Raw genomic sequence first — 115343 nt, forward strand, 5'->3', positions numbered from 1 at the left:
AGCAAGGTCTGAACCCGTACCAGATTCTGCTTTCTGCCGGAACAGGCACATTTAGTTCAGGATAATATTGCGGGATCGAATTCACAATTCCCTCTACCCTGTTCATATTGATTTTATCATTCAATGCGGCCAGCTCCATGGTTCCACCAAACCTCACCTGACCATTCATGGGCGTGACAGCCACACGTGCTTCAATCAGCAATGCCGGATGTACAATAGGATGCGCCGTATTCCCTTCCATAAATGAATACCCTTTCCCAGGCATCACAGGAATAGAAAGTCCCGCTAGCTTTGCCAGCTGCGGAAGCCAGGATCCCCCCGTCATGATCACAAGATCACCACTTACATTTCCTTTGTCCGTCACAACAGATTTGATCTCTCCATTTTCGATCTGATATCCGGTAACATCAGTATTTGTCAGTATCTCTCCGCCGTTTGCTTTAATGTAAGTTATAAGCTGAGATATAAGTGCATGAGGATAAAGATGTGCGTCACAATGGTAATGAACTGCTCCTCTAATATCCAGCTTTACACCTGGCTCTATCTCCTGTACTTGCTCAGCACTTAGCATCTCGACATCCAGACCCAGCTTTTGAGCATCCTTTCCTACATGAATCTCTTCCTCTCCTGCTTTCTCGGTTTTATAAAGCATCAGAATTCCTTTCTTCTCAAGGCCGAAGTCGAAACCTTCTTCTTTGGAAAGGTCTTCATACAGTTGCTTGCTCAACAAATGATAATCTCTCAAAAATGGAGCCGCACGTTCTACGTTAGCAGGCGTAGCACTTTTCATGAATTTCAATCCCCAGGAGATCAGTGCAAAATCCAGTGACGGTTTTACATAAAAAGGACTGCGGCTATTGAACATCCATTTGATTCCCTTTGAGATCATACCCGGGGCTGCCAATGGTATGAAGTGACTCGGGACAATCATTCCGGCATTACCATGAGAGCAATTGTCCGACAAATCTCCTTTATCTATCAAAGTCACTTTCCATCCGCCTTTCAGCAGATAGTAAGCCGAGGCCAATCCCATGATGCCACCTCCAATAATTACGGCTTTGCCTTTATTTTCCATATTAACCTCGGCCGTCAGCAATCAGCTTTCGGCCTTTTATAGATTTGTTGCCCTATTTGATATTATGTTGTGCAATAGCACATGTCGACGGCTGATAGCCGACTTGCCATTAAATTACCTGAAATCCATATGCATACGGATCTTCTTCGTCGTCGATGAATATATTATTATAACCTGTTACCACTGCCCATCCTTCGATTCCCGGAATGATGGCAGGCTTTTCTCCGATTGTTACTTCGTCCTCCACAGTTCCTGTGAACTTGGAGCCGATGATACTTTCGTGGATAAACTCATCTCCTTTTTTCAGTTTACCCTGCGCATGCCATTGTGCCATCCTCGCAGATGTACCCGTTCCGCACGGAGATCTGTCAATCGCTTTGTCACCGTAGAATACAGCGTTACGTGCTGTTGAAGTCGGATCTATTACAGAACCTGTCCACAGGAAATGACTCAGTCCGGTGATATGTTCGTTCTCCGGATGTACGAATTGATATTGCTCATTCATGCGGGTACGGCATACTCGGCTCCAGCTGATGAGTTGATCGGCGGTGTAATGCTCCAGTCCTTTGAAGTTTTCCTGAGGATCCACGATGGCGTAGAAGTTGCCCCCGTAGGAAACGTCAACTGTCAGTGTTCCGAGATCAGGACATTCAACCGTTAGTTTTTCTGCAGCAAGGAATGACTTCACATTCACAAGCTTCACAGATTTAACCTTTTTGCCTTCTTGCCTGTATTCTACAAGCACCAGTCCGGCAGGTGTTTCCAATCGCAGCTTACCAGGTACTTTTGGAGTCACCAGGCCTTCTTCAATAGCAATTGTTACTGTACCGATCGTACCGTGTCCACACATGGGAAGACAACCACTGGTTTCGATATACAATACGCCAATATCGTTTGCAGGATCAATCGGCGGATAAAGAATACTACCACTCATCATATCATGACCGCGTGGTTCAAACATCAATCCCTTTCTGATCCAGTCAAATTCCTTCAGGAAATGCAGACGCCTTTCCATCATACTATTTCCATTCAGCAAAGGTCCGCCACCGGCTACTACCCGCACCGGGTTCCCACATGTGTGGGCATCTATACAGAAAAAGGTTTTTCTCATTTTAATAAGGCTATCGGCGGTCGGCAATCAGCTTTCGGCGCGGGTCAAACTAGGTTTTTTATATATAATCCGGGAAGCTGTGATACATCCCGGATTTGATTTAGCTAATGATTGCCTTTGTCAGTTCGTTATTGACAGTCCGCCAGATGCCCAACGGATTGCTACTTTTCAATTCTTCAGGCAGGAATTCGTCCGGCCAGTTCTGGAAACTGAGCGGTCTTACAAATCTTTTGATAGAATCAGAACCTACAGAGGTATATTGAACATTGCTTGATGAGGGAAAAGGTCCGCCGTGATGCATGGCTTTACAAACCTCTACACCTGTCGGGAAGTTATTAAAAATGATTCTCCCGCATTTGCTTTGAATGGTTGCAATCAATTCATCGTTGGCAGCTACATCACCACTTGTTGCAAGCAGCGTGGCTGTAAGTTGTCCATGCAATTTTTCAGTAACAGCGAGCATTTCGGCTTCATCTTTACATTTGATGATCAATGCAAAAGGCCCGAAAACTTCTTCCTGAAGGGAATCATTGATCAGGAAATCTACTCCCAATGCAGTAGCGACCGTTGCTGCTCCGCACCCTTCAGCGGCTTCCGCTTCGGCTACTGCCTCTACCTGTACCCCAGACTGAGATGTCAATTTCTCTTTATTACTAATATATGCTTTTGCAATACCGGCATGTAGCATAGGCGCAGGTACTGCATTTTTAATTTCAGCGCTAAACGTCTCAATGAATTCATCCAGCTCAGGACTTTGCACACCTATGGCCAAACCAGGGTTGGTACAGAACTGTCCGACTCCCAAAGTTAGCGAACCTACATATTGCTTCGCAAGCTCTGATGCGGATGCTTTCAGTTTTTCAGGAAGAATAAAAACAGGATTTACACTTCCCATTTCAGCATATACGGGGATAGGCTCAGGGCGTGCCGCGGCAACATCCATCAAAGCTTTTCCGCCACGGTATGATCCGGTAAAACCTACAGCCTTAATAAGCGGATGACTTACCAATAGTTGAGCTTCCTCATTGGTTTCACAAAAAACATGAGAGAATGTTCCGTCAGGTAAACCACTTTTCTCAACAGCACGCAGAATAGCATCCGCCATGATCTGAGAAGTTTCAGGATGACCCGGATGCGCTTTTACAATCACACTGCACCCCGCAGCAAAAGCTCCGGCTGTATCGCCACCAGCAGTAGAGAATGCAAAAGGAAAATTACTTGCACCGAACACGGTTACAGGCCCAAGCCCCACATTGGTTTTTCTGATATCGGGCTTAGGAGGTGTACGTTCGGCATTGGCAGTATCAATACTGATATCCAGGGAATCTCCTCTTTCAACTGCATCCGCATAACTTCTCCATTGGAAGATCGTTCTGCCTTTCTCTCCAACGAGACGTCCTTCCGGCAAATGTGATTCTCTTTGAGCTGTAGTAATAAGCTCAGGACCCAATGCTTCGATTTCATCCGCAACAGTGCGCATAAAAGCGATTCTTTTTGCCAGACTCAATTTACTGATTGCAGTAAATGCATGCTGAGCTTGTTGTACAATGCTTTCTATTCCTTCTTTTGAAACACTCATACTTTTAAGTTTTTTAATCAAAAATACTCTTGTTATGTAACCTATCGCCATGATACTTAGTTCATGTCCTACGAAGGCTACATAACAAGAATAAATGATATGATCAGCTATAAGCCGACTCAGGAATGCTTATGCTAAAACGTCAGCTGACAGGCTGAGATAGTCAGACAGAACAGGCTGATTTGCAATTGCCTCATCGATAATTGCCAATACCTTTTCTCTTTCTGCACCTTTAAGCACTTTACGCGGAGCCCTTACATATTCAGAACCAATACCTGCCTGTTGTGCAGCCAATTTGATGTTCTGAACCAGTTTTGGATGGATATCAAGTTCCAGCAAAGGCAGATACCAACGGTAAACGCTCAATGCCTCTTTATACTGACCTGCTTTTACCAGATTGAATATCGCAACAGTTTCTTTCGGGAAGGCATCAACCAATCCACCCACAACACCGTCGCAACCCAGCATCACTTCTTCCATGATCAGTGTATCAACACCACAGAAAACTTTGAAGCGATCTCCGAAACGGTTGAAAATACGAGTCACATTGCTCACATCACGGGTTGACTCCTTGATAGCGTGGATATTGGAAATGGTTGCCAGTTCAGCAAACATATCTAAAGTCACTTCAATTTTATAATCAACAGGGTTGTTGTAGATCATGATAGACAAAGGAGTACTTTCAGCAATTGTTCTGAAATACTCTACAGTTTCTTCATCATCTGCTTTGTACCGCATCGGAGGAAGCACCATCAAACCGTCAGCACCAATCGCCTCAGCTCCTTTTGCAATCGCCACGGCAACAGCTGTAGACTGTTCTGCGATACAAAGTACAACGGGCATTCCGGCAGGCAGTACACCTTTTGCAGCTTTTACCAATTCGAATTTCTCGTCTGTTGTAAGTGTGCTGGCTTCTCCAAGAGAACCCGCAATAATTACACCGGAAATTCCCGCCTCAACCTGAGCAAGAAGATTCTTTTCAAACAGAGCGAAATCAATCGTATCCTCAGCTGTAAAAGGAGTTAGCAATGCAGGATACACGCCCTGCCATAGTTCTTTGTTCATATATAAGTTTATTAAGATTATGTACCAAACCGCACATCAAAAGTAATGGAAGGAATATCAGGAAACATTTCTGGTATTAATCAATTATATACCAATTTTAACATAAATGATTTTTACGGTGCTTATTGAATAAATCAGCAAATACAATATACTATAGATACATTATGTAAGAAAAAGAGCAATATCGCAATAAATTATTTGGAGATCACATCAATTAACCCATTCATTATAAATTATCCATCCAATGCGCATAGTGCGAATTTTCTGCAGAAAATGGAGCAACCCGGTCAAATGCACGAAAGAATTTCAATCTTTAACTTAATTAAACATCTTTAAACTCAGTTAAAAGAACCTTAGAAAGACTTATGATTCTTACGTTACTCTACATTTCAAAAAGAGTTGCACGTCACTGAAACCTAATCTGCACTTGCATACCTTTTCATGAAAACAGATTTTAATTCCTAATTTTGAGATTCAACCGAACGAGTATCTCTCGTTTACTTGTTGTAATCCTGAAACCCATTCATTGTAACATTCAAAGTTTATGTCATTTACTCAAAATGAAAATCCAGTCCGTGTATTGGTTGTAGGTTGTGGAAATATGGGCGCTTCACACGCTTTCGCCTACCAACTACTCGACGGATTTGAGATCTGCGGAATCGTATCGACCGGAAAAAGCAAGGAAATACTAAATGAAAAGCTGGGAGGCGGCTATTCTCTTTACAGCGATTATAAAGCGGCACTTCAGGAAACAAAACCTGATGCTGTCTGCATTTCTACTTATCCTGACACCCATGAAGAATTTGCCATTCTGGCATTGGAACATGGTGCGCACGTATTCATCGAAAAACCGCTGGCCGCGACAGTCGAAGGTGCAAAAAAAGTAGTAGAGGCTGCAAAAAAAGCGAACAAACAGGTTGTGGTAGGATATATCTTACGCCATCATCCCTCCTGGGAACGTTTTGTAGCGGAAGCTCAAAATCTTGGAAAGCCGCTGGTAATGCGTATGAACCTTAACCAGCAGAGCCACGGCTATATGTGGGGCGTACACCGTAATCTGATGAAAAGCCTGAGCCCTATCGTAGACTGTGGCGTTCATTATATTGATGTGATGTGCCAGATGACACGTTCAAAACCATTGCGCGTGAATGCCATTGGCGCGAGACTTACAGAAGATATACCGGTAGGCAACTATAACTACGGGCAGCTGCAGATCTGGTTTGAAGATGGTTCTGTAGGATGGTATGAGGCTGGTTGGGGACCTATGATCAGCGAAACGGCTTTTTTTGTCAAGGATGTGATCGGACCGAAAGGATCTGTGTCCATCGTTGCCAAAGATGCCGGTGCTTCGGGCAAGTCTTCTTCTGTGGAAGCACATACCAAAACTGAATCCATCAGAGTACACCACGCAGCACTCAATGATAGGGATGAATTTGTTCACGAAGACACATGGATTAATCTGGAAGATGAGCCGGATCACCAGGAATTATGTAACCGTGAACAGCGCTTCTTTCTGACAGCGATCCGCGAAAATACTGATCTTACGGATCACTTGCAGGATGCTGTTACCAGTCTTCAGATTGCATTTGCTTGTGATGAATCCGTTCGTACAGGGCGCACTGTTGACCTGGTTTAGGTTTAATTATACAACCGTTATTTATAAAAACCTCATGAACGCTTCGTTCATGAGGTTTTTATGTTTTATCTTCACATTGTACCAGATTGTCATTCACTTACAGGTTGTATTTGTAACCGATTTTTATTTTTTCAAACGTTTGCATTAGACTATTGCCAGATATTATTTAAGAATTATTAAGATATTGCTGTAATTTAATATAATATTGCCTTTAAATACCATTGGCTACTTAAAGCCTCTTGAAGGTAATTCTGACTCCACCATAAAAATTTCTTGTACTGAGCAATGCAATTTAGTTTTTCACTAACCAGGTAAAAGGTTTTAGCAATTACAACTTGGACTATTGAAAGTATTAATATAATGTAACTATTCACCTAACCCCATTTGCATGATATAATAATCCGAACTAAGGAGTACCTAATAACAGTCGCCGTTTCGCTTCGTGGCTGTCTTACCAAAAGTACCTAACATACCTTTTTAATAATGGAAAAAACTACTACCCCATCTGGTACCGTCCGATCAGGACGTTTACTTTCAAAATTTGTACCGTTAGCACTGGCATTCGCCGTGACAACACACGCACAGGCCGGTCTGTTTGTTAAATCGGAAAGAATTATAAAAACGATCAATGCGGACCGCACTCTAAAAGGAAGAGTTACAGATAAAAGCAATGGCGAAGGTTTACCAGGCGTAAACGTCGTTGTAAAAGGTACCAGCACTGGTACATCTACTGACGAAAATGGGAACTACACCATCAACGTAGCCGACAACGGTTCCACGCTGGTTTTTAGCTTTGTAGGCTACGTTAGCCAGGAAGTCGCAGTAGGTACAAGAAGTGTTGTTGACATCGCCATCGATGCTGATTCCAAAGCACTAAGTGAAGTGGTTGTGATCGGTTATGGTACAGCGAAAAAATCTGACTTGACAGGTTCTGTTGGTTCCGTGAAGGAGCAAGAACTGAGAGAGCGTCCTGTTCCTTCATTGAACCAGGCCCTTCAGGGTAAAGTATCAGGGGTGCAGGTAAACGTAAACTCTGGTCGCCCGGGTGGACGTTCCAATGTACGTATACGTGGTTTCAGCTCTATTAACTCCTCCAACAACCCATTGTATGTGGTGGATGGTGTGATGTTACCACAGGGTAATCAAAATCAGGCAAGCCAGGCCATCGATTTTATCAACCCCAACGATATCGTATCGGTGGAGGTATTGAAAGATGCTTCATCTACTGCTATTTATGGAGCTCGTGGTGCTAATGGTGTAATCATGATCACCACCAAGAGAGGTAAATCTGGAGAAGGTATCATTACCTACAACCTCGATCTCAGTGTACCCACTGCAGGACCAAAGCGTGCTAAAGTATTAAATGCGCAGCAATATCTGGATACTGAAGATCTTGCATACAAAAATATGCAGAAATATGATCCACAAGGATGGAGCGAAGGAAAATACACAAGCCACAATCCACAATTGCGTCGTCAAAGACTGTTAGACTTGCGCCCAGAGGTCTTCACAAAACGTGCAGATGGTACATTCGCGCCGAATTATGATACCGACTGGTTCAAAGAATCTACTCAAAACAGGGTTTCACAAAACCATCAGCTTGGGTTTAGCGGAGGCAATGAGAAAACAACCTATTCTCTATCACTCGGTTACCGTGATGACCAGGGTCTGATCAAGACTTCCTATCTGAAGCGTTATTCGTCACGTTTCAGTATTGATGATCAGGTAAAAAAATGGTTACGCATTGGTGGAACGCTTAGTTACAACAATCAGGCTGAAAACCTGGTGGATATCAATGACGCCGTACCTCGCCAGATGGTGGAAGATTTCCCTTTCCTGCCTGTGAAATACAACGATGGTGTTTATGCGAATAACCGTGATTACCCTGGTGCAGAAGGATCTTTCAGCTCCGTACACCGTTTGATGGGGCGTAAATACAACCTGAATACACAAACAACATTAGGTAGCCTATACGGAAACATAACGCTGGCAAAAGGTCTCGAATTCCGCTCTGTATTGGGTATCAATGTGATCAATCAGGATATAAATCAGTCCCAAACTCGTTCTTTGACACCAAATGAACTGGGTACTGCCAGAAAAGAAAACAGAAAAGAGGTGTTCTGGTCATGGGAGAACTATATGACCTACAACAAAACATTCGGTATTCATTCCTTCAATGCCCTAGCAGGTATTTCGTGGCAGGAAACGAACATTTCCACCAATGGAGTAGGTTCACAGAACTTCCCGACTGATTATTTTGGATTTGACAACCTGGGTGCGGGAGCAACACTTCCTTCTTCCAATCCTTATGTATCCGGAGCATCACGCTTTGCATTTAATTCTTACTTCGGACGTTTGAATTACACGTTGCTGGAGAAATATCTGTTTACAGTAACAGGTCGTGCGGATGGTTCGTCCAAGTTCGGTAGGGATCATAAATTTGCATTCTTCCCATCGGCGGCTTTTGCATGGAAAGTATCTGACGAGGAATTCCTGAAAAACAATACGCTCATATCCAATCTTAAATTTCGTACAAGTTACGGGGTAACAGGTAACTCAGAAATACCTCCTTATACCTCATTGCCTCTTTTGAGCTCTACTTACGCGGCCATATTCAATGAGACAAGAGTAAGCGGAACTGGTATCAGCGTGTTACCTAATCCGGATCTGAGATGGGAAAAAACAGCGCAAACAGATGCCGGTTTGGAAATTAGTTTTCTGAAAGGAAGAATATCGCTCGAAGCGGACTACTATTATAGAAAAACCACTGACATGCTTCTGGATGCACCAGTACCTCGTACAAGTGGTTATGCTACAATCCGTAAGAACGTAGGCTCCATGGAAAACAAAGGTTTTGAGTTTGCGTTGAATACCGTCAATTTTGAGTCTGCTAAATTTGGCTGGACAAGTAATTTCAATATATCCTTTAACCGTAACAAAGTTTTGTCTCTGGCAACACCAGCAGATATATTCGGAGTGGGTGGACCATCTATCACCAACCAGACAAGTATTTTACGTGTTGGCGAGCCCGTTGGTGCATTCTGGGGACTTACCCGTCTTGGAACATGGAGCACAGCTGAAGCAGAAGCCGCTGCTAAATTCACCAGTTACCGTGGAAACCTGACCATGCTGCCAGGAGACGTAAAATACCTGGATGTAAATGGCGATGGTGTTATTTCTGATGCTGACCGTGGAATTATCGGAAACGGTAGCCCAAAAGGATGGGGAACATTCTCTAACTCCTTGCGTTACGGAAACTTCGACTTGGTACTTGACTTGCAATTTTCTTACGGAAATGATCTGATGGACATGAACCTGCACGCCAGCGAAGACCGCGTACAGCTTGCAAATAGCTACACAACGGTTCTTGACGCCTGGACACCAACCAACCAGAACACTCCTATTGCTGAAATCCGCGATACTAAAGCAGGATATGTAACAAACGTGGATACACGCTGGATCTTTGATGGTTCATTCTTACGGGGACGCAACGTTATCCTGGGCTATTCTTTCCCATCAGAGGTAGCAAGCAAATTGAAGATGAGCAAACTGAGATTATACGTGTCTGCTCAGAACTTCTTCATACTCAGCAAATACCCACATGGTGATCCAGAACAAACGCCTATACGCGGTAATTTTGATACTGAAAACGTATTCTCACAAGGTATGATCTGGCACGGATACCCAAGACCAACTACTTACACAGCTGGTTTACAGGTAGCATTCTAAGATCAGAGTCTTTGTACCATTAATTGACATTGAACATGAAACTATTTAATATAAAAAACGTAACGAAAGCCTTATTGTGCGGAGCCATTCTTCTTGGGCCTTCAAGCTGTAGCGACTTTCTGGATGAGCGTAACCCATCGGCTTTGCAACCAGATGACTTTTTCACACTTCCTGATCATGCGCAATCCGTAGTAAATGCAACCTATGCCGGTTTGCGGTTCTATGGTGAAGGAGCAGGAATTTTCTCAGCTAACTGGCAATTACTGGAAGCAGTAACCGGTACAGCAACTACTCAGACAGGTCAGAACTCAGATTTGAACAACTTGTATTCGTTGACTCATGACGGTAATACGGGTCATGTTAGCAATTGGTGGAATGGGTTGTATAGGATCATTGCCAACGCCAATCTGGGTATTGAAAAAATTCCTGGCATTACCTACCCTACAGCTGATGAACCCGTCAAAACGAGGTTGTTAGGTGAAGCCAGATTTTTGAGAGCGTGGGCTTATTTTTATGTTGTTCGTATGTGGGGGGACGCTCCGCTGATCACAAAGCCTCAGACTACCGAATCAGAAGATTTTAGCCCTAGCAGAGCACCTCAGGAGGAAATCTACAAATTGATCGTAGACGATCTTATTGCAGCAGAAGCAGCAGGTTTACCAGCAACAGCTACAACAGGACGTGTTACCCAAATGGCTGTGAAATCATTGTTGGCAAAGGTATATCTTACGATGGCTGGCTTTCCGCTTAGCAAAGGAGCCTCGCACTATAAACTTGCTGCTGATAAGGCACTGGAAGTAATTACTTATTCAAAAGCGAATCCGAGTGTATTGAACCTCTTCCCATCTTACAAGGAGTTGCGTCAGGAAACTCAGAAAAACCGTGTTGAACACATTTTCCAGATCCAGTACAATAGTGCGGTAGCTCAGTTTCCGTTAAATGACTTTTTCCCGAACTTCCAGCCTGTAACTTTTGCCGGCTCCAGCGGTACCGGAAGTACTGTCCCTACCACATCTTTCTACAACACTTACGACAACAATGATTTGCGTAAGAAAAATCAGGAAGGCTGGTTCTATACATCTTATTTCACCAACGGAACCGGTGCTGAGTTTCAGCTAGGTGGTCCTTTCGTATTCAAATACTTCAACGTTGCAGCCCTAGGAGGTCCTGGTATTACTCCAACCAGAATAAACAACCTGAACGTAAACCTGATACGTTATGCGGAAGTATTGCTAACCTACGCAGAAGCTCAGAATGAAGTGGGTGGTGTAAATCAGGAAGCCTACGATGCCTTTAAAAAGATTCGTGACCGGGCTCAGCTTACCACGCCTGCTATGGGTACTTATACAACAGCCAGTTTCCGTGAAGCAGTTTGGAAAGAGCGTTGGCATGAATTCGCTTACGAGGGTATTACCTGGTTCGACATGGTCCGCCTTCGTAAAGTGTTCAATGAGACTACAAAAGGTTTTGACAATTTTGTAGGACACCGTAACCTGAACGTATCAGGAGGTATACCTCTTTTGGAAAGACACCTTTTATTCCCATTAGGTATTCCTGAAATGAGAAATAATCCTAATCTGAAACCTCAGAATCCGGGTTATCCACAGTAAACTGAAATCACTTACAATGTCAGAGCCAGTCCAGCCTCATCATGAGCAGGACTGGCTCTTTTACTTTCTTTCCATACTTTGTCTTAATTTTGCACAAAAGAAAGCATCTAACGGATCGTGAACATGGCAGACCTCAGACTGAACTCCAATCAAAAAGGACAACTAATTAATCAGTACCGCCTCCTATTTACAGTATCTGTTTTAATTCTGCTGAGTTGCTCTTTTGCTTATGCTCAATCGCTGGTTATTACCAGTCCAGTTAATAATCAGGTAGTTCAAAGGAATTCATCTGATTTCGCTACTATTTCCCTGAGTGGCTACACTTATTATCCATTTTCCCATCTGGAAGCAAAGCTCACTCCTGCTGCCGGGAACATACATTCTGTTGTAACGACCAAGATTGAAAATACGCAAATCAGTCAGGGATTTTTTCATACATCTATAGCCGCCGGATCAGGTTGGTACAAACTTTCAATAACGGGCTTTTCAAATTCCGAAGCGGTGGATTCTGCTATAGTTTCAAAGGTCGGAATTGGAGAAGTTTTTCTGATCGCAGGCAATTCCAATGCGATGGGTCTGCCGGATCTCGGTGCCAAAAGCGGTACAGAAAATGTTATTTCCTTTGATGCTGTCAATAAAGTACTTAATCAAGAGAATATAACTGTTGCAGCTGACGGTCCCATGCCTGCTCCCCAATTCAGTCCTATTGATGCCAAAAACAATATTTTCCCTTCAGGGGAAACTGCATGGTATTGGGGAGAGTTAGGTGAGATGTTATTTCAAAAATCAGGCGTGCCGGTACTTTTTCTGAATGCTTCCTGGGCAGCAGCGAATTCTGAGAATTACAGCGATGGAGCCTCAGGAAAAGATGCTTATAACTTGTATGTAGGCAAATTCTGGCCAAACCGGCAGCCCTATTCCAATATCAAAAATACACTTCGCTATTTCAATTCGTGGTTGGGAATACGAGCGGTACTTTGGGCGCATGGAGAAAATGATGCACAGCTCGGTTTTACTGAAAATGCTTATTTTGATCATATACGTACGGTGATTGAAACAAGCCGAAGAGATGCTGGCTACACAGCTTCATGGATCATGGCACGAAGCTCAGCCAGTTCGACATCTTCACGACCTTATCAACCTATCATCAATGCACAAAACCGATTTTTCACTGACAGTAGCTGGTCGGTATATCCGGGTCCAAATCTGGATAGCGTACAAATTCCAAGGCCGGCTCACGGGCATTTTGAGAATATCGCAGGTGGCGTTAAAGGCCTTACGGATGCTGCAGAAGCCTGGAATACAATGCTCAATGATTCCGTCTTCTCGGAAGTTGAGCCCGTTCAGCCTGGTTACGCTATTCATACAGGTGTAGTTCCTTCGGAAGTGAAAGCTAATTCCCCATTTCTTTTACAATATGCGATTACGGGCAGTAGTGGAAGTATTTTAAATGTACATGCGGAATTACTGAATGAAGACAATAAATATGTAATGACCGTTGCCACGGGGAGTCAGAGTCCGCTTAATGTAATCATTCCCGAAGGACTCAAAAATGGAATTTATAAAATTCGTATTACCGGCTCTTCCCCTGTCTTACCCGGCAGTGTCTCTGACCCTTTTTTTGTACATACCGATCTGGCGGCCAACCAATATGTTAATCACATTCACACCCGTCGTGAAGATAATGGAATACAGATCTCATGGCTCCTAAGTGCAAATACTGAAATCAATAATATCATCCTGCAAAAGACAGCCAACGGGCTCACCTACACGGATATAGCCGATATACCAATTAATAATAACCGGAATACATCCCATCTTTATTCTTACAAAGATTCCGATGTAAGCACGGGTAGTATTTTTTATAGGGTCGTGCTTGAATTAAGTAACGGCATAAAAACTTCATCACCAATATCTACCCTATTTGCAGATGGAAGTACTCCTTATCTGCTCGTATTCCCAAACCCCGTCATTGATCAGACTTTCCGTTTCAGAATTGAGCCGGAGAATGAAATCGTAGAATGTAAACTATATGATGTAAAGGGTAGAGCGTTTATTCTGAATACTAATCAAAGGGAAATGCCGGGCGCCGTGACAGCACGACCGGCTGGTCATATTCCTTCAGGCAACTACATACTTCGGGTGATTACAAATGCAGGCAGTACAGCTCAATCGATTTTCGTCTTATAAACAAACAAAGCCAGCAATCTGATGCCGGCTCTGGTTCTGACAGGGTAAATAATATGCCTTAACTTTCAAACAAATTACCAAGTCCTCCGATTACAGAACCGCCTTCCTTTTTGGCATTTCCACCTCCCGGAGATAATCTCTGGATCAGTTTCGAAATTGGCATAGACTGAATCCAGCAACGACCTGTTCCTCTGAGTGTAGCTAAAAACATTCCCTCTCCACCAAATACCATGGATTTCAGCCCTCCGGATCTTTGAATATCGAAACTCAGAGATTGCTCAAATGCAACTACACAACCTGTATCAATGCGTAAAGTTTCGTTGTTCAGCTGGCGCTCTATGACCACGCCACCAGCATGCACGAATGCCATACCGTCACCTTTCAGTTTCTGAAGTATAAAACCTTCACCTCCAAACAAACCGGATCCGAACCGCTGATTAAAATGGATTTTCATACTGGTACCCATGGCTGCGCATAAAAATCCATCCTTTTGGACGATCAGCTCATTACCATATATCTTGGATAAATCGATGGGCATGACCGTTCCGGGATACGGAGCGGAAAAAGCCACTTTCCGTTTGCCCACTCCCAAATTGGTAAAATGCGTCATGAAAAGCGATTCACCTGTCAGCACCCTTGTGCCTGCCTGAAAAATCTTCCCCATAATGCTCTGGTTCGGCTCTGAGCCATCCCCCATTTTGGTTTCAAACTGAATCCCATCTTCCATAAATAGCATTGCTCCGGCTTCGGCAATTACTGTTTCACGGGGATCCAGTTCAATTTCAACGACCTGAATATCGTCGCCAATGATTTTGTAGTCAATTTCGTGAGAGAACATGTTCTTTTTAAATTAAGGTTTATGAGCATAGCGTTTGGAGCGATGAGCAAGGGGTTAGGGGTAAGGGTAAGTTCACCTTGTTCGCTTTGCCCCAGGCCCCTTGCTCACTCCTCCTCCTCTTCGTTTGTTTTCTTTTTTGACTTTCTAACTTTCCGGCCTGGAATATCTTCGCGGTCACGCAGTTTTTTATCGTCTACATTCTTATTCAGAAATTCATTGATACGATCCATATCAAAGCTGGTTGAAATTTCACCAAATGAATTGATCTGAATATCAAATCCTTCCAGGTCTTTATGAACTCTGGGTTTCTCATCAGCTGCTTTAGCCGAATCTGTTTGTTTTTTCTTAGCCATAATCAAGAGCTTTGGTTTCATTCTTCAGTTTCTACCGAGGACTTTTATACTATTAAAATACACATTTCTATAATAACCGTATACAGAAATAGCTCCAGCAGCTCTTTAATTGATAGTGTGTTGATCAACTATAAAACTAAATTACCGGAGCTATTCCTCACTTTCAAATCAAATTGATTGAACGGTCTTTAAGAAACTATGCCAGGCGAATTTGCGCTGGTAAACGGTCAATAGAGTTATTGAGTCTGCTCAACACCTCATCCTTGCCAAGTATTTCCATGATCACCATCAGATCAGGTCCTGCACCTGCACCAGTCACTGCAAGTCTGAGTGCCTGCATGACCTTACCCATCTTCACACCGATGGATTCCATCGTCGCAGACAGTACAGATTTAATATTATCTGCAGCAAAATCTCCTTCAAAAGCACTTAGGGCATCCTTAAAAGCAGAAATCGCATTTACAGCCTCCTCATTCCATTTTTTAAGAACTACATCTTGATCATAATCCTGGGGAGCATTGAAAAGGAATACCGATTCGTCTGCTATTTCCCTCACAAAATGTACCCGATCTTTAAGTAAATGTACGATTTGAACCAACTGCTCATCTGTCACCGAAATTTCTTTCTCGGCAAAAAATGGTTTCACTTGCTCAATAATAGAAGCATCATCCTGTAATTTAAGATATTGCTGATTGAACCAGTTTGCCTTTTGTATATCAAATCTTGCTCCTGCTTTGTGTACTCTTTCAAAGCTGAAAGCTTGTATCAGTTGTTCCATGTTGAACATTTCCTGCTCAGTACCAGCATTCCAACCCAGTAAGGCCAGGAAGTTAGCAGTGGCTTCCGGGGAATATCCTTCTTCCCGGAAACCTTTCGCTTTATCACCTGTATTGGGATCCGTCCATTCCAGCGGAAAAATCGGGAAGCCGCCCAAATCGGCGTCACGTTTGGAAAGCTTTCCGTTGCCGTCAGGTTTGAGCAATAGCGGTAGATGCGCAAACTGAGGCATTGTACTCTCCCAACCCAGGTAACGGTAAAGTAACACATGCAGCGGAGCCGACGGAAGCCACTCTTCACCACGGATCACATGTGTAATTCCCATCAAATGGTCATCTACGATGTTAGCCAGATGATAGGTAGGCATACCATCCGATTTCAGTAAAACCTTATCGTCGATCTGTGAAGAATGAACAACCACCCATCCACGGATCAGATCATTAAAACGAATGTCCTCCTTCGGCATGATCTTCATTCTGATCACGTAAGCCTCGCCACTATCCAGCCTTGACTGTGTTTCTTCGGCAGAAAGCGTCAGGGAGTTTTTCATCTCCTGACGTGTAATCGCATTATATTGTACTGCAGCCACTTTCGCTTCTTCAAGTCGCTTACGCATTACATCCAGATCTTCGGCAGTATCGAAGGCATAATATGCTTTGCCTTCTTTTACTAGTCTTTCTGCATACTCACGGTACATTTCTTTTCTTTCCGACTGACGGTACGGCGCATGCGGACCACCGGTTTGAGGTCCTTCATCTATCGTAATTCCCAGCCATTCCAGGGCTTCAAGTATGTATGCCTCTGCACCTGGAACATATCTGTTCTGATCGGTATCTTCGATACGCAACAGCATCTGTCCTCCCTGCTGACGGGCAAACAGATAATTATAAAGAGCAGTACGAACACCACCCGCATGAAGTGGGCCGGTAGGACTGGGAGCAAATCGCACCCTCACTGGTAACTTATTCATTATTTGAACTTTAACTTAAAAATACCTTATATGTATTGGTCAGGGATTGGCAATGGTAGTCAGTTGTTGTCATGACCAATACCTGACTATTCCACTACTCCACCGCAATCACAGAAATCTCAACATTAACATCTTTTGGAAGACGGGATACCTGAACTGTTTCACGTGCAGGAGGATCATTTTTGAAAAAGCTCCCGTAAATTTCGTTCACTGCCGCGAAGTCATTCATGTCTTTCAGAAAAATACTGGATTTTACAATATGACCGAAACCAAGCCCTGCTGCACCAAGAATGTGTCCAATGTTTTGCATTACTACACCAGCTTCCGCTTTAATATCTCCTGATTGTGCCAGCTCAGCAGCAATCTGACCTGATACATACAGTGTACCATTCACTTTTACTGCCTGACTGTATGGTCCGATCGGTGCAGGTGCCTTATCTGAAAAAATGATTTCTTTTGCCATGAAAATAATGATGAATGCAGGAATATTTATGTAGCACTAAAATCGCGTACACAAGCATTCTCTGCAAGTGATTTAATCCTGCAAAAGTATCAAAAAAATATCGGATGAGGGTTGCCCTACACCACTTCAAACAAGGCTTTTAATTCAGTAGCATCCGATGGATTCATACGCCCGCCCAAAACCAAGCGGAGTTGCCTGCGGCGGAGCGCACTGATATACAATTCCTTTTCTTCGTCGGACTGAGGTTCAAGAGCTGAAACCTCTATAGGCCGACCATTCTGATCTACCGCAACGAAAGTATAAAATGCCTGGTTCGTACTCACGCGAATTCCTGCCGGTACGTCTTCTGCCCAGACTTCGAGATGTACTTCCATTGAAGAATTGAATGACCGGGTTACCTTGGCTTTCATTGTCACAATGTTACCCAGGCGAATAGGCTCTTTAAAAGAAACATTGTCGACGGATGCGGTCACAACAATCCTGTTCGAATGCCTTTGTGCAGAAATAGCCGCGCAAATATCCATCCAATGCAGCAAACGCCCTCCCATCAGATTATTCAATGTATTGGTATCATTGGGAAGCACCATTTCAGTCATGATTACTTCGGATTCCTGCGGGTATTTCAATTTAGGCATAAATGTTATTTTTTGATACAATCTAAAACTTAGGGCATCGTGTTTTCTTTCTCTCTTTTGCTTGCATTCTTGTTCCGATCAGATAAGTTGCCCTGAACTGCAGAAACGAGTAGATATCATTCATGTCACCAACTCCTCTGTGCCAGCCGGCTTCTTTTGGGGGAAGACCTATTTCTGCGGATCTGTCAGCAAGCTCCCTTGAAAGATCACTTGGCAGATCATCCGGATTTGCATATTTACCGCCCACGTCATCCAGATAATCGGAAAACATAAAATTAGCATTCAATTCCACACCAAGACTCAGCCTTTCAAATGCCTGGAACATAATGCCACCTCCACCGGTAATAGATAGCGGAACACGGCTGTACTTCACTCCTTCTGTGGTAAGTGGTGGCAAACTATACCAGGTTCCGTCTTTTTCAGTTTTTGTATTCAGATAAGTGGCTGTAACGCCCAGAATAAGATACGGATTTACTTTTGGTCGGCGGTTAAATGCAATCAGATCAGCCTGAACCGCCAGACTTAAATCGGGATTTCGAGCCCGAAAAGAAAGGTTATCATTGTAAAATTTAGCATTACTCTGATGACCTGAAACCTGAAAAAAACGAACCTCTCCCCGGGCACTGAAATGCTCTGTAACCCGGTACAATGCTCCTGCAGAAATCGCAGGCCCCAAACCTTTGAGAACAGGTTTATCATTTAAATCTCCATAATAGTACGCTGCACCCAAACCTCCGGTGAGACTTAATACACCAAAAGGCGATATATATTTTCCATTAAACTGATTTCGTTTCTGAGCCAGCGTTTCAGAGCAAAATATGCTGACCGATCCCCAAATAAGTAGTGTATGTAGTAAGATTTTCATTAAGCTGAATTTACAGGTTCTCAATCTTTGGCAATTATTTGAAATTGAGAAGGGAGATTACGTCCGTAAATATATTACTCTTCAAATAACATACCGCTTTTTGTGCCAATTTCAAAAAAGAAAAAGCCGGTAGAAACTACCGGCCCAAACCGTAACTGATATATACCCTTTCAGAAACTTCACTTATTCTCTTTTCACAGAGCTGGCTCCTGATGTACTTGCATGCACATTCTTCACCTTTCCGGAATATTTGATACTACTGGCTCCGCTTGCTTCTGCGCGCAGTGCGTTATCAGCAACTACGGCAGCACTGCTGGCTCCCGACGCTTCGAGATTTACTTCTTTCGATTGAAAGTCGCGTCCTCTGAAAGAAGATGCACCGGATACTTCACCATTCAGAACATCGGTATGGCCTGTCAGTGTAAGAGAAGACGCACCCGACAGATCAATTGAGGCTTTCTGAGAGATCAGCTCCATATTTACCTTCGAAGCACCTGACACTTCGATCGCCATATTCGTCACTCCCGAAAACTTTGCCACGTTGGCCTGACTTGCACCTGAAAAATCAACCCCCTGTAAAGACGGCATGGTGATGCTTACATTGACAGTTTTCCGGTTCTTGCTCCAGTTATTGCTCTTGTAACCCAATCGTAATACACCGCCTGTAACCTTTGCTTCCAGATCATTTAAGTCTTCACTTCTTCCCGTTGTATTTACACTGAAATTGCTTCCCTGTTTTACTTCTATTTTAAAAGCACTACCCATGGATAACTTGTTAAAACCCGAGACCTGGAAGTTGCGACTGTCCTGTGCATACACACTAACTGATAGCAGAATGGCTAAAAAACCGGTGAATATTAGTCCTTTCATGACTTATTGATTTATGATGAATATAGTCCAAAGATGTAATGACAGATACCGAAGTTGCATCAAACTCGATTATTTCTTCAGTGCAGATTATTCCTGAACACTTATTTTACTTGCACCACTGGTACTTTTTCTGATATCACGGATTGTTCCCAACTGTGCCTTCGAAGCACCGGATGCATCCACGTCGGCTCTTGCTATCTGCATACCGGTAGCATCCAATTTGCAAGCACCAGACAAATCCAGATTTGCCGATTCAGCCTTACCTCTCAACGTTGCCTTAGAAGCTCCCGACAAATCCATTGTCAGCTCTTTAACTGTGACATCAAGCTCTGTTTTAGACGCTCCTGAAATAGAAATGTTCAATTTATTGAGATTATCAAAGCCTGAAACCCTTGCTTTGTTTGCACCTGACAATGAAAGCTCTTCCACTGTAGGCATGGTAATCACAATACCGATTCTATTCCATTTTTTATTATCAAACAGATTAAACCCGGACTTACGTTTTACAACCAATGTTCCGTTTTCAACTTTAACAGTCAAATCTTCAACATCACTTTCCTCGCCGTCAGCAGACACTTTGAATTCGTCACCACGGCGCACGCTGATCGCATAAGCACCTCCCATATCAATTTTCCGGAAATCAGGAACGGAAAATTGCTTGACGTATTCTCCCCGTTGTCCCAGATTCAGGTCTTCATCCTCATTTCCAAAAGAAGAGTAATCCTGACCTTCTTCTTCCCTGCTTTCATTTTTCCGGATAAATTGCTCCGGCAAATTGACACAAACCAATCCTGAATCACGCTTTACGACCCAGCGTAATGAGCTCCAGTTTACATCATCATTATGTAATTCGTAGCTATCGAGATGATTGTAATTATTATTGTAGTGCGAAACAGCATACCAGAAATTACGTGTGATTGCGAAAGGTTTGTCATAAGGAACATATAATGTTATGTCAATACGCTGGTTCCGCAAAAATCCTGATTTTCCAATAGCGGGTCCTTCGTGGAAATAGAACACAGAGTCATTTTTAATCTCCACATCATAGCTGATTTTTGAAGCATTTTTCTCTGCCTCTTCGCGGTTACGACCTCTTGCAGAAATTGTCTTTTCAATTTTCAGACTATCCGTTTCTGCCATTCCAGCCAGATTGATATTCAAATCTATATTTTCATCCGGATCGGTATCGTCCTGGTCCAGTGTGAGTAAACCTACAGGCACCGCTCGATAGCTTATTTCTGTATACTCACCTCTTTTAGCATAATTACGCTGAAATGCAATTCCCTGAATGGTACTGATCACAATACCTACGATCCATAATCCCAATAAAGTCAGCCAAACTGAACTACCCACAATTCTTTTATTGGAAAGAAGCGTTAAGCCAAGCAACAAAATAGTTACCATAGGAACGGCAGTTACAAGAATACCTGAAAATACCAGACTTGTTGGAAATTCCTGGAATATCATGATTGGAGCTGGCATACCTTCAAACGCATCCACACTCGTAAGACCCATTATTACAGCCCCGCTGATAACGAGAAAAAGCAGAGACAATGCAGCAATACCTACCAGTATCACCCCAATCAAAATCCGAAGAACAGGCCCTATACCTTTAAGTAACTTCCCCAATGCTCCGATTACCAACGCTATGGCACGAAAGGGAAAGAGTAAAAGCTTCGTAACTCCGTTTTCCTCACCACCCTTCTCCTCCAGATTCAGACTTTGCTTGATATTCGACTCTATATTGGATAGCGTAATGGGTTCTCCCTGCATCTCCATTTTTTCTGTGAGGGTATTTGCAACCGGTGCAATGACCCATAGCACGATGTAGGCCAGTACGCCAGTTCCAAATAAGAAAATAGACAGTACCCATACGAAGCGTACCACGCCCAGATCAACTCCAAAATAGGAAGCTACTCCAGCAGCTACACCTCCTACAACCTTGCGATCCGGATCACGGTAAAATTTCTTGATTTTAGTATCTTCTTCGAGCACAACAGATCCCGGAAAAGCGATCCACATGGCAATATAAATGATCACGCTGAGGCCGGACAATGGACCAAAGAAATCTTCCATATTCAGGTTCATGATACCCTGTAGCGGAAGGAAACCGACCACCATCATCAGAAATACCAACCGCACCCAAAGCGGATCAATAGTGAAATAATGCGCCAGACCTGCCGCCACACCTCCTATTAGTTTCCGACGCAGATCGCGGTACAATTTTCGTGGACCTGTAGTCTTGGCTGGTTCAGCAGCCGGAGCGGAATAAGCTGCATCAAATTGCTGCTCAGCACTGCTCTTCGGTGCAGCCGATGTAAGCGGTTCAGAAATAAGATCTTCCGATTGCTCAATGGCTTCAAAGTCTGCAACCGTTCCCATTGCAGCAATCAGTTCCTCCACGTCGGTCAATGAAATAACCTGCTTGGAGTCTATCTTTTGTTTATTCAAAAATCGCTCTGCTACCCTGCCCTCTATGTCTGCAAGAATTTCAGTGCTGTCTTCAAAAGATGAAAAGTACTTTTGTATTGACGAAAGATACCCTTTTAGCTTTTCGTAGCCATCTTCTTCGATGTGAAAAATGACGCCACCTATATTTATGCTAATTGTCTTTTTCATGATTGTATAAATCGAATGTCTTTGTTAATCAGTTAGGAGTGGATGAGCCTTTTTTCTCTAATTCTTCACTACGGCGGATCACCGTCTGTACAGAATCAGCCAGCTCAAACCATGTTGCCTGCATGGCATCCAAAAATACTTTCCCCTCTTCCGTCAAAACATAGTATTTTCTCGGTGGCCCCGAAGATGACTCCACCCATTTGTAATCCAGCCAACCCGAATTCTTCAGCCGCGTAAGTAACGGATACAACGTTCCTTCCACAACCATAATCCGTGCGGAAGTCAGTTCATCCAGCATATCAGAAGCATATACTTCGCCTCGTGATATGATGTGCAGGATGCAGAACTCCAGAATCCCTTTCCGCATCTGCACTTGGGCATTTTCAATATTCATATTGGGTTCATGTGTTGATTAATGATTTTTATTTCATGGCTAATAGATAAGATTTTCACTTTCTATACAACAAAGGTATACACAGGTACTTTGCGATGCAAGGTACTATGCTAAAATTATTTTTCATCTATGATGAACGGCTCATAATCAGCTATGACCGGTATAGTTCTGTGATCATTTAGAATTTTGATTCAATTGGATTATATTTTCAAAAAAATTCATCCTGACTGAAACTGATTTTGGAACAACTACCTGCACTTTACCTGATTGCGGCCATGAGTGAAAACCATGTTATCGGCAAACAAAACAGCTTACCGTGGCATCTGCCCGATGAGTGGAAAAACTTCCGAAAAGTAACAGATGGAAGTGCTTTTTTAATGGGCCGGACAAGTTACGAAGCGCCGGATGCTTTACATTCCACATATAGAAATGTGGTACTCTCCAACCACGGGGATCATACCGACCACGGCCATACACAGTATGCTCCTGATATGGATCAGGCATTGGCGTTACTTTCGGATGAAAATGAAGTATTTGTACTTGGAGGAGCATCCGTATTTGAACAAATGATATCAAAGGCACAAAAGCTTTTCCTCACAATCGTTCATGCCCATATAGAAGGTGACGCATTTTTCCCAACGGTAAGTCTGGCAGACTGGGAAATACAATCCTCCGAATACCACGGCATTGACGAAGAACATGAATACGCTTTTTCGATGAATGTATATGTACGGAAGGTCGCAGATAACACCGAAGAGGACAGCCGGTAATTCATTGGCCGGCTGTCTGTTTGTTTTTTCAATCCTGCTTTCATTTGTATTTACCGGCCAGAATATATCAGCACAAACCTGGCTTAATCCTTCTCAAACATACGTCAAACTAGCAGTCTCAAAACGCGATTTTCACTTTGTTACCGGACGGCAACTCAGTGCGGCGGGTCTTTCAATTGAAAAAATAAAACCCGGCTCAATTCAAATTTTCCGAAGAAAGGAAGAGGTGGCTATTGAGGTACAGAGCAAAAGAGAGGATCATTTGGATGACCAGAGTATAATCTCATTTTTTGGGGAAGGAAATGACGGTTTGTCCGATTCGGTTTTATTCGTTCATCCCAAAGCCATGCCACTTGGCAGCTATCCACTTTATTCTGATACAGCACATTACTTTCTCACCTGGAGTAACGACGCTCAGGAGGGCAAAAGAATAATTCCTGCCCCGTCATCTTTCATCATTACCGATACGCTGGATTACCATTTGGAAGAAAAGGAAATGATTTTCAACAGTCAGTATCAAACAGGTAGTTTCTATCCTTCGGGCACTGGTTTCAGTGATGGAATGGCCATCACCGCTTATGATATTGGAGAAGGCTGGACCGGCCCAACACTCATAAACACTTGGCAAAACGTGGACATAAACACAGTAAACCTACGTCCTGAGCTAATTGAAAAATGTGAGATTCTGGTTACTATGGTTGGTCGGGCACAAGGGACAAATGTGCTTGAGCTATTTACAGGAACTTCCCAAAGCCCGGGAAGAAAAATAACATCAGTTACACTTACAGACCATCAACCCGTAACATTTCGATTTCAGTTTCGTCAGGAAGATCTGAAAAAAGCCCTGCTCCCTGGTAACAAACTATCCATATCTTTTCACAGTGTTGCCGGAGCTGGTTCTGTATCTTATGTCAAATGGCAATATCCACAACAGGCACAACTTCCTCCTTCCAACAATACCAAATCTTTTCATTTTGATCCGACTACAAAAAATACGTTTTTAAAAACAGGAAATACATCTGGTTGGAAATTTTACAATGTCACTGAACCATCCAATGTCAGAACGGTAATTTCAACACCAACTGGCATTCCAATTGCCGGCGCACAACATATCATTGCGGTGCGACAAAACCTGAAAGTCCAACATGTAGCCTCAGTTCATCATCTGCCTTCTGATCTAACAGCAGCCGAATATCTGATTCTTACGCACCCCATTGTGCGGCAAACGAAAGAAGGCATTGATCCGGCAAAAGCCTATGCGGAATATCGTTCATCGCCAAAAGGTGGCGCATACGAAACAGCTATTGTAAATATTCAGGATGTATACGATCATTTCAACAGCGGGGAAGCCGGACCGGCAGGCATCAGAAATATGATAGCATATCTTACAAGTCAGGGTAATCTAAAATTTCTGATGATCATAGGACGCTCTGTCGATCCGCAAACTTCGCGAAAAACTACCGATCCAAATCGAAAAGACCTGATCCCAAATGCTGGCTGGCCCGGATCAGATCTCGCACTGGCTACACAGATAGACAGCATATCTCCGGATATTCCGGTAGTTGCTATTGGAAGAATCAATGCATCCACAGCCGACGAGGTAGCTATTTATTTACAAAAAGTAAAACAAATGGAAGCAGAACCATCCTCCGCTTCCTGGCGAAAAAGAGTAGTACATCTGAGTGGCGGTCGCACTTATAAAGAAATAGACGCATTTAGCAGCTACATGCAGACTTTCAGTGAAACGATCACTACTTCGCACCTGGCAGCACAGGTAGAAAGCAAAACCAAAACAACAGAAGATCCGGTAGAGCAATTACCAATTCATGAAACTCTAAATAAGGGAGTTGCTTTGGTAACACTTTTCGGTCATTCCGGAATAGACATAACAGATGTTGATATCGGATACATCTCAGATTCAAGTCGTAATTATCAAAACAAACCATTTTACCCGGCAGTCATTGCTAATGGATGCGCATCGGGCAGTATCTTTTATTCTGACAAAACGATTAGTTCAGACTGGATCTTTACTCCCGATAAGGGGGCGGTTCTGTTTCTGGCGCATACGTTTAATGGAAGCTCCTCAGCCTTGAAAAATTATAGTGCTTCAATCTATAAAGTAATGGCTGACACAGCTTTTAGCAATAAACCTTTCGGAACTATACAGCTGGAAGCCATTAGAAGAAATCTGCAGACACACAGTACATTGTCTGATATGATCACTTCTCAACAAATGAACTTGCATGGCGATCCTGCTATTCGCATTTTTCCTGCTTCACTGCCAGATTACACTTTCGATTCATCTGCCATTCGGCTGTCGGATAAATATGGTGGCGCTCTGTCAACCTGGAGTGATTCACTAGGTATTCGTCTGACTATAAAAAACAATGGAAGATATAATAAGGAACCTTATCAATTAACAATTTCGGATAGTAGCAAACAGATACTTTTCAGCGAACTCAGAAATGCGGTTGCTATAGCTGATACGCTTACCATTCAGATTAAAAACCCTCACAATAAACCAGGACAGCTTATTCTGAATGCAGAGATTGATCCCGACCACAAGCTGAGGGAGGAATCAAAAACAAACAATAATTTTCGGATTATTCAGGTGATCCGCGAAGGCGGCGTGTTTCCTGTGTTACCCGTTTCAGAATTTAAAACAGGCAGTAAAATAATTGAACTCGTTGCACAGATTGCCCCGGATATTAATACAAACAATATTGTATTTGAATGGGATTCAACTTCCACATTTATCTCTCCACGAAAACAAATTGTACCTGCTGATCAATGGCTGGCAAAAATGCACATGAGCATTCCGGACGGGTATAGTAATGTTTACTGGCGTGTTTACATTCCGGAATATCCCGACCGGCCATCTGTAAGTCATCGAATTATTTTCAATCCCGATTACTCAGACTTTCCCGGCTTGCCGGAAGGAATTGCATTTGCGGTCACAGATCAAAATATGCACCTGCTGGAAGGTGATTCCATTCGTTGCAAAGCCATATTCCGGAACATTACAGGCATTTCATTTACTGATTCCATAAGTGTAAAAGTAGTACACCATTCTCCCGCAGGTATCAGTACAACTTTGCAAAATATTGCACCTGTAGGTGGATATCAAGAGAGTCATTTCAGTATAACAATGCCCACCAATGCCGCATCCGGACAGCATCGCATTGTGATTCATTTTAATCAGACTAACCTTCCCGAAACCCATCTGCACAATAATGTATTACAGTTTTCCTATACGGTTATTGCTGATCTGACACCTCCACTCCTATTTGTCACCATTGATGGCCGAATGATTACCGACGGGGAGGATGTATCTGCTTCGCCTCAGCTCAAAATTACACTTCAGGACGAAAATCCTTTTCTGTTTATGACTGATACTACGGGTATAGCTGTATATCTCAAAGAAAATTGCACACACTGTATTGAAAAAAGAATTTGGCTGAAAAATGCAGCTATTCAATCTGGTCCGGCGAATCAGCTCAACATTATGATGAGTGATCTTCCTGCTTTATCGCCAGGCCATTATCAATTGCGGATACTAGGCCACGATCGGAGTAAGAACAGAACTCCGGAATACCAGATCAATTTTAAAGTATCCGGGACAGTATTGGTAAAGTCTCTGAATGTTGCTCCTAATCCATCACGAACGTTTTTCAGGTTTCAGTTTCTGAGTCAGGGCTCTTTCTCCCCCCAAAAACTTGTTATTGTAATTACTGATATTTACGGAAGAATTATTGTCAGAAAACTCCATCAACTCCAACCGGGTATCAGCGAATCAATTTGGGAACCGGCAAATTTACAGTCCGGAATTTACTTTTACAGACTTGATAAATCTTCCGGAGAAACAGCTATTCCATTTTCACCAGATGTGAACCGGAGCGGGAAACTCATCCTGAAACGATAAAGATCACTTTCTTTCCGTAAATCTTCTTATTTTTGTCCATTACAAATAATAATCCAAGTCCTTGAAAGAATACGGCAGCAACGTCCAGAAACTCACCGAACATATCGTCAAGATAGAAGATCGGACAAAACGCACGCTTTACGCACATATTTTGGTAGAGCTGATGCGTCAAATACACCCAAACATGAGAGATAACCAGGATTATACCAACAAGCTTTGGGATGACCTGTACATTATATCGGGGTTCGAACTGGATGTAGACAGCCCCTTTCCCCCTCCTTCGAAGGAGTCGTTAGGAAAAAAACCGCTTACTGTCGGATACAATCAGCACAACCTGATCTACCGTCATTACGGAAGAAATATTGATCTTTTGCTCGAAAAAGCTGTTAACACAGAAAATGAAGAAGACAGACTTGCGTTTGTTTCTTACATTTTCCGCCTGATGCGCTCTTTCTTTAATACATGGAATAAAGATAATCCGGAAGACCATGTATTGCTGGGACAGCTTGATCAGCTTGCTAAAGGTAAGTTGAAAGAAGAAATTGACTATATCCGTAAGAATGGTCCTGTGGATGCATCTCCAAAAGACCGCAACAGCAGCCAGGAACGTAACCGGGGAAATCATCAGGGCAACTTCAAGGCGCAGCCAAACAACAATCAGGACAGGCAAAACCAGAACAACCGGAACCGTCAGAATAATAACAAATTCTCTGGCAGGAATAATAACAACCGGAACAACAACAATAATAACAATCGCAGAAAACCAGGTATCTGACATTTCTGCCTTCTTCCGGTCTGGTAACTGTTATTCAATCGATTCTAACCTATAGCGGTCAATACCGTCTTTAAAAACTTTGCAGCTTTACTGCTGCCAGATATACAAATGGCCTCATTTAAAATTACCGGTGACCGACGCCTGAAAGGCGAGATCATACCACAAGGTGCTAAAAACGAAGCATTACAGATCATATGTGCCGTATTGCTGACCAAAGAACCGGTTACCATTCATAACATTCCAAACATCCGTGATGTAAATCAGCTTATCGATCTGCTGGGTGATCTGGGTGTAAGACGTACGCGGTTGAGCGAATCTTCGATCCGTTTTGAAGCCGATGATATCAATCTTGAATACCTCGAATCGGACTCATTCCGTCAGAAAGCTGCTGCACTGAGAGGATCCGTTATGTTGCTCGGTCCTATGCTTGCACGCTTCCGTAAGGGACGTATTCCTCGTCCGGGTGGTGATAAAATTGGTCGCCGCCGCCTCGACACGCACTTCCTCGGTTTTGAAAAACTAGGGGCTCAATTCAGCTATGACGGGGAAGACGGAGGTTTTTATAAAGTAGATGCTGCTAATCTGAAAGGCGCATTTATGTTATTGGATGAGGCTTCTGTAACAGGGACTGCTAACGTGCTGATGGCCGCAGTGATGGCTGAAGGAACAACGACCATTTACAATGCAGCATGCGAACCTTATCTTCAGCAATTATGTAAAATGCTGAACCGGATGGGTGCAAAAATATCCGGTATATCATCTAATCTGCTTACGGTGGAAGGTGTTACCCAGCTTTCAGGGACGGAACATACCATGCTTCCTGATATGATTGAAATTGGAAGCTTCATTGGTCTGGCAGCGATGACCCAATCTGAAATAACAATTAAAAACTGCCAGATTCCACAACTGGGAATTATACCTGATGTGTTTCAGAAATTAGGGATTCAAATGGAGTTCAGAGGGGATGATATTTTTGTGCCTGCTCAGGAGCGCTATCGGATTGAAAATTATATGGATGGCTCAACACTTACCGTAGCCGATGCACCTTGGCCCGGCTTCACGCCTGATTTGCTGAGTATTGTTCTTGTTACGGCCATTCAGGCGCAGGGAACAGTCCTGATACACCAAAAAATGTTCGAGAGCCGCTTATTCTTCGTGGACAAACTGATCGAAATGGGTGCTCAGATTATCCTTTGTGACCCGCATCGTGCAACGGTAATCGGTCATAACCGCGATACGCAGCTCAGAGGAATTCGAATGACATCACCTGATATCCGTGCGGGAGTAGCGCTACTTATGGCTGCACTTTCGGCAAAAGGAATCAGCATTATTGACAACATAGAACAGATTGACCGCGGCTATCAGAATATCGATACGCGTCTCAATGCCATTGGGGCAGAGATCGTTCGTTTGTAACGATATATGATGACAGAAAAAACGGGAAGCGACTTCGACAGTTGCTTCTCGTTTTTATGTTATCTGTAATTCCGGATATTACTTTTTCTTACCATACGTACAAGTGCTGTTGTCAGCTTTTACATAGTACGATTTGTAATTATTTGCCTTTGGATCCATACAGCCTTTGAGGTTGAGAAGCTCCACTTTACGGAACTCTACAGGATGACTTTCACTTTGCAATGAAATTGTGCCGTGATCAAGTAATTTGCCATCAACCAGCAGCGAAGCGTCGTGCCCGCTTACATTTCCGCCACCATACTGCGGTTTGTTGTATTCCAATACCATCTCACCATTGGCAAAGTGCTGGATCAGCGAATCACCAAGCACCAATACCTCGGCACGTACCCACTGATCACCGTTATAAGTCTGAGATTTGGAATTAATACAATGCGGTGTAAACAGCTTTCCATCCATTTCAACATTAGTTCCCGGCGTACACAGATTACAGGTCGTTCTTTTTTTCCCGTCGCCACCCAATAGCTGAACTTCAATAGAAGCCGGAAAATCCTGATCTTTTCCCATCGTAGCAGCAGGTTGTCCGTGAATCATGATACCGCTGTTACGCCACGCCCATCCTTCTCCTTTGGGCGCCTGCTCACCTACAAAACGATACTCTACGGCAATTCGATAATATGAGAACTCGTCTTTGTAGAACAGGTGACCATACTTTTGTTTAAAATCATCATATTGATCATATCTGACAACCAATTTTCCGTCTTCTACTCTGAATGTATTGCCAAAATTATCATTCAACTCATTCCCACGGATCTTTACATCCCATCCGTCCAGATTCTTACCATTAAACAGTTGTTTCCATTCTTGTTTTTCAGTTTTTTTCTGAGCAAAAGTCAACATACTAAACAGACACAAAATAGCGGTCAGATTCAATCTCATAGGTTAAATTTTTAAAAGTATATATTTGAGTAAAACTTAGTTTTGATAAAAATCAGCTCCACACCATGTCAGAACGCCGTTTTCATATGTAAATATACAACCTGTTATCAGAATAGCAGACTATACTGTGTAACCGAAGGTTAGTTTACTCAGACTAAAAGATCATCCAATTTTGATAGAATAACCGAATGCCTGTGGCAAAGTATTTTACATTAGTTTTACTGTAAAAGAATTTCATTCCTATGTCAAAAAATAAAATTGTGATATTCTGGTTTCGGCGTGATCTGCGACTGGATGATAATGCCGGACTCTACCATGCTTTGCGTTCAGGATATCCGGTACTTCCCCTTTTTATATTTGATCAAAAAATTCTGGATGCGCTGGATAACAAGTATGACCGACGTGTCAGTTTTATTCATGATACCATTTCAGATATACAGCATGATTTAAACCAACTGGGTTCCGGCATGCTGGTCGAATATGGTTCGCCACAAGTTATCTGGGAGAAGATTCTCAAGGAATACGATATAAAGCAAGTGTATACCAATCATGACTATGAGCCTTATGCTACTGAACGTGATGGTGTTATAGATGATATTCTTGCAAAAAAAGAGATTGAGTTCAAAACTTATAAGGATCAGGTAATTTTCGAAAAAAGCGAAATCCTGTCCGGACAAAATACGCCTTATACTGTTTTTACACCCTACAGCAAGGCATGGAAAGCGAAGTGTGATGAATTTTATTTGTCATCGTATCCGACCAAAAAGTATTTCAAAAACTTCTTGCAAAAAAAGATCACATCCATTCCATCTTTGAGAGAAATGGGGTTCGAAATAACAGATGAGCCCATACCCTCTTCCAGAGTAAAAGAAGAATTGCTGGAAAAATATGAAGACCAGCGAAATTATCCGGCTATAGAAGGTACAACACATATAGGCATGCATCTGCGCTTTGGGACCGTAAGTATCCGTACAATGGCAAGAAAGGCGCAGGACCATAGTGCTACTTGGTTAAACGAGCTCATCTGGCGGGATTTCTATCATCAGATCCTCTGGAATTTCCCCAAAGTTGGAAAAGGGGAAGCATTTCGTGCCGAATACGACAATATCAAATGGCGTAACAATGAAAAGGAGTTTAGAGCATGGTGTGAGGGAAAGACAGGCTATCCGTTGGTTGATGCTGGTATGCGCGAGCTGAATGAAACTGGCTTTATGCATAACAGAGTCAGAATGGTAACAGCTAGCTTTTTAACCAAACACCTCCTGATTGACTGGCGTTGGGGAGAAGCTTATTTTGCAGAAAAGCTGCTGGATTATGACCTTGCAGCCAATAACGGCGGCTGGCAGTGGGCTGCAGGATCAGGCACAGATGCTGCACCTTACTTCAGGATTTTCAATCCAACAGCTCAGGCAGAAAAATTTGATTCAAAAGGATTATACATCAAAAAGTGGGTTCAGGAATTAAATAGCCTGGACTACCCATCCCCCATTGTTGACCATAAATTAGCGAGGGAAAGATGTTTGAAGGCATATAAGGTCGCATTGAATAAAGACTGAATGAATCTAAATTCTCCCGGTTAGTCAAAAACATAGGTCCCTATTTCCCACCCACAACGACTTCCAACATATCATCAGGATTCAGATACGTTTTCGCCATTTCCATGATATCATCACTGGTAGTGGCATGTATCTGATCAATGTATTGATTAAAGAAATCAGCTGGTAAGCCATCGAGCAATAATATTTTGCGTCTGTCTGCAACTTCAAAAGCTGTATTCAAGGACCCTGCAAATTCGCCAGCCATAAAGTTTTTGACCGTCTGAAGCTCATCCGCATGAACCGGCTCTGTTTGAAGCAAGCGGATTTCTTTCTTTATCTCATCAATGGTCTGCTGTGTAAATTCTTTTTTTACATCAGTCCCAATCATGAAATAACCATCGTTACGAAGTGTTACCAAATGAGACGATATGCCGTAAGTCAATCCCTTTTCTTCACGTATATTCTTCATCAGGCGTGAACCGAAGTATCCTCCCAGAATTTCATTGGTGACTAACATTTTGAAATAATCAGGATGGTGGCGGGTAAATAACCGACGCCCGACCCGTATACTTGACTGCAAGCCGTCCACTTTTTCGATCAATACCTTCTTTCCCTGATACAGCGCCTCACCTTCACGTAATGCAATCGCCTGCTCATCGAAATTAGTATTCACGTCCAGATGCTCCTTTACTGCAGTAATATCTTCATCCTGCACCTGTCCGGCCAGTATCACTGTATACCTCCCGTTTTTTACAAACTGACTATAATGATCAACAATATCCTGTTTTTGGAGAGACTCAATAGCTTGTTCATTCTGGCTTTGCCCATATGGATGTTTGCTTCCATAAAGTCCTTCTCTGAAAGCTACAGTGGCGAGGTAAGAGGTCTTTTCTTGATTAACCCGTAGATTCTGGAGTGTAATGTTTCTAAGTTTTTCCAGTTCCTTTTCCGGAAAAACCGCACTTTGCATCATTTCTTTCACCAATGGAAGTATCTCTGGCAAAAACCTGGACAAACAATACACTGTAATTCCAACACGGTCTGCTGTATGCGTAAAGTCTGTAAATGCTCCTACACGGTCAAAAGCCTCACTGATTTCCGAGGATGTATATGTCAGCGTTCCTTCCGCGAGCATTTTTATCGCAAAGGATGAGGCTCCTGCTGCCTTTTCATGCCAGCCCCCAGCCTCAAAAATACATTCTAACCGGACAACTGGCTGCTCACCGATATTAATGACATACAGCTGCACACCGTTTCCCAGAAGATGTCTTTGGGTTTCGGGCAGATGTATTGATTTGATAACTTTAAAATCGGGAGCAATGGTACGGTTTAAAGGCATAACTGATTAAATCAAAAAAGCGAATGGTGTTGCAATAACGCCATTCGCTTTCATATTTTACTAATACTTTATCTTAGTTTTCGTCACTCAAATCAAGTTTTTCAGCTTTGTTCAGATAAAGTCCGAGTGAAATGCGGAGTGTTTGTGCAAGCGGGCTGTTTTGTGCAACAGGGAACATATAGGCGAAGTCCACTGCATAGCGGTCAGCAAATCGTATACCTGCACCAGCTGTAAAGAACTTACGTCCACCTTTGTTTTTGTGCTCGCCGAAGTAACCTCCACGGATTGCGAAAATATCATTGTACCAGTACTCAGCACCAGCAGCAACTGCAACTTCCTGAACTTCTTCACGGAATCCGTCAGGAGCATCTGAGAATGAACCAAATGCCGCGCTTAGTGCACTTTTTGAAGTATTGATTCTTGTAATGCCGTCGGGAGTAGGGACCATCAATTTGGTCAAATCAGCAATTACATTAAACTTGTTACGGCCATCAGCAGAGAATGTAAGTCCACCACCTACTTTTAAAGTTGTAGGAATATAGTTTTCTGTTTCGGTACCTGCACCATAATTGATTTTACCACCAAGATTGGAAAGTACCGCACCAAGTGACCAGGTAAATTCACCTCCGGTATCTTCATTTCTTAATTCTTTTCTATAGAATGCGCTGATATCTCCAGCAGCAGTACGCGCAGTTTTTAAAGATACACCGTTTATAACTGCATTTCCTGCCAGGTTAGAAGAGATATATTTTAAAGTCAAACCAAGAGAGAAATTTTTGCTTAGCTGACGCGAATAGGTACCGTTTAAAGCAAATTCTCTTGAAGAGAAATAACCGAGATTTTGTCCAACTGCATCACGCAGGTCAAGCTCTCCGTTGTTGAAATAATTGATCGAAGCAGCGACCGCCTGCTTGTCACCAATTTTTTTATAAGCTGATAAATATCCCAACCACATATCATCTACTACATTTCTCAACCATGGTGTGTAGGAAGCAGAAACTCCGAAATCTTTCGAATTGTAGGGAAGCTTAGCCGCATTCCAATAGGTTGAATTAGCATCCGGACTCAATGCTACTCCTGCTTCACCCATTGCAGCACTTCTTGCATCAGGGGCAAACGTTAAAAAGGATAGTGGCGAGTGTGGAATTCTTGATGTGTCTGACTGGGCATTTGAAACCCCGCTTGTTAATACTAGTAATGAAGATAAGCTTAGAAAAAAAAGTCTCATAGAAATTGGATTTGCGATAGGAAGTGCTTTGTGTCAGCTTCTTTATAGGGTCAAAAGTACAATGAAAGATAATTAATCGTAAAATAAATAATAAGTTTTATTAAATCTATGGAGAACGGACGATCCTTCCACTACGTTTGTCCACTGAGTTGTCTTTCAGCGACCTGACCTCGATTGCGTATATATAAGCGGTCAATTTTTGTAAAGTACTACTCAGATTTGTAGTCATCAACGGTTGTCGGATAACCTGCTCTCCTGAATAATATCGCCATTTAAGCTCTTCCAATTTTTGCCCGTTCTGCGTAAACAATCTGAAAACAATTTCAACATCGTCATTTGGCCTGCTATGCGTGATTTCGAATGACAAATCTTCTATAAATGGATTAGGGTAAACCTTTAATTCCTGCAATTGAATACCATTTACGGCTTGCACCTGAAAATCGAACGCTATTTCCGATGAGTTAGTATATATGTCCCACACTTTTATCTTGACCTGATAAGAACCTGGTGCAAGATTTTCAAAAGGGTAAATAATGCTCCCCGATGTATAACTATCAAGATCTGCTACGTAATAATTGTTAAGTACCAGCACTAGTGTATCATTGATAGTAAGTGTTATATCATGCCCAATCCCCGATCTCGAAATATTTATTCCGTGGTCATCAGCAAGTTTAACCCTTAATACGGAGGAACTACCTACAACGTCACCGGAACGGAATGTTTCATCGTTAAGCCAGGCTTCAATTTCAGGAGGATTACGATCAACATTCATATCTGCACTACCACCTGTGATCACAGGCAACTGGCTACCAGCATCCGAGCGACCATCGTCTTGTGTAGCATATACATTCACTTTGCCTACTCCGATACGATAATCCATATCCTTGGGCATATTGAACTTACAAGCTAATCTTCCGTTAATAACAGTCACATTCCCATCAAAAAGCTTACTTCTGAATTCGCTGTAAGCGTCCGGTTCAACCTGATTACCCAGCGTTCGGAACGTTGTAGCTTTGTCATACACCACCACTCTTGCAATCCCGTTGAAGCTAATGTCTGTTTCCTCGGTTTCGGCATCAAAAACTTCCATTTCAAAGTTCACGTTTTCCAATGCACGTAATGTATCGGGTGGCGGTGTAAACCGGATCTTTTTTTCTGCTATAGCCAATCGCATAGACGGATCACCAAGAAGCGTAAAGTTCCTGTTCAGTACTTCGAAAAGACCATTATTCTTTGTCTCTCTGAATATGGAACCCATTTTTTTTGATGGTGCAGATGTATTCAACACATCGTAAAATGACCGGTTGATCCGGAAATTTGTACTGGAATATACGGGCCGCGTCGTACTGATCGCTCCTATAGCTCCACCTCGGGGACTAAGCACCATCAGTTCAGCCCCGGATACCACAGAAGGATCATCATAACGGCCAAAATCACATGTGGCAGTAAGCAATAACGGCAAATTATTCATACCCCGTACCGATTGCATATCACCAACCGTAAGCACCTGTTCCTCTGCCCAGCCGCTGGTTCCACCGTGGCCGGTGTAATTCAGCACAAGCACGCCTTCATTAATACTCTTTCTGATTTGTTCATTCACGGCCGGCACCCGTTGCCCTAATTCACTAACATACTGGGGATAGGCATCCAGAAAAATCCGTGATGTATAGAATTTCCCTGAAGACATATTAGCCAGTGAATCAGCGTCTTGTTGATGTATATTCCCGTCGCCGTCATCTGCCACAAAAGCAATTTTATTCTTCCATAAGCCTTTTCCATAGGTCTCAGAACCATATCGAACTAATTTATCAACTACGGTCTGTGCTTCCGGAACAGACTTAACCGGCAACCTGCCTACACCTATATCCAAAGTATGGTTACCTGCTCCACTTTCGATCCATTCGCCTTCATGATCTTCCATAAATCCATAATAATCATCTGACGAATAGGTATATACCGGATTAAGCGATTCTCTGCTTTCGTAGACAGGAATAAGATTTTGTTGTGCTGATACTACCTGGTTTTTCAGCACATTACGATAATCATAAGATGCATCGCCAAATAAAAGGAGGTATTTCAACTTTCCATTATCCTTGTCGTACAAGCTTTTAGCAAAATCTCGAATCGCAGAAACATCCGGCTTTCCTGAGGAAAATTCGTTGTAAATCTCCTGGATAGTGACTACTTGTGTAGCTAAACCATCATTTTCTTCCCGAAAAGCTGCCAGTTGAAGCGCCTGCTTTTTCCAGGCCGATCCTGTAACGATGAGCAAGTCGGGTGCGGCTAGTTGAGAAAGACTTTGCTGAGGGACAATTTCCCATGCATCAGGAGCATAAGCCTGTGAGAGACTGAAGCCTGTTAATCGCCTGAAAGTCTTACCCTTTGAAACTGAAACTTCATTATTGTTTAAAGAAAGTAAAGCAGGTTGTAGCTTGTTGGTAATATCCCAGATTACAAAATCAGGATTAATATTCTTGAACTGATAAGTGATCGTATCACGTGTCTCAGAAAAAAAATAGTATACCTGCTGTTGGTCGTAACGCGCCAGCTCGCGCTGTGTTTGTAATGCCAGATAATTAACATACCCCTGTGCTGAGGACTGACCACCTCTATCATAGCTAACGCCCATAGTAACAGCCGGACCGGTTGCAGGAGCTGTTACACTATAACCCACATCACTTCGCTGACCTCTGATATCATACGTACCACCTCCCACAGTTCTGACCTGACTTTCTCCCAGTAGTTGCCCATTGACCTGCCATAAAAACTTTGTAGCAACCTGAGCAGACCCAAGCGCGGAACCTGAAAAATACATATCAGAACCTGGTACTATACCTGATAGCAAAGCCTGCACTGAAAATGGCGCTGAACCTGAAATATACTCTCCCCACCACTCTCTACCTGATTTAAGCAGATTTACCAGCTCACTTTCATGAAACCAGTAGTCGGAGAAAGTAGATATAACGCTACTGTTTTTACCTGAGACAGTATGTTCCGAGTTTTTAATCCGCAAACCATTCTCATTTCCTATTGACAAGAAATAAAACGTAGTATCCGAATAATAGTTAATTTGATGACGAAGTCTGCGTGTAGTTGTATCCTGAATGATAACATGAGGTCCCTCAGCATAAAAGAAGATGCCATCTCCGGCATCGAAGCTACCATCTTCTCCTCCTTGAATAAATATTGCATTTTCAATCAGCCCTTGGGAACGATCGTCTGAATTCTTCTGTGGGAGCATGGCGCCACCGTTTCCGAATAGCCGGATTTTGTCAGGGTTGATTGCAGCTACATCAACGCCCATTTTTTTCAGAAAACTATGATCAATTCTATGTATACCTGTTTTTGTAATTCCAATTTTAAATACCGTAGCGGATGAAAATACTGCCGGCGATTGGGCATATGCTTTCGTCATGAAAACGGCGGTAACCGAAATACACCACAATAGAATTACCCTTAAAGAATTAACATGCTTCAACCAGCGCATGGGCAGGAATTGTGTAACGTCTTTGGGAAACTTTATCAATGCATAGTACACGTGTACGGCGAACCTCTGCTTTGATGAACAATCTATTTTGAAAAACGAAGTCAGTACCGTCAGCAAGGTGAATCAACGCAGTTTTATTTAAGGTTATAGAAGGATCATCATACCTTTTTAATGCATTGTATAAGTCCTGATCCGCACCGGTGGAGGCTTTCGGACTCATTGCGTAATTTAAAAGCGGAACAAGTATGTCGGATGGAAATATCTCCTCATTCATTACTGGTAAAAGGAGTGCTGTGAACTCTCGTTTCCATTCAATTCCATGAGGTGAAATTCGTTTAGAGGAAGCTCTTTTGTATTTTTCATACACATTGTAATGTGCGACTTCGTGGAGATACGTGATCAGGAAGTTGTATGTATTCAGATTCACATTCACTGTTACCCGAGGCCTGAATCCTGGTTTTACAGTAAAGTCTCCAAGTCTGGTTCTGCGCGGACGTGCAAGGAAAAAGTCAAAGTCGCTGTTATTGAATAATTGTTCGCACCAGACCACTGAAGCTTTGGGAACATAAGATTCAAAATTTACGCTATGTTTCATTTTTAAATAAAAACAGAAAAGCCCTATTTTCATAGGGCTTTTCAAAACTTTTACAAGTCTCTGTTGATTATCTTACAACAGCAGTATCAACTGCAGCAGTATCAGCAGCAACAGTGTCAACAGCGATTGTATCAACTGGAGTTTCAACAGTTACAGCAGTAGAATCAGCAGATTCTTCAGCAGGCTTGCTTGTGCAAGAAGCGAAAGCTACCATCCCGGCAACGAACGCAAGAGCGAATATTTTTTTCATTTCTTGGGTGTAATTAAGGTTCGATGCAAAGGTAACAGGATAGATATCAATAATCCCAACTTTTGGGATTGTATTTTTCTAAGAACTTAAAATTTCCTTAGAAATTACCTCAATCCCTTTAATAAGTACAATATATTCTTCTATAACTCTCTAAGCTTTTAGCAATTCACTGTTAAATGTCTTTACACTTGCAGCGATTTCCGGAAGAAGTTCAGGATTTTGCTCTATACCATTCCCTACTACAATGACATCGGCCCCTGCCTCTAGTGCAGCAAAAGCTTTTTCATAAGAATCGATTCCTCCTCCTACAATAATGGGAGTATCAACGGTTTGTCGTACAGCGGCTATAACAGGCCCGGGCACGGGATATTCTGCTCCACTGCCCGCATCAAGAAACATATATTTAAGTCCGAGCATTTCACCTGCCAGTGCGGTACACGCCGCAATACCCGGTTTATTTCTCGGGATAGGTGTAGTATTGCTAATATAGGATACGGTAGTCATTCGGCCGCTTTCGATCAGCATGTAACCTGTTGGGAGAATTTCAATTCCACTCTGTTTCAACAAAGGAGCAGCAACTACCTGTTGACCGATCAAAAAGTCTGGATTTCTGCCCGAAATAAGGGATAAAAACAGGATGGCATCAGCTGATGCATCAATATGAAGTCCACTTCCCGGAAATAGTATGGCAGGGATGTCAGTATGATCATGGATGCCTGTAATCAGCTCCTTAATGGAATAGTCTGTGATCAGGCTGCCGCCTACGAAAAAAAAGTCGACACCATGCCGCTCCGCTGATTTCAGAAATGCGGGAAAGGTGTCGAAATTAACTTTATCAGGATCTATAAGAACAGCAAATGATTTTCTTTTATCAATTCTCCTTGCTAAAAGAAGTTCTGCAATTTTATGATTCGCTGCTTCCATTCGTTTTACGGTCATCTGCAATATAATTCTTTAGCTTATTTCGCGCCCACCCCATTGCCAGTGTCCAGGCTAAGCTTTGAACGGCACTTACCACCGTGTTTTTGTTCCGGTGTTTTATTTTTACCTTTTTTATTTTAGGTTCAGGTTCAGCAATCCTGAGAGCCTTATTCTTTTTATCTGTATCAGGTAGGAAAGCGTTTAGAACAAGGAAAGTGGCTGTAACTGCTCCTCCGATAATCAAAGCTTGTTTTCCATACTCTTTCGCATCAATTTTCAGGCTATCCCATTGACCTTCCAGTTTTTCGCGATAGGCACTGGCATCGTGCATCAGTACCTGTTTTTCCTCATCTGTATCTGAAGAAAAGGGTCTTGACAGTTGTATTGACGAATCCGTTAATTGACTCATTTTATTCCTGTTTAAGTGTGCCCGTAACGAACCTTCAGGTCCCAAAAATAACAATTTACGGGAAATTTATTTAAAAAATGGAACTGTGAAAGCATTAATCCTGCTTAGCACTGACAAACTTTACAATGAATTTGCGGATTACTCCAATCAATTTGTCTTTGAAAACCAGCCATAAAACCAGTTGTAGTACAAAAAAACCGAGTAAAATAACATACCCCAAATAATCACTTTCCAGCCATTTATTCAGGAATGTTCCCAACAAAATCACAAGAAGTATCAGAATAACAAGTGCAATACATAATAGTACTCCACCATACAATACCGTTACAACTGTACGCTCAACCTTATCTCTTATCTCGATTTTGAATAAATCGATTCGGGTTTCGAAATACTTGAAGAGTGTATCTTTTATTTCCTCGAGTTGACTTATCATGTCCTGTAGTTTTCAATTCATGTGTAATTTTCTTCATCTCAGACTGAGTATCAGCTACACTAATCTAAAAACATACCAAGGATACCGGATATAACAGAAACTACCAGACCAAAAAGCAAAGCCGGAATAAAGCCATCGACTGAGAATCCCTGAACAAGATATTCAGCAAAGTAAATAATGAATACGTTGATTACGAAGTAGAACAATCCGAGCGTCAGAATTGTGATCGGAAGAGCCAGAATTTGCAATACCGGCTTAAGAAATGTGTTGAGTATACCAAGTACAATAGCCAGGATGATAGCTGTGGTTGTATCCACCACCTGAACACCAGGAATAATATTGGCAGCTATAAGTATAGCTAAAGTACTGACCAACAGACGTATTAATAACTTCATATTCTTTATGGTTTTAAGAGTGTCTGCTACGAAGTACGCTAATTACATCATCTAAGTCAATGTTTTTTTGTTCTAAAAGGACGAGCAGGTGGAACAGCATGTCCGAAACTTCATTTTTAAACAGATCATCGTCATTATCTTTCGCTTCGATTACGACCTCGATGGCTTCTTCACCCACCTTCTGAGCTATTTTATTGATCCCACTTTTGAATAGACTGCTTGTATAAGATACATCTGAAGGATTTAACTTCCTTTCCCTTATTACCTGCTTTTGCAGATAATTAAGGAATGCAGCTTCCCCGATTCGCGAATCCTGGCCAATTTTTTCCCCAAAGCAAGTGTCGCTTCCTGTATGGCATGTTGGGCCTGCTGGAGTAGCCTTGATCAGGATCGTATCTTTGTCACAATCCACGAGAATCTCCTTCACAAACAGAAAGTTATTCGATGTCTCACCTTTTGTCCAGAGGCGTTGTTTGCTGCGGCTATAAAAAGTCACAGTACCTTCTGCCTGGGTTTTCGTCAATGCTTCAGCATTCATATAGCCCAGCATCAGTACTTTGCCTGAATGATCATCCTGAATTACCGCAGGAATAAGACCATCCGCAGATTTAGAAAAATCTGGTGTATCAAGTATATCTTCAGTTTTAAAATCGCTCATTTTTTGTGTTTGTAAGAAGTCCCGGTTCTAAAAATTTAGCTTTAAATTTACAAAATCCTGACAGGCAGATCTTTATCCGCCAGGTATTGTTTTAAATCAGGAATATCAATTTCCCTGAAATGGAAGATACTCGCCGCAAGGCCTGCATCTGCTTTTCCTGTTGTAAAAACATCATAAAAATGCTCCATTTTTCCTGCTCCTCCAGAAGCAATCACTGGAATATTGGCAGCTCCGGAAATCTGAGCAGTAAGCTCAAGTGCAAACCCGTTCTTGGTGCCATCTGCATCCATGGATGTCAAAAGAATTTCGCCAGCTCCCCGGTTTTCCACTTCCTTAGCCCAATCCAGAGTTTGTAGTTCTGTCGGCTTCCTGCCACCGTGTGTATGTACAATATGCTGTGCTCCATTGCCTGTATCAATATATCGGGTGTCAATCGCAACTACTATACACTGACTACCAAATTCAAGTGACAGCTCATTGATCAGATCCGGATTACGAACGGCAGAAGAGTTAATAGAAACTTTGTCAGCTCCTGCATGCAACAATGCCGACACATCAGCAATGGATGAAATCCCACCTCCAACAGTAAAAGGAATATTGATCGTCTGGGCAACTCTCCTGACCAGATCTATAAAAGTAGATCGTCCCTCAACTGTTGCCGTAATATCCAGATAAACGAGTTCGTCTGCTCCTTGCGCCGCATACATTGCACCAAGCTCAACAGCATCCCCGGCATCACGGAGATTGACAAAATTAACTCCCTTTACAGTTCGTCCTTCCTTTACATCCAGACAAGGAATTATGCGTTTTGTAAGCATTTTTTATTCTGAGGTTAGCAACACTGCTGATAAACAGCTTTCAATTTTATCAACTAAAAGAGCCGACAAAGGTCAGGCTACAAATTTTTTCAAATCCTGCAGGGTGATACGGTTTTCGTATATCGCCTTTCCGATGATCACGCCATACATATTCATTTCCGCCAGTTTTTCAACATCCCCCATACCACTTACTCCACCACTGGCTATGATTTTAAGGTCAGGACATTTATCCTGAAGGTTTCTGTACAGGTCGAAAGAAGGTCCCTGCAGAAGGCCATCCTTAGCCACATCTGTACTGATCGTGTATTGTACACCCAGCTCTACGTATTCTTCAACAAAGTCATAAACCCAAAGTTCTGTACCTTCTTCCCAGCCACTAACAGCCACTTTTTCATTCTTCGCATCTGCACCCAGAATGATTTTATCCCCTCCATATACTGAAAGCCATTCCTTAAACAAAGCGGGTTGCTTCACCGCTATACTTCCGCCGGTTACCTGTTTCGCTCCACTATCGAATACAATACGTATATCTTCTTCAGACTGTACTCCACCACCAAAATCAATATGCAGACTGGTTTTGGAAGCTATCTTTTCGAGCACCTTCCAGTTGATCACCTTCTTCGCTTTCGCTCCATCCAAATCTACCAGATGTAGTCTTGTAAGACCGGCGTCTTCAAACTCCAGCGCTACTTCAAGCGGGTTTTCGTTGTATATTGTCTTTTTTCCATAATCACCCTGGGTCAGCCTCACGCATTTCCCTTCGATCATGTCAATAGCAGGTATAATTTCGATCATATAGTTCCGGATACTGAAACCGGGTTTAGTAGAATATATAGTCTCTGTGACTCAATTAGATTTTCAAAAAATTCTCAATAATCTGTTGCCCGGCATTGCCGCTGATCTCGCAGTGAAACTGCGCTGCATAAAAATTATCCTTTTGCAACATGGCACTGAAGGGATGTACGTAATCGCAGGTTGCTACCGTATGCTCACATACAGTGGCTGCATAGCTATGCACAAAATACATGTAAGCCTGATCAGCAATACCTTCTGTTAATGCACATTGATAATCAGACGTGCTGATATTATTCCAGCCCATATGCGGCACTTTGAAAGCCGAAGTTGCAGGAAAACGCTTCACATCCACATCGAAGATGCCCATACATGTCGTATTGTTCTCTTCCGAAAACCGGCACATGAGCTGCATACCTACACACGTACCAAAAACCGGTTGTTTCAAAGAAGGAATGATTATATCCAGACCCGTTTTCCTCAGATGGGCCATGGTTGTACTGGCTTCACCTACTCCCGGAAATATTACTTTGTCTGCCGAGCGTATTTCAGACTCATCATCGGTATAGACGTAACTGGCTCCTATTCTGTCGAGCGCGTACATCACCGACTGCACATTCCCCGCGTTGTATTTGATTATTACAGTTTTCATGTTCGAAAATAGACGACAAAAAGAGGTATTCACCATGCCATCCGACAGTACCTCTGACGAATGGTAACAAAAAAAGCCCGATTTTTAAAAATCGGGCTTCTGGGATACTATGTATTCAACCTTATTACAACACTACTTGCAAAAACATATCATCCAAGACGTCCGAAAGCCATATGGCTATGATGTGATTGATGATGTGTTTTAGCTATTATCATAAGGCAAATGTATATAATTTCTGAATCAGATTAAAGCCGTTTACTTAAATATAATATTAAAATTTCGTTAGAATAAACAAATTTGTCTCGCTGTAGGTTGTGAATCTGTGCATAAGAAAACAGGCGGAAATGATCTTAGCCATGCATCTGATGCGTAAATTGCATGCATGATCGTTAAAACTGAGGTAAGCTTTATTATTTTTAACATGTAAGAATGCCGATTACAGCGACCTAATATTCATACCTATGAAATTATCCTTAAAGCCATTCATTTTTTTCATTACAGCCTTGACCACCATCGACTCTTCTGCACAGTCTGCCGACCAGGCCAAACGTCTTTTTGATGCGCACAAAAACTATAAAGAAGCTACATTGACACAGCGTCGCTTTAAACAAAAAGATATTTTACCGCTGATAGAAAAAAGAAAAAGCAATACGCTGTACCATGTAGAAAGCGTAGGACAATCCTTTGAAGACAGAAATATTCAAATGCTAAAGTTGGGAAAAGGCCCTAAAAAAGTACTTCTCTGGACCCAGATGCACGGAGACGAGCCAACAGCCACAATGGCAAGTTTTGACATGTTCAATTTTTTTGAAGGCAAAAATGATGGATTTGATGCTTTAAGAAAAAAAATCCTGGACAATACAACGCTCTATTTTGTGCCGATGCTTAATCCCGATGGGGCTGAACGTTATCAGCGAAGAACCATGCAGGGTATTGATATGAACCGGGATGCCGCTGCCAGGCAAACCCCGGAAGCACAAATATTAAAAGGATTGGTAGACAAACTGAAACCTGATTTCGGCTTTAATTTGCATGACCAAAGTCCGCGTTATTCGGCAGGAAGAAGTGCAAAAGTGGCAACCATTTCTTTTTTGGCCACCTCCTACGATTATGAGTTATCAATTAATCCGGTTCGGGAACGCTCGATGCAGCTTATTGTGGGAATGAATAGGATCTTACAAAAGTATATTCCCGGCCAGGTAGCGCGCTATAGTGATGACCACGAACCACGCGGCTTTGGCGACAATGTCCAAAAATGGGGGACAACGCTGGTATTGATTGAATCGGGAGGCTATGTGGGAGATCCCGAAAAACAGTATATCCGACAGCTAAATTTTATGGCTATACTTGCCTCTCTGGATGCCATTGCCGACAATTCACTGACTAAAGAGAACCGCGATGACTATTACAAAATACCAGAAAACGGACGCTGGGTGTACGATTTGGTGGTTCGTAATGCTACTGTGAAGCAGGCAGGAAAATCCTTTACAGCCGATTTAGGCATTAACAGGAATGAGGTGAGCTATTCAAACGCGAGCAAGTTTTTTTATTACAGCAAAATTGAAGACTTCGGTGACCTGCATCCGCAATTTGGTAGCCAGGAACTGGATGCACAAGGCTTTACGATTGAAAAAGGAAAGGTATACCCTACTACTTACAAAAATGTCAGCGAGATCAGTAAGCTCAATGCGCTGAACCTGCTCAGAGAAGGATATACCTATGTGCGACTCACACCGGATAGCAACACGAGGGCGCTGGGCCTTTATTTTACAACATCTCCACTTCATATTCTCAGAAATGGGCAGGCTGCCCCTTCCGGCACCCCGGGCTTGGGCAACACAGCTACTTTTATTCTGAAAAAAGGAGGAAAAGTAAGGTATGCGGTCATCAACGGATTCCTGTATGATCTGGATAATTTCAAAAGTGGCGAAGGGAACGGGATAATAGAATAGTACAAAAAATCTTAAATATAGCCTGGAATGCATCTCAGGCCATATTCCCAAACCCATTTCCCATACGCCATTTATAAACCACTGATTTTCAATAAAAAGAAGAAAATTTAATAATTAAGCCGTAACATACAGTTAACATTGAGGTAATATTGGCAATCTACTTTTGTGTCATAAAAAAATGACACCTAAAAAAAGTATGCAAACCAGAATTACCACACTCCTCCTGTTTTTCCTATCCGCATCTTTTGCCTTTGCACAGACGGGCACGATCCGGGGTTTGATCAAAGACGCAAAAACCAAAGACGCACTGATTGGCGCCACTGTTCTTGTAGAAGGAACCCAGATTGGTGCAGCAGCTGACGTTGACGGAAGTTTCAGCCTAGCTGGCGTTCCATCAGGCTCACACAAGATTATCATCTCATTTGTTTCTTACAAAGTCAAAGAAATCCCAAACGTAAGAGTAGAATCCGGAAACACCACAGTCATTGATACTGAAATGGAGGAAGAAGGAACTGCTTTACAGGAAGTAGTAGTACGGGGAGCGCGTGCAACCAATACCGAAGTAGCGGTTATTAGTGAGATAAAACAACTAAAACCGATAGCGGTCGGTATATCAGCACAACAGATACAAAAATCTCAGGATCGAGATGCAGCAGCAGCAATTCGCCGTGTACCAGGTGTAAGCATCGTGGACAATCGCTTCGTAATGATTCGCGGGTTAGGATCAAGATACAACTCAGTATTAATCAACGATGTAATTACTCCTTCTTCCGAAGTTGATACGCGTTCATTCTCATTCGACCTGGTACCAAGTAATATCATTGACCGGATGATTGTATACAAATCCGGATCTGCTGAATCGCCTGGTGACTTTGCCGGAGGTATTATCAAGATTTATACGAAACGTCGTCCTGACCAGAATTTTTTTGACGCAGCCGCAACTATAGGTTACCGTCAGAATACGACTTTGCAGAATGCTCAGACCCACAACAGAAGCGGTGCTAATGTGCTTGGACTTTGGGGTAAAGATCAGACACTTTCAAGTGCATTCCCGACAAGATCTGCAGATTTCAATGTCCTGAGCAATCAGGAAAGAGCATCCTTTGCAAGACTTTTCCCTAACAACTGGGCGCTCAAAGATGTCAACATCGCACCTGATATGCGTCTGGCATTTAACATGGGTAAGCGTTTTAATATCGGAAATATTGATGTAAGTAATATCACGAACATCAACTATTCCCTTACCAACCAACTTGCAGATGTAGATCTGAAACTTTACCAAAATGGCGTGCTGGCAAACGAGCTATTTGAAAAATATACAGACTCGAACTATCAGCGTCAATCAAGAATAGGCGTGTTGCACAACTGGACACTACGTTTCAATCCGGATTTCACGATGGAGTGGAAGACGTTGTTCAACCAACTTGGAAATACTGAAACAGTAGTTCGTAACGGGCAAAAAGTGATAGACGGCTACGATGCACTGAGTTATTCACAAAGATTTGAGAACAGAACGATCGTAACCACTCAGGTTTCGGGAGATCACAAATTCGGTGAACTTACAAAACTAAACTGGATCACAGGATTCGGATATACCGGTCGTTGGGAACCAGATTGGAAAAGAATTCGCTTTCAGCGTCTGACTGATGCTACCGGACCTGACGGACAACCTGCACCTTTCCAGGCTGTAACACCAAACGATCCGACAGCGAATGAAGTGGGCCACTTCTTCTCAACACTTGGAGAACGCGTGCTTACCCTTTCTGTAAATGGTGAACATGCTTTTGGTAACCCTACAGACCGCGAACCAAACCGTATCCGCTTCGGAGTGTACGGAGAAAGAAAAGACCGTGATTATTCAGCCCACTTCTACGGCTACAACAATATAGGTAATGCAAGTGCTATACTTACCCAGGCAATAGGTTCCATCTTTGCACCTGAAAACATAAATGGACAAACCGGTGGATTAACCCTCAAGGATGGCACGAGAGATCTCGATTCTTACCAGGGTATCAACAATTACACAGCTGCCTATGTGAGCGGAGACCTTAACTTCGGTAGCAAAGCGGTGATGACGATTGGTTTCCGTGGGGAATACAACAACCAGCAATTGCACTCTACGGTTGTAAATGAGAAAAAAGAGTTGGTGAACAACAAGATTTTCATCCCTCTGCCTTCTGTGAATTTCACTTACAAAGTATCAGAAAAACAAAACCTGAGACTTGCATTCTCGTCGACATTGAACCGTCCTGAGTTCCGCGAGCTTGCTCCTTACGCCTATTATGACTTCAACCTGCAGGCTGACATCAGAGGTAACACCACTTTGAAAACCGCAAAAATTCAGAACCTTGATGCGAAATGGGAGTTTTATCCAACTGCTAATGAGTTGATATCGGTAACAGGATTTTACAAACATTTTAAAAACCCGATTGAATCATTCCTTCTGCCAGTGGGTGGTAACGGACTTGCTTACACATTCATCAATGCAGGAACAGCACAGAACTATGGAGTTGAAATGGAAATCCGTAAAGGCTTTGCTAACTCTGTGAGTCCTTTCATCCAAAACCTTACGCTGGTTGGTAATGTATCTGTGATTAAGAGTACTGTAAACCTGGGAGATTTTGTACAGGGTCCTGACTTGGGTGGAGAAATTCAAAACTACGACCTGACTGGCTTAACAGACAAAAAACGTCCTATGGCTAACCAGTCTCCTTACTTGATCAATGCCGGAGTATATTATGCTGATCCGGTATCAGGATGGCAGTGGAACTTGCTTTATAACGTGTTTGGTCAGAGAATATTTGCAGTAGGAAACCAGAACAATCCAACTGTATATGAAACTCCAAGAAACGTAATTGATCTGAACATCAGCAAAAAAATCAAACAGAACCTGGAAATCAGATTAGGGATTCAGGATATCCTGAACCAACCGGTTCGTTTTGCTCAGGACTTCAACCGCGACGGTAAAATTGGAAAAGACGTAACGTCTCTCTCTGCTAACGCTGATCAGGACATTCGCAAGTTCAGACGTGGCAGCTACTTCACCCTGACTGCCGCCTATACATTCGGAAGAAGAACAGTAATACCTTAAATCAACACGAGTACTTAAATATTTCCACAATTATCCCCTTTTGCAAACCAATTTAAATTCGCTATGAATATCCTAAAAAAACGGTTGTATTACCTATTCATTCTGGGAGGGCTTTTCGCTGCCACTACCTCTTGTGACAACGAAGAGAAACCAACTCCAATTGAAGAAGTACTTGCTGTTAAAACAGTTGCACCTGCATCTGGTCCTGTAGGTACCAAAGTTGTGATCACAGGTACAAAGTTTGATACAACTCCTGCTAACAACACCGTATTATTTAATACAACTCCGGCAGTAGTAAGCGCAGCAACTGCTACAACTCTTGAGGTAACTGTTCCTGCTGGAGCAACTTCTGGTTTAATCTCAGTAACAGTTGGTGGTAAAACTGTAAAGAGTGCTGCTAACTTTGATTTGTCAGCTCGTGCAGTTGTTGAAAAACAAGGTAACATATCTGCAAGTGAAAAATGGACGAAGGATAAAATCTATCTTCTTAAAGGTTTTGTATACGTAACATCAGGTGCTACGTTGACAATTGAACCTGGAACAATCATTAAAGGAGGCGGTGTTGCCTTGGATCCAAGCGGACTTGGCAAAGGCGGAACTTTGATCATCAACGCTGGTGCAAAAATAATCGCAGAAGGTACTGCTACTGAGCCAATCGTCTTCACATCTAACGCAGCTCCTGGTGCACGTAAGCATGGTGACTGGGGTGGTGTTGTGATCATGGGTAAAGCTCCTCACAACCGTTTGGCCAGCCAAGGTGCTGAAGGTGGTATTTCAGGTCAATTGGGTGCTGATAATATCGCAGACGATAACTCAGGTATTCTTAAATATGTACGTATCGAATTCCCAGGTATTGCATTGACAGCTGGTAACGAGATCAACGGTATTACATTCTATGCAGTAGGTTCAGGTACAGTAGTAGACAACGTTCAGGTTTCTTACAGTGGTGATGACTCTTTCGAATGGTTCGGTGGAACTGTAAATGCAAAACACCTTGTGGCTTTCCGCGGATGGGATGATGACTGGGATACAGACTGGGGATATACTGGTAAAGTACAGTATGCAGTTTCACTTCGTGACCCTGATTTTGCAGATCAGTCAGGATCAAACGGATTCGAGTCAGACAACTTCAGTGGTTCAGGAGAACCTGCTACAGGTCCTAACAACGGATTGCCTTTGACAGCTCCGGTATTTGCAAACGTGAGTAACTTCGCATTCACAGGAACGCCTCACACAAATACAATCTCAGGTAGCGGACCATATCAATCAGCAATGCACCTTCGTCGTAATACAGACATTTCAATCTTCAACTCTGTATTTGCAGGATACCCTGAAGGACTTCGTTTGGATGGTGCAAATACTTTGGCACACGCAACTGCGGGTACTTTGGATTTGAAAGGCATTGTACTTGCTAACACGACTATTCCAGTACGTGGCGACAGAGGAGCAACAGGAGTTTCTGATGCGCAAGCTCAGGCTTACTTCGGTGCAACAGCTCGTAAGAATACAATCCTTACAGATGTTTCAACGCTTCTATTGAATGCTGATAACTTCAAATTGGCTGGTCCTAAGTTCTTGCCACAAGCAACTTCACCATTGTTGAAAGATGCAGTATGGGAAGGAAAAGGAGCTGATGCATTCTTCACGAAAGAAACTTTCAGAGGTGCATTCGGAACTACAGACTGGACTACAGGCTGGACTAACTTCGATCCACAAAATACGCCTTACAACTAATAAGGAGGCATATAAAAATCTTATAATTGGTGTCAGAATTTAAAAAGGCCGGAAGCACATGCTTCCGGTTTTTTTCTTGCATAACCATAAAAATTCATCAAAAATGGTTAAATGAATATCATATAAATGATATGACCTATTAAAAAATCACATCACTTAGTATTAACAATATATTATCATTATGAAAATCTATTTGAAATTAAAGTAAGAGTAGTTTTATTTAATTGACAAAATAGTTCTACAGTAACTTAATTTTTTGTATGAAAAAAATGCATAGTACAGCTTTAGGGTTAGCAATTGCCCTAAGCGCGCTCCTGATCTCTTGTGAGCAAGAAATGAATGGTTCAAATCCAGCACCTAAGACTTCCACTGAAGTAATTGATGTTGAAAAAGTACGAATTGAGTTTTCGAAAGCTCTTGCCCAGGCTTTGACGGAAAAAGAGATTCGACAGTTTTTAAAAAACGAAGCGTTGCAAAAGTATGATGGCGACTACGACATTCTATATGCATTTGTGAAAGACAAAGAACTTACCAATGGGAAAACATTCGAAGAAACCTTAATCCGCTACTCGAATGGTGCCGATGTAAGAAAATGGAGCGCGCAAGCCCCCCTAATGACCATCTTTATCCCAAATCTTCCAGGATTCACTCCTGAAACCTGGAACGTAGATTCTCAAACACCCGACGTTGCAGTAGACAATAGCCACTTAAAAGTTAAGACAGACAAGCTTATTGCTTTTTCGAAGGATTTAAGGGAATACGAAGTCGATGCAAGAAAAGCACCAACGTTCCCTGTTGTTGTTGTAAAGGAAAATGAAAGGATTATTGCGAAAAGCAAGCTGGATGGAAGTGCCAGAAAGGATGTTACTTTGATAGAAAAAAGCGCGACCAAGATTATCCAAGAAAATGATAACAATGCATTCTATTTTATTGGAGATATTGACCCAAAAGTTTCTTACCGGCCTAATGCCAAGACTGGCGTCTGGTATGACGAATTAGGAGCACCTAAACTTAGCGTTGACACACCTTTACTTGAAAACCAGCGAGACTGGGTATATTATCATATTAACCCGCTGTTCAACAGTTACGCTAATGAACACATTCCTTATACCGATTTTACTAAAGGCACTTTCGGAGATTATACTGAAAAGTTAACGGGTTTCCAATTAAATTCACCACTTGCTCTGGAGACAATAAATGATTGGACTGAGGGCGCCCTTGAGTTTCATGTTCTATTATCCTTTATATATAGAGACGGCAATATACAAACGGACTTAAAAGTGTTTTACTGTACTCCTAATCAATTGGTGAATAATGGTACTATACTGGACTATAATCCTAATCTTGAATTAATGCCTTGGGATATGTACCGATATGGAGACGAATGGAAACTCTCCATTTTAGAACACGACGCCGGAGGCTCAATCTCTAAAACAGTATCAGCAAAATCAACATTTGGCACCAATTTTGAAGCTGAAGCTGGAGTGAGTATTGGGATTGTTAAAATTGGAGCAAAGTTTGGCACTTCAAGCACGTTCGAACAATCAAGCTCCCAGACCGTTACAATTTCCAGCGAATCGGATCAATTAGGGGATGTTAGATTCTTATATGAGAATCCAGTTGTCGAACGATCACCTACTTTAGCCGGCAAATATAATGTACTCACAGTTAGTTCAGGTGCTGTTAATATTGGAATTGAGCCAACTAAAAGGAGTCCAGACAATAGGCCAATTCCCAGTAATGATTAGTCAGCCAACAATATATCGTTATTCACATTAGGAATAATGTTAAATTAGCGTTTGACCGTGTTAATTGCCAGCCTTAAATTACACCGACAGAGGCTATCTTTTTAAAGATAGCCTCTGTCGGTTCTATATATTCGAAAATAATCTAAATATTCAGAAACGACAGAGCAAAATATGATTAGGATTAGTCGTCGAAAAATATTCATCTAAATAAAACAAGTGCCTTAACATAGCTTTTTAAAATTCTCGTTCTTACTTGCACCGACCTCTAATCCTGAATATTTTACTCCCTACTCCGCCTGAAATAGTAATAAAACACATTGTCTTTAGTCAGCATACTATAGTTCTTCCAACCCCGTTTTTCCAGAAAATTGATCAGATGGGCTGAAGATTTAAAGACCATTCTATCTTTTGTATCAGTATCCATAAACCTGGAATCTATCCTTTTCCCCCAAGCATTAACTTCATTTTGTGCCTGGCCATAATCTACCATAACATCTACAGATTTAATGAGGGATCGGTTGTCAACCATAACCTCTATGACTTCGAGGTCTTCGATCTGATTAATATCAACTTCCCCGACGATCACCTGACCGAAGGAAAGAAGACTGGAGGCAAATAAAGCAATTAACAAGATTGTAGTTTTCATGGATGTTCTTTGTAAATATTACTTAAGACAATTCACAAAAACATTCCCCCCTCACAGAACCGAAAAAACCAGAAGTATATGCATTTATGCGTTTCACCTTCGGTTGCATTCCTAACCCGAATACAATATCTTCGGGTCATCTTTTTTATCGTGACGAGCAATCTCACTTTCTTATACTCCTAACTTCTTCACATGTCCGAGTTTCTGGCTTATCTCCAACTGGGTTTTGAACATATCACAGATTCCAAAGGATACGATCATATCCTTTTTATCATGGCACTCTGCACTGTGTATACGTTGGTAGACTGGAAAAAGGTAATCATCCTTGTGACTGCTTTCACCCTGGGTCATTCTGTTACGCTGGCTTTGGCTACTCTGGGATTTGTAAGCATAAATCCTGATCTGATTGAATTGCTGATACCAATTACCATTGTCATTACAGCAGCTATTAATTTTTCTTACAAAGAGAAGAAAGACCGATCCCGATATTCATCAAAAGGAACCAATGGGCGTTACTTTCTGGCACTGATTTTCGGACTGATACATGGTTTGGGATTTTCTAACTACCTCCGCGCTTTGCTGGGTAAGGAAGCCGACATCGTAACTCCGTTACTAGGTTTCAATATTGGTCTGGAACTTGGGCAATTGATTATTGTTTTCATCGTACTTACGATTGCCTTTGTATTCATCGAAATCATTCGGATGGCAAGGGTAAGCTGGGTGCATATTATTTCCGGTATTATTGCAGGTATGGCGCTGTCTCTGATCATCAGCAATGAATATTTACCAACATTATTTTAGAATGAAATCACCGATTATAAAATTTCCTGCTTCATGAAACAACTCCTATTCTTAATTGTCCTTTTGTATTCCACATCTGCACTGGCCCAGCAGATACCAGTATCACCCAACTTCAAAGCCAATGATCGGTTTGAACAACTGGGAACAGTATTACCAACTCCCAATACGTACCGTACGGCATCCGGTGCTCCCGGTAAAGAATACTGGCAACAAAGAGCTGATTACGATATTAAAGCAGAACTGGACGATGACAAACGGCGGATCACCGGATCGGAGACCATTACTTTCTATAATAATTCCCCTGACGAGCTCCGTTACATCTGGATGCAGCTGGACCAGAATCTTTTTAAAAATGATGCAATTGGCGCTAGTTCTAAAACTGGCACAGTGAATAGCAAAGGTATGAGCTCCGCTCAGCTCCAATCTTTCAATACCGGCCAGAGTGTTGCCCTGGAACCTGATAAAAAATATGGCTATGAAATTGCTTCAGTGAAAGATAAAGCAGGCAAAGCGCTTCCTTACACCATCAACAACACGATGATGCGTATTGACCTTCCGGTTGTATTAAAACCTGGTACAAATCTGGTTTTTAGTGTAGATTGGGCCTTTAATATCACGCCATACTATGGACGCAGCGGATATGAGTACTTTCCGAAAGATGGCAACTCGAATTATTTTATTGCACACTGGTTTCCACGCCTGGCTCCTTACGACGACGTAAACGGCTGGAACCATAAACAGTTTTTGGGACAGGGTGAATTTGCGCTGATTTTTGGTAATTACAAAGTTGCCATCACAGCACCTGCTGATCACGTAGTAGCGGCAAGCGGAGAATGCCAGAATTACGCGCAGGTACTTACGGCCACGCAAAAACAGCGTCTGAAAAAAGCCGAAACATCCAAAACTCCGGTACTCATTGTCACGCAATCAGAGGCAGAGAAAGCTGAGAAAAGAGACAATAAAAATCCTGGAAAAAAGACCTGGATCTACAAAGCAGATAATGTGCGCGACTTTGCATTTGCCAGTAGCCGCAAGTTTATCTGGGATGCGATGCAAAGCGATGTATATAAAAACGGAAGGAAAATCTGGTGTATGTCGATTTATCCCAAAGAGGGAAATCCGCTGTGGGAACAATACTCTACGCGGGCCGTTGCGCATACATTGAAATCTTATGGAAACCGTACGTTTGAATATCCCTACCCGGTCGCGATCTCCTGCCACGCTGTAGCAGGAGGTGGTATGGAATATCCTATGATCAGTTTCAATGGAGGGCGTCCGGAAGAAGACGGCACTTATTCAGAAGCGGTGAAATACGGGATGATCGGTGTGATCATACATGAAGTAGGCCACAATTTCTTCCCTATGATCGTCAATTCAGATGAAAGACAATGGGCATGGATGGACGAAGGTCTTAATACATTTTGCCAATATCTGGCTGAAAAGGAATGGGATTACAATTATCCGACCCGTCGCGGAGAACCGATACAGATCACGGAGTACATGTCGTCAGATCCATCGGTGCTTTCTCCTATTATGAGCTCTGCTGAAAATGTGATCGGACTTGGGCCTAATGCCTATGCCAAACCTGCCACTGCTCTCAACATTTTACGTGAAACAGTGATGGGAAGAGACCTGTTCGATCATGCTTTTAAAGAGTATGCCAACAGGTGGCGTTTTAAAAGTCCTACTCCATCCGACTTTTTCAGAACGATGGAAGATGCATCGGGTGTGGACCTGGACTGGTTTTGGAAAGGATGGTTTTATGGAACAGACCCTGTAGATCAGGATCTGGTAACTGTAGACTGGTTTAGCATTGATTCTCAAAATCCAGAAGTCGAAAAAGAAATAGCAAGAAAACAGGCGGACGTTAAAAAGACTACAATCAGCAGGCAACGGGATTTGGCCTCCAAAGGACAAACTGTAGTGGCGCAGGACTCTTCTATGGCTGATTTCTACAATACATATGATCCCTATAAAGTTACCGAAGCTGACCGGGCTAAGTATGATCAGTATATATCGGGCCTTTCGGAAAGCGAAAGACAGCTGATATCCGCCAACTCCAATTTCTATACGCTTACTGTGAAGAACAAAGGTGGGTTGGTAATGCCTGTAATCGTCAAAATGGAATTTGAAGATGGAACTGATTCTACAGTAACTTTCCCGGCGGAAATCTGGCGATTCAACGACGCGCAAATCAATAAGGTAATATCAACTAAAAAGAAGGTGGTTCAATGGACGCTGGATCCTTACTACCAGATCGCGGATATAGACACAGAGAACAATTCATTTCCAAGAAAACAGAAACCAACCCGTTTCCAGATTTTCAAACAACAGCAAAGTGCCCGTCCGACAAATCCTATGCAAACAGAAGGATCCGGGAAAATCGGAGCAACTCCTAAAAATGAGTAATATGAATATTGTAATTCTCGACGGATATACCTTGAATCCCGGTGATCTTGACTGGGCACCTATTGAAGCACTTGGTAATGTAACAAAATACGATCGCTCGGCTCCGGAAGAAATTATCGATCGTGCAAAGGATGCAGATGCTGTGCTTGTCAATAAAGTAGTGCTGACAGAAGCCATATTGGAGCAGCTTCCAAAGCTTAAATACATTGGTGTTGAAGCAACCGGATATAACAATATCGATATTGAAGCGGCAAGAAAAAGAAATATAGTGGTTACCAATGTGAAAGCTTACGGCCCTGCTTCGGTTGCACAGCATACGTTTGCTTTATTGCTGGCGTTGGTCAATCGTATTGAAACGCATAGCCAAAGCGTAGCAAAAGGCGATTGGGTTTCCTCACCGGATTTTGCCTATTGGAAGACGCCATTGACCGAACTGGCAGGAAAAACAATCGGGCTGGTTGGGCTGGGCGATATTGGGTCGCAAGTTGCGAAAATTGGAATAGCACTTGGCATGAAAGTCATCGCTTATCGCAAAAATCCGGCACAAACTACCAATCCGGATATTACGATGGTTACATTGGAAGCTGTTTTCAAAAACAGTGACGTGATCAGTCTGCATTGTCCGTTAACTGACGAAACGAAAGAACTGATCAATACGGAGACTATTGCATGGATGAAAACATCTGCTATACTGATCAACACTGGCAGAGGACCACTGATCAATGAGGCCAATCTGGCCAAAGCCCTAAAAGAAAATCGCATTGGTGGAGCAGGATTAGATGTACTTTCATCCGAACCTCCCAAGGCAGACAATCCTTTACTTTCCGCGCCTAATTGCGTCATTACGCCTCACGTAGCCTGGGCTACGCTGGAAGCAAGAGCACGTTTGCTGCAAATGGTAGCTGATCATTTAAAGGCTTTTCAGGAAGGACATCCTACTAGTGTGGTTTCGTGATGGATTCAGATATACCAAAAAGACAAATGGCATTGGAAGCGAACTTCCGATGCCATTTGTGCATATTACCCTACAAATGAGGTAAACCGGGTAAGGAACCCTCTGATTTGTTTCAACCAAACTTTTTGATGCAATGTATACCTATTTTACACGGGTAAAAGCAGTAATCCAAATTCTAATTTTATTTTAATCGAAACAAAGAATCTGAATATAATAAGCTTCACTTAACCGATCATTTTCACCAGATTTTTGTAACCGATATCCACACTATCAATAGAAGGAACCATATCCTGCTCAATGAAGAAATACTTCAGTCCTGCAATCTTTGCTGCTTCAAAAATCCTTTTAAATTCAACCACACCATTCCCTACTTCGGTTATCGTTTGCAGATCACTTTTGATATCCTTTACATGCCATAGCGGGAAGCGGCCCGGATGTTCCTTGAAAAGCGCTACAGGATCCTTACCCGCTTTGGTTGCCCATGCCAGATCAAGTTCCATTTTCACCAGGTCTTTATCTGTTTGTGACAACACGAGTTCATAAGGCGTTTTTCCACCTTCCACTGCATCGAATTCTGTTGCATGATTATGGTAAGCAAAACCCAACCCTGCTTTCTTCGCCGCTTCACCGGTTTTCTGGAACACCTCAATGGAATTTTTGATCTCATCCAGATTACCTACAGGGGTACTTGCACACACCAGATAACTCAAACCGGCCTCTGCTGCATCATCCACCAACTGCTGATAGTTGTCTCTCAAATTCAGCATAGCAGGCATTTTTGGAATAGAAATTGGCTTTCCGTCAGCACCTTTCGGCATTTTGTCGGGAGGAGGCATTTTAAATGGTGCGCCGGTAGCATGGTGTGCACGCCATTTCAAACCTACACCTTCTACCACCTTTTTGAATTCCTTTGGTTTATATCCGTAATAGCCTCCGCGTGTACTGAAAGCGGATTCTACTTCTTTAATTCCTATTGATGCCAGTTTCTTCAGCGTTCCTTCCGGATCCTCATTCATTTGCTTGAATACCGTAAACAACTGTATCCCTACCGGCCATGCCTCCGCCGTCTCTCCTGTCAGAAAAGCCGCTTTGGATATAGCTGGTAACATAAGGCCTCCTGCCATAACAGCTCCGGCCTGCTTTAGAAAATGTCTTCTGTCTGTGTTCATTGTTTCGCTCGAATTAGGTTTGAGAAATTGAATTAAGACTACTGAATAAATTTAACTTTGGAGAATGACATCAGTGGCTGAATGGCCTTTGCATTGTCATTTTTAAATACAAAATACACATCGCGCTTACCGGCTGTACTTTTGATTTTTACAAATACAGGCGGACGTGCAAAGGGATTACGTGGCTTTGCAGCTTCACCAGGTTTCGCATTTTTCTTCTCACTTTCCATTTCCGCCATTACTTTGGCAATATTAACTTCCGGTGCCATTTCCACCTGTTGTTCACCAATCAGTTGTCCAGTTGGAGAGTCCAACCTGATCTCAATTTTTCCTCCTACACTTCCTTCTCTTTTCTGAGCAGAAGCATTCAGTTCAATCTGAGAAATACCGGCAAGGTCAATTTGCTTCCAACCCAAATGATTATTGGCATAGGCAACCACACTGAAACCTAACCCAGCTACACCCAAAGCCTTCAGTTCGGCACCTTTTACAATAGGTGCTTCGGCTGCGTTTACTTCCGGGCTACGCAATACGATCATCTCTTCGGAAGTCTGCGCAGGAATGGCTTTGTTTACACTTAATGCTCTGTCTGTAAACGCAGCGCGGATAATCAATGAGCCATGACCATTATCTCCCTTGGGAATTTCAGGCGTATATTTCCCTTGTACGGGAAGTGAGCTCAATGTTTTATCTGTGCTATGCAGAATATACTTCACAATCACTTCTGCATCTGCCACCGGCAAAGACGGATGAGCAGCCATGGCTACTTCTCCCCAAACGCCGGATCCTCCTTTAAGTACTTTCTGAACAAGTAAATCCAATGCACCCGCCTGTCCTTTGTATTTGTTGGAAATCTCAGCAAACGACGGTCCTACAGATTTTGTATTGGGCTGATGACAAACCTTGCAATCACTTTTACTCATCAGAATTTGTGCAACAGCAAACTGGGTTGAAGCATCCACACTACGCTGACTTTGAATAACCTCGGCATAATCAAAACCCTCGGCAGTATAATCTATACTCACCGCTACTTGTTCCGGTTTGATCTTCTCATCTGCCAGACTTCCATCTTCCTTGTCACTCACCGCAACACTGTATTCAATCGGCTTTTCAGTGAAGAAGAAAGTTTTATTTCCGGCGAGATCCAGACTTACTTTCGGAGGTTCATTGCCAGCTATAATTTTAACAGACTGCGCATTACTCGCCCCTTTCGAATCGGTTACCGTTAAAGTGGCAGTGTACACACCAGGCTTATTGAAACTTACCGAAGGATTTGCAACCGTAAACGTTTGCGGTGCAATGCCCGATCCTGTCACTTTCCAGCTGTATTTAAGTGCATCACCATCAAAATCTTTTGTTCCTTCTGATGATAGTTTCGCTCTGAAAGGAACAGTACCACCTTTTTTATCGGTAGCTACCGATACGACCGGCTTACGGTTACCACCATTGTATTCAATCCTGACAAGTCGGGAGTTATCACTTTTACGGAACCAATTACTTCCGTATTCCAGGATATACAGATCGCCATCAGGACCAAATTTAATGTCAATAGGCTGAACCGGATGGTAACCCGGTAATACACGCTCCATAGACTCATAATCACCATTTTCTTTCATTGAAATGGCCATGATCCAGCCACGGGAGAAATCAGCAGCGATCCATTTGTTTTCGTAATAAGCCGGCCACGGACGTTTAGGATTTTTAAAATCAGAACGGTGATAAACGGGTCCGCCTGTAGCACTTCTTGAACCGGATCCCACCAACGGAAACTTTTCAGACACTCCATAGGGATAATAAATGAAGGTCGGTTCTGTAGGTAGTAACTTTTCCAGACCGGTATTGTTGGGAGAGTTGTTAATCAGATTTTTCGGGTCTTTTTTCGCCAAGGGTTTGTTTGTAGCGTAATCAAAAACAGGGAATGCCTGATCATCTGCCACAAACCACGGCCAGCCAAAGTTGCCGGGTTTACGCGCCTGATTCAGTTCATCATAACCTTTGGGACCAATCTCTGAATCCTCTCCTGCATCAGGACCTACTTCGCCCCAGTAGATAAAACCTGTTTTACTGTCTACCGAAATCCTCCACGGATTACGATGGCCCATTGAATAGATTTCCGGTCTTGTTTTAGCCGTTCCTTTCGGATAAAGATTGCCCTCTGGAGTGGTATAAGAGCCATCTGCTTCCGGATGAATTCTCAGGATTTTTCCTCTCAGATCATTGGTGTTACCTGCATGTCCCTGGTCATCCCAGCTTGCACGTCCGGGCCGTTCATCTGTTTGTGCTGCCTGTTGGTTTCCTGTATTGTTCCCAACAGTCAGGAACAGATTACCTGCTTTATCCCAAACCATACCACCGCCTGTGTGGCAGCATACTTCGCGCTGGGTTTCCACTTCAATAATATCTTTCTTCGAAGCTTCAACCAGTTGGTCATCCACCAAATCCCAACGGGAAAGAATATGCTTCTTTTCGGTCGGATGTGCGTAATACAGATAAATCCAGTGATTTTTTTCAAAGTTCGGATCGAAGGTCAATCCCATCAGTCCTTCCTCTGCTTCCCTTACTACACCTTCAGCACTGGTGTATTTGGTATTAACAGGAATGATAGCGATCAGATCGGTGGTTTTAGTAGAAGGGTTGTACTTTTTCACAGCTCCCTTTCTTTCGGCAATGTATACAGACCCGTCTTTGAGTACCTCAAACACCATAGGTTCGTCCAGATCATCAGCCATCACCACAGGAGTGAAACGGCTTTCGTCTGGTTTTTGTGGCTTATCCTGAATAGTAAAAGCCAGTAGAAATCCTATGAAAATGAACGAAGTAAAAGACAAGGTGCTGCGACTGATAGTAGAAATAAGGTTATTCTTTTTCATCGTGCAGTATCGGGTTAACGGTAGGAGAAATATTCGTAACAAATGTGCTTTTAAAAAAAGTTGCCGGGTAAAGTTACCCGGCTCTCTCAACAATCATCCATCAGTATTTAAATTCTCAGATCGGGTGATTAGTAACCGGAATTTTGTTTCAGTGCAGAAGTTCCACCTTGCGTGCTCAGGTCAATCTGACGCTGCGGTATCGGATAATACTCGTTTTTAGGAGCCACGAAATTTCCTCCGCGTATATCGCTGGTTACTGTTCCTTCATAAGCAAAGAATGCGTTCAGTGTAGTCTGAGCAATACCCCAGCGTACCAGGTCAAAGAAGCGGTGCCCTTCCATGGCCAATTCTATTTTACGCTCGAAATAAATCGCTTTCAAAGCACCATCCTTACCCAGACCAGCAAAAGTACCGGCAGGATATACGGCTATTTTATAATTAGCAGCAGGAGTTGCGGAGAAACCAGCAACCGGATTAGCGTCATTGGCATATTTATACAGAAAGCCCGTTGGCTCAGCAGCTCTTGCACGAACCAGGTTCACGTAAGTCTGAGCTTGCGCGAGGTTGTTCAATTGTGCTTCAACTTCAGCTGCCATCAAAATTACATCAGCAAAACGGATCACATTCAGGTTAATCGCGGTACCAGGCGCCCATGAACTCTGATCAGAGTAGATGTCCTGAGTTGCCTGCCAGTAGATATTTTTCTTTGGAGAATAAGGACCAGCATAAGATTGTCCCGGGCTACGGATCCATGATGCACCAGGGTGGTATCCCCAGTCATGATAAGGTAAGCCACGACGACCAACAGTCCAGTCCAAACGAGGATCCAAAGTTCCTGCATCAGGAGTAAACGGCTGATTGGAGGCAATTCCCTGATCACTCTTTACTACGTTTGCAGCATTGTTATAAGCATCTACAAGTGGCAAACCAGTTGCATTGGTACGGTAAGAATTCACCAGATCCTGCGCAGGTTGGAAAAATCCGCAGCAACGGAATGGGCTGTCTCCGTAAGGAAAGTTCAGCATACTGCCCTGATTCGCATTCGCAATATTGTTGGTTCCGTCATTCGCAGCCATCTGAATTGCGAACACCGACTCTGAATTATTTTCCGTAGCAGCATCAAAGTTATCTTTGAATTTCTGCGTCAGTGCATATTTCAATCCGTTGCTGGTTACACCTTGTGTAATGACTGCATCGAAGACCGTTTTTGCTTCTGTGTATTTCTTTTGGTACAACAGTGCTTTGGCCAGGTAACTACCAGCCGCCCATTTATTTACTTTCCCAACTGATGACTGTGTTGCAGGCAAATTCGCATATGCAAATTCAAAGTCAGCCTGAATATTTGGCCAGATATCTACATTGTTCTGCACTTTTCCGGCATCAGCAGTTGCAATCGTCTCGTCGATCCAGGGAACATTATTAAATATTTTCTTCAGTTCGAAGTAATAATGTCCACGAAGGAAACGAGCTTCTGCATTCAATTTGGTACGGTCAGCATCAGAAATCTCAGGAACCAGTGCCAATACCCTCAGTACTGTGTTCGCACGGTTGATCCCTTCATAAACAGTTCTCCACTTACTGTTGAAATAACCATTACTTGGATCAGCTGAAAACTTGGCAATCGCATCAATGGCTGGCTGATCACTACCGTCACTTCCTTTGTGTGCATCGCCACCGGCAATACTACCCAAAGTCCAGTTATCCGGAGCTGCTTCCCAAGCACTTGTACCACTTAGGTTTTGAGCACCTCCATTTACAAATTGTTGTCCGTCCAATGCTGCATAAGCACCAACCAGAAGTGCATCTACACCAGCACGGCTGTAAGCCTGTTGTTCACTCAAAGCACCCTGTGCATTAATATCCAGAAGACTATCGCTGCATGATTCCAGAATGGCACCGGTCGCCAGCAACGACAATACCAGTATATAACCTTTAAATTTCATATCTATCAAGAATTAGAATGTCAAATTAAGTCCTAACAAAAACTGGCGCTGATTAGGGTAAACACCTTCGTCAATACCGAATGAAGTGCCGGAAGAGAATGATTGGTTTGAACTTCCTCCGCCATTGTTGTTGGTATTAGATGTAGTACCAATTTCAGGATCCAGACCGGAGTACTTAGTAATTGTGAAAAGATTGGCAGCTTGGACGTATATACGCATCTTTTCAATTCTCACCTTTTTAAGCAATCCGGCTGGCAACGTGTAGCCAATCTGTGCATTCTTGGCACGCAGATAGGATCCTTTCTCTACGAAATACGAGTTTGGAACATTGGACGTACTGAATGAACCCACTGTTTCCTGGATAGGAGCAGTTGCATTATGGTTTTCAGGTGTCCACGAATCATATAAGGCTGTATGGCTTTTTGCCCCCTGGAAGTTAGAATTGAAATCTGTCCACCATTTCACATTGTTCCAGATATCGTTTCCTTGTGAACCGTACAGGAATATACTTGCATCGAAAGCTTTATAGTTGGCACCCAGGTTGAGACCATAGCTGAACTTCGGATTAGGATTTCCGATATAAGTTCTGTCGTCAGCAGTGATGACACCATCGCCGTTTGTATCTGCATAGCGGAATCTACCCACAGCAACATCTGCCTGATACAGTGCGGAATTATTTCCGGTAGCTTGTCTTGCCTGGGTATTAGCTGTATTGATTTCTTCCTGAGAATTCCAGAAACCATCTACTTTGTACCCGAAGAACTGTCCGATTGAATGCCCTACTGAATTACGTACGACATAACTTCCGTTGAACCGGCGACCTTCCTGATCGAAATAATCTACGCCGTCAGCTAGGTTCACAATTTTGTTATTGTAAGTCGTAAACGTTAAAGTAGCGTTGAATTTAAGATCGTTCGTTACGTCAATATTGGTAGAAGCTGCAAGGTCAATACCCTGATTTCTCATTTTTGCAATGTTGATATAAGGTACCTCACCTAAACCAGCCGCTGCAGCGATCTCAGGATTGTAAAGCAAATCTCTAACTTCTTTTCTGTAATAATCTACAGTCAGATCAAGTTTGCCTTTGAAAAGCGACGCATCAATACCAATGTTGCTGTTGATATTTCTTTCCCACTTGGCATTAGCATTCCCGATTCTGGTTCTTTGAAGTCCCATGATCGTAGAAGAGTTAGAACCTGTAATATCGTAAAAAGAAGATGTACGATTTTGTCCGAAAGTAGTGAAGGCATTAGCCGGATCTACGTTCATCTGATTTCCCATCACTCCATAACCTCCACGGAATTTAAGGTCATTGATCCATGTAATGTCTTCCATAAAACGCTCTTTCGAAACTCTCCATCCCAAGCTGACAGCCGGGAACCATCCATAACGGTATGTACTGAAACGAGAAGAACCGTCACGACGAATAATAGCTCCCAAAAGATATTTATCCATCAAAGAATAATCTACGCGACCGATCAGCGAAGCCAGACCATCCTTAAATCTTGCACTGTAGTTCGTAGGCGTTCCTGAGCCTGTTGTAAGCGTAGTAAAATCAGGATCAAAAGTGAAATAGCCTGTGGTGGTTCCCCCAAGAATGCTACCTCTGTTTTTATAGTTTTCTACACCAACAAGTACTTTCAGATCATGAATATCATTGAATGTATGCTGATAATTCACAGTGTTACTCCATGTCCAGTTGAAACCATTGATGGTGTTTTCAGTGTATGAATTCACAGTAAGGTTTTCCTGGTTTTCATATTCAGGATAAGCAAAAGAGCGGTAAGCAGAGGAGAATAATTCACCACCGAAACTGGTTCTGAAAGTAAAGTCTTTCAGGAAGTCGATTTCTGCATACATGTTACCAAAAAGACGGTTGCTCTGTCCTGTATTGTTTCTGGTACGGTTCTGAATCGCAACCGGGTTTTTGGCATTTCCAAGCCCTTGTCCATAGCCTCCTGCAAAATTACCCATGATATCGTATACCGGGATGATTGTCTGCTGACGGAATGCCATACCAATGGCACTTCCTTCAGTAGAAGAGTTAACACGCGGGTTATCCGTTACCGAGAAAGAAATATTCTCTCCTACACGAATCTTCTCACTTACATTAAACTGGCTGTTGGAACGGATCGTGTATCGCTTAAGATATGTATTAAGCAATGTACCTTGTTGGTTGAAGTAGTTGAAAGAAACAAGGTAATTTCCCTGATTTCCTCCACCACTTACAGCCAGGTTATGGCTCTGGATTGATGCTGGTTTGAAAATTTCATGAAACCAGTCTGTACCACTTTTGTTGGCACGTACTATTCTGTAAAAGTTGTTATATGAGTCTGTACTGGTATAATTAGGATTAACATTATAAAGTGCTTCAGCAACCCGAGGATCTCCTTCGCTCAACCCCTGAGGAGTAATGTAGTCCGGGAGTACGGGAGTTTGACCACTGCCATACAAAGGATCAGCAATTGTTGCGTTAGGATTCACATTTCTGATTGCATTGAATTTGAGCTGGGCAGTTTCCTGTGGATTTAACAGGTTCCAAACATTTCCCCCCTGTGGACGTTGCGTTCCCACGTAAGTATCGTACTGTACTTTGATCTTACCATTTCCGCGTTTGGTGGTGATAATGATTACACCGTTTGCAGCACGTGAACCATAAATAGAAGCCGAACCTGCATCTTTCAATACCTGCATGGTGGCGACGTCATTCGGGTTGATATCGTTAATATTCTGTGTTGGGACTCCATCCACTACATATAGAGGAGCGTTATTTCCAAAAGTGTTGATACCACGGATACGGATTTGTGGCGCTTCTCCAGGCTGCCCAGAGCCCAAAACTGTAACACCTGACGCACGGCCTTGTAGCTGACTTGTGATCTGAGCAGTGGGTTGTTGCTGCAACTCAGAAACGTTGACTATGGCAACAGCACCTGTCAGGTCTTTCTTTTTCGCAGTTCCATAACCTACTACTACCACCTCGTTGAGCGCCTTGGTATCCGATTCCAGCGCCACATCTATGACTGCTTTGCTGCCTACAGATACTTCCTTGGTTGCAGAACCCACGAATGAGAAAACAAGTGTGGCATCGCCTCCATCAGGTATGGCAAGAGAATACTTCCCGTCTACATCAGTAGTCGTTCCCTTTTGTGTCCCTTTCAATACAACACTGACTCCCGGGAGTGCTTCATTATTGTCCCCTTTTACGGTGCCGGTAATGGTTCGCTCTGCCAGGGACTTTCCCTTGTAAGCCGGGTTCATTTGTACTGAAGAAGAGTTATCGATAAGCTGAATGGGATCGTCCTTTTGAATACGGCTTATAATGATGAGATCATCCGAAATCCTGTATTTAAGATTAAGTGGCAATAGTGCTTCATCCAACACCCTGGAAACAGTCTGCTGCTCTGCTGAAATACTAATTTTCCGGCTGGACTGAATCACCCTTGCACTATATACGAAGCGGGCATTTGTCAACTTTTCGACTTTTTTCAGAAACGCTCCAACTTCAATATTCTGAACATTCAGCGTGATCTTTTTTGCCAGCAAGGTTTGAGCATTGCCCTCTCTCGCCCACGATGTGCCCATAATGCAGGCAGCGATTACTAATTGAAACAGCGAGATGCGCATGAGCCGTAACAGTAATTGATAATTGTACCCTTTTTTCATACATTTGATACGTTTTATTAAGGTTTGATTTGGTAAAACAATCCCCTTCATCCATTTTCTGAAAGAATGGATGTACGTTGAGTTCGAAGGCAACATTCAGGGGTAACACAGGGGTCGGAAATGTTGGTAGCATTTTCCGACTCTTTTTTTGCGGTCTTGGTAAACTATCTGATTTTTAGGTAACTTATTTATGGATTGAATAATGGATTAACTTTTACAGCCTTTACTATACACTACAATCTGTCCGTCAATAACCTCATAGCGGGCTTCTATTACTTCACAGATAATATCAAGCTTTTCAAAAAGCGACTGCCTGTTAAGTAAAGCAGTAACAGGACACTCAGCCAGCAACTCCTTGTCGAAAATGATGTCGATCTGGTAGGCACTTTTCAGATCGTTCAGTACCTGTGAGGCAGGCGTATTTGTAAAGTCGAATACATCAGCATTAACCCCTTTCACAACAATAGCCGGCCTGTCACTAAGCGTTTTCAGCATCTCTGAATTTTCTTTCTCCAGAACCACCTTTTGATTCGCCGTCAACACAAGTCCTTTCGTCTGGAATGTTTTCTTCAGATCTGAAGCCTGGAAGTCGTCTTGCTTAAAGACAGACACTTTACCTTCCTGTACTTCTACAGTGGTTTTGGCATGTACATGAGCTGCATTCACCGTGAAGCTGGTCCCCAATACTTTAGTAACCAATTCGTTGGCATAAACCAGAAATGGTCGCTTAGAATCTTTTGAAACCTGAAAGAAAGCTTCACCGGAAAGGTATACTTCACGCTTATCTGCTACAAAGCTATCCGGATAACTCAGCATAGAACCTGGTTTCAGCGTTATTCTGCTTCCATCTTTAAGATTTATCAGTTTATCTGTATTCGTATCATTTCTGATTTCTTCCAATGCTTTGCCTGCTACCAGTCTTTGATAATTGCTATTACGGAAATTGTAATGATGGTATAAGAATCCCAATCCCATTACAACTGCGATGATAGCAGCGACCCGGTATACAGACAAATCAGAGAAAATTGATTTTTTCCAGAAATTATAGTCATCCCTGTTTTGTGATGCTGCTTCATCTATTTTTTGAGTACGAACCTTATTGAGTAACTCCTGAATTTCTTCATCGATTTCAGCTTCATCAATATCGGTTTTGTAGTGCAGATACACACTTTCCAAAAGCACGCGCGCCTGCACTATATCACTTTTTTGAAAGGGATTTTCTTTAACGAAGTTTTGCCAGAAAATGACATCTGGTTGCATTTGATAGCGTACCCAAGATTGAAATCGGGCATCCAATACAAAATCTTCAAGCGCGTATTCTTTGTATTGATTCATGTTTAAATTGGTTTCTACCTATACATAGGCAGCATCAAACATGAAATAATCAAAATATTTCACTTTTATTTCAAAAACTTGGAAAAGTGATTTTTGAGGCTTCAAAAAGTTATAATCGATCTTTTAACTCCTGAATAGTACGATAGAGCAGATTAGCAACAGCCTGCTTGGAAATGGACATTACCTGTGCAATAGATTCATTGTCCATATTTTCGAAGAAGCGCAGGTATATAATTTCCTGCTGACGCTTGGTCAGCAGCACAATTTGTTGATTCAGCGTTCCGAGCAGCTCTTCCGAAGTTTCCCATTCTATAATCTGCTGCTCAATAGAAGTTTCACCGGTCATTTCCGTTTCAAAATCAAGCTCCTCTTCATCTGCCATCCAATTCCGCTTCATGCTTTCCCGGTGTATCTTTCTCCGAAGAGACTTGAGGAGGTAAAATTTGACGAAAGAAGTATCGCCTAATGTGTCCCGCTTCGCCCACAATTCGAGAAATAAATCCTGAATGCAATCCTTTACAAACTCCTTGTCCTTAGAGAACTTCAGTCCATAACTGAACAGGCTTCGGTAGTAGTGTCGTGCGATGGCACCAAAAGCTACATCGCTCCCTGCACGAAAGGCATTCCATTGTTCAGAATCATCCATTGAAGGGTCAGAATGAGGGAGCATGTAAAGTAAAGAAATTGCGATCGTTTAAGTTAGGCTCTGCAATCCTACGATATTTTATAAAATTTTACAATTTAATCTTATGAAAGACCGAACTTCATTATACCACGCATGACCTGAATCAGGTTATACAGGTGCTGTCACTAAAACCGGAAGAAAATAAAATGTATAAATAAAAACCGAATGTATTAATCAACATAATAAACGTCTATGCAGCAGTTTCAAAAGCAGCCTGTTGATCAATCCGATCTTTCAAAAAGAGTATTGAAGTATATTATGTCTCAAAAGAAAGGCAGGATTACCGAATTTGAATCATTCTTTAAACCAGCCTGAAATTTTAACCCAATGCATTACAACTCACCAAATGAACACTAAAACAGCTGGATTTGAAATACATAGGCATATATTTACCTGATCTTAACCACAACCTTTCCCTTGGCCCGCCCGCTTTCCACGTAATCCAATGCATCATTCATCTTTTCAAATTCAAATTCCTTATCTACAACCGGCTTGATATTTCCGGATTCTATCAGTTTTGTAATTTGGCGCAGTTGCTTTCCATCGGCCCTCATAAAAAGAAAAGAATATTGCACACCCAGTTTTTCTGCCTTTTTCCGCACACCTGAACTGATCAGGGAAAGTACCATTTTTATATACCAGGGTGCACCTATCATCCTTGCAAAGTCCGGCGTTGGCGGCCCGGATATTGAAATAAGCTTCCCCCCCGGTTTGAGTACATTTAGTGATTTTTTCAGGGTGGCTGTATCCTGGCTATTCAGTACCAGATCATAATCTTTCAGCACATTTTCAAAATCCTGTTTTTTATAGTCGATCAGAACATCTGCTCCGAGACTTCTCAACATATCAAAACTTTTTTCGCTTGCCGTTGTGGCAATGGTTGCTCCCAGGTATTTTGCCAGCTGAATAGCAATGGTACCTACACCTCCGGAACCGGCCTGAACAAAGACCTTTTGTCCCTTTTGTACATTACCAACTTCAACCAATGCCTGCCAGGCGGTCAATGCTACAAGCGGGACAGAGGCTGCTTCCTGCATAGAAATGTTCGTTGGTTTTAACGCAACGTCATTCTCATTGACCGCAATATATTCAGCAAATGTACCGATGTGAAAATCAGTCGGACGCGCATAAACTTCATCCCCTACCTTGAATTGTGTGACATGCTTACCAACCTGAGTAACAATCCCAGCAGCATCATGCCCCAGAATCAATGGAAACTTATAAGGTAATATCAGTTTAAACTCCCCCGACCTGATCTTGGAGTCGAGCAAATTTAAGCCGCTGGCATGTACTTCAACCAAAACCTCATGGTCTTTAATGGCAGGAGTTCCTACTTCTTCTAAAAGTAACTTTGCTTTTTTATCATATTTTTTGATCAGGAACGCTTTCATGTCTTCGGCTTTTTCAGGTGGTGTAGTTATCTCGTTCCGTATTAAATTTTCAACTCATCAAAATCTGATGATTTTTTTTGGGGTTAACAATCCCAAAAGCAATCTTCGGGAAAAATCTGTTTATAAGATTAAAGATTTTCGCGTCTCCTACACGGATCGTGTCATGCCCATTTCTTAAACCTTCGACCAGGCCTTTTACCAATTCTTCTGCTGATATTTTTTTATCGTCCTTTCCTGCAGTCATTTCTGTAGCGACAAGCGGTGGGACCAGTTCGACTATTTTTATATGGCTGCCAATAATCTTTAAGTGCTCACGCAATGACTTTGTGTAGAAAGCCAATGCAGTTTTCGACGATGAATAGGTGGCTTCAATTAATGATGGGGCCTGGCTCAGTAAAGATGTTGTGTTGATGATCGCAGCTTCTTTCCTTGATTGTAATATATCCAAAAAAAGATTATTTAACCTTATTACACCCACATAATTGACCTCTATTTCATATGCTGCACCCTCAGCATGTTTGTCGTTGGGAATACCCAGGTTCAACGGCGGCACAAGTACACCCGCATTGTTATAAAGGATATCAATCCCTCCCAACTCTTTCACACGGTCGAAAAGAAGCCCAGCGTCTGTGGCATCGCCCGCATCACTTTTAATGGCAATTAATTGTGGATACAACTTTTGAGCTGCATCCAGTTTCTGCTGATTTCTGCCTGTGATAATTACCTTGGCGCCAAGGGCCAGAAACTGCTTTGCAGCTTCAAGACCTATCCCTGATGTTCCGCCTGTGATCAGGATGGTTTTATCTTTGATGTTCATTTAGTTTTGGTTTAAAATCCCTTAGGATCAACTAGTGAGGTAACTGTTCAGTAACAGGATTTATCAAAGCATGGATTTTTTTAGTATCGCCCACCGGAACTTCAAAATGATTTAGCGCCAGAGCTGCAAAAAACTCATCCGCTACCTCTGATGCAGGGATACCATTGGCACCACCGATCTCGGCCGAAAATTCTGTATTCACCAATGGCGGATATACTTCATAAACATGCAACTTTTCGTTTTCGGCAAATGTATCCCTCAGACCTTGTGTGTAGCTGTGCAATGCCGCTTTGCTTGCAGAGTAAGTAGGCAAATATTTACTGGAACGAAACGCGGCGATGGAGGATACATTAACAATAGCGGCCTCGTTCTGTTGTAAAAGCTGCGGCAACACAAGAGATGTAAAATGGATTACGCTGATGTAATTCGTATTCATTTCCTGACCGGCCTTTTCAGCAGCATTATTATTGCTATCGCTTAAATCGTTTATAAACGCAGCGCCAGCATTATTAATAATAATGTTCAGCTCCGGGTGCTGGGTTGCCAATTCATTTGCAATACGTATGCGGTCAGCTTCAACGGAAAGATCTCCCTTAATAGCCACGGCATTGTCGAGTTCTTTTAAAGCATTTTGAAGGCGCTCATCGCTGCGTCCATTGATGATAACCTTGTTGCCTGCTACGCTTAGTTTTTTAGCGATTGCCAAACCGATTCCCGCACTTCCGCCGCTGATGAATACGGTATTAGATGATGTTTTCATGATATTTCTTTAAAAATGTTGATGTATTAATTGTTGAATGTCGGGTAATCGGTGTATCCTTTTTCTCCGGGTGTATAAAAGGTGGATTGATCAGGCTGGTTGAGTGGAGCGTCTGCTTTGAAACGCGCTACCAAATCGGGATTAGCCAGGAATGGTACACCGAATGAGACCAGATCTGCATCTCCGGCGGCAATTACCTGCGTGGCAGTTTCTTTATTAAATCCCCGGTTAATGATGATTGTACCGTTATATACCTTACGGAAATGTTTGGCAACGCCCTGGATCGCATGCTGATTGCCTGTAACATCAGTGAATGGCTCAATAAGGTGAATATAGGCCAGTCCATAGTCGTTCAATCTGTTGATGATATAATCATAGAGTGCAATGGTTTCATCGTCCACCAGAATACCCATGATCCCGTTCAGTGAAGGATTCAATCGAACCGCTACGCGACTGATATCTACTGTATCCTTTAATTCATCCAGAATTTCAAACAGGATACGTGCACGGTTTTCAATTGTTCCGCCATATTCGTCTTTCCTCAGATTACTGTTTTTGGAAAAAAACTGTTGCAGCAGATATCCATTGGCGCCGTGTAGTTCCACGCCGTCAAACCCGGCTTCAAATGCGTTGATGGTTGCCTGCTTAAAATCGGCGATCGTCCTTTTGATATCCTCGATGGTCATTGGTTGCGGAGCCTCAGAGGGTTTGAGTCCTCCGGTAGTAAAGACCTGTTGCCCGGGATTAACATCAGAAGGTGCCAGCGGCTTCTTCCCGTTGTGCAGATCAGGGTGTGAATAGGCTCCCGTATGCCATAACTGCGCGAAAATGGCCCCGCCTTCCTGATGCACCGCTACTGTTGTGAGCTTCCATCCTTCGATCTGTCCGGCAGTATATATGCCCGGCACATTGATCACACCAACGGCTTCTTCACTGATAAACGTACCCTCTGTAATGATGAGCCCTGCTGATGCACGTTGCTGGTAATATTTAGCTGTGAGTTCTGTAGCCACATTCCCGCTATTGTCCGACCGCGATCGCGTCATGGGGGCCATTACCATGCGGTTCTTTAATGCTGCTCCATGCAGATCAAATGCTTCGAATAATATCTCATTTCCCATATATGTATTAATTTAAAAATATACTTTTTAGTCTATTTTGTTTCAAAAAAAATTAAAGAACATATTGTTCCAGTTCAGCTTTAAGGCTTTTAATGAGCCCGTGCATCGGCTTTGCTGTATCCAGCGTTCTGCACATCACAATACCACCTTCTATTGATGCCATCAGCTTAAAAGCAAATACCGTAGCATCGAGATTTGTAGAGAATTCGCCGTTATTGATCCCTTTCATAAGCACGTCAATAAGATCCTGCTGGCCTGCACGGAACACAGTGGCTATTTTTTGTTTGATAAGTGGATAATTATCATCCGCATCCACGGCGGTGTTAAAAATGGGACAACCTCCTGATATATAGGTATCTATAGGATCTCTATAAAAATCCAGAAACGCAAATATTTTTGCTTTTGCAGTCTTTTTATCTGCTACAGCCAAATGGATTTTATCTGATATTTTCTTTAAAAGCAAGTCAATAACCTGCCCGGAAAGATCATCTTTATTTTCAAAATGCCCATACAGACATCCTTTCGTCAACTTGGTTGCAGACAGCACATCATCAATATGCACACCGGAAATACCCTTCTCATTGTAAAGAGGGGCTGCTGTTTCCAGTATGAATTGTTTTGTTTTTTCAGCCTTAGTAAGCATTCCGAGTACCTATTTAATAATGATAACACAAATATACCAAAAAGTATATTAACTCATAACATTCGGTGTGACATTCATGCAATTTTCTCAATAAAGGATTAATCACATACAGACTGCTGTATCAAACACCCGTGCGAAAGTGTGAATTACCGCATTCCAATCATAGATTTCACTGATAGATTAAACAAATGGTTTACAAGCTGACCAGAAAGGCATTTTCAATCTACCCCAGACAAGGCCGGTCACAGATAGCGGGTTGAGTGAAACTGTTTATAAATTGTTTTATTGCTTTGATCTTTGATGAGTATATGATGATTACACTCACCAGCATTTGTGAACAATCTCTATGGCAATTTGGCCGGGAGGCGCAGCAGGATTATCAGGGATCAAGACCTGACTGAAGTGCATAAAAAAAGAGTTACATCTTACTGTAACTCTTTCTGCTCCCGAAGCTGGGCTCGAACCAGCGACCCTCTGATTAACAGTCAGAACAAGAAGTGACTCTTCGCTCAAACATCAAATCAATTTACTTATAATCAATTACTTACAAATAAACCCTGTTTAGGCGATGTACTTAAACAAGGACGAGCGTATAGAATCTTTGTATCAAATTGTGTATCAAAAAAAAACCGAAAAAAAAATTTACCATGGGACTTTCAAAACCGACTTTTAAAGTAGTACTTGATGAAAGAAAAACAAAAACAGATGGATCATTCCCATTAAAGTTAAGGGTGACTCACAATAGAAAACGAACCTACTATGGAGTAGGTATGGATATTCAGAAGGATCAGTATCTGAAATTGGCTACTTCTAAACTAACCTCATTGAAGGAGATACGTCAGAAAATTAAAGAAATAGAATTGAAGGCAGAAAATGTAGCCAAATCATTAAATGAATTTAGCTTGAAAGAGTTTGAAAGATCATTTCTGGCAAAACCTAGTCAAAAAATATCTGACAATGTGTATAGCCACATCCTGCGATATGTTGTTAAGTTAAAAGATGAGAGCAGGATTTCTACTGCTCAAACATACGAGTGTACTTTAAATTCCTTAAAAAAATTTAAGAATAAACTCATGTTTGAGGACGTAACGCCTGAATTTTTACACGCATATGAAAAGAAAATGCTCATTGATGGAAAATCTTCAACAACAATAGGGATTTATCTGCGTTCGCTTCGCACTATTTATAACCAAGGGATCGATGCAGGTTTAGTAGCTAAGGAGCTATACCCCTTTAAAAAGACCAAGTTTCAAATTCCTGCTGGTGAAAATGTAAAAAAAGCACTTACGTTGGTGGAAATAGAGAAAATTTTCAGCCACTCTTCTATTACAGGTAGTAATATGGATAAAGCAAAGGATTTTTGGATATTCTCATATTTGTGTTGCGGACTCAACCTAAAAGACATATGCAGGTTAAGGTGGAACCAGATTGATGGTGATAAACTAAGTGTGATTAGAGCAAAAACACAATTGACCTCAAAATCAAATCAAAAAACACTCAGTATACACTTAGCTCCACAAGCAAAAACAATTATAAAAAAATGGGGTTTAAAAAACGCAAAGCCCAATGACTACATATTCGATATACTTAAAGAAGGCGTAACAGCTCAACAGGAACGTGATCTGGTACAATATTTCACCAAACTTGTAAACAAGTATATGAAGCGGATTGGGAAGGATCTGGAAATTTCTAAACCAATTACATCATACTCCGCAAGACACTCCTATGCTACCGTTTTAAAAAGGAAGGGTGTATCTGTGGAATACATATCCGAAACGTTAGGTCATGCTGATCTCCAAACCACTCAGAGTTACCTTGACTCATTTGAGGATGAAGTTAAAAGTCAGAATACACTACTATTAACTCAATTTGAATAGATATATTACTCATTCACCAGTTCCAAAATCTCAACTTCATTAAAATGAATATCAATTTTGATCCCATGAATCAAAAAAATAGCGACGGTAGTCCGCTAACTGATTATCAATATATTTCTGCTATGCATAAATACTATGTTGTTGACGGAAGCGTAAACCTGTTTGATGTAATGGAAGTTGAAAGAACTGGTGAAACCATCTTTCCTGAGAATATCAAAGTTATCGAAATTAGTGAGCCGTCTGTGAAATATTTAGCTGATTTCGGTTTTGGTGAGATTCGAAAGTATATCGCTACAAAGGAAAGATACGACAGTAGGATATCGGTTCTAAACAAACTATCCTTACAAGAATATGAAGAGGTATTGTTAGTTCTGCTAGTTAAAGGATTCTGGGGACTTCCGAAATCAGCGATCCACTACGATAATTTAGCGGTAATAAACAAAGAATATTCTACATGGGAGTATTACAACAGGGAAGCGTTAAATGAAATTTTCAATAATTTGAATTTGGAAGAAACAGTAAGAGAAGGAGATTATTATCAAAGAACAACGGAGGATATAAATAGATTAAAAAAAATTACTTTTCACTTTGGACATTCCAACACAGGTTCGGATAATAAGGTAGAGTTAGAAATCAAAAATGAGAAAAATACTGATCAGGTAATTATTAGCTTATTAAACTGGATTAAAAGTTTTGTTGACACGAAAACTGATATACTCCAAATGGATGTATCAACGCCGTTGACTAATGAGTATTATATATTTTGCTTTAAAGTTATAGAGTTTCTAGATAATCTTAAAATTGTAGAGTACGGCAAGCGATTATCCAAGCGCAGACTATATCAAATATATTTTGACCTACTGAAAGATGCGGGATATCATTACAATTTTGATTCTAATATTTCCGGTCGTCTAGAGGGATACTTCAAGAAGTGGTACGGATACGGAAAACAGGCAATCGCTGAAAAGAAAAATGTTGGAACTTTTTTTCCTTAAAATCACAAAGAAGAGTTCCATTTATTTATGTGGATAATTATTGTTTTACTGTCACTTTTGTAGCGGAAACCAACACAGGTGTCTATTAAAACAAAAATAAATGATGCACTTACCCCAAATTCGGCTCAATTCCACTATACATGCTGCTGACACAATACATGTACCGGAAATTATGACATCTAAACAAACCTCAGGATGTTTAGGATTGTCTAAATCTGCTCTACATCTACTGATAGATCAATACAAAATCTCATACTCAAAGATAAATGGCTTATTATATTTTGTCCAACGACCCTTTGTTGGAATGGTAGAGGCTGCACAGAATCAACTATCTCACAACTAATTTAATAGCCCAAATGGATTTTACTCTGGAAGATCATAAAGTTGCCATTGAAGGCAACTTTCCTTATACCACTGATTATGCTGCAAAATACATTAATCATCCAAAGATAACCGGACGTACTACACTTCGTAACTTTCTGAGAGCTGAGGGTTTGATGGTACGTAACTATCCTGCTCACTTCAGTATTTCCAATGGATATATGAAAGTAATGCAGTTCTACTCTCGATCTGGATTGATTTATGAAAAGGTGATGATCTCGCCGTCAGGACTGGACTATATTGAAGAACTGATAGTTAACAAGTTAGACCATGCAAGCACATCTAAAAATACCAACAAAAAATAAGAAAATGAGAAATAAAGTGAAGTTTTCATATGATATGCTCACCGCGAGTAAACTGGTTAACAATCAGTACATTAAAAATCGAACAGACCTGTTTAGTTTTTGTCGAAGTTTTGGAATTTTCAACGGTGACTTGCCCGTAGCACAATTTGTAGCCATGGGATACTTCACGGTTGAGTTTAAAAGTGTTCCTGTGAAAGGTGGAATCAAAACCTATCCTAAAATTCTGGTCTCCGATTCCGGAGTTAAGTTCATCAATAAATTAGTATCTGTAATTTTTAATGTTAAGTAGTATCTCTCCTTCTGTTAATGCTCTGGACTCTTCTTCGAGCATTTTAAATGAAGTAAAACCGTCAAATTTTATCAATGAGAATTCTGCTGATCAAACAGCAGTACAATTAAATATAGTGTCAGAAACCTCTTTTTCTGACTACAATAATACCATGGTATCAATGGATACCGGTGTTCCTGAGCTCGACTTAGCCAATTTAGAGTCTGACAATGTTGCTGTGGATAAAACTGCGGGTACGATTCAGACTGATTATAGTGAAACGAATAATGACAAACATATAGAGGGTACCGTTCGTAAAGTATTGAACAATCCCGAAGCGATCATAGAAGGTAAAGTGGAGAAGGAAGTCAATAACGCCACCGTGTTGACTCCTCCAATACCCAATACAAAAGCGATAATTGCACATATTAAATCTGTTGAAAAATTATTGAAGAACGAAAAAATCATTGGGAACTTAGTACGTGGTAACATTGTGTCATCGCCACCACTTATTACCAGATATGGGAATCCGGTGATCAGAAGAGGCACAATTAATGTGATTCAAGGTGCACAAGGTTCTCACAAAAGTAGGTTAGCAGGAGCACTATGTAGTTTGATCCTAAGCAAAAAGAACAGTTTGTCAGAATTGTTAGGTTTTGAGAAATTCTCAACACAGGAAATTACTGCTGTTTATATTGATACGGAACGAAACATGAAGGAAGAGTTTGCAGAGGCAATTCAATGTATTCAGTTAAATGCTGGTTTTGAAAAAAATGATGAGCTTTCAACATTTAGGTACACATCGATAAAAGATTTTGAACGAAAGTCAAGATTAAATGTCATTAAAATATATTTACAGGAGATTCATCGTAATCAAACAAACCCTCTGGTGATTTTCCTTGACGTAGTGACGGATTGTATTTCTAATTTCAACGATCCAATTGAAAGTATGGAGCTATTGGATTTTTTAGGTCGCTGCTGTGAATTCTACAATAGTACTTTTTTCTTATTAATACACGAAAATCCAGGTTCAAGTAAAGCACGTGGTCATGCTGGAACAGAGGCTATAAACAAAGCGAGCTATGTGTGTCAGATCGGTTTCGAAAAAAATAGTAAAAATGAGGTAACGGATTTGCTATGGTTAAAGGAAATAAAAACACGTCATTCACAAAAGGCTGCTCCATTGGCTCTACAATTCGATCCGGAAACAAAGTCTCTCAGAGTTGCTGACGAAACTCATGTAAAAACTGTAATTGACTTACGGAGAACCAAAGCTGATGTACAAGATATTGCTGATAAACTGAGTAGCTGTACAGCCTTTCCTTATCATCAGAAAGATCTTTTGGATTTGCTTGAAGCGGAGTTTAAATGTTCTTCTAACACGTTAAAAGCTCGTTTGCAAGAATTAGCGGAGAATAAGCTTCCTATCTGGAACAAGTCGAAAGAAACGTCTTTTTTGAAAATCGTTCAAACAAATGGTAAACCGACGGTTTACGAATTGGTAAACGAGCGAACTGACGACTCAGGGTGATAACCCCTGCGTTACCCAACCAAAATGATATTCTTGTATAGGTGATCGTTTTGATTGGGTGGGTTAATTGAGTCCTATGAATACCTATTTACGAGTATAGTGATTCAACTAATATGAAAAATACAGCTATAGTTATAGATCGAAGTAATTGTATCTGAATTAACATTTTAAGATTAGAAACAATTTTACATTCCCCGAAGTAGTTGATTAGTTCTTGAAACCACATACGATTCTATTTTCTCTATCATCATTTCTTGTGAAGCCTCTTTATCAAATGTAAACTGGTGATTTGTAGAACCGCTTAAACCATAATCTGCCATCCAGAAAACATGTAATGATCCTTTATTGTCTACAATATAAAACGAAACCTTAGTAGTTCTACCTGTAATTATGATTGTGATGGTACTCCCAGTTTCTTTTTCAATGAATGCAGATTGATGATAGGACAGCTTATCAATTAAGTATTTGTATTTCTTTCTCATACCACCTTCTACTTTGACGTTAGAAAAATCCTGATTGCGGGTGACTACGTGGTTTAGTATCACAAGAATGGCTATAACTACCACCCAAAAGGCAATATAAAACATTGGGTAAGATTCTAATTGTGTGACTATATTTTGAACTAAAATATTTTAAACGGTAACATTTCTTTTATAGCTCCTTTTATTCCTGATTTCAAATGATGTTTTGTTTCCTGAAACAATTCCTGGGTTATTTTAATCGATTGCTTTCTCGCAGTTTCAATCCACATCCATAGCTTCTCATCTGAGTATGTAAAATCTGCTTCAGAGTTAGAATTTTCAGGCTGTTCCATAGATGAGAAACCTCTTTGTTTATAGTAGGCATGATATTGCGTATTATATCTCAATCTTGCATCGGGATCAGAAAGAATAAGGTAAGCTTCAACGATCTCTTGCATCTTCTTTGTTGTGTTTGAACCTTTGTTCACATCTGGATGCCAAATCTTACACAAATTATAATATTGCCTTTTTAGTGAAACGGTGTCGATATCTACTGGGACTTCGAGAGTACTGTAGTAGTCAATAAAGTCCATCACTTTCCAATCTTGTTTAATTTATGATCATTAGGGCTTTGAGGTGGCTTGCTTCTCCAAATAGCAATTATTCCCCCTAACAATCCCAGAGATAGTATAAGTCCCACTATGGAAGGACCTTTGCCGACTGCTAGCATGGATAAGCCACTTAAAAAACCATAAATCATTATTAGTGCAATGGTAGCCAGTATTTTGGCTGTAGTTGTCATAAAGTAAGTTTGATTAATGCGTAATCTAAATTGGTTGTTTTCAGAGGTACAATTTATCAATTCTTATGAAATACCCAATATATTGGGTGGCAAAATTTTACTATTCGGTTCAGTTTTGAACCGTGACAAAGAAAAGAGAGTCAAATTATCTTAAAGCGTTCGGTGAAAACTTACGTGAGCTCAGAGAATCGCAAAAACTGAGTCAGGAAGAGTTATGTCATCAGGCTGGACTTTCTAAAAATCAAATCGGAAATATCGAAAGAGGTGAAGTTAATACGACCATTTCATCGGTTTACGCCTTGTCAATTGCTTTAAAGGTCACCCCTGCTGATCTATTTAATTTTGAGTACTCCCCCCCATTGTAGTTTTAGAAGAAATGTTTTTCATCTGAGAGCATGAATCCTTTGGTAGTATTCACGCCCTCCCGACGGATGTATTGCATCGTATCCCCCGGTTTCACTTACATTATATATTACATATAACTGTGGTACGACTGCTCAAACAAAAAAACAATCTAAACATTTACAGTCATGCTTACAATCACTTCTTATTCAAATCGCATATCATCACAGGATGGTAGCCAGTACTTTGCACTTGAACTTACAAGTGACGAACCGGAAATTGTCATGTCAGCTACTGGAAGGTATTATGTCACAACCAAAAAATGCAGTATGAGTTCCTCCTTTCCGGAATCTGTTTGCAAAGTCATGCTTGGGAAACAAATTCCCGGATCTATTGCAAAGGTAGAGTGCGAGCCTTACGAGTTTACCATTCAGGAAACAGGTGAGGTAATTACACGCCACCATAGATATGAATATCAACCTGTTGAAATGGGTACACCAGAAACAGCGGTATTTGCATAGTAAAGTCACCAACATTTTTAAGAGACAGAGTCGAAAGGCTCTGTCTTTTTTTATGAATTTTAAATCTGTACACCATGCAGTTACATAAAGCAAAACGGAATAATGTCAAAATAAAAATCGGAATCCAGGGTCCAGCTGGTAGTGGTAAAACAAAGTCAGCACTGCTGCTTGCATTTGGTTTGATCGATGACTGGACAAAAATAGCTGTGGTAGACACAGAGAATAGTAGTTCTGAATTGTATGCACATTTGGGTGAATTCAACGTATTGCCACTTAGTTATCCCTTCACTCCTGAAAAGTTTAAGGAAGCAATTCAGACCTGTATCAATGCAGGGATGGAAGTAGTGGTTCTGGATTCAATATCATCTGAGTGGCAAAATATTCTCACCGAACATGCTTCATTAACAGGCAATAGCTACACAAATTGGTCAAAGTTTACTCCACGTCATCAGCTATTTGTAGATACGCTCATTCAATCAGATGTACATATCATTTGTACGCTTCGCTCAAAACAAGCTTATGTTTTGAACGAGAAAAATGGGAAGCATGTACCTGAAAAGGTAGGTCTGAAACCAATTCAACGTGAAGACATGGATTATGAGTTATCGCTTGTATTCCAATTATCCATGAAGCATTACGCAACAGTGATCAAAGATCGTACTGAATTTTTTGCTGATAAATCTGACTTCGTTATCACAGAAGAAACGGGGAAACTCATACGCTGTTGGTGTGAACAGGATAAAGTTGAAGAGCTTGAAATAGGTAGGTTAATTAATAATCGCTCTGATATACAATCTCTTAAAGAAATTTTTGAGCAACATCCGTTATATCAAAATGCACTAAGAAGCCAGTTTAATATTCGTAAACACCAAATTTTATCTACCAATGGATACGCTAGTAATCAATAATACAAAGTCTCAAAGTATAGCCTCTCCTTCTTTTATCGAAGCAAATACAATTCCAATTTTATTTACTGAGTTGGAAAACAGTCACATTATTCCAGTCTTCACCAAAGACAACGAACCGCTCATTTCTCACCGGGATTTTATTACAATAACCGAGGAAGCAGTTTTCAGTCAGTTCAGAGACGAAGTGATTGTTCCTGCAAACATCAGGGTTTCACATCCTATTAAAGGAAGAATTCCTGATGCTCGAAACAAACCGGCCAATCAGCTTGAAGAATGGGAGAAAACCATTTACTACGAACGTATGATGTTTGTTGTAGAGATACCTTCAATCCGGGAAACCATTGACGGAAACGTTTTGAACTTAACCATTGGAGGAGTGAAAAGCTATTCTCAGGATAATCTTTCGAGCAAAAAAGGAGCAGATGAACATTTTAAAATATTCGTAGGTTTCAAAAATCAGGTATGTACAAATCTCTGCGTTTGGACTGATGGTTTGCTATCAGATGTCAGAGTCAAGAATTCCATGCAGCTTATGCAAGCTGTTCAAAAATTGTTAGGGGAGTTTCGGCATGAAAGGCAACTTTCTTTGTTGCAGAAATTCCCAAATTATTCACTTGCAGAAAGTCAGTTCGCTTCACTTGTTGGAAGGTGTAAGTTGTATCAATATCTGTCAGCAGAGGAAAAGAACCAAATTCCTGCAATGTCGTTCGGTGACTATCAAATTAATAGCATTGCCAAGGACTATTATCAGGATCAGTCTTTTTGTAGACAGGATGATGGTTCTATAAATCTGTGGAAAATTTACAACCTTTTCACCGGAGCGAACAAGTCGAGCTATATTGATGGTTTCTTGTCCCGTTCTGCTAACGCTTCCAGTTTGGTACACGACCTGGTAGAATCACTGGATTCCGGAAGAGCCAACTGGTTTCTGAACTGACCCCTTCACCATTTTAGGTTATCTTCTTTAACCAAAATTTATTATTCCTCTAATTTTGTTAAAACAACCATGAATGAAGCTTCTCTTCATTACATTGATCCATTTTCTATTCTGGTAGTTGACCAAAGGGGAATTTTGAAACGGCTATTTTGTCCTTTTAAAGTTGCTCCGGTTTTTCCTGACGGATCTCCCGAAGGTCTGTTGGTGGACATGGTGTATAAAAACTTTGATAATGAGGTCTTCTACTTGATCAAAGGTCAGGTTTATAAGTACACCGATTTTATAATTGATTAAATCCTTAATAAATCCCACCCAGTCATAAATATTTGCTTATTTGGGTGGGATTTAAATAAGGCAACGGATACGCAGTGAGTACTTTATATTAATCAACAAATGAAATTTATAGACCAAAAAGCAGCTCTCATCTATTTTATAGAGGATTTGGACATTGAAATGATTGATTCAATTTTAGATCCAGGTAAAAAGTATATGAATGAATTAAAAAGAAACTTTTTACATAACCTATCCAGTAGCTTCAATAAATTCACAGAAAATGGTGATACACATCTAGTTAACAAACCAGGTAGATGTAAATTTTCAATTAATAAAGACGAAAGCTTTATTTTTTTTGGGACACATTCGAATTGCTACATTGAGATAAATATAATCTCAAAGGATAGGGAAATAATTGATATATCTGAGTGTTTTTGCTTTTCTGGTTCTGTGGATAATACAAACGGACACAGGATATATATAGATCCACAGAGGGGTCTTCCATTTTAATACTTAATCTTCACCATCCACTTTATCACATAATAAAAATGAAATTAATTTTAAAAGTTGCACTATGGTCATTATTATCTATGACCTCCGTAAAAGCTCAAAATATCACCTGTCAGGAGCTATTGGAATTTGTAATGGACAATGGGACGTATAAAGGTGAGGTAAGCTCCATATCCCTTCTGAGCTCCTCCTGGTTAAAATCCGTAAAAGCATATGAGTACAAAGGTAAGGTATATGTGGTCGCAGAAATAAAAGACAATGAGTACAGCTATCAAACTTCTAGCTACATCTATTGTGGCATACCTTTACGCAATTGGGATAATTTTTAAAGTTATTTCTCAGATACAAATTTGTCCTACGGTCAAAAGTTCCATAAGTACATCATAAAATACAAGTGTAATTGCGGTTAGAGAATTTATGAATAGTTACACTAAATAATTGAATAATACAACTAAGTGTCATCTTACACACTTAGTCCTTTAATAGAATATCAACTAAGTGTGTAATTGAAAGAAAGAAGAAAGGCTATTTGGAATGATTGTATGAGGACTTCATTACAATGTATGTAAATTTGTAAGGATTGTCATGTTCAATTTTATATTTAGTAACTGATAATGGCTCACCACCTTTTGCTCTAATTTTTCGCACTTTGTAATAGAGATTCAATAGTTTAATGGCTCCAATATGGTTTAACGATGGTATGTTTAGATTGGAGTCCATATACCAATCAGAAACTTTTTTTGTAAGTTCTTGTGATGTGTATGCGACTCCAATTTCGAAGTGAAAATCAAAATTGCGCTTAAAAGGCTCTTCCTTGCTCATTATGAGGAACCTACAAGAATCATTTAACTTATTCAATTTCCTACTATCCTTCTTGTCTTTCACCGCATCACTAATTGCATTCAACAGCTGCTTACAATCAATGTATTTATAGAAATTTTTAAAAACGTCAAGTATTTTCTTTTGGTCATTGTTGAAATTACGACCAGCCACTCTTTCATTTATATTATCGGATTTCTCTATTGTAGCTAGAAACTCCAATATCTCCTTGGTTTTAAGTTCTTTCCTATTATCCTCACCAGGATCACTTTCTACTAGTGTTTTAGTAAGTACTTCTTTATAGCTCACCTGGTTACCTTGGGCTTCGAGAACATGTTTCAGCTTCTCTTTGGAGCTATACAATTGTGTTTTGATACGTTGTCCTTCCAGGTAGGCATCTATGTTTAGATAGGATATTTTTGGGATATCATTCTTGTCCAATCTGACAAATTGAATACCGTCTGTCTTCGTATTCTCAATAATAACCCTCCTGACGGACATAATGGTGCTTTGCAGAAGAGAGTTACCCTTGTAGTTATTACTTATACAACTTAATGCATCTATTTCTTTTTGAGATGCGTCAAGAATATCCGCTAATGGGAGTTGTTTAATAGGAGCATTAGGAGTTTCAAGACAATCATAAATGATAGTTTCACTCAGTAATCCCTTTCTGCATCGACCCGCTATTTGCTTCATACGTTCTTCCGAAAGCAAGAATATGACATTTGATGGATTCGAAACGGTAATGAGGTTGTATTGCTCATCTATGTCAAAGCCGGAAAAATAAGCAGAAGTTACAAAGTTAATTTTTCCGGGTAGTTTGCTATCGTCCAACTCAGAATAGAAGTCCATAGCGTTATATTTGCTACCAGCTCCGCATAATAACTTAAACATTGATTTTTCAATCGAGCACTCAGCCACCAGCTTATTTATAATGGACAAACATTCTCTAACCGAGTTGTATGCTATCATCCACTTACCATTTTCTCCACCCTTCCATTCTTTTTTGATAATATCAAAGACACTTCCGCTGCAATCATTTGAATTAAACAGATTTATGCTTCTTACAGTCGGATTTTTATATTTAAACACGGTTCTATTTTCGGAATTCAACTCAGGATCAGTGAATTCCAAAAAAGTGGCCGATACCATGGCTCTGTTTTCCGGGGTAAAATGTTTATATATATCAAGACATTCCTCCATACTAGACCTGAATAAGGAATCCAGTTGGAATGAATCAATTTCATCTAACAGTAAAAAATAATCTGTGTATACGTCAGGACCTATGGCTTCAATTACTTTCCATAGGCTATCAGCTACCACTATGATTTTTTTATGTTTGGTTGGGTCACTTGTGATATAATTTTTAATATCAAGCGGTGAAACCTTATCTGGGTGATAGTGGGTTTCACTTCCAACGTATAGAGCATCATGCTTATGTGCTTTGCTAGAAGCAGTTATTTTAATGGGTTCAACTATAATTGAATTTCTGCTTGCTTTAAGTTCCAGCGTGGTAGCTCCAACTCCCGTTTCAGATTTGTCAATAATGCCACATGGTAGAGTTTCAAATATTTCACTTAAATAGCTACCGTTTTGAAGAGTATAGGTTGTTGAAGAACCTGAAATCTCTTTATTTATAATTTTTGTGAGGTCTTTATTAAAACTATTGCTCATGTCTATTACCAAAATAAGCCCCCCCCAACCAAAGCATATGTCTATTAACGACGTTGTTTTGGTTGGGTACTATAATTCTGAGATATCGTTAGGACTTTGGGAGTAGGTTTACTTTTTTTAAATTTAGAGAGACCCTTTCGTTGACGATTTTGTCAAATTCCGGGTCTCCTTGAACTGATTTGGAAAATTTAATTCCCTCAACAACATCCCGGGAGTCAGAATCCCTATAAATTGCGGAATCACTTTTTCCCCTTAGTTCTTCTACATAATATCTTGTTTCCACAGCTAAAAATGTAGCAATCCAATCAATTTGATTGTCTGATTTATGATATTGTATCTGCTTTGCTAAATCGTAAAGCATATCTGAGGTCGACCATGTTTTAGGTAGTAACTGCATAATCCAGTCTGATAGGTTAACCCCTTTTTCTGTCCGGATGTCATCCAGTGTGTTCAGCGGTATATCGTATTTTCCGCTACTCCCATCTATTAAATCGTATTTAATGACTAATGCCCCTGAGACATTTTTAATGTAGTAATTAGTAGTTTTCATTCCCTTACAGGTTTAAAGTTTTGTTGACTTGTTGTGAATGGTAGAAAGATACCCAACCAAAACAATCCACTATACACATCTAATGGTTTGGTCGGGGCGATTTAGTTAATGGCATTAATAATAACAATTTTTCCTTGATATTTTAGTAATGAAGACAACAGGTAATGGTTTTAACCCATCCGAAGCATATTTAAAGACTTTATGTGATAAAAGCTTCCTATCACTTTGGAGCTACACAAATGTATTTAGGCAACCAGGTAGTGAACTATGTGACCTACTAGTGGTAGTTGGAAATCAAGTAGTCATTTTCTCGGACAAAAATTGTGAATTTGGAAGTTCGGGGGATTTGACCCTTGACTGGAAACGTTGGTTTCGAAAAACAATTAAAAAATCCGCGGAACAGCTGTGGGGAGCCCGGAACTGGATAATTGGAGATAGTAAAAGAATATTTCTAGATGACAGATGTCAACAGCCTCTACCAATTGATATAGGAGATACCACAAATCTTGTTTTCCATCTTGTATTAGTTGCTCATGGAGCTTCTACGAAATGTTCAGAGATTCTTGGAGGAAGTGGAAGCATGATGTATTTTAACGACATACAAAATTTTGATAGACATGAAAATCCGTTTGTCATAGGTGACCTAAGTCCAATTAAACCATTTATTCATGTTTTGGATGATACAACACTAGATATTCTTCTAACAGAGCGGGATACCATCAATGACTTCACAGAATACTTGTCAAAGCGGGAAAAATTACTTAGATCACCCTTCAAAGTATTTTCCCCAGGTGAGGAAGATATGCTTGCCAACTTTATGACATATTTGAATGATAAAAATGAGCATGATTTTCATATACCCAAAAATTTAAAACCAAATGACGGATTCGCTTTTGAAGAAGGCAAATGGGAAGAATTTCAAGCACTTCCACAAAGAGCAGCACAACAGAAGGCTGATGAAGTGAGCTATATGTGGGATGAAATCATTGAAGAGTTTAGTACGCATGCAATAAACGGATCTCAACAGTATGTATCCGAAGGTGGATTTTCAGATGGCGAACAGGCAATTAGATTCCTTGCACAAGAAACCCGATTTGAAAGAAGAATATTATCCACTACCCTTGTAGAAATGTTTTGCACCACCCCTGATACGTACAAAAGAATTCGAGTAGTGCCTGCAAACAATAAAGATGTTTGTTATGCTCTTTTGTTATTTCCACAAAAAAGACATTTTGAGAATTATTCTTACAATGAATATAGAGAAGCTCGGCGAAATTATCTCGAATCAATCTGTCTTGTTTGCAAATTGAAGTTTCCTAATGTTAACCATGTTGTTGGTATAGCTATGGAGTCAGGAACAAATAATCGATCTCACTCCGAGGATCTAATTTATTTAGATTGCCGTGATTGGAATGACAGGTTTGAAGAAATGGCACTTGAAGAGCAAAGAATTCACAAAATTTTGATAAATCCAACTGAAACTAGGTACAACTATTCTGAATTCCCAAAGAGATGATGCCTTCTGAAAAAACTCGACCAATATTACAAATCTCTGATATTACCAGACCGAGCTGGTGTAATCACTATAACCTATCTTTATGGGAGCTCGTTCTGTGGAGTGGCTTAACGGATTAAATGATACTTCTTTTTGCAGGACAAAATTTATTAAAGAAGTTGATATCTCTACCCCAACAGCCTGCCTTATTTTAATTAATAGAAAACCCACGTCGAGAATTTGATTTAACCATATGGTTGCTTCTTCAATTGTAACTATAAGCGATGGAGGATCAAAATGCATCAGGTGATTCCTGATCTCACGCAGTCTATTGACGTTTGGAAGGTGAGCTTCTCCGTTAATACCCTTGCCTGATATCTTTTGAACCCATCCTAACTTTTCATTGAATCTTCGAGCATTGCGCTCTCCAAGTTTGTCCTTTTCAAATTTCCATCCCGGTAACGGGTCATACTCTGCTTTAATGTATAACTGATTCAGTGTTATATCAATTAAAGAAATAGAATCACTGAGCAAGGATCGTAAATCAAAAAACCAGTTTACATTCAGTGCCAAATTAGATTGCTCTACCAATTTTTTTCTCAAATTCATAATACGATTAAGCAATTGAGGTTGAAGTGTTGTAAATGACTGCCCCTCTCTACTTAATCTCGGAGTTATGGGATATCTCTTTCCATATTGCTGTTGAGATGTACCGTCTTGAATAACTAGGCCATTAGGAGCTGTTTCGTCAAACTGATGCATATTAACACTTAGATCAATGGAAAAGTCTAACCAAAAACTTTCTATATCCCAGAGGTTAAAGTGCTTAGAATTAAAAAAACCGTTCCGTCTTAGGAATTCTGAAATTATCAAATAACTAATGGGTTTAGACCTTTGCGGAATTTTATTCTTGTCATTCCAAGAAAGAATGTAATAACCTTTATCGGATTTCCACTTAGTGATGGACTTGTTTTGGTCTTTGAAAATTTGACTCGTTAAGATGGACGCTACCTGCGAAATAGTTCCTGTCCGAATTTTATCAAATAGAATGAAGTTATGTTTATCGTTCATGGAATATCTTTATTGAAATCGAACGGATTCTTATCAGCCTGATTAAATGGACCAACATTCTCCTGAGATTGGATGTTAATGTTGAGTATACACCTGGCAGTATCCATGATGTATGCTTGCTCATCTCGGGGTATCAAATTATCAACACCTGCAAGTTGGAATCCCTTGATCTTTAAATTTTTAAGTTTTTTAAGTTCTTCTTCTGTTACCTTATACTGAACGCGATATAAATGGGTCTTTGCCTTAGGTATGTCCTTAGAAATTTGAACTTTTACCACATGATTGACCATTCGAGAATTGTCGTCGAAAAGAATAATCGATCCCATCGAATCCTTAGTAAATACCGGAGATTCAAATGCCAGAGATATCCAGTAAGATTTGAATAACTTATGACTCACCAGAGCTGCTTGAAATCCGTTTTTCTGCAAATTCTTTGGTCGTTCCGAAATAGTAGTGCTAATCGACTTAAAACCATCGTCTTTCGTAGATATGATTTGGCTACAGTCTTGTGAACACCCCTTCTGAACATCCAGAAAAAGAACAGATACTGTCAGCAATAAGGTTGTTATAGACTGGTTCATACACCTAGGTTGTTTTCACAACATGACCAAAATTTTGTAATCTGTGATCGCTTGCAAAAGCTTCTGCTGCGGCTTTGTTGGTTGTAGTCAACAACAATTTTTGCTCATCTTCGCAAAATACATTAAAGACCGGCATCCCTAAGACTCTTCGCAAGACGAATGCTGTTCTTTGTTTTTTACTTGTCATATTTGAAAGAAGTTAAAGGGTAAAGAAAACCGAATACCAATCTCATTTCTGTTATAGAATTTAGAGTTTAAATTTTTACTGTCAAACAAGTCGGTTAACTCAATGAATAATTCCGTATTAATAACCGGGCTATCTTTTTTAACGTTTTTAAATGAGGCAATGAACCCTAAACCAAGAGAAGCGTAGCCAGTTTGATCTTTTGGTTTGTAATAAGATGGAAAGAAATGAAATCCGGATGAATTATTTCCGTAAAGGAGATAGATGTTGGAATAACCATAAAACTGATTATATGAAATTATCGGTTTTGTATAAGCGAGATATTTATTGCTTTCAGTTCGCGACGTCCCATTAGAATTTTCAGTTGCGGTTGTCTGCGATATCTCGGTGGTAGACAATAGTTTTACATTATTTTCGCGCATTATCAAAAAACCCCCATTTAGTAAAACACTCCGTTTAATCAAGTTATTATTCCAATAGATATTTCCTGCGAGTCCATATCTGTGAGTTGTAAAATCCTCCTCCCATATTCTCTCATCAAAGACTTTCGAAACGTCATATGTTGCATATTTTTTCTTCCCTATACCACCAATCGCGGTTAGCCATGATATCCTGTATTTTTCAAAGGAGAAAGATGCTTTTAGAGAATCAAGCTCTTTTTTTGCTTTTGCATTAATCTCATTTTCGAATCCGCCTTTAAGGGAAGTGCCTAGTGCTACAACACTGGTCAAAGAATCCACCTCCAACTTATTTTTAACAAGTTTACCTATAATGCTGTCTAGGTCGGATGAGCTTGTGATTAGCAGTTTGGTAACTTTTGCGACAGAATCTACATAAATACTACTTTTTCTTTTTTCATTTGAAACCTGCAACATATCTTCTAAGATAGATTTGTAATTGGCTATCTTACCGAGGCTGTGACTTTTCTGCAATTCGAGCGATCTTTGTTCAACACTATGAAGTTCTAATAATCGATTATTGCGCGCATTATTCGATACTAATTTTGCAAATTCTGCTCTTCTCTTATTGTCCAAATCTTGTTTCCTAAAATTATAAAGTGCCATATTTTCCAGTGATACCGTCACATTTGACCTCTTCGCACTCATAAAGAAATGATACTCAGCCTGGATTGAAGAGTTGGAGTTTAGTTTGGAGTCCTTGAAGAGTTGAGATATATTGCCTGACAACACCTCGCCCTGAACTGACAGGGATAGGAAGTTTATATTTTTATTTACATTTCCGATAGGAATAACTCCTTTGAATTTGAATGCTCCATCTACTGGATCAAGTGATGCAAAATTCCCAATTTCATTATTGGTTCCTACACCTCCTATTATACTTCCAAAATATTTGTTAAATGTACGGTTCCACTCTTTTAGCTGAAATTTGTCTTTTTTTAATAGGTCTAGTTTTGCTGAAAGAGCTGCTTGCTCTGCTTCGGTCAGAACTTTTATCAAACTGTTGTCATCTTCATCCTGAACAAGGGTGTTCTGAGCCCTAACAGGTATACAATAGGCCAATATCAGCAAGAGCAAAATTTGTTTCATAAATTATGAGTAGGGTTTTGCCTCCTTTGACTAGCAATTGTTCTTCGAGGAGGATAAATGAAATTAGAACTTTTTGTTAGTCGTTCAATCAAAAAAAAACAAAAAATTATTAAACGGTAATTAGCTTCATTTCTGTGCATCAGTCAAAAAACCTTGTAACTTGTCACTTTTCAAATTTTAGTGTTCAATTAGTACCAAATGCCACAATTAGACCTGCAAACCCTTGAATCCTGGTTATGGGATTCTGCTAACATACTACGTGGGAGCATAGATAGCTCCGATTTTAAGAACTACATATTTGGCCTTCTTTTCCTGAAACGTGTTAACGATGTGTTTGAAGAAGAGGTAGATACCATTATGAAGCGTGAAGGTATATCCCGTGAAGAAGCGGAGGACGAAACCTTTTTCAAAGTTCCTCAGGAAGCTCGTTGGGAAGAATTGAAGAAGTATACCGAGAATATTGGTATTAATCTTGACAAAGGCTTTGCTGCGATTGAACGTGAGAACAACAAGGGTACCAACAACCTGGAAGGTGTACTTACTTCAACCAAATTTGGAGATAAGGAGAAGCTGAGCGATGAGGTTTTACAAAGATTGTTACGTCATTTCAACCTACACTCTCTCAAAAACCAGGATCTTTATACGCCTGATCTGCTGGGTGATGCTTATGAGTACTTGATCAAGCAGTTCGCGGATGATGCGGGTAAAAAGGGAGGTGAGTTTTATTCTCCTCGTGGTGTGGTACAAACCATCGTGCGACTCATTAAACCCCAACCAAAACAAAAGGTATATGATCCTACTTGTGGTAGTGGTGGTATGCTCATCGAATCTGCTAAGTATGTAGCGGAGTTACCAGAAGGAAAAGTTGGGAATAACATTAACATTTCGCTTTATGGACAGGAGAAAAATCTGGGAACATGGGCAATTGGTAAAATGAACATGCTGCTTCACAATTACAATGATGCAGATTTAAGAAAAGGAGATACTTTAAATGATCCTAAACATAGGAACACCGATACGGAACTTATGTTGTTTGATCGTGTGATTGCTAATCCTCCTTTTTCACAAAGTGGCTGGTGGGATTCTGCGGAAAATAGTCAGGAGGTTAAGTTGGATAAAGACGGGAAAGAGAAAAAGTTTGCCCCTGATTATAAAAATGACGTTGTAGATACTTTCGGTAGATTTCAATTTGGTATTCCACCACGTGGGTATGCAGATCTAGCTTTTCTACAACACATGATTGCAGTGCTGAAACAAGATGGAAAGGCTGGCGTGGTACTTCCACATGGTACTTTGTTCAGAAGTGGAACGGAAGGTGCTATTCGTGAGAAATTGTTAAATAAGGACTGGATAGAGTGTATTGTAGGTTTACCATCTGCATTGTTTTACAATACGGGTATTCCTGCAAGTATCTGGATTATCAACAAAAGTAAAGCTCCGCATCTAAAAAACAAGGTTGTCATTATTGATGCAAGCAGCGAATATAAGGAAGGAAAGAACCAGAATGAGTTGATCGAAACGAACATTAGTAAAATTGTAGAAACCTACGATCATTTTGTAACGACCAACCTGAAAGATATACCCAACGAAAAATACGCACGGATTGTAGACCTGGAAGAAATTTCAGGAAATGATTACAACCTGAACATCAGCCGGTACATTGACACCAGTGAACCGGAACAAGAAGTGGATTTGCATCAGGTGAAAAATACAATCCTGGAACTGGAAACAAAGGAAAAGGAGATTGATGAGAAATTGGCTGCTTTCTTAATGGAAATTGGGTTATGAGAGAAGGATATAAAATGACGGAATTGGGGGAGATTCCGGAGGATTGGAAGGTGGTAGATCAAGGAGATGCTGCAACTTTTTACAACGGGAGAGCATACAAATTAACAGAATGGGAAAATGAAGGAACGCCAGTTATTAGGTTGCAAAATCTAACGGGATCAGGAAAGGATTATTATTACTCCAATCTAAAACTACCGGAGCACCAGTATTGTCACAAGGGTGATTTGCTGTATATGTGGTCTGCCACTTTTGGTCCTGTATGGTGGAATTTAGGGAAAGCTATATTTCACTACCATATTTGGAAAATCGAAGTCAATAAATACAAACTGGACAAGGTTTTTCATTATTATCTTTTGGACGATATAACCGAAAAGATGAAAGCTCAGTCACATGGTTCTACCATGCTCCATGTTACAAAAGGTGGAATGGAAAAATTTAAAATTTCTCTCCCACCACTCCTAGAACAACAAAAAATCGCCACAATCCTCAGTACGGTCGATGAAAAGATAGAAGTCATTGATGCGCAGATCACCCAAACCCGTGAACTCAAAAAAGGGTTAATGCAAAAACTGCTGACACGTGGTATTGGTCATACGAACTTTAAGGATTCTGTGTTGGGTGAGATTCCGGAGAGTTGGGAGGTGGTGAAGTTGGGAGATATTTGCGATGTTAGGGATGGAACTCATGACAGTCCGAAATATTATTTAGATGGTGTTCCATTTATAACTTCTAAAAATCTAACTGAGACAGATCTTGATTTTAGTGACATCAAATATATTTCCCAAGAAGATCATGAAGCTTTTTCAAAGCGGTCCCACGTAGAAAATGGAGATATACTTTTTGGAATGATTGGTACGGTAGGTAAGCCGATAGTAGTAAACGAGAATTTCGAGTTTTCGATTAAGAATGTGGCTTTGATCAAATTCAATGGCAATACTGAATTGTTAAATATTTTTGCTTTGAATGTTTTAAAATCAAGTCATGTAATCAACCAATTTAAAAAAATTAGCAATGGTGGGGTTTTGAATTTTGTTGGTTTAGGAAATATTAGAAGTTTAAACTTTCCTCTACCTCTGTTGAGTGAACAAGCTGACATTGCAACTATATTAACAACCATTTCAGACAAACAGAAGGTTTTAGAATTAAAAAAAGAAACCTATCAACAACTCAAAAAAGGATTGATGCAGCAGCTGCTTACCGGGAAGGTGAGAGTGGTGCAATCGGAATTACAAAATGCATAAGTAAAAAAAACCTCCGTTATGAGTGACGAATACCAATACAGTGAACTTCCTGCCATACAGCTTTTCCAACGATTAGGATATCAGTATCTTAATGGAAAGGAAAACGATGAACGTCATGATTTGTCAGAAGTAATCCTGAAAAACAGATTGCTGTCTGCGATTCAGAAGCTTAATCCGTGGATCAACGAGAACAACCTTTTCAAAGCATACGACAAACTTACCACGGTACAGGGTTCGTCTCTGATGGAGATCAATGAACAGGTATGGGAGCTCATCAGAGGAGCATCGTTTACCATTAAGCAGGAGTTTGACGGCTTAGAGGAGTTTAAGGTTGTATCTTATATAGATTATCAGAATCCAGAGAACAACGATTTTCTGGTTGTAAATCAGTTCAGGTATTTAAGTAAAATAGGTAACCATTCCATTCCGGATCTGGTCGTTTATGTCAATGGTATTCCAGTAGCTATTCTGGAATGTAAATCACCAGTAGCATCTACGGCGTGGGATTCTGCTTACAATGATCTGTATCAATATCAGGATTTGAACGAAAGGTTATTTCACTACAATCAGATCTGTGCAGGAATCTGGAAAGTGGGTGGTCGTTATGGTGCTATCAATGCATCGCAAGCATTCTATTCCGTTTTCCGTACACCTGAAAAGGAGCTTGTAGAACATGCAGAAACAGAACAGGATAAGCTCATCTACAATCTTTTCCGTAAAGACAAGCTACTGGATATCATCCGTCACTTCGTCATTTTTGAAACAGACGAAGGTAAAACGATTAAGAAACTACCTCGTTACCAACAGATACGTGCTACCAATAATACCATTGCAAAACTGCAACAGGGACATGGTGGAGTAGTGTGGCATACACAAGGTTCTGGTAAGTCCATCACCATGGCCTACGTTACCCGTAAGCTACAAGCTCCGGAATATGGATTCAACAATCCCACGGTGATTGTGATGACGGATCGTAAAGATCTGGACAGTCAAATCACAACCACATTTGGTAATGTAGGTTTAAAAAATGTGAAACACGCTGGTTCTGTCAGACATCTGGATAAGTTGTTAAGGAATGACTACGGTGGCATAATCACCACAACCATTCAGAAATTCCAGGAAACAGATCAGGAATCAACAACGGAAGAAGATCAAACTGAACAGGAAGAAAAGGTGAATGTACGTGTTGAAAAACACATACAGGATAAAACCCTTATAAAAATCACCAAGGTTCTTGAAAATGGGAAGTGGGTGGAACGTGACAGGGAAGAGGTAAAATTGGAGGAGCTATCAAAAAAGGAGAATTTATATGTTTTGGTTGATGAAGCACACCGTACACACTATGGTTTTCTCGCATCATTTATGCGTAATGCATTACCTCATGCAAAATTTATAGCCTTTACAGGTACACCCATTTCCAAAGAAGATAAATCTACCTTGGGTGAGTTTTATGGTGGAGAATATATAGATGTATACACCATAAAAGAATCCGTTGCAGACGGTTCCACCGTAGAGCTTCTCTATGATGAAGGAATAGCTAAACTGGACATTCGCAAAACGGAGCTCGATACTGAATTTGAAGCACGGTTTGGTCATGAACCAGAAGAAAAGAAAGACAAGTTAAAACAGGAAGCACTTCGGAAATATCAGTTTTCAAAAGAGCGTATCAATGATATTGCAAAACACGCCATCGCACATTTCAAAGGAAAAATATTTCCGGATGGTCATAAAGCACTGTTTGTCTGTGATGGGAGACCCGCTGCAATTCGATACAAACAAGCATTTGAGGAGTTGAAAGTAGAAGGGCTACACAATTTTGACACCAAAGTGATTGTCAGCATTGGAATACCAAAGTCTGATCCTATTGCAAAAGAGTACTACGAAACACTAGACTGGAATAAAAACAATAAGAATGACCAGAAACCAATTTGGATTGTAGCTCCGGAAAATGTGAAATCCGTAACGGAGAGTTTTAAACTTCCTTACGGGAATGAGAGCGAAAAGGAAAAGTCTGGTAAGAAGAAATTTGACAATACAGCCATTCTGATTGTTTCAGATATGCTACTTACAGGTTATGATGCACCCATAGCATCCTGCTTGTATCTTGAAAAGCCATTGAAGGAACACAACCTGCTTCAAGCAATTGCAAGAGTAAACCGTAGTGGAAAAGGAAAAGCTGCGGGGTACATTATGGATTACAATGGTATCACAGACCACCTTCTCGAAGCTTTAAAGATATTTTCAGGAGATATCCGTCCAGACGATGTACTTAAAAACATCAACGAAGAGCTACCACAGCTTGAACTGAATCACAATAAATTGTTGCTATTCTTTAAACCGTTACGTCCGCACCGAACATTAGATAGAGAGAGATTCATGGATGAAGCAGTAAGATTTATTGAACCTGCTGACAAGCGTGACAATTTTAAAGACCTTCTGAAACAATTCAATAAGTCTGTCGGGATTGTATTACCCGATACAAGAGCGATGCGGTTTTTTAATGATTTCAAACTTTTTAATGAGATCAGGAAAATGGCAAGGAACATGTATCCGGATGATGATGGCTTCAAAGTGAGTAAGGATGAAAGTTTGCTGTTACAGGGCATGATTGATGAACACTTGAAATCTACCGGAGTGACCAATCTTTTGCAAGATCCTATTTCCATTATTGACCGAGATAAGTTTAAAGAAGAGATTATGAATGCTTCTCCGGCAACGAAGGAGTTAAAAATGCGTAATCACTTAAAACACACAATCAAAGTTAGTCTCGATAAAAATCCTGATTTCTACCGACCACTAGCAGAGCGATTGGAACAGTTAATAAAGGATCATGAAGCAGGACGTTTGTCTCAATTATCATTACTAGCTGCATTTGAAAAGATGCAGGACGAAATCATTCAGTCCCAAAAAGAAGGAGAAAGCAAAGGATTTGTAACAGAGCAACAAAGAGCAGTGTTTTCAACCATGAAGGTCATTTACGGTGCAGATGCTGAGGATGCAACCAGAACACTGTTCGATCTTATTAATGGAGAACTGAATATTGTTGGGTGGGAGTCCAAAGGGATGGTAATTAATGACATCGAAAACAAGCTGGTTCGTTATCTTAAAACGAAAATGGAACGTGCGGACGCAAAATCCAAAGCAAAGGAATTGGTAGAGGTGATAAGAAATAACAAAAATGCGTAGGGTCAAATACGGATCATCGTACATAGAATACAGCTTTCAGGAAAATGAAAGCTTAAAATCTCACTATGTCACAGTTGAGAAAAGTAAAGGAGTCATACTAAAAGGAAAGGCTGTAACGGAGGAAAAATCAGATCAGCTAATCCTTAAAAAAGCAAGATGGATTTTACACAAGCTGAATCTGGTATCTGTAAAAGATGATGAAAGGATAGTCACAGGTTCCAGGATCACTTATTTGGGGAGATCCTACTATGTGGAAGTGGTTATTGCTGACAATATCACAGATGTCCGGGTTGAGTTTAATTACTCCAAATTCACAATCACCGTTCCGGCGGTTGGTACAGATCAAAACTTGATCAGATCAGCAGTTGAACACTTTTATCACGATAAAGCAGTTGAAAAAATTACCCCACGGGTTAGAAAGTTCTCAAAGGAAACAAACCTTCCGTATGCAGGATTAAGATTCCGGAAATTAGAGAAGAGCTGGGGTAACTGCTCACCCAAAGACATTATCACAATCAACCCGGAAGCAATCAAACTTCCTTTCTCCCTGATAGACTACCTCATCATCCACGAACTGTGCCACACCAAGGTAAAAGACCACTCAAAACAGTTCTGGGCGGAATTGTCAGTTCACGTTCCGAACTGGAAGGAGTTGAACGAGCGGGTGGAGATGGTGAGGTGAGTATCAATATCAAGTAATACAATTTCTTATTTTATAAACCCCTCTACGTTGAACAAAGTATGGAAGAACAGTTAAATTTAGCGAAGCAAACATTTTTAAATAGGTATAATCCACAAAGAACAGTTGAGTTGGCACTAAGTAAGTCTATAAGTGCCGCAGTACAGCATAATTCCACTTACAGTGCAGAATGTATTGGTGAGGATTTAAGGAGACCTATTAGAAATTTTTGGGGACAGGAATTGATACAACTTGCTGAAAAATATGTTGAACCGCAAGATGTATTGATCTACGAAACTGACATTTTAGCTCTTCAAGAAGTAATGAATGCTAATTATCGTCACCAATTTAGTGAGGATGGTTTCAAAATTTCGCATTCCCAAAAAAGTATATCTGTTTTCTTGAAACATTTATGGTGTTTAGGATTTATAAGTCCTCCACCTTTGTGTCCTGTTGACAGAATTATGCTTACACATGTTGGATACGCAAACGCTCAACCAGCATGGACTAGGGTGAATTCAATGAATGATTACAGGCAACATGTTGCACTTTTATTAAATCATAAACCCTACATCAAATCCGGTCGGTGTATAGCTGAGTGGGAGTTACTGAGTTTCGCTAATCCGAAACCTTGAATGACGATGGTATTGACTTCCTAGCTCATAAGCAATAAATACTAGGTCACCTGTCCAGAAGAAATTTTATATATAAATTAGCTCCATTTCCCTTTGGAGGCTGTTTTATAATTTCGTCACCTGGTTTCATATTTCGTCGCATTACATTACAACAAATAGGCATCATATGATTTCTACCAGGATAGCCACCTACTGCACGATGAAGATCACCAGACCGAACTATTATGTAAGGTGATTCTAATTTGGAAGAATTTGCGAAAATGCGGTAAAGCTCTACTTGGAAATCTTCACTTTTAGGTCTCATAAAAAAATTTATTGGACAGTTAATACCCAACCAAGACACTGCGTATATACAAGGTACTGTTTTGGTTGGGTCTTATTAAGAGCTAGTACTCAATGAATTTCTTTAATCTTTTGATAAACTGAGCTGTTGGCACAGGATATTTTTCTCCTTTTATCCAAATGTTAATCTTTTCACTGCCGTTACCCGCACCAGTTTTGCGAAAACTTATGAAGCAGTCTTTGGAAACCGTGTAGTCATGGTAGATTTCTTCATTCATCCTGGGTTTTTCGCTTTTTAATTTCTCAATAAGACGTCCGTAGTTAGATACAATACTCTTACTCTCTTCCAGATCGAGGTGGATGAAGTCGATAAGTGTAACCGTTTCGACAGAACCTCCATTCGGATTTGAAATTCTACGAGTCACGTAAGATCTGTCTGCACCTACCACGAGACCTTTGTCACCTTTCAGCTTATATCCAGTAAGTTCCAGATACCGACCGGTTGTGTAGGTATTACCTCGGAATATGTTATATGTCTTAATGTTAGACTGCTGACCAACTTCGTGTCGTTCGATGTTATTCTTGATGTGCTGTTCTGTAATGTAGCGGGATGGTCGGCAGCTTGAAATGGTGACTACTATAAAAATCAGGGCATACAGAAGGGATTTACTCTTCATAAATTGTTGGTTTTTAGTAAAATTATAGATAGGTAAAATTAGCGTTTAGGCGTGTAGACCTTATTTCCTTTGTCGTTGATATAAAATTGTCCACCTCTCTCACCAGTTTGGATTACTTTTCCTGAACCATAGTTGTATGTTCCGGTGAATAATCTTTTGCTCGTGACCCAGTTTCAGAAGTGTAAGGGTTTTGATTCCCTTTTGTTGAGTAGTTATCCCAGTTTGTGTCGTTGGATCTGGTCTTTACGTGTGGTTCGACGTAAGTGCCGTTACTTTTGATGTAACCACTATTGTAAGTGGCACTAGGATTCACATAGGAGCTACTTGACGGTCTACTGGTAGTTCTTGTCGGTTTGGTATTGTAAAGACTCTGAGAGTAAGAATTTGTGTGCAGAAATGCACCAATGATAACCAAGCAGATAAAATGTTTCAAATTGTTAAAATTTTGGAGGTTTACGTATATTAACTTTAATATTAATGATAATTAAGGTAAACTCCTCAAATTTGAAACATTGTGCTTTTATGAAACAACAATTACTTATTTTAACGTTAGCAACTATATTTTTGGGATGTAGAGGGGAGGAAAAGCGCTTACAGAGTGAACTAGATGAATGTAAGACAGAAATGTCTGAACTTGAAGAACAAAATCAAAAACTTGAAAACTTAGCCGAAAATTTAGCTTATGAGTTAGAACAAAAGAGTAATGACCTGGAAGAATGTGAAGAGGAGCTGGAAAATTGCAAGAATAATGTGAGTGACTTGGAGTTTGAGAATCTTATAAGAGACTGACTTGTGTATCAAATTGTGTAGCAAAGAAAAAAGCACTTACAAGTTTTATCTCGTAAGTGCTTGATCTTTAAGCTCCCGAAGCTGGGCTCGAACCAGCGACCCTCTGATTAACAGTCAGATGCTCTAACCGACTGAGCTATTCAGGAGTGTTGTCGATTATTGTGATGCAAATGTAAGGAGTTAAAATATACAGCGCAAGCACAAAAGACAAAAAATTATCAGACTTGAACCTTCTGGAGAATTAACTCCTTGACTCTCTTAGCGTCTCCCTTCGAAAAATTATTAATAATTATTTCAGGACGCATACGTGGAATGATACGAATGGTAGAAAATAACATCCCGTTTTCTATTTCCACACCGGATATATCCGAATAAAAAACAAAATTATCAGTGCTCTTAAAAAGCTTTCGCACTTTGAAAGTAACACCTTTATCTCCAAACGATACTTCGTCGGGAAAAAGCGGATTCATGAGCGCGCTGGCACTATATTTCTCGTTCATCTTATATTTAGGTTATTTAATTTCAAATATTGGTTACAAAGGTACATATACTACCTTTTTTGTTTCAAAAAATTCTTCTGCGAAATAATCCGAGAGGTCATATGTCCTTGTTTTCTGCTTCACCTCACTTAGTTCTTCCTGCAGATCACCACCTTTAAGGTATAAAATACCATTCCTAAGCTCATGAAATGAATTCCTGCTGATGTTCTTTTGAACCCAGCCTACAAACGGAGCGAGCCTTGTTACTGCCCGACTTACTACAAACTCGTAGGTCTCATCCAACCTTTCAGCTCTTTTTTGTTCAATTTTAACATTCTTCAGACCGATCGACGCGGCGATTTCCTGCACCACTCTTATCTTCTTACCAATACTATCTACCAAATGAAAGCTTGACTCAGGAAACAAAATCGCCAGTGGAATCCCTGGAAAGCCGCCCCCCGTGCCGACATCCAGCACCGCTGTACCAGGTTTAAATTCCAATACTTTGGCGATGCCAAGCGAGTGTAGTATATGTCTTTCATACAAAGTATCTATGTCCTGTCGGGAAATCACGTTCACTTTTGCATTCCATTCTTTGTATAATTCTTCCAGCTGGGTCAATTGACTAACTTGGATTTCCGTCAAATCAGGAAAGTATTTATGAATTAATTCCATGTGGTTCTTGGTTTTCGTTTGGTTAGTGTAATCATGCCAAACACTAAATAATAAATATAGAATGCGAGATCCATCAATAGAAAACTCGCCCATTCAACTGGTCTTCCCAATTTGCCATTAATAATAAGCAACAACAGCAACTGAATAGCCCATCTTATACCAAACGCTATTCCCAAAAGCTGCAGGAGCAAAATATTGTTTTGTACAAGTCCTACGACCAATATGGCAATGCCAGCTGTCCAAACTGCCACGTGAGTTCCTGATAACAAGGCAAGCAAAATCTTATTTCTCAGCTTGTAATGCGTACTTACAGACATATGCCGCTGTTTTTGCCTGTACCACGCCGACCAGCTCGTTTTAGGTTTGGAATATACAAATGACTCCGGATCAATAGAAATAGCTGTATTACTGCTGGTCGAAACTTCATTCAGAAACAGATCATCATCACCACCATATACTTTCCTGTGTGTGTAAAAACCTTTATTTTCGAAAAATACAGCTCGTTTATACAGGATATTTCTCCCAACTCCCATGTAAGTGATCCCCGCCAGAGAGAATGATAGATACTGAACAGCGGTATAAAAAGTTTCGCAACGGATAAACCAGTTTAGCAGCCCTTTCTCCTTTTCATAGGGTGAATACCCTAAAACTATATCCCGCTCATTGCTAACATGTGATGCCATAGCGGCAATCCAATGGACAGACGTCGGTCTGCAATCAGCATCGGTCATAAGCGCAACAGGATGAGCGGCTTGTTTCATACCAACTGTAAGAGCATATTTTTTAGGTGTGACATGGTCAAACTGATCATTGATTCTGATATACCTGATATTTTTCCATTTATTGATATTTTCGCGGATATACTCCTCACTTCCGTCATCCGACCGGTCGTCCAGTAAAATCACTTCAAATTCAGGATATTCCTGAGCATCTAATAAAGGAATCAACTCTTCTAAATTCTCCCTTTCATTCCAAGCGCAGACCAATACAGTAATTCCTGGTGTGGAGCTTCCATAATTAGAATTTTTGCTATAAAAGGCAAGTCGGGTAAAGAAAAAGAGATAATAACACAGCTGGATAAGGACAAACGCCCCTAACACATACAGTAAATAATCCGCCACAATTGAAGAGAGTTGTAAATTTTTGCCATATTCTGTACAAATATACAGTCATTGTCAGGATTCTTAGAAACCTTACTCCTATTTTTGCGTACCAACATTTTGAAATACCGAATGAATTTTACCCTACAAGTTGAAGATGCCCAGTCAAAGGCTCGAGCCGGGGTGATCGAAACCGACCACGGGATCATCCAGACACCGATTTTTATGCCTGTGGGTACAGCAGGAACTGTGAAAGCGGTTCATCAGCGGGAACTGAAAGAGGATGTGAAAGCACAGATTATTTTAGGAAATACATATCATTTGTATCTGCGCCCCGGATTAGATCTTATTGAGAAAACAGGTGGCTTGCATGGGTTCAATGGATGGGATAAACCCATTCTCACTGACAGCGGCGGCTATCAGGTTTACTCGCTTGCGGGAACCGGAAGAAAAATCAATGAAGAAGGTGTGGTATTTAAGTCACACATTGACGGTAGCATACACACCTTTACACCAGAGGGAGTCATGGATATTCAACGCACAATCGGTGCAGACATTATGATGGCTTTTGATGAGTGTACCCCCTACCCATGTGACTACAGCTATGCAAGAAATTCCATGGAAATGACCCATCGGTGGCTCGAGAGATGTTGTAACCGCTTTGACGCTACAACTTCTCTTTATGGATATAATCAGACGTTATTCCCTATCGTTCAGGGAAGTGTGTATAAAGACCTAAGGAAACAATCTGCTGAAACGATTGCTTCATATGGTCGTGAAGGCAATGCGATCGGGGGATTATCCGTAGGTGAACCGGCAGAGATGATGTATGAACTTACGGAGATAGTATGTGATATTTTGCCCCGTGATAAGCCTCGCTATCTGATGGGTGTAGGCACACCAGCCAATATTTTGGAGTGCATCGCATTAGGTGTGGATATGTTCGACTGTGTAATGCCTACCCGCAATGCGCGCAATGGCATGATTTTTACCACAGAGGGAATCATCAATATCAAAAATGAAAAGTGGAAAAATGACTTATCCCCAATTGATCCAAATCTAGGGGGTTATGTAAGTACGTTTTATACGAAGGCTTATCTGCGTCACCTTGTCAAATCAGCTGAGATGCTTGGAGCGCAAATAGCAAGCGTACATAACTTAACGTTTTACCTTTGGCTTGTGAATACGGCAAGAGAAAAAATAATCTCCGGAGAGTTCACAGGATGGAAGAAAGAAATGGAAAAAAAATTGATGCAACGACTTTGAAAGTTCAAAAATGGAGGGTTCTTTCGGGTAGTTAAAAAAAAACAGTGGGAAGTTTGTCCATTTAGATGGGTAGAGGTTGATTTAATGATATAGTTAACCTAATTTTGTGCCCACTAGGCATTTTTGATGAATGATAAATCGCCATGAAATAGTTTATTTTTTTACTCATAAAACTTGATTACCAGATCAATCCTAGTTAATCTTAATAACGCTAACTTGAATAGTATGAAAAAAGTATCCCAGTTGATTTATTCGTTTGCTTTGGGTGCGTTAGTGGCTCTGCCTTCTATCGCTCAACCATTGGAGCAGCCGAATTCTCCGGATTACAATCCTAAAGCTTCTTATGACGGTCCTTACAAAATGAACACATGGTCGATTTCTGCCCATTTCGGACCATCAATGTTTTTTGGAGACTTACGGGAATATGATTTCTGGCCAGTAACAACAACTTCTGCTGACAGACATAAGGAATCCGGAACTATTCAGGGAGGAATTAGTATCAACAAACAACTTTCCTACCTTTTCGGCGCTCGTCTTGACGGATCTCTCGGAAACCTGAGGGGTATGAAAAGCCGTAATTACAATCGCTATTTTGAAGGTAACTATGCTGATGTATCTCTTTCAGGAACAGTTAACTTGAAAGGCCTCTTAATGGGACCTAACAAAATGAAGAGATGGAAAGTAGATTTATACGCCGGTTTCGGACGTGTATTCTATGACGCAACTGCATACAGTCTTACAGGTGGTGTGCCATTGCGTGAGACAGGAAAGAAAAATGACTGGGTTATTCCAACAGGACTTAACATCAATTATGAATTGACTCCACGTCTTGACCTTGGTCTTGATTTCCGTCTTAATCATGCTAACACTGATTACTTGGATGCTACCTGGGGTGGTGATTATGACCTTACTCCTGATTTGGACTTCATTAAAAATCAGAAAACTTCTCGTAAAGGAAATTCTGAACTTGATAAATACGGTTACGGTGCAATCCAACTTACTTATAAGTTAGGTAAAAAACCTCTTAAAGTGAAGAAAGTGGATGGCAAGTGGGATTACAAGCCAGAAGATGGTTACTACAACCTCCGCTATACAGATCCTAAAGTGTTGCTGAAAGCACCTAAGATTCTTACACTTGAAGAAATGGATTCAGTTGCGAAAGCAAACCGTCCAAAAGATATCGACCCACGTTTGTTGCTTGATACAGATGGTGATGGTGTTTCTGACTTCTTCGATAAAGAGCCTAACTCACCAGCTGGTTCAATTGTAGATGGTAGTGGTCGTGTGCTTGACTTTGACACTTACGTGAAGAACGCACTGGCAACAGGTGCAGCTTGCAGCGAAATATTTGCGAACGTTCAGTTTGAAACTGATAAAAACGTCATCAAACCTGAATTCCAGGAAATATTGAAAAACGTTGCACAGTTGATGAACAAAAACGGATGCCGTCTGCAACTTGCCGGACATGCTGACCGTCGTGCAACAGATCGTTACAACATGGCTCTATCACGTCGTCGTGTAGATGCAGTGAAAAACTTCCTGATCAACGAAGCAGGTCTTACTGATCCAAGCAAAGTAATTGTTGACTACTTCGGAGCATTCAAGCCAATCGCTGATAGCGCTACTAAGGCAGGTCTTCAGAAAAACCGCCGCGTGGAATTGAAATTGCTTCCATAAGCAAATAAGAAATGCTAAATAAATAAGAGGGCTCCGAAAGGAGCCTTTCTTATTTCAGCTGAGTAGAATAACGATCTGAAAACTTACATATCCGCACTAGTAATACGAGCTAATTCAATGAAACAATACGATTACCTGATAGTGGGAGCCGGACTTTGGGGCTCCGTTTTTGCGCACGAAGCAAATAAAAGAGGAAAAAAGTGTCTGGTCATCGATCGTCGTGAACATACAGGAGGTAACATTTATTGTGAAAACGTAGAGGGCATCAATGTCCATAAATACGGAGCACATATTTTTCATACCAATGACAAGGAGATTTGGGATTATGTAAATTCCTTCGTTGAGTTCAACAGATACACCAATTCACCGGTAGCAAATTATTACGGAGAATTATATAATCTTCCGTTCAATATGAACACCTTCTATCAATTATGGAAGGTAAAAACTCCTGCAGAAGCACAAGCCAAAATTCAGGAACAAGTAAAGGCTGCGGGTATCACTGATCCCAAGAATCTGGAAGAACAAGCCATATCACTGGTCGGTACTGACATCTATGAAAAACTCATAAAAGCATATACAGAGAAGCAATGGGGACGTAAGGCAACTGAATTGCCTGCTTTCATCATCAAGCGACTTCCGGTTCGTTTTACGTTTGATAATAATTACTTCAATGATCGCTACCAGGGTATTCCTATCGGAGGCTATAATAAGCTGACAGAAGGTTTGCTAAACGGAATTGAAACAAGGCTCGGAGTTGACTTCTTTAAAGATCGCGAGAGTCTTTCCAATTTGGCTGAGACGATAGTTTATACTGGTCAGATTGATGAATATTTCGATTTTCAATACGGTCAGCTGGAGTATCGTAGCTTGCGATTTGAAAATCAATTACTGGATCAGCAAAATTATCAGGGAAATGCTGTTGTAAACTATACCGATGGTGAAACAGAATTTACACGAATTATTGAACACAAACACTTTGAATTCGGCACGCAAGACAAAACGGTCATTACTCATGAATACCCGCAGGAGTGGACTAAGGGCGCAGAACCCTATTATCCTGTGAACGACGATAAAAATTCAGATGTATTTAATAAGTATAAAGCTTTAGCCTCTTCTGAACAAAATGTAATCTTTGGCGGAAGACTTGCCGAGTACCGATATTACGATATGCATCAGGTTGTAGGGTCGGCCTTAAGCAAGGTCAAGAAGCATTTCCTATAATACATCGAGATCTCATTTATAAAAAAAGCTCATTTGTTTAGTCAGACAAATGAGCTTTTTCCATTCTCACCCTTTGACTGATATCTTAGCTACAGTATGAGACTTATCTCCAAACTACCCGTCTCATAGCTACTTCAGCTTTAGATACCCTTAATTGAATAGAAAGCGAAGAGCAACATCTAACCTTATCTTTTCAGTTATGCGTACAACTCTGGAAGATATTTTGAAGACGCCGTCATCTACATCAGACGAAAATCAGATTATAAAAAAATCTATACAGTTATTACAAAGCTGGCCTTGGGTACTGCTATCGTTATGCTTATCGCTATCTGCTGCTTTCATTTACCTACGCTACAAGATGCCGGTTTATGAAATAACCTCAACAATTTTAGTCAAAGACGACACAAAAGGATCAGACCTGGGTGAGGCTGCTATGATGGCAAATCTCGGTCTGTCGGCAGGAAAGAGTAATGTAGATAATGAGGTGGAAATTCTGAAAAGCCGTATGCTGATGGAAAAGGTCATTCAGGATCTTCAACTATTTACGACCTATTCCGTAAAAGGAAACATAAAAAATACTGAACTATTTGACCAGTCCCCTGTCCTACTCCACTTCATAGAGTCCCCTATTCTTCCCAAAAAGCATATTCCAAAGATCTATACCATTCATTTTCTCGAACACGATTCTTTAGAAATTGCCGCTGCAGATAAATCGTGGATTATTTCGCTGGGAGACACGCTGTTATTACCAGAAGGAAAAGCGACAATTACCTCAGGTATAGAAAGGCCGGATAATAATAACACTTACGAAATGGCCATTTCCGGCCTTCAGGAAACGATCCAGAAATACAGTAAAGCGCTGAGGGTTTCGGCTACCAACAAGCAAGTCAGTACCGTCACCATCAAACTTACTGACCTTAATCCGGTAAAAGGGGAAGCAATATTGAAACGGTTGATCACCAATTATTTGGAAGTAAGTCAAGCTGATAAGAACAGGATAGCTGAACAAACAATAAGTTTTATCAATAACAATCTGGATACAGTTTCCCAGCAAGTGGCTTCACTCGAGCAGCAAATGGAACAGTTCAGAAGAAATCAGCAACTCGCTGATCTGCATGAACAATCCCGGCTTATGATAACTGACCTGGGTAAATATGAGACACAAATTGTAGAGATACAAAGCCAGCGGAATATGGTAGAATCCTTACTACGATTGATTGCGGCAAATAAGGACATTCCTATTCCATCATCAATCCTTCTACAACAACCTGCATTTCTTGCTACAATCAGCAAATACAATGAGATTCAGATGTTGAGAGAAAAAGCGAAATCAGGAACCGGAGAATCTCATCCGTTTATGCAGGGCTTGAATAAACAAGTTGCAGATATTAAGCAGGAGCTCATAGGACATATAGAATCCCGTAAGTCGGAACTTGATATTATTTATAAAGCAAATTCCCACGCTGCAGGTACCGTAAAATCCCAATTGAAAAAAATCCCGACGATCGAGAGGCAATTTTTAGATCTCCAGCGCCAACTTCAAATCAAACAAGAATTACATACGTTTCTGCTAAAAAAGCAAATAGAGACTTCCATTTCAAGATCTTCAAATCTGCCCAATGGAAGAATTATTGACCCTCCCCTGGCAGATTATAATCCCATTTCCCCTGACAAACAAATTACACTCTTACTTGCATTACTATCGGGTATTCTCATACCGGTAATCCTATTAAGTCTTCGTGATATCTTTAATATACGCCTCACTTCTAAACAGGAACTAACAGAAAAGGTTAAAGCTCCCCTGATAGGAGAGATCGAATTTCAGCACAAAGCACTTTTTCAATTTGACAAAAACCCTATAGCTGAGCAGTTTCGTACATTAAGAACCAACCTTCAATTCCTCGTTGCAGGTCAAAAAAACAAAGTTGTACTTATTACTTCCGGAATGAGCGAAGAAGGTAAAACCTTTGTAGCTACTAACCTTTGTCATTCACTACATTTTTCAGGTAAAACTGTTATCCTACTCGACTTTGATCTGCGCAAACCGCAAGTTGGAAAAACGCTTCAGTTACATGGAAAAGGGATTTCAGAATATGTTATTTCGAGTGCTCCATTGGAAGGTTTTATACAACATTATGACAACAAATTTGCCGTTATCACAGCAGGTATAATTCCTCCTAATCCGGCAGAACTAATTGAAAGCAGTCGTATATCCGAAGCCATTCTTACATTGAAACAGGAGTATGATTATGTCATTATTGACAGTCCACCTTTTGAGTTAGTGACCGATGCAAAGCTTTTAAGTCAATATGCAGATTTGACACTTTACGTCGTACGGCAAAACTTTACATTCCGACATCAACTAGAAGCCATTCAGCATATCTATGAGACAGATCAACTACCGAAACTTCATATCATATTAAATAGTGCCAAACGTAACGCTTCTTATGGATATACCTATGGCTAAAAGTAAATAGAATACCACTCAACGATCCCTGCCAATCTGAAATCAAAAAGTCAACAGTAATGAATTCAGCTATATATTCAATTGCAGATGTAGGTCAGGCGCATGACGGTAGTATAGAGGCAGCACATAACTACATTAATTTGCTTGCTACCACAGGCGTTGACGCAGTCAAATTTCAAATTCACATCGCAGATGCAGAGAGCAGTATCTTCGACTCTTTCCGAATTCCTCCTCAAAGAGAAGAGACCCGAATGGAATACTGGAAAAGAATGGAGTTTACCCCGGAAGAATGGGCCGGATTAAAAATGCATTGTAAGAATGCCGCTGTTGATTTCCTGGCGACACCTTGTTCAATTCAGGCTGTTGATCTACTCAAAAGGCTGCATGTTAACAGATTTAAAATTGGCTCGGGTGATACCTCTAACTTATTGATGCTTGATATGATCAGCAGAACAGGAAAAGAAATGATTATCTCTACAGGAATGAGCTCTATCCCGGAACTTGATATTACCTGTCATTTTCTTAAAAACAGAAATGCGAGTTTCTCACTATTACAATGCGCTTCTGCTTATCCCTCTACAGAGGAACAGTGGGGGCTGAATCAGATTATTGAGCTGAAGAAAAGATATCAGGTATCAACAGGTTTTTCAGATCATTCAGGAGACATTTTCGCGTCATTGGCTGCTGCTACAGTGGGCGCTGAAATAATTGAATTTCATGTCACTGAGAGTAAAAATAGTACTGCCCCGGATGCATCATCTTCTCTTACACCCCAACAGATTAAACAATTAATTACGGGGATCAGAAAAATTGAGACAGCTCTCAAACAACCGGTTGACAAGACAGATCACGGAGGTTATAAAGAAATGAAAAGACTTTTTGAAAAATCATTGTCTGTAAATGTGGATTTGCCTGCAGGCCATATCCTTACCATTAATGATCTTGAGACAAAGAAGCCAGCCGGACAAGGTGTACCTGCCGGAAATTTCGAAATAGTAATTGGCAAAAGACTTACCAGGGATCTGGCACAATGGGATTTTATCACGGAAAATGACATCCTATGAAACGCAATATATGTGTGGTGATAACAGCAAGAGCGAGTTACAGCAGGGTAAAGTCTGTTCTCCGTGCAATTGACAAGCATCCGTCTCTATCGCTGACTCTTGTTGTAACAGGCAGTGCATTATCCGAGAAGTTCGGATCAGCTATTGATCAGATCATTCGAGATGGTTTCAGCATTCAGGCCCAGTTATCAAATATACTGGAAAGCTGCAGCCTGGCAGATGTACCCAAGACAATTGCTCTGGCTATCATCGACCTATCCACTTTTTTTGCACATCATAAACCCGATTTTGTTATTACAATAGCTGATCGTTCCGAAACCGTTGCAACAGCTTTGGCGTCGGCCACTATGAACATTCCCTTAGTTCACATACAGGGAGGTGAAATAAGTGGTAACATCGACGATAAAATTAGAAACGCTGTAACACAGTTAGCCGATTTTCATTTTGTTGCCACTGAACAGGCGAAGCTAAGAGTAATAAGAATGGGAGTAAATCCGGAGCGGGTTTTTAAAACCGGTTGTCCTTCCATAGATATTGCCTTTGATGTTCTTCAAAGCAAACTACTGGACTTTGATCCGTTTATTAAATACGGTGGTGTCGGTGCATCATTCGATCATACAAAAGGCTATCTGGTTGTGATGCAACACTCCGTAACAACAGAATATCTTTCGGCGGATAAGCAAATACAACAGACATTCCTTGCCATAGAGAAACAAAAATTACCAGCGTTCTGGTTTTGGCCAAATGCTGATCCCGGAACCGATAAAATTGCCAAACAAATACGGAGCTACAGAGAGAAAAATCCAGGAACTCCTATTCATTTCTTTCGGAACATGTCGCCCGAAGATTTCCTGAAATTAATATCAAATGCAAAATGCCTTATCGGAAACTCCAGTGTGGGTATACGGGAATCAGCGGTATTGGGAGTTCCGGTCGTTAACATAGGAAACAGGCAAAAAGGACGGGAACGCGCTGCGAATGTCATTGACACTGATCATAACGCCAATGACATTCTGAAAGCCATTGAGAAGCAAATCGAGCATAAGCCATACACGAGTAATCACCTGTACGGACAGGGAAATACGGGCGAATATATAGCAAACATTCTGAGTGATCTTCTTCTGGATAGAACAACATGATGTATAACGAACCTCACATTCTCGCTGTCATTCCTGCACGAGGCGGCTCCAAAGGGATTCCGGGCAAAAATCTTCGAATGCTCGGTGGAAAGCCTTTGATTCAATACACATTTGAGTCAGTCAATGAGGCGCAGTCGCTAAGTAGGGTCATTCTATCAACAGACTGCCACAACATTGCAGCTTCCGCCAATAAATTCCCGAACATACATGTACCGTTTTTCCGCCCGGATATACTTAGTGGTGATGAAGTCCCATCTATTAAAGTTTTACAACATGCTGTTGAGTACTATGACGCAGTAAATGTCAGTTTCGATTATGTCTGTTTATTACAACCAACTAGCCCATTCAGGCCTACCGGACTCATTGATCTGGCTGTAGCAACCGTTCTGAATACCAAGTCAGATAGTTTGGTAACGATAAAAAAGGTACCCAATAAATACAATCCGCATTGGGTATACGAAAATATCAACGGACAACTGACAATTTCTACAGGTGAAAAAAATCTCATTCCCCGCCGGCAGGAACTGCCCGACACATTTTATAGGGATGGGCAAATATATATCACCAGTACGGAGCTCATTCGAAATGGCAAAATATTAGGAGAATATCCAACCGGTTTACTGAATCAAACAGGAGCAGATATCAACATTGATACTACCGAAGACTGGCAACAAGCCGAAATCTGGATTAACAATGGACGCTACTAACAAAAAACGATTACTTCTGCTTATCACGAACGGATATGCTGCGACGAATATAATCCATAGCGGATTAATCAGGAAACTGGCTACAGAATATGAAGTTTATGTACTTTCAGATATCATTGACGAGGAAGTAAAATCAATCATTAACCGAAATTTCAATATTCATATCCACCGCAGCAATCTCCGGATCTACGAGGAGCCGGTTTTACTGAAAATCGCAAGAAGGCTTGAGAAACTACTGTTTATGAGTTATTTCCAGGTAAAAACACAGCAGATTAAAAACGGTGAATTGCCATTGCTGTATCGATTTTTAATTACAACAATACATGCTTTTACTTCATTCCGCTATCTGTCTGCATTTTTGCTTCGGTCTTTGAGAACGTTTATCATTCAGTATCCTGCTATCAACTTTTTAGACCCTTTTCACTTCGACGGAGTAATCTCGACTTCTCCACTCGATATGAGAGAAAACATGATCGTCAATGATCTCAAAAAGAGAAATGTACGCTCCTTAGCGATTGTCATCAGTTGGGATAATCTTACATCCAAGGGAGTAATTAATTCAGATCATGACTGTGTGCTGGTATGGAATAGTATCATGGCGAAAGAATATCACCGATTTTATTCTGTTTTAAGTCATCACCAAGCCAGGGTTGAGATTGCAGGAATTCCAAGATTCGACATATACAAGCGATCTGAAATACTCCACTCCGACGATCATTTATTTGACTATATCCCCGGTTCCCGCCTGACTATACTTTTTGCTACGAGTGCAGTAAAACACTTCCCAAACCAGGTTGATATTCTGGATCATTTGATGGAATATGCTGTTCTGCGAAATAACATCTTGATTCTTTTACGCTGTCATCCCGGCGATGATGTTTCAAAATATCAGAAGTACAAGAATCACCGTCTTCTAGAAATAGAAACTGTTAAACCCATAACAGAAAATTCATCCGTTCCGGATTTAAACGATCTGCAGCGGCTCGCCTATTTACTCAGGGAATGTACGGTTTGTGTACAAGTTGCATCCACCATTCGCCTTGAAGCAGCTCTTTGTAACAAACCGATAATAAGTATTGCCTATGATGGCGATGCGCATTTACCAGAGCATCTATCTGTGAAGCGACTTTACTCTTATTCTCACCAGCTGGCATTAAACAGTCTTGGTATTGATCAATTTGCTTACAGCAAGGCAGAATTATTCCTGCACCTGGATAAGTTGATTATCGAAAAAAAAGAGATTGATAACCGGGAGAAACTGCTTGATTTTATCCCTCAAACAAAACTACCTGCGATGCAAACTACCATGAAATATATTAATCAATGGCTGAGATAATTCGGGATATCATCAAGAAATTTACTATTTCACTGGCCTTGACAACGGTTTTATCAGCGCTTGTTCAAAACCTGCTTCATGTAGGAGAAAGTGCTTTTCAAAGTTTCGGAGTGATCCTTTTTATCATTTACACTACTGTATCACTATTTACATTTTCCCGGCATAAACTGTTTTTTGTACTTTCCATTCCTGTTTTCACTCAGTTCTTTCACATTTTTCAACGATACCACTTTACTACAGGTGGCAACTCCCTCTGGCGACTTACACCCTTCATAATTCTGGATCTTTATTTGCTTCACTTTCTGGCTAGTATTCCTACCAGATACAACAAGGCTCCCATTACCATTATTTTGACATGGCTTATTTCCAGCTGCTTTTTCCTGGCTATCTCTCCCAATTTACCACAGATATTATTAGGAGGAATTATCATGTATGTCTTTACTATACCCTTGTTATTTGTTTATCTGGGTATTGCTGCTCAAGCTACTGATTTCAGTGTAAAAACTGAGAAATATATAAGCATCCTGTTCATCACGCTTTGTTTGGGTACAATCGCTTTGGTGTACCTCAGCGCCGGCTATAAAGGCACCGACAATCTTTTAGCCACACGAAACATCGCTGACACGAATACAACCATGGCCTATTTCATACTGCTCTGGCCATTTAGTATGCAATATGCGGTGAGAAATGGATTGGGCATTTTAAGTAAAATGGGATTATCAGCGATTTTCCTGACAGTTGTTCTTCTCTCCTTCTCCCGAGGAGCTCTGTTGATTGTCTTACCTTTCATGGTATTGAGCTGTCTCTTTAAATCATCTTTCATTCACTTCAGATGGGTAATTGCGATAGCTGGAACAACCTATTTTTGTCTACCAGATATTTTACAAATTGCCGGGCAACTCGATCTGATGTACTTCTGGACTTTAAGATTCGCAGATGTAGATTCGTTATCTGCTGTAATTAACAATCTGGAAAAGCTAAGTGGCAGATCAGAAATTCATGAAATTGCCTACCAACTTTTTCGGGACCGGCCACTTTTCGGAAATGGAACAGGGAG

The 115343-nt window shown here is 40.9% G+C and carries 96 protein-coding genes and 1 tRNA gene (2 of these 97 cut by a window edge); 44 read left to right on the top strand and 53 right to left on the bottom strand.

The window, feature by feature from the left end:
- From AC1XUE_RS20245 to AC1XUE_RS20260, 4 genes are all read right to left on the bottom strand, one after another.
- On the bottom strand, positions 1 to 1075 hold the 5' portion of the coding sequence (locus tag AC1XUE_RS20245) for an NAD(P)/FAD-dependent oxidoreductase (protein WP_483357799.1). It extends 182 nt beyond the left edge of the window; 1075 of the gene's 1257 nt are visible here — the first part of the coding sequence; the start codon lies at positions 1073 to 1075; its stop codon lies off the left edge, out of view.
- A gap of 109 nt (positions 1076 to 1184) precedes the next feature.
- On the bottom strand, positions 1185 to 2186 hold the full coding sequence (locus AC1XUE_RS20250; RefSeq protein ID WP_483357800.1) for a 4-hydroxyproline epimerase: 1002 nt from the start codon (positions 2184 to 2186) through the stop codon (positions 1185 to 1187).
- A 100-nt stretch (positions 2187 to 2286) separates the two neighbouring features.
- Positions 2287 to 3765, bottom strand: coding sequence for an aldehyde dehydrogenase (NADP(+)) (locus tag AC1XUE_RS20255; RefSeq protein ID WP_483357801.1), 1479 nt, complete (start codon positions 3763 to 3765; stop codon positions 2287 to 2289).
- Between the two features lie 129 nt (positions 3766 to 3894).
- Positions 3895 to 4830: a dihydrodipicolinate synthase family protein gene (locus tag AC1XUE_RS20260; RefSeq protein ID WP_483357802.1), complete on the bottom strand. Its 936-nt coding sequence runs from the start codon at positions 4828 to 4830 to the stop codon at positions 3895 to 3897.
- Between the two features lie 544 nt (positions 4831 to 5374).
- Here AC1XUE_RS20260 and AC1XUE_RS20265 point away from each other — a divergent pair.
- The 4 genes from AC1XUE_RS20265 (at position 5375) to AC1XUE_RS20280 (ending at position 13995) form a co-directional block, all read left to right on the top strand.
- Positions 5375 to 6466: a Gfo/Idh/MocA family protein gene (locus tag AC1XUE_RS20265; RefSeq protein ID WP_483357803.1), complete on the top strand. Its 1092-nt coding sequence runs from the start codon at positions 5375 to 5377 to the stop codon at positions 6464 to 6466.
- A gap of 483 nt (positions 6467 to 6949) precedes the next feature.
- The gene (locus AC1XUE_RS20270) at positions 6950 to 10195 is read left to right on the top strand and encodes a SusC/RagA family TonB-linked outer membrane protein (protein ID WP_483357804.1); all 3246 of its coding nucleotides are present in this window, start codon (positions 6950 to 6952) and stop codon (positions 10193 to 10195) included.
- Positions 10196 to 10230: 35 nt separating this feature from the next.
- Positions 10231 to 11805 (top strand): RagB/SusD family nutrient uptake outer membrane protein, encoded by a 1575-nt coding sequence (locus tag AC1XUE_RS20275; protein WP_483357805.1) that lies wholly within the window; start codon positions 10231 to 10233, stop codon positions 11803 to 11805.
- Between the two features lie 123 nt (positions 11806 to 11928).
- Entirely contained in the window at positions 11929 to 13995 is a 2067-nt protein-coding gene (locus tag AC1XUE_RS20280; RefSeq protein ID WP_483357806.1) for a T9SS type A sorting domain-containing protein, read from the top strand.
- A 58-nt stretch (positions 13996 to 14053) separates the two neighbouring features.
- Here AC1XUE_RS20280 and AC1XUE_RS20285 read toward each other — a convergent pair whose 3' ends face one another.
- The 9 genes from AC1XUE_RS20285 to AC1XUE_RS20325 all read right to left on the bottom strand — a co-directional run bounded on the left by AC1XUE_RS20285 (position 14054) and on the right by AC1XUE_RS20325 (position 22779).
- Positions 14054 to 14833 (bottom strand): TIGR00266 family protein, encoded by a 780-nt coding sequence (locus tag AC1XUE_RS20285; protein WP_483357807.1) that lies wholly within the window; start codon positions 14831 to 14833, stop codon positions 14054 to 14056.
- A 104-nt stretch (positions 14834 to 14937) separates the two neighbouring features.
- On the bottom strand, positions 14938 to 15186 hold the full coding sequence (locus AC1XUE_RS20290; RefSeq protein WP_483357808.1) for a hypothetical protein: 249 nt from the start codon (positions 15184 to 15186) through the stop codon (positions 14938 to 14940).
- Between the two features lie 196 nt (positions 15187 to 15382).
- The gene (gene gltX, locus AC1XUE_RS20295) at positions 15383 to 16933 is read right to left on the bottom strand and encodes a glutamate--tRNA ligase (RefSeq protein ID WP_483357809.1); all 1551 of its coding nucleotides are present in this window, start codon (positions 16931 to 16933) and stop codon (positions 15383 to 15385) included.
- Between the two features lie 94 nt (positions 16934 to 17027).
- Positions 17028 to 17396 (bottom strand): Rid family detoxifying hydrolase, encoded by a 369-nt coding sequence (locus AC1XUE_RS20300; protein ID WP_483357810.1) that lies wholly within the window; start codon positions 17394 to 17396, stop codon positions 17028 to 17030.
- A gap of 116 nt (positions 17397 to 17512) precedes the next feature.
- Positions 17513 to 18031 (bottom strand): acyl-CoA thioesterase, encoded by a 519-nt coding sequence (locus tag AC1XUE_RS20305; protein WP_483357811.1) that lies wholly within the window; start codon positions 18029 to 18031, stop codon positions 17513 to 17515.
- A gap of 22 nt (positions 18032 to 18053) precedes the next feature.
- Positions 18054 to 18896 carry an outer membrane beta-barrel protein gene (locus tag AC1XUE_RS20310; RefSeq protein ID WP_483357812.1) on the bottom strand — a complete coding sequence of 281 codons (843 nt, stop codon included), beginning with the start codon at positions 18894 to 18896 and terminating at the stop codon, positions 18054 to 18056.
- A gap of 183 nt (positions 18897 to 19079) precedes the next feature.
- A complete protein-coding gene (locus AC1XUE_RS20315) occupies positions 19080 to 19766 on the bottom strand; it encodes a head GIN domain-containing protein (RefSeq protein WP_483357813.1) in 687 nt (228 codons plus the stop codon).
- A gap of 87 nt (positions 19767 to 19853) precedes the next feature.
- Positions 19854 to 22385, bottom strand: a complete 2532-nt coding sequence (locus AC1XUE_RS20320; protein ID WP_483357814.1) for a PspC domain-containing protein — start codon at positions 22383 to 22385, stop codon at positions 19854 to 19856.
- 28 nt (positions 22386 to 22413) lie between these two features.
- On the bottom strand, positions 22414 to 22779 hold the full coding sequence (locus AC1XUE_RS20325) for a PadR family transcriptional regulator (RefSeq protein WP_483357815.1): 366 nt from the start codon (positions 22777 to 22779) through the stop codon (positions 22414 to 22416).
- A gap of 239 nt (positions 22780 to 23018) precedes the next feature.
- Between AC1XUE_RS20325 and AC1XUE_RS20330 the strand changes: the two genes are divergently transcribed.
- From AC1XUE_RS20330 to murA, 4 genes are all read left to right on the top strand, one after another.
- Positions 23019 to 23549 carry a dihydrofolate reductase gene (locus tag AC1XUE_RS20330; protein ID WP_483357816.1) on the top strand — a complete coding sequence of 177 codons (531 nt, stop codon included), beginning with the start codon at positions 23019 to 23021 and terminating at the stop codon, positions 23547 to 23549.
- Positions 23506 to 27471, top strand: a complete 3966-nt coding sequence (gene porU2 / locus AC1XUE_RS20335) for a putative type IX secretion system sortase PorU2 (RefSeq protein ID WP_483357817.1) — start codon at positions 23506 to 23508, stop codon at positions 27469 to 27471. Before AC1XUE_RS20330 ends, porU2 begins: the two co-directional genes overlap by 44 nt.
- Before the next feature lie 61 nt (positions 27472 to 27532).
- Positions 27533 to 28246 (top strand): DUF4290 domain-containing protein, encoded by a 714-nt coding sequence (locus AC1XUE_RS20340; RefSeq protein ID WP_483357818.1) that lies wholly within the window; start codon positions 27533 to 27535, stop codon positions 28244 to 28246.
- 108 nt (positions 28247 to 28354) lie between these two features.
- A complete protein-coding gene (gene murA / locus AC1XUE_RS20345; protein ID WP_483357819.1) occupies positions 28355 to 29662 on the top strand; it encodes a UDP-N-acetylglucosamine 1-carboxyvinyltransferase in 1308 nt (435 codons plus the stop codon).
- Between the two features lie 78 nt (positions 29663 to 29740).
- Here murA and AC1XUE_RS20350 read toward each other — a convergent pair whose 3' ends face one another.
- Complete coding sequence (locus AC1XUE_RS20350) at positions 29741 to 30598, bottom strand: 3-keto-disaccharide hydrolase (RefSeq protein ID WP_483357820.1); 858 nt, start codon at positions 30596 to 30598, stop codon at positions 29741 to 29743.
- Between the two features lie 242 nt (positions 30599 to 30840).
- Here AC1XUE_RS20350 and AC1XUE_RS20355 point away from each other — a divergent pair, with 242 nt between their 5' ends.
- Positions 30841 to 32154, top strand: coding sequence for a cryptochrome/photolyase family protein (locus AC1XUE_RS20355; protein WP_483357821.1), 1314 nt, complete (start codon positions 30841 to 30843; stop codon positions 32152 to 32154).
- A gap of 40 nt (positions 32155 to 32194) precedes the next feature.
- On the opposite strand, the gene AC1XUE_RS20360 is transcribed toward AC1XUE_RS20355, so the two are convergent.
- The 13 genes from AC1XUE_RS20360 to hisH all read right to left on the bottom strand — a co-directional run bounded on the left by AC1XUE_RS20360 (position 32195) and on the right by hisH (position 44113).
- Positions 32195 to 33475: a M16 family metallopeptidase gene (locus tag AC1XUE_RS20360; protein ID WP_483357822.1), complete on the bottom strand. Its 1281-nt coding sequence runs from the start codon at positions 33473 to 33475 to the stop codon at positions 32195 to 32197.
- A gap of 73 nt (positions 33476 to 33548) precedes the next feature.
- The gene (gene porV / locus AC1XUE_RS20365) at positions 33549 to 34703 is read right to left on the bottom strand and encodes a type IX secretion system outer membrane channel protein PorV (protein ID WP_483357823.1); all 1155 of its coding nucleotides are present in this window, start codon (positions 34701 to 34703) and stop codon (positions 33549 to 33551) included.
- A gap of 106 nt (positions 34704 to 34809) precedes the next feature.
- A complete protein-coding gene (gene porU, locus AC1XUE_RS20370) occupies positions 34810 to 38118 on the bottom strand; it encodes a type IX secretion system sortase PorU (protein ID WP_483357824.1) in 3309 nt (1102 codons plus the stop codon).
- A 49-nt stretch (positions 38119 to 38167) separates the two neighbouring features.
- On the bottom strand, positions 38168 to 38785 hold the full coding sequence (locus tag AC1XUE_RS20375; RefSeq protein WP_483357825.1) for a hypothetical protein: 618 nt from the start codon (positions 38783 to 38785) through the stop codon (positions 38168 to 38170).
- A 67-nt stretch (positions 38786 to 38852) separates the two neighbouring features.
- Entirely contained in the window at positions 38853 to 39035 is a 183-nt protein-coding gene (locus tag AC1XUE_RS20380) for a PG1828 family lipoprotein (RefSeq protein ID WP_483357826.1), read from the bottom strand.
- Positions 39036 to 39185: 150 nt separating this feature from the next.
- Positions 39186 to 39959 carry a phosphoglycerol geranylgeranyltransferase gene (locus tag AC1XUE_RS20385; RefSeq protein WP_483357827.1) on the bottom strand — a complete coding sequence of 258 codons (774 nt, stop codon included), beginning with the start codon at positions 39957 to 39959 and terminating at the stop codon, positions 39186 to 39188.
- Positions 39940 to 40365 carry a hypothetical protein gene (locus AC1XUE_RS20390; RefSeq protein WP_483357828.1) on the bottom strand — a complete coding sequence of 142 codons (426 nt, stop codon included), beginning with the start codon at positions 40363 to 40365 and terminating at the stop codon, positions 39940 to 39942. Before AC1XUE_RS20390 ends, AC1XUE_RS20385 begins: the two co-directional genes overlap by 20 nt.
- A gap of 94 nt (positions 40366 to 40459) precedes the next feature.
- Entirely contained in the window at positions 40460 to 40798 is a 339-nt protein-coding gene (locus AC1XUE_RS20395; RefSeq protein ID WP_483357829.1) for a phage holin family protein, read from the bottom strand.
- A gap of 59 nt (positions 40799 to 40857) precedes the next feature.
- Positions 40858 to 41193, bottom strand: a complete 336-nt coding sequence (locus AC1XUE_RS20400) for a phage holin family protein (protein ID WP_483357830.1) — start codon at positions 41191 to 41193, stop codon at positions 40858 to 40860.
- Positions 41194 to 41206: 13 nt separating this feature from the next.
- A complete protein-coding gene (hisIE, locus tag AC1XUE_RS20405; RefSeq protein WP_483357831.1) occupies positions 41207 to 41851 on the bottom strand; it encodes a bifunctional phosphoribosyl-AMP cyclohydrolase/phosphoribosyl-ATP diphosphatase HisIE in 645 nt (214 codons plus the stop codon).
- A 47-nt stretch (positions 41852 to 41898) separates the two neighbouring features.
- Positions 41899 to 42669 carry an imidazole glycerol phosphate synthase subunit HisF gene (gene hisF, locus AC1XUE_RS20410; RefSeq protein WP_483357832.1) on the bottom strand — a complete coding sequence of 257 codons (771 nt, stop codon included), beginning with the start codon at positions 42667 to 42669 and terminating at the stop codon, positions 41899 to 41901.
- Between the two features lie 72 nt (positions 42670 to 42741).
- Complete coding sequence (hisA, locus tag AC1XUE_RS20415) at positions 42742 to 43464, bottom strand: 1-(5-phosphoribosyl)-5-[(5-phosphoribosylamino)methylideneamino]imidazole-4-carboxamide isomerase (RefSeq protein WP_483357833.1); 723 nt, start codon at positions 43462 to 43464, stop codon at positions 42742 to 42744.
- 55 nt (positions 43465 to 43519) lie between these two features.
- On the bottom strand, positions 43520 to 44113 hold the full coding sequence (gene hisH / locus AC1XUE_RS20420; protein WP_483357834.1) for an imidazole glycerol phosphate synthase subunit HisH: 594 nt from the start codon (positions 44111 to 44113) through the stop codon (positions 43520 to 43522).
- 461 nt (positions 44114 to 44574) lie between these two features.
- On the opposite strand from hisH, the gene AC1XUE_RS20425 reads away from it, so the two are divergent.
- The 4 genes from AC1XUE_RS20425 to AC1XUE_RS20440 all read left to right on the top strand — a co-directional run bounded on the left by AC1XUE_RS20425 (position 44575) and on the right by AC1XUE_RS20440 (position 52638).
- Positions 44575 to 46065 carry a M14 family zinc carboxypeptidase gene (locus AC1XUE_RS20425; RefSeq protein WP_483357835.1) on the top strand — a complete coding sequence of 497 codons (1491 nt, stop codon included), beginning with the start codon at positions 44575 to 44577 and terminating at the stop codon, positions 46063 to 46065.
- Between the two features lie 178 nt (positions 46066 to 46243).
- Complete coding sequence (locus tag AC1XUE_RS20430; protein ID WP_483357836.1) at positions 46244 to 49156, top strand: TonB-dependent receptor; 2913 nt, start codon at positions 46244 to 46246, stop codon at positions 49154 to 49156.
- 63 nt (positions 49157 to 49219) lie between these two features.
- Positions 49220 to 50890, top strand: coding sequence for an IPT/TIG domain-containing protein (locus AC1XUE_RS20435; RefSeq protein ID WP_483357837.1), 1671 nt, complete (start codon positions 49220 to 49222; stop codon positions 50888 to 50890).
- Positions 50891 to 51150: 260 nt separating this feature from the next.
- Positions 51151 to 52638, top strand: coding sequence for a hypothetical protein (locus AC1XUE_RS20440; protein ID WP_483357838.1), 1488 nt, complete (start codon positions 51151 to 51153; stop codon positions 52636 to 52638).
- 280 nt (positions 52639 to 52918) lie between these two features.
- Here AC1XUE_RS20440 and AC1XUE_RS20445 read toward each other — a convergent pair whose 3' ends face one another.
- Positions 52919 to 53284, bottom strand: coding sequence for a hypothetical protein (locus tag AC1XUE_RS20445; RefSeq protein ID WP_483357839.1), 366 nt, complete (start codon positions 53282 to 53284; stop codon positions 52919 to 52921).
- 192 nt (positions 53285 to 53476) lie between these two features.
- Here AC1XUE_RS20445 and AC1XUE_RS20450 point away from each other — a divergent pair, with 192 nt between their 5' ends.
- Genes AC1XUE_RS20450 through AC1XUE_RS20460 form a run of 3 tightly spaced genes read left to right on the top strand, consistent with a single transcriptional unit; the run spans position 53477 to position 57449 of the window.
- Positions 53477 to 54085, top strand: coding sequence for a HupE/UreJ family protein (locus tag AC1XUE_RS20450; protein WP_483357840.1), 609 nt, complete (start codon positions 53477 to 53479; stop codon positions 54083 to 54085).
- 33 nt (positions 54086 to 54118) lie between these two features.
- Complete coding sequence (locus AC1XUE_RS20455) at positions 54119 to 56494, top strand: M1 family metallopeptidase (protein ID WP_483357841.1); 2376 nt, start codon at positions 54119 to 54121, stop codon at positions 56492 to 56494.
- Between the two features lies 1 nt (position 56495).
- A complete protein-coding gene (locus AC1XUE_RS20460) occupies positions 56496 to 57449 on the top strand; it encodes a D-2-hydroxyacid dehydrogenase (protein WP_483357842.1) in 954 nt (317 codons plus the stop codon).
- Positions 57450 to 57673: 224 nt separating this feature from the next.
- Here AC1XUE_RS20460 and AC1XUE_RS20465 read toward each other — a convergent pair whose 3' ends face one another.
- The 11 genes from AC1XUE_RS20465 to AC1XUE_RS20515 form a co-directional block, all read right to left on the bottom strand.
- The gene (locus tag AC1XUE_RS20465) at positions 57674 to 58618 is read right to left on the bottom strand and encodes a sugar phosphate isomerase/epimerase family protein (protein WP_483357843.1); all 945 of its coding nucleotides are present in this window, start codon (positions 58616 to 58618) and stop codon (positions 57674 to 57676) included.
- A gap of 38 nt (positions 58619 to 58656) precedes the next feature.
- Positions 58657 to 61488, bottom strand: a complete 2832-nt coding sequence (locus tag AC1XUE_RS20470) for a PQQ-dependent sugar dehydrogenase (RefSeq protein ID WP_483357844.1) — start codon at positions 61486 to 61488, stop codon at positions 58657 to 58659.
- A 128-nt stretch (positions 61489 to 61616) separates the two neighbouring features.
- Positions 61617 to 63431, bottom strand: coding sequence for a RagB/SusD family nutrient uptake outer membrane protein (locus AC1XUE_RS20475; protein WP_483357845.1), 1815 nt, complete (start codon positions 63429 to 63431; stop codon positions 61617 to 61619).
- A gap of 12 nt (positions 63432 to 63443) precedes the next feature.
- On the bottom strand, positions 63444 to 67094 hold the full coding sequence (locus AC1XUE_RS20480) for a TonB-dependent receptor (protein ID WP_483357846.1): 3651 nt from the start codon (positions 67092 to 67094) through the stop codon (positions 63444 to 63446).
- Between the two features lie 207 nt (positions 67095 to 67301).
- Complete coding sequence (locus AC1XUE_RS20485; protein ID WP_483357847.1) at positions 67302 to 68429, bottom strand: FecR family protein; 1128 nt, start codon at positions 68427 to 68429, stop codon at positions 67302 to 67304.
- 109 nt (positions 68430 to 68538) lie between these two features.
- Entirely contained in the window at positions 68539 to 69075 is a 537-nt protein-coding gene (locus AC1XUE_RS20490) for an RNA polymerase sigma factor (RefSeq protein WP_483357848.1), read from the bottom strand.
- Between the two features lie 428 nt (positions 69076 to 69503).
- Positions 69504 to 70505, bottom strand: a complete 1002-nt coding sequence (locus AC1XUE_RS20495) for an NADP-dependent oxidoreductase (RefSeq protein WP_483357849.1) — start codon at positions 70503 to 70505, stop codon at positions 69504 to 69506.
- Between the two features lie 49 nt (positions 70506 to 70554).
- Positions 70555 to 71322: an SDR family oxidoreductase gene (locus tag AC1XUE_RS20500; protein WP_483357850.1), complete on the bottom strand. Its 768-nt coding sequence runs from the start codon at positions 71320 to 71322 to the stop codon at positions 70555 to 70557.
- 31 nt (positions 71323 to 71353) lie between these two features.
- A complete protein-coding gene (locus AC1XUE_RS20505; RefSeq protein WP_483357851.1) occupies positions 71354 to 72082 on the bottom strand; it encodes an SDR family oxidoreductase in 729 nt (242 codons plus the stop codon).
- A 26-nt stretch (positions 72083 to 72108) separates the two neighbouring features.
- Entirely contained in the window at positions 72109 to 73203 is a 1095-nt protein-coding gene (locus AC1XUE_RS20510; protein ID WP_483357852.1) for an alkene reductase, read from the bottom strand.
- Positions 73204 to 73255: 52 nt separating this feature from the next.
- Complete coding sequence (locus AC1XUE_RS20515) at positions 73256 to 73846, bottom strand: TetR/AcrR family transcriptional regulator (RefSeq protein WP_483357853.1); 591 nt, start codon at positions 73844 to 73846, stop codon at positions 73256 to 73258.
- 647 nt (positions 73847 to 74493) lie between these two features.
- Between AC1XUE_RS20515 and AC1XUE_RS20520 the strand changes: the two genes are divergently transcribed.
- The 5 genes from AC1XUE_RS20520 to AC1XUE_RS20540 all read left to right on the top strand — a co-directional run bounded on the left by AC1XUE_RS20520 (position 74494) and on the right by AC1XUE_RS20540 (position 79203).
- Positions 74494 to 75723, top strand: a complete 1230-nt coding sequence (locus AC1XUE_RS20520) for a tyrosine-type recombinase/integrase (protein WP_483357854.1) — start codon at positions 74494 to 74496, stop codon at positions 75721 to 75723.
- A 44-nt stretch (positions 75724 to 75767) separates the two neighbouring features.
- Positions 75768 to 76718 (top strand): hypothetical protein, encoded by a 951-nt coding sequence (locus tag AC1XUE_RS20525; protein WP_483357855.1) that lies wholly within the window; start codon positions 75768 to 75770, stop codon positions 76716 to 76718.
- 356 nt (positions 76719 to 77074) lie between these two features.
- Positions 77075 to 77404, top strand: coding sequence for a hypothetical protein (locus AC1XUE_RS20530; protein WP_483357856.1), 330 nt, complete (start codon positions 77075 to 77077; stop codon positions 77402 to 77404).
- Between the two features lie 4 nt (positions 77405 to 77408).
- The gene (locus AC1XUE_RS20535; protein ID WP_483357857.1) at positions 77409 to 77693 is read left to right on the top strand and encodes a hypothetical protein; all 285 of its coding nucleotides are present in this window, start codon (positions 77409 to 77411) and stop codon (positions 77691 to 77693) included.
- On the top strand, positions 77683 to 79203 hold the full coding sequence (locus AC1XUE_RS20540) for a hypothetical protein (RefSeq protein ID WP_483357858.1): 1521 nt from the start codon (positions 77683 to 77685) through the stop codon (positions 79201 to 79203). Before AC1XUE_RS20535 ends, AC1XUE_RS20540 begins: the two co-directional genes overlap by 11 nt.
- A gap of 185 nt (positions 79204 to 79388) precedes the next feature.
- Here AC1XUE_RS20540 and AC1XUE_RS20545 read toward each other — a convergent pair whose 3' ends face one another.
- Complete coding sequence (locus AC1XUE_RS20545) at positions 79389 to 79790, bottom strand: hypothetical protein (protein ID WP_483357859.1); 402 nt, start codon at positions 79788 to 79790, stop codon at positions 79389 to 79391.
- Positions 79791 to 79825: 35 nt separating this feature from the next.
- Positions 79826 to 80257 (bottom strand): J domain-containing protein, encoded by a 432-nt coding sequence (locus tag AC1XUE_RS20550; RefSeq protein ID WP_483357860.1) that lies wholly within the window; start codon positions 80255 to 80257, stop codon positions 79826 to 79828.
- Positions 80258 to 80588: 331 nt separating this feature from the next.
- On the opposite strand from AC1XUE_RS20550, the gene AC1XUE_RS20555 reads away from it, so the two are divergent.
- From AC1XUE_RS20555 to AC1XUE_RS20585, 7 genes are all read left to right on the top strand, one after another.
- Complete coding sequence (locus tag AC1XUE_RS20555; RefSeq protein ID WP_483357861.1) at positions 80589 to 80831, top strand: helix-turn-helix domain-containing protein; 243 nt, start codon at positions 80589 to 80591, stop codon at positions 80829 to 80831.
- Positions 80832 to 80996: 165 nt separating this feature from the next.
- Positions 80997 to 81329, top strand: a complete 333-nt coding sequence (locus AC1XUE_RS20560; RefSeq protein WP_483357862.1) for a hypothetical protein — start codon at positions 80997 to 80999, stop codon at positions 81327 to 81329.
- Between the two features lie 74 nt (positions 81330 to 81403).
- Entirely contained in the window at positions 81404 to 82237 is an 834-nt protein-coding gene (locus tag AC1XUE_RS20565) for an AAA family ATPase (RefSeq protein ID WP_483357863.1), read from the top strand.
- Complete coding sequence (locus tag AC1XUE_RS20570) at positions 82215 to 83174, top strand: DUF3871 family protein (RefSeq protein WP_483357864.1); 960 nt, start codon at positions 82215 to 82217, stop codon at positions 83172 to 83174. The genes AC1XUE_RS20565 and AC1XUE_RS20570 overlap by 23 nt, the downstream gene beginning before the upstream one ends.
- Positions 83175 to 83243: 69 nt before the next feature.
- Positions 83244 to 83468, top strand: coding sequence for a hypothetical protein (locus AC1XUE_RS20575; protein WP_483357865.1), 225 nt, complete (start codon positions 83244 to 83246; stop codon positions 83466 to 83468).
- A gap of 99 nt (positions 83469 to 83567) precedes the next feature.
- The gene (locus AC1XUE_RS20580) at positions 83568 to 83957 is read left to right on the top strand and encodes a hypothetical protein (protein ID WP_483357866.1); all 390 of its coding nucleotides are present in this window, start codon (positions 83568 to 83570) and stop codon (positions 83955 to 83957) included.
- Between the two features lie 38 nt (positions 83958 to 83995).
- Complete coding sequence (locus AC1XUE_RS20585) at positions 83996 to 84286, top strand: hypothetical protein (protein WP_483357867.1); 291 nt, start codon at positions 83996 to 83998, stop codon at positions 84284 to 84286.
- Between the two features lie 196 nt (positions 84287 to 84482).
- Here AC1XUE_RS20585 and AC1XUE_RS20590 read toward each other — a convergent pair whose 3' ends face one another.
- Together AC1XUE_RS20590 and AC1XUE_RS20595 are read right to left on the bottom strand one after the other, a co-directional pair.
- Positions 84483 to 86450 (bottom strand): hypothetical protein, encoded by a 1968-nt coding sequence (locus AC1XUE_RS20590; protein WP_483357868.1) that lies wholly within the window; start codon positions 86448 to 86450, stop codon positions 84483 to 84485.
- 88 nt (positions 86451 to 86538) lie between these two features.
- On the bottom strand, positions 86539 to 87000 hold the full coding sequence (locus AC1XUE_RS20595) for a hypothetical protein (RefSeq protein WP_483357869.1): 462 nt from the start codon (positions 86998 to 87000) through the stop codon (positions 86539 to 86541).
- A gap of 148 nt (positions 87001 to 87148) precedes the next feature.
- Between AC1XUE_RS20595 and AC1XUE_RS20600 the strand changes: the two genes are divergently transcribed.
- Positions 87149 to 88516: a hypothetical protein gene (locus AC1XUE_RS20600; protein WP_483357870.1), complete on the top strand. Its 1368-nt coding sequence runs from the start codon at positions 87149 to 87151 to the stop codon at positions 88514 to 88516.
- A gap of 42 nt (positions 88517 to 88558) precedes the next feature.
- On the opposite strand, the gene AC1XUE_RS20605 is transcribed toward AC1XUE_RS20600, so the two are convergent.
- The 4 genes from AC1XUE_RS20605 to AC1XUE_RS20620 are packed head-to-tail and all read right to left on the bottom strand — an operon-like array spanning position 88559 to position 91878.
- Complete coding sequence (locus AC1XUE_RS20605) at positions 88559 to 89566, bottom strand: hypothetical protein (protein WP_483357871.1); 1008 nt, start codon at positions 89564 to 89566, stop codon at positions 88559 to 88561.
- The gene (locus tag AC1XUE_RS20610; RefSeq protein ID WP_483357872.1) at positions 89563 to 90147 is read right to left on the bottom strand and encodes a hypothetical protein; all 585 of its coding nucleotides are present in this window, start codon (positions 90145 to 90147) and stop codon (positions 89563 to 89565) included. Before AC1XUE_RS20610 ends, AC1XUE_RS20605 begins: the two co-directional genes overlap by 4 nt.
- A gap of 4 nt (positions 90148 to 90151) precedes the next feature.
- Positions 90152 to 90334 (bottom strand): hypothetical protein, encoded by a 183-nt coding sequence (locus AC1XUE_RS20615; RefSeq protein ID WP_483357873.1) that lies wholly within the window; start codon positions 90332 to 90334, stop codon positions 90152 to 90154.
- The gene (locus tag AC1XUE_RS20620) at positions 90331 to 91878 is read right to left on the bottom strand and encodes a hypothetical protein (protein WP_483357874.1); all 1548 of its coding nucleotides are present in this window, start codon (positions 91876 to 91878) and stop codon (positions 90331 to 90333) included. The genes AC1XUE_RS20615 and AC1XUE_RS20620 overlap by 4 nt, the downstream gene beginning before the upstream one ends.
- Positions 91879 to 92076: 198 nt before the next feature.
- Between AC1XUE_RS20620 and AC1XUE_RS20625 the strand changes: the two genes are divergently transcribed.
- From AC1XUE_RS20625 to AC1XUE_RS20645, 5 genes are read left to right on the top strand one after another with little or no spacing between them, the layout of a single operon-like run.
- Positions 92077 to 93666: a type I restriction-modification system subunit M gene (locus AC1XUE_RS20625; protein ID WP_483357875.1), complete on the top strand. Its 1590-nt coding sequence runs from the start codon at positions 92077 to 92079 to the stop codon at positions 93664 to 93666.
- Entirely contained in the window at positions 93663 to 94907 is a 1245-nt protein-coding gene (locus AC1XUE_RS20630) for a restriction endonuclease subunit S (protein WP_483357876.1), read from the top strand. Before AC1XUE_RS20625 ends, AC1XUE_RS20630 begins: the two co-directional genes overlap by 4 nt.
- Positions 94908 to 94925: 18 nt before the next feature.
- Positions 94926 to 98093 (top strand): type I restriction endonuclease subunit R, encoded by a 3168-nt coding sequence (locus tag AC1XUE_RS20635; RefSeq protein WP_483357877.1) that lies wholly within the window; start codon positions 94926 to 94928, stop codon positions 98091 to 98093.
- Complete coding sequence (locus AC1XUE_RS20640) at positions 98086 to 98775, top strand: M48 family metallopeptidase (protein WP_483357878.1); 690 nt, start codon at positions 98086 to 98088, stop codon at positions 98773 to 98775. The genes AC1XUE_RS20635 and AC1XUE_RS20640 overlap by 8 nt, the downstream gene beginning before the upstream one ends.
- 59 nt (positions 98776 to 98834) lie before the next feature.
- On the top strand, positions 98835 to 99407 hold the full coding sequence (locus tag AC1XUE_RS20645; protein WP_483357879.1) for a hypothetical protein: 573 nt from the start codon (positions 98835 to 98837) through the stop codon (positions 99405 to 99407).
- Between the two features lie 386 nt (positions 99408 to 99793).
- On the opposite strand, the gene AC1XUE_RS20650 is transcribed toward AC1XUE_RS20645, so the two are convergent.
- Positions 99794 to 100366: a hypothetical protein gene (locus AC1XUE_RS20650; protein WP_483357880.1), complete on the bottom strand. Its 573-nt coding sequence runs from the start codon at positions 100364 to 100366 to the stop codon at positions 99794 to 99796.
- Between the two features lie 112 nt (positions 100367 to 100478).
- Positions 100479 to 100799 (bottom strand): hypothetical protein, encoded by a 321-nt coding sequence (locus tag AC1XUE_RS20655; protein ID WP_483357881.1) that lies wholly within the window; start codon positions 100797 to 100799, stop codon positions 100479 to 100481.
- Positions 100800 to 100888: 89 nt separating this feature from the next.
- On the opposite strand from AC1XUE_RS20655, the gene AC1XUE_RS20660 reads away from it, so the two are divergent.
- On the top strand, positions 100889 to 101155 hold the full coding sequence (locus AC1XUE_RS20660; protein ID WP_483357882.1) for a hypothetical protein: 267 nt from the start codon (positions 100889 to 100891) through the stop codon (positions 101153 to 101155).
- Positions 101156 to 101227: 72 nt separating this feature from the next.
- On the opposite strand, the gene AC1XUE_RS20665 is transcribed toward AC1XUE_RS20660, so the two are convergent.
- The 4 genes from AC1XUE_RS20665 to AC1XUE_RS20680 all read right to left on the bottom strand — a co-directional run bounded on the left by AC1XUE_RS20665 (position 101228) and on the right by AC1XUE_RS20680 (position 103430).
- Positions 101228 to 101301, bottom strand: a tRNA-Asn gene (locus AC1XUE_RS20665).
- Between the two features lie 72 nt (positions 101302 to 101373).
- Positions 101374 to 101655, bottom strand: coding sequence for a hypothetical protein (locus tag AC1XUE_RS20670; protein WP_483357883.1), 282 nt, complete (start codon positions 101653 to 101655; stop codon positions 101374 to 101376).
- Positions 101656 to 101688: 33 nt separating this feature from the next.
- The gene (gene rsmG, locus AC1XUE_RS20675; protein WP_483357884.1) at positions 101689 to 102309 is read right to left on the bottom strand and encodes a 16S rRNA (guanine(527)-N(7))-methyltransferase RsmG; all 621 of its coding nucleotides are present in this window, start codon (positions 102307 to 102309) and stop codon (positions 101689 to 101691) included.
- Entirely contained in the window at positions 102300 to 103430 is a 1131-nt protein-coding gene (locus tag AC1XUE_RS20680) for a glycosyltransferase (protein WP_483357885.1), read from the bottom strand. Before AC1XUE_RS20680 ends, rsmG begins: the two co-directional genes overlap by 10 nt.
- 111 nt (positions 103431 to 103541) lie before the next feature.
- Here AC1XUE_RS20680 and tgt point away from each other — a divergent pair, with 111 nt between their 5' ends.
- The 9 genes from tgt to AC1XUE_RS20725 form a co-directional block, all read left to right on the top strand.
- On the top strand, positions 103542 to 104675 hold the full coding sequence (gene tgt / locus AC1XUE_RS20685; RefSeq protein ID WP_483357886.1) for a tRNA guanosine(34) transglycosylase Tgt: 1134 nt from the start codon (positions 103542 to 103544) through the stop codon (positions 104673 to 104675).
- A gap of 225 nt (positions 104676 to 104900) precedes the next feature.
- A complete protein-coding gene (locus tag AC1XUE_RS20690) occupies positions 104901 to 106352 on the top strand; it encodes an OmpA family protein (protein WP_483357887.1) in 1452 nt (483 codons plus the stop codon).
- A 117-nt stretch (positions 106353 to 106469) separates the two neighbouring features.
- Positions 106470 to 107573: a UDP-galactopyranose mutase gene (gene glf, locus AC1XUE_RS20695; protein ID WP_483357888.1), complete on the top strand. Its 1104-nt coding sequence runs from the start codon at positions 106470 to 106472 to the stop codon at positions 107571 to 107573.
- A 199-nt stretch (positions 107574 to 107772) separates the two neighbouring features.
- Positions 107773 to 110040: a GumC family protein gene (locus tag AC1XUE_RS20700; protein ID WP_483357889.1), complete on the top strand. Its 2268-nt coding sequence runs from the start codon at positions 107773 to 107775 to the stop codon at positions 110038 to 110040.
- A gap of 59 nt (positions 110041 to 110099) precedes the next feature.
- On the top strand, positions 110100 to 111104 hold the full coding sequence (locus AC1XUE_RS20705; RefSeq protein WP_483357890.1) for an N-acetylneuraminate synthase family protein: 1005 nt from the start codon (positions 110100 to 110102) through the stop codon (positions 111102 to 111104).
- Positions 111101 to 112243 (top strand): UDP-N-acetylglucosamine 2-epimerase, encoded by a 1143-nt coding sequence (gene neuC, locus AC1XUE_RS20710; RefSeq protein ID WP_483357891.1) that lies wholly within the window; start codon positions 111101 to 111103, stop codon positions 112241 to 112243. Before AC1XUE_RS20705 ends, neuC begins: the two co-directional genes overlap by 4 nt.
- The gene (locus AC1XUE_RS20715) at positions 112240 to 112950 is read left to right on the top strand and encodes an acylneuraminate cytidylyltransferase family protein (protein WP_483357892.1); all 711 of its coding nucleotides are present in this window, start codon (positions 112240 to 112242) and stop codon (positions 112948 to 112950) included. Before neuC ends, AC1XUE_RS20715 begins: the two co-directional genes overlap by 4 nt.
- Positions 112937 to 114286, top strand: a complete 1350-nt coding sequence (locus tag AC1XUE_RS20720; protein WP_483357893.1) for a hypothetical protein — start codon at positions 112937 to 112939, stop codon at positions 114284 to 114286. Before AC1XUE_RS20715 ends, AC1XUE_RS20720 begins: the two co-directional genes overlap by 14 nt.
- Positions 114274 to 115343, top strand: the 5' portion of a protein-coding gene (locus AC1XUE_RS20725) for an O-antigen ligase family protein (RefSeq protein WP_483357894.1). Its footprint extends 334 nt past the window's final position; 1070 of the gene's 1404 nt are visible here — the first part of the coding sequence; the start codon lies at positions 114274 to 114276; its stop codon lies beyond the right edge, outside the window. Before AC1XUE_RS20720 ends, AC1XUE_RS20725 begins: the two co-directional genes overlap by 13 nt.

The organism is Dyadobacter sp. HNCC25DJ187 (genome assembly GCF_056895255.1).

Coding starts and splice junctions, on each gene's coding strand:
- AC1XUE_RS20250 (WP_483357800.1), bottom strand. CDS start 2,186: ATGAGAAAAACCTTTTTCTGTATAGATGCCCACACATGTGGGAACCCG.
- AC1XUE_RS20255 (WP_483357801.1), bottom strand. CDS start 3,765: ATGAGTGTTTCAAAAGAAGGAATAGAAAGCATTGTACAACAAGCTCAG.
- AC1XUE_RS20260 (WP_483357802.1), bottom strand. CDS start 4,830: ATGAACAAAGAACTATGGCAGGGCGTGTATCCTGCATTGCTAACTCCT.
- AC1XUE_RS20265 (WP_483357803.1), top strand. CDS start 5,375: ATGTCATTTACTCAAAATGAAAATCCAGTCCGTGTATTGGTTGTAGGT.
- AC1XUE_RS20270 (WP_483357804.1), top strand. CDS start 6,950: ATGGAAAAAACTACTACCCCATCTGGTACCGTCCGATCAGGACGTTTA.
- AC1XUE_RS20275 (WP_483357805.1), top strand. CDS start 10,231: ATGAAACTATTTAATATAAAAAACGTAACGAAAGCCTTATTGTGCGGA.
- AC1XUE_RS20280 (WP_483357806.1), top strand. CDS start 11,929: ATGGCAGACCTCAGACTGAACTCCAATCAAAAAGGACAACTAATTAAT.
- AC1XUE_RS20285 (WP_483357807.1), bottom strand. CDS start 14,833: ATGTTCTCTCACGAAATTGACTACAAAATCATTGGCGACGATATTCAG.
- AC1XUE_RS20290 (WP_483357808.1), bottom strand. CDS start 15,186: ATGGCTAAGAAAAAACAAACAGATTCGGCTAAAGCAGCTGATGAGAAA.
- gltX (WP_483357809.1), bottom strand. CDS start 16,933: ATGAATAAGTTACCAGTGAGGGTGCGATTTGCTCCCAGTCCTACCGGC.
- AC1XUE_RS20300 (WP_483357810.1), bottom strand. CDS start 17,396: ATGGCAAAAGAAATCATTTTTTCAGATAAGGCACCTGCACCGATCGGA.
- AC1XUE_RS20305 (WP_483357811.1), bottom strand. CDS start 18,031: ATGCCTAAATTGAAATACCCGCAGGAATCCGAAGTAATCATGACTGAA.
- AC1XUE_RS20310 (WP_483357812.1), bottom strand. CDS start 18,896: ATGAAAATCTTACTACATACACTACTTATTTGGGGATCGGTCAGCATA.
- AC1XUE_RS20315 (WP_483357813.1), bottom strand. CDS start 19,766: ATGAAAGGACTAATATTCACCGGTTTTTTAGCCATTCTGCTATCAGTT.
- AC1XUE_RS20320 (WP_483357814.1), bottom strand. CDS start 22,385: ATGAAAAAGACAATTAGCATAAATATAGGTGGCGTCATTTTTCACATC.
- AC1XUE_RS20325 (WP_483357815.1), bottom strand. CDS start 22,779: ATGAATATTGAAAATGCCCAAGTGCAGATGCGGAAAGGGATTCTGGAG.
- porU2 (WP_483357817.1), top strand. CDS start 23,506: ATGTACGGAAGGTCGCAGATAACACCGAAGAGGACAGCCGGTAATTCA.
- murA (WP_483357819.1), top strand. CDS start 28,355: ATGGCCTCATTTAAAATTACCGGTGACCGACGCCTGAAAGGCGAGATC.
- AC1XUE_RS20350 (WP_483357820.1), bottom strand. CDS start 30,598: ATGAGATTGAATCTGACCGCTATTTTGTGTCTGTTTAGTATGTTGACT.
- AC1XUE_RS20355 (WP_483357821.1), top strand. CDS start 30,841: ATGTCAAAAAATAAAATTGTGATATTCTGGTTTCGGCGTGATCTGCGA.
- AC1XUE_RS20360 (WP_483357822.1), bottom strand. CDS start 33,475: ATGCCTTTAAACCGTACCATTGCTCCCGATTTTAAAGTTATCAAATCA.
- porV (WP_483357823.1), bottom strand. CDS start 34,703: ATGAGACTTTTTTTTCTAAGCTTATCTTCATTACTAGTATTAACAAGC.
- porU (WP_483357824.1), bottom strand. CDS start 38,118: ATGACGAAAGCATATGCCCAATCGCCGGCAGTATTTTCATCCGCTACG.
- AC1XUE_RS20375 (WP_483357825.1), bottom strand. CDS start 38,785: ATGAAACATAGCGTAAATTTTGAATCTTATGTTCCCAAAGCTTCAGTG.
- AC1XUE_RS20380 (WP_483357826.1), bottom strand. CDS start 39,035: ATGAAAAAAATATTCGCTCTTGCGTTCGTTGCCGGGATGGTAGCTTTC.
- AC1XUE_RS20385 (WP_483357827.1), bottom strand. CDS start 39,959: ATGGAAGCAGCGAATCATAAAATTGCAGAACTTCTTTTAGCAAGGAGA.
- AC1XUE_RS20390 (WP_483357828.1), bottom strand. CDS start 40,365: ATGAGTCAATTAACGGATTCGTCAATACAACTGTCAAGACCCTTTTCT.
- AC1XUE_RS20395 (WP_483357829.1), bottom strand. CDS start 40,798: ATGATAAGTCAACTCGAGGAAATAAAAGATACACTCTTCAAGTATTTC.
- AC1XUE_RS20400 (WP_483357830.1), bottom strand. CDS start 41,193: ATGAAGTTATTAATACGTCTGTTGGTCAGTACTTTAGCTATACTTATA.
- hisIE (WP_483357831.1), bottom strand. CDS start 41,851: ATGAGCGATTTTAAAACTGAAGATATACTTGATACACCAGATTTTTCT.
- hisF (WP_483357832.1), bottom strand. CDS start 42,669: ATGCTTACAAAACGCATAATTCCTTGTCTGGATGTAAAGGAAGGACGA.
- hisA (WP_483357833.1), bottom strand. CDS start 43,464: ATGATCGAAATTATACCTGCTATTGACATGATCGAAGGGAAATGCGTG.
- hisH (WP_483357834.1), bottom strand. CDS start 44,113: ATGAAAACTGTAATAATCAAATACAACGCGGGGAATGTGCAGTCGGTG.
- AC1XUE_RS20425 (WP_483357835.1), top strand. CDS start 44,575: ATGAAATTATCCTTAAAGCCATTCATTTTTTTCATTACAGCCTTGACC.
- AC1XUE_RS20430 (WP_483357836.1), top strand. CDS start 46,244: ATGACACCTAAAAAAAGTATGCAAACCAGAATTACCACACTCCTCCTG.
- AC1XUE_RS20435 (WP_483357837.1), top strand. CDS start 49,220: ATGAATATCCTAAAAAAACGGTTGTATTACCTATTCATTCTGGGAGGG.
- AC1XUE_RS20440 (WP_483357838.1), top strand. CDS start 51,151: ATGAAAAAAATGCATAGTACAGCTTTAGGGTTAGCAATTGCCCTAAGC.
- AC1XUE_RS20445 (WP_483357839.1), bottom strand. CDS start 53,284: ATGAAAACTACAATCTTGTTAATTGCTTTATTTGCCTCCAGTCTTCTT.
- AC1XUE_RS20450 (WP_483357840.1), top strand. CDS start 53,477: ATGTCCGAGTTTCTGGCTTATCTCCAACTGGGTTTTGAACATATCACA.
- AC1XUE_RS20455 (WP_483357841.1), top strand. CDS start 54,119: ATGAAACAACTCCTATTCTTAATTGTCCTTTTGTATTCCACATCTGCA.
- AC1XUE_RS20460 (WP_483357842.1), top strand. CDS start 56,496: ATGAATATTGTAATTCTCGACGGATATACCTTGAATCCCGGTGATCTT.
- AC1XUE_RS20465 (WP_483357843.1), bottom strand. CDS start 58,618: ATGAACACAGACAGAAGACATTTTCTAAAGCAGGCCGGAGCTGTTATG.
- AC1XUE_RS20470 (WP_483357844.1), bottom strand. CDS start 61,488: ATGAAAAAGAATAACCTTATTTCTACTATCAGTCGCAGCACCTTGTCT.
- AC1XUE_RS20475 (WP_483357845.1), bottom strand. CDS start 63,431: ATGAAATTTAAAGGTTATATACTGGTATTGTCGTTGCTGGCGACCGGT.
- AC1XUE_RS20480 (WP_483357846.1), bottom strand. CDS start 67,094: ATGAAAAAAGGGTACAATTATCAATTACTGTTACGGCTCATGCGCATC.
- AC1XUE_RS20485 (WP_483357847.1), bottom strand. CDS start 68,429: ATGAATCAATACAAAGAATACGCGCTTGAAGATTTTGTATTGGATGCC.
- AC1XUE_RS20490 (WP_483357848.1), bottom strand. CDS start 69,075: ATGGATGATTCTGAACAATGGAATGCCTTTCGTGCAGGGAGCGATGTA.
- AC1XUE_RS20495 (WP_483357849.1), bottom strand. CDS start 70,505: ATGAAAGCGTTCCTGATCAAAAAATATGATAAAAAAGCAAAGTTACTT.
- AC1XUE_RS20500 (WP_483357850.1), bottom strand. CDS start 71,322: ATGAACATCAAAGATAAAACCATCCTGATCACAGGCGGAACATCAGGG.
- AC1XUE_RS20505 (WP_483357851.1), bottom strand. CDS start 72,082: ATGAAAACATCATCTAATACCGTATTCATCAGCGGCGGAAGTGCGGGA.
- AC1XUE_RS20510 (WP_483357852.1), bottom strand. CDS start 73,203: ATGGGAAATGAGATATTATTCGAAGCATTTGATCTGCATGGAGCAGCA.
- AC1XUE_RS20515 (WP_483357853.1), bottom strand. CDS start 73,846: ATGCTTACTAAGGCTGAAAAAACAAAACAATTCATACTGGAAACAGCA.
- AC1XUE_RS20520 (WP_483357854.1), top strand. CDS start 74,494: ATGGGACTTTCAAAACCGACTTTTAAAGTAGTACTTGATGAAAGAAAA.
- AC1XUE_RS20525 (WP_483357855.1), top strand. CDS start 75,768: ATGAATATCAATTTTGATCCCATGAATCAAAAAAATAGCGACGGTAGT.
- AC1XUE_RS20530 (WP_483357856.1), top strand. CDS start 77,075: ATGGATTTTACTCTGGAAGATCATAAAGTTGCCATTGAAGGCAACTTT.
- AC1XUE_RS20535 (WP_483357857.1), top strand. CDS start 77,409: ATGAGAAATAAAGTGAAGTTTTCATATGATATGCTCACCGCGAGTAAA.
- AC1XUE_RS20540 (WP_483357858.1), top strand. CDS start 77,683: ATGTTAAGTAGTATCTCTCCTTCTGTTAATGCTCTGGACTCTTCTTCG.
- AC1XUE_RS20545 (WP_483357859.1), bottom strand. CDS start 79,790: ATGTTTTATATTGCCTTTTGGGTGGTAGTTATAGCCATTCTTGTGATA.
- AC1XUE_RS20550 (WP_483357860.1), bottom strand. CDS start 80,257: ATGGACTTTATTGACTACTACAGTACTCTCGAAGTCCCAGTAGATATC.
- AC1XUE_RS20560 (WP_483357862.1), top strand. CDS start 80,997: ATGCTTACAATCACTTCTTATTCAAATCGCATATCATCACAGGATGGT.
- AC1XUE_RS20565 (WP_483357863.1), top strand. CDS start 81,404: ATGCAGTTACATAAAGCAAAACGGAATAATGTCAAAATAAAAATCGGA.
- AC1XUE_RS20570 (WP_483357864.1), top strand. CDS start 82,215: ATGGATACGCTAGTAATCAATAATACAAAGTCTCAAAGTATAGCCTCT.
- AC1XUE_RS20575 (WP_483357865.1), top strand. CDS start 83,244: ATGAATGAAGCTTCTCTTCATTACATTGATCCATTTTCTATTCTGGTA.
- AC1XUE_RS20580 (WP_483357866.1), top strand. CDS start 83,568: ATGAAATTTATAGACCAAAAAGCAGCTCTCATCTATTTTATAGAGGAT.
- AC1XUE_RS20585 (WP_483357867.1), top strand. CDS start 83,996: ATGAAATTAATTTTAAAAGTTGCACTATGGTCATTATTATCTATGACC.
- AC1XUE_RS20590 (WP_483357868.1), bottom strand. CDS start 86,450: ATGAGCAATAGTTTTAATAAAGACCTCACAAAAATTATAAATAAAGAG.
- AC1XUE_RS20595 (WP_483357869.1), bottom strand. CDS start 87,000: ATGAAAACTACTAATTACTACATTAAAAATGTCTCAGGGGCATTAGTC.
- AC1XUE_RS20600 (WP_483357870.1), top strand. CDS start 87,149: ATGAAGACAACAGGTAATGGTTTTAACCCATCCGAAGCATATTTAAAG.
- AC1XUE_RS20605 (WP_483357871.1), bottom strand. CDS start 89,566: ATGAACGATAAACATAACTTCATTCTATTTGATAAAATTCGGACAGGA.
- AC1XUE_RS20610 (WP_483357872.1), bottom strand. CDS start 90,147: ATGAACCAGTCTATAACAACCTTATTGCTGACAGTATCTGTTCTTTTT.
- AC1XUE_RS20615 (WP_483357873.1), bottom strand. CDS start 90,334: ATGACAAGTAAAAAACAAAGAACAGCATTCGTCTTGCGAAGAGTCTTA.
- AC1XUE_RS20620 (WP_483357874.1), bottom strand. CDS start 91,878: ATGAAACAAATTTTGCTCTTGCTGATATTGGCCTATTGTATACCTGTT.
- AC1XUE_RS20625 (WP_483357875.1), top strand. CDS start 92,077: ATGCCACAATTAGACCTGCAAACCCTTGAATCCTGGTTATGGGATTCT.
- AC1XUE_RS20630 (WP_483357876.1), top strand. CDS start 93,663: ATGAGAGAAGGATATAAAATGACGGAATTGGGGGAGATTCCGGAGGAT.
- AC1XUE_RS20635 (WP_483357877.1), top strand. CDS start 94,926: ATGAGTGACGAATACCAATACAGTGAACTTCCTGCCATACAGCTTTTC.
- AC1XUE_RS20640 (WP_483357878.1), top strand. CDS start 98,086: ATGCGTAGGGTCAAATACGGATCATCGTACATAGAATACAGCTTTCAG.
- AC1XUE_RS20645 (WP_483357879.1), top strand. CDS start 98,835: ATGGAAGAACAGTTAAATTTAGCGAAGCAAACATTTTTAAATAGGTAT.
- AC1XUE_RS20650 (WP_483357880.1), bottom strand. CDS start 100,366: ATGAAGAGTAAATCCCTTCTGTATGCCCTGATTTTTATAGTAGTCACC.
- AC1XUE_RS20660 (WP_483357882.1), top strand. CDS start 100,889: ATGAAACAACAATTACTTATTTTAACGTTAGCAACTATATTTTTGGGA.
- AC1XUE_RS20670 (WP_483357883.1), bottom strand. CDS start 101,655: ATGAACGAGAAATATAGTGCCAGCGCGCTCATGAATCCGCTTTTTCCC.
- rsmG (WP_483357884.1), bottom strand. CDS start 102,309: ATGGAATTAATTCATAAATACTTTCCTGATTTGACGGAAATCCAAGTT.
- tgt (WP_483357886.1), top strand. CDS start 103,542: ATGAATTTTACCCTACAAGTTGAAGATGCCCAGTCAAAGGCTCGAGCC.
- AC1XUE_RS20690 (WP_483357887.1), top strand. CDS start 104,901: ATGAAAAAAGTATCCCAGTTGATTTATTCGTTTGCTTTGGGTGCGTTA.
- glf (WP_483357888.1), top strand. CDS start 106,470: ATGAAACAATACGATTACCTGATAGTGGGAGCCGGACTTTGGGGCTCC.
- AC1XUE_RS20700 (WP_483357889.1), top strand. CDS start 107,773: ATGCGTACAACTCTGGAAGATATTTTGAAGACGCCGTCATCTACATCA.
- AC1XUE_RS20705 (WP_483357890.1), top strand. CDS start 110,100: ATGAATTCAGCTATATATTCAATTGCAGATGTAGGTCAGGCGCATGAC.
- neuC (WP_483357891.1), top strand. CDS start 111,101: ATGAAACGCAATATATGTGTGGTGATAACAGCAAGAGCGAGTTACAGC.
- AC1XUE_RS20715 (WP_483357892.1), top strand. CDS start 112,240: ATGATGTATAACGAACCTCACATTCTCGCTGTCATTCCTGCACGAGGC.
- AC1XUE_RS20720 (WP_483357893.1), top strand. CDS start 112,937: ATGGACGCTACTAACAAAAAACGATTACTTCTGCTTATCACGAACGGA.